The sequence below is a fragment of the Caballeronia sp. Lep1P3 genome, from assembly GCF_022879595.1.
In the GTDB taxonomy this organism is placed as follows: Bacteria; Pseudomonadota; Gammaproteobacteria; order Burkholderiales; family Burkholderiaceae; genus Caballeronia.
Map to the genome: position 1 here is coordinate 2,672,053 of NZ_CP084265.1, position 113,544 is coordinate 2,785,596.

At 64.4% G+C, this 113,544-nt stretch carries 103 protein-coding genes, 1 other RNA gene and 1 pseudogene (2 of these 105 cut by a window edge); 46 read left to right on the forward strand and 59 right to left on the reverse strand.

The features are described from left to right. On the reverse strand, positions 1-466 hold the 5' portion of the coding sequence (gene glnE, locus LDZ27_RS12500) for a bifunctional [glutamate--ammonia ligase]-adenylyl-L-tyrosine phosphorylase/[glutamate--ammonia-ligase] adenylyltransferase (RefSeq protein WP_244814386.1). The gene continues 2,327 nt to the left of window position 1, outside the view; 466 of the gene's 2,793 nt are visible here — the first part of the coding sequence; it begins with the start codon at positions 464-466; its stop codon lies beyond the left edge, outside the window. Positions 467-669: 203 nt separating this feature from the next. On the opposite strand from glnE, the gene LDZ27_RS12505 reads away from it, so the two are divergent. The 5 genes from LDZ27_RS12505 (at position 670) to LDZ27_RS12525 (ending at position 10,314) form a co-directional block, all read left to right on the forward strand. Further along, positions 670-4,938 (forward strand): YhdP family protein, encoded by a 4,269-nt coding sequence (locus tag LDZ27_RS12505; protein ID WP_244814387.1) that lies wholly within the window; start codon positions 670-672, stop codon positions 4,936-4,938. A gap of 61 nt (positions 4,939-4,999) precedes the next feature. Then, entirely contained in the window at positions 5,000-5,842 is an 843-nt protein-coding gene (locus tag LDZ27_RS12510; protein WP_244814388.1) for a carbon-nitrogen hydrolase family protein, read from the forward strand. A 141-nt stretch (positions 5,843-5,983) separates the two neighbouring features. Beyond that, positions 5,984-7,450: a metalloprotease TldD gene (gene tldD / locus LDZ27_RS12515; protein WP_244814389.1), complete on the forward strand. Its 1,467-nt coding sequence runs from the start codon at positions 5,984-5,986 to the stop codon at positions 7,448-7,450. A 337-nt stretch (positions 7,451-7,787) separates the two neighbouring features. Further along, complete coding sequence (gene aroG, locus LDZ27_RS12520; RefSeq protein WP_244814390.1) at positions 7,788-8,861, forward strand: 3-deoxy-7-phosphoheptulonate synthase AroG; 1,074 nt, start codon at positions 7,788-7,790, stop codon at positions 8,859-8,861. Between the two features lie 181 nt (positions 8,862-9,042). Then, positions 9,043-10,314 carry an IS256 family transposase gene (locus tag LDZ27_RS12525; protein WP_370653380.1) on the forward strand — a complete coding sequence of 424 codons (1,272 nt, stop codon included), beginning with the start codon at positions 9,043-9,045 and terminating at the stop codon, positions 10,312-10,314. A gap of 69 nt (positions 10,315-10,383) precedes the next feature. Here LDZ27_RS12525 and LDZ27_RS12530 read toward each other — a convergent pair whose 3' ends face one another. Beyond that, a complete protein-coding gene (locus tag LDZ27_RS12530) occupies positions 10,384-10,935 on the reverse strand; it encodes a cob(I)yrinic acid a,c-diamide adenosyltransferase (RefSeq protein ID WP_244814392.1) in 552 nt (183 codons plus the stop codon). Between the two features lie 205 nt (positions 10,936-11,140). On the opposite strand from LDZ27_RS12530, the gene LDZ27_RS12535 reads away from it, so the two are divergent. The 6 genes from LDZ27_RS12535 (at position 11,141) to proC (ending at position 18,241) form a co-directional block, all read left to right on the forward strand. Next, on the forward strand, positions 11,141-12,565 hold the full coding sequence (locus LDZ27_RS12535) for an FAD-binding oxidoreductase (RefSeq protein WP_244814393.1): 1,425 nt from the start codon (positions 11,141-11,143) through the stop codon (positions 12,563-12,565). Positions 12,566-12,679: 114 nt separating this feature from the next. Continuing rightward, positions 12,680-14,224, forward strand: coding sequence for an FAD-linked oxidase C-terminal domain-containing protein (locus tag LDZ27_RS12540; protein ID WP_244814394.1), 1,545 nt, complete (start codon positions 12,680-12,682; stop codon positions 14,222-14,224). A gap of 128 nt (positions 14,225-14,352) precedes the next feature. Beyond that, positions 14,353-15,441, forward strand: a complete 1,089-nt coding sequence (gene glcE, locus LDZ27_RS12545; protein ID WP_244814395.1) for a glycolate oxidase subunit GlcE — start codon at positions 14,353-14,355, stop codon at positions 15,439-15,441. 7 nt (positions 15,442-15,448) lie between these two features. After that, the gene (gene glcF / locus LDZ27_RS12550; RefSeq protein ID WP_244814396.1) at positions 15,449-16,675 is read left to right on the forward strand and encodes a glycolate oxidase subunit GlcF; all 1,227 of its coding nucleotides are present in this window, start codon (positions 15,449-15,451) and stop codon (positions 16,673-16,675) included. 45 nt (positions 16,676-16,720) lie between these two features. Further along, positions 16,721-17,416 carry a YggS family pyridoxal phosphate-dependent enzyme gene (locus LDZ27_RS12555; RefSeq protein ID WP_244814397.1) on the forward strand — a complete coding sequence of 232 codons (696 nt, stop codon included), beginning with the start codon at positions 16,721-16,723 and terminating at the stop codon, positions 17,414-17,416. 12 nt (positions 17,417-17,428) lie between these two features. Continuing rightward, complete coding sequence (gene proC / locus LDZ27_RS12560) at positions 17,429-18,241, forward strand: pyrroline-5-carboxylate reductase (protein ID WP_244814398.1); 813 nt, start codon at positions 17,429-17,431, stop codon at positions 18,239-18,241. A gap of 70 nt (positions 18,242-18,311) precedes the next feature. Here proC and ubiA read toward each other — a convergent pair whose 3' ends face one another. The 5 genes from ubiA to recG form a co-directional block, all read right to left on the reverse strand. Then, a complete protein-coding gene (gene ubiA / locus LDZ27_RS12565; protein ID WP_244814399.1) occupies positions 18,312-19,172 on the reverse strand; it encodes a 4-hydroxybenzoate octaprenyltransferase in 861 nt (286 codons plus the stop codon). A 155-nt stretch (positions 19,173-19,327) separates the two neighbouring features. After that, on the reverse strand, positions 19,328-19,816 hold the full coding sequence (locus LDZ27_RS12570) for a Dps family protein (RefSeq protein WP_244814400.1): 489 nt from the start codon (positions 19,814-19,816) through the stop codon (positions 19,328-19,330). A 147-nt stretch (positions 19,817-19,963) separates the two neighbouring features. After that, positions 19,964-20,134: a hypothetical protein gene (locus LDZ27_RS12575; RefSeq protein WP_244814401.1), complete on the reverse strand. Its 171-nt coding sequence runs from the start codon at positions 20,132-20,134 to the stop codon at positions 19,964-19,966. Between the two features lie 235 nt (positions 20,135-20,369). After that, the gene (locus LDZ27_RS12580; RefSeq protein WP_244814402.1) at positions 20,370-21,329 is read right to left on the reverse strand and encodes a hydrogen peroxide-inducible genes activator; all 960 of its coding nucleotides are present in this window, start codon (positions 21,327-21,329) and stop codon (positions 20,370-20,372) included. A gap of 140 nt (positions 21,330-21,469) precedes the next feature. Next, positions 21,470-23,668: an ATP-dependent DNA helicase RecG gene (gene recG / locus LDZ27_RS12585; RefSeq protein WP_244814403.1), complete on the reverse strand. Its 2,199-nt coding sequence runs from the start codon at positions 23,666-23,668 to the stop codon at positions 21,470-21,472. A gap of 82 nt (positions 23,669-23,750) precedes the next feature. Here recG and queA point away from each other — a divergent pair, with 82 nt between their 5' ends. From queA to secF, 5 genes are all read left to right on the forward strand, one after another. Continuing rightward, a complete protein-coding gene (gene queA / locus LDZ27_RS12590) occupies positions 23,751-24,797 on the forward strand; it encodes a tRNA preQ1(34) S-adenosylmethionine ribosyltransferase-isomerase QueA (protein ID WP_244814404.1) in 1,047 nt (348 codons plus the stop codon). Between the two features lie 47 nt (positions 24,798-24,844). After that, positions 24,845-26,005, forward strand: coding sequence for a tRNA guanosine(34) transglycosylase Tgt (tgt, locus tag LDZ27_RS12595; RefSeq protein WP_244814405.1), 1,161 nt, complete (start codon positions 24,845-24,847; stop codon positions 26,003-26,005). A 194-nt stretch (positions 26,006-26,199) separates the two neighbouring features. Beyond that, complete coding sequence (gene yajC, locus LDZ27_RS12600; RefSeq protein WP_244814406.1) at positions 26,200-26,529, forward strand: preprotein translocase subunit YajC; 330 nt, start codon at positions 26,200-26,202, stop codon at positions 26,527-26,529. 132 nt (positions 26,530-26,661) lie between these two features. Further along, positions 26,662-28,722, forward strand: a complete 2,061-nt coding sequence (gene secD / locus LDZ27_RS12605; protein ID WP_244814407.1) for a protein translocase subunit SecD — start codon at positions 26,662-26,664, stop codon at positions 28,720-28,722. 26 nt (positions 28,723-28,748) lie between these two features. Continuing rightward, positions 28,749-29,699: a protein translocase subunit SecF gene (secF, locus tag LDZ27_RS12610; protein ID WP_244814408.1), complete on the forward strand. Its 951-nt coding sequence runs from the start codon at positions 28,749-28,751 to the stop codon at positions 29,697-29,699. An 88-nt stretch (positions 29,700-29,787) separates the two neighbouring features. On the opposite strand, the gene LDZ27_RS12615 is transcribed toward secF, so the two are convergent. The 3 genes from LDZ27_RS12615 to LDZ27_RS12625 all read right to left on the reverse strand — a co-directional run bounded on the left by LDZ27_RS12615 (position 29,788) and on the right by LDZ27_RS12625 (position 31,659). Next, entirely contained in the window at positions 29,788-30,351 is a 564-nt protein-coding gene (locus LDZ27_RS12615; RefSeq protein WP_370653399.1) for a YceI family protein, read from the reverse strand. Between the two features lie 51 nt (positions 30,352-30,402). Next, entirely contained in the window at positions 30,403-30,966 is a 564-nt protein-coding gene (locus tag LDZ27_RS12620; protein ID WP_244814410.1) for a YceI family protein, read from the reverse strand. A gap of 123 nt (positions 30,967-31,089) precedes the next feature. After that, positions 31,090-31,659: a cytochrome b gene (locus LDZ27_RS12625; RefSeq protein WP_244814411.1), complete on the reverse strand. Its 570-nt coding sequence runs from the start codon at positions 31,657-31,659 to the stop codon at positions 31,090-31,092. Between the two features lie 432 nt (positions 31,660-32,091). Between LDZ27_RS12625 and LDZ27_RS12630 the strand changes: the two genes are divergently transcribed. The 5 genes from LDZ27_RS12630 (at position 32,092) to LDZ27_RS12650 (ending at position 36,565) form a co-directional block, all read left to right on the forward strand. Continuing rightward, entirely contained in the window at positions 32,092-32,754 is a 663-nt protein-coding gene (locus tag LDZ27_RS12630) for a paraquat-inducible protein A (protein WP_244814412.1), read from the forward strand. Further along, positions 32,748-33,434 carry a paraquat-inducible protein A gene (locus tag LDZ27_RS12635; RefSeq protein ID WP_370653400.1) on the forward strand — a complete coding sequence of 229 codons (687 nt, stop codon included), beginning with the start codon at positions 32,748-32,750 and terminating at the stop codon, positions 33,432-33,434. The genes LDZ27_RS12630 and LDZ27_RS12635 overlap by 7 nt, the downstream gene beginning before the upstream one ends. Beyond that, positions 33,427-35,100, forward strand: coding sequence for an intermembrane transport protein PqiB (locus LDZ27_RS12640; protein WP_244814414.1), 1,674 nt, complete (start codon positions 33,427-33,429; stop codon positions 35,098-35,100). Before LDZ27_RS12635 ends, LDZ27_RS12640 begins: the two co-directional genes overlap by 8 nt. Further along, a complete protein-coding gene (locus LDZ27_RS12645) occupies positions 35,097-35,807 on the forward strand; it encodes a membrane integrity-associated transporter subunit PqiC (protein WP_244814415.1) in 711 nt (236 codons plus the stop codon). Before LDZ27_RS12640 ends, LDZ27_RS12645 begins: the two co-directional genes overlap by 4 nt. Positions 35,808-35,956: 149 nt before the next feature. Further along, entirely contained in the window at positions 35,957-36,565 is a 609-nt protein-coding gene (locus LDZ27_RS12650) for a glutathione S-transferase (protein ID WP_244816141.1), read from the forward strand. Positions 36,566-36,843: 278 nt separating this feature from the next. On the opposite strand, the gene LDZ27_RS12655 is transcribed toward LDZ27_RS12650, so the two are convergent. From LDZ27_RS12655 to LDZ27_RS12665, 3 genes are all read right to left on the reverse strand, one after another. After that, a complete protein-coding gene (locus LDZ27_RS12655; protein WP_244814416.1) occupies positions 36,844-37,401 on the reverse strand; it encodes a TetR/AcrR family transcriptional regulator in 558 nt (185 codons plus the stop codon). 120 nt (positions 37,402-37,521) lie between these two features. Next, the gene (gene mnmA / locus LDZ27_RS12660; RefSeq protein ID WP_244814417.1) at positions 37,522-38,655 is read right to left on the reverse strand and encodes a tRNA 2-thiouridine(34) synthase MnmA; all 1,134 of its coding nucleotides are present in this window, start codon (positions 38,653-38,655) and stop codon (positions 37,522-37,524) included. 31 nt (positions 38,656-38,686) lie between these two features. Continuing rightward, entirely contained in the window at positions 38,687-39,169 is a 483-nt protein-coding gene (locus LDZ27_RS12665; protein ID WP_244814418.1) for an NUDIX hydrolase, read from the reverse strand. A gap of 216 nt (positions 39,170-39,385) precedes the next feature. On the opposite strand from LDZ27_RS12665, the gene LDZ27_RS12670 reads away from it, so the two are divergent. From LDZ27_RS12670 to LDZ27_RS12730, 13 genes are all read left to right on the forward strand, one after another. After that, positions 39,386-40,531: a Re/Si-specific NAD(P)(+) transhydrogenase subunit alpha gene (locus tag LDZ27_RS12670; RefSeq protein ID WP_244814419.1), complete on the forward strand. Its 1,146-nt coding sequence runs from the start codon at positions 39,386-39,388 to the stop codon at positions 40,529-40,531. 14 nt (positions 40,532-40,545) lie between these two features. Further along, positions 40,546-40,866 carry an NAD(P) transhydrogenase subunit alpha gene (locus tag LDZ27_RS12675; RefSeq protein WP_244814420.1) on the forward strand — a complete coding sequence of 107 codons (321 nt, stop codon included), beginning with the start codon at positions 40,546-40,548 and terminating at the stop codon, positions 40,864-40,866. After that, a complete protein-coding gene (locus LDZ27_RS12680; RefSeq protein WP_244814421.1) occupies positions 40,866-42,308 on the forward strand; it encodes an NAD(P)(+) transhydrogenase (Re/Si-specific) subunit beta in 1,443 nt (480 codons plus the stop codon). The genes LDZ27_RS12675 and LDZ27_RS12680 overlap by 1 nt, the downstream gene beginning before the upstream one ends. 152 nt (positions 42,309-42,460) lie before the next feature. Beyond that, positions 42,461-43,768, forward strand: a complete 1,308-nt coding sequence (locus tag LDZ27_RS12685; protein ID WP_244814422.1) for a class I SAM-dependent RNA methyltransferase — start codon at positions 42,461-42,463, stop codon at positions 43,766-43,768. An 87-nt stretch (positions 43,769-43,855) separates the two neighbouring features. Next, complete coding sequence (locus LDZ27_RS12690) at positions 43,856-45,253, forward strand: aminopeptidase P N-terminal domain-containing protein (RefSeq protein WP_244814423.1); 1,398 nt, start codon at positions 43,856-43,858, stop codon at positions 45,251-45,253. Positions 45,254-45,264: 11 nt separating this feature from the next. After that, positions 45,265-46,464, forward strand: coding sequence for a UbiH/UbiF/VisC/COQ6 family ubiquinone biosynthesis hydroxylase (locus LDZ27_RS12695; RefSeq protein ID WP_244814424.1), 1,200 nt, complete (start codon positions 45,265-45,267; stop codon positions 46,462-46,464). Between the two features lie 191 nt (positions 46,465-46,655). Next, positions 46,656-47,747 carry a tRNA dihydrouridine synthase DusB gene (dusB, locus tag LDZ27_RS12700; protein WP_244814425.1) on the forward strand — a complete coding sequence of 364 codons (1,092 nt, stop codon included), beginning with the start codon at positions 46,656-46,658 and terminating at the stop codon, positions 47,745-47,747. After that, positions 47,744-47,977 carry a Fis family transcriptional regulator gene (locus LDZ27_RS12705; protein ID WP_008351548.1) on the forward strand — a complete coding sequence of 78 codons (234 nt, stop codon included), beginning with the start codon at positions 47,744-47,746 and terminating at the stop codon, positions 47,975-47,977. Before dusB ends, LDZ27_RS12705 begins: the two co-directional genes overlap by 4 nt. A 64-nt stretch (positions 47,978-48,041) precedes the next feature. Next, on the forward strand, positions 48,042-49,607 hold the full coding sequence (gene purH / locus LDZ27_RS12710) for a bifunctional phosphoribosylaminoimidazolecarboxamide formyltransferase/IMP cyclohydrolase (protein ID WP_244814426.1): 1,566 nt from the start codon (positions 48,042-48,044) through the stop codon (positions 49,605-49,607). An 88-nt stretch (positions 49,608-49,695) separates the two neighbouring features. Beyond that, complete coding sequence (ruvC, locus tag LDZ27_RS12715; protein WP_244814427.1) at positions 49,696-50,238, forward strand: crossover junction endodeoxyribonuclease RuvC; 543 nt, start codon at positions 49,696-49,698, stop codon at positions 50,236-50,238. A 24-nt stretch (positions 50,239-50,262) separates the two neighbouring features. Next, entirely contained in the window at positions 50,263-50,844 is a 582-nt protein-coding gene (ruvA, locus tag LDZ27_RS12720; RefSeq protein ID WP_244814428.1) for a Holliday junction branch migration protein RuvA, read from the forward strand. An 88-nt stretch (positions 50,845-50,932) separates the two neighbouring features. After that, a complete protein-coding gene (ruvB, locus tag LDZ27_RS12725; RefSeq protein ID WP_244814429.1) occupies positions 50,933-51,994 on the forward strand; it encodes a Holliday junction branch migration DNA helicase RuvB in 1,062 nt (353 codons plus the stop codon). Between the two features lie 3 nt (positions 51,995-51,997). Continuing rightward, positions 51,998-52,897, forward strand: a complete 900-nt coding sequence (locus LDZ27_RS12730; protein WP_244814430.1) for an oxygenase MpaB family protein — start codon at positions 51,998-52,000, stop codon at positions 52,895-52,897. On the opposite strand, the gene LDZ27_RS12735 is transcribed toward LDZ27_RS12730, so the two are convergent. The 3 genes from LDZ27_RS12735 to tyrS are packed head-to-tail and all read right to left on the reverse strand — an operon-like array spanning position 52,894 to position 55,266. Then, on the reverse strand, positions 52,894-53,541 hold the full coding sequence (locus LDZ27_RS12735) for a histidine phosphatase family protein (protein WP_244814431.1): 648 nt from the start codon (positions 53,539-53,541) through the stop codon (positions 52,894-52,896). The two genes, LDZ27_RS12730 and LDZ27_RS12735, sit on opposite strands and share 4 nt — an antisense overlap. Positions 53,542-53,554: 13 nt before the next feature. Further along, a complete protein-coding gene (gene dtd, locus LDZ27_RS12740; RefSeq protein ID WP_244814432.1) occupies positions 53,555-54,013 on the reverse strand; it encodes a D-aminoacyl-tRNA deacylase in 459 nt (152 codons plus the stop codon). After that, a complete protein-coding gene (gene tyrS, locus LDZ27_RS12745; protein WP_244814433.1) occupies positions 54,010-55,266 on the reverse strand; it encodes a tyrosine--tRNA ligase in 1,257 nt (418 codons plus the stop codon). Before tyrS ends, dtd begins: the two co-directional genes overlap by 4 nt. A 294-nt stretch (positions 55,267-55,560) precedes the next feature. Here tyrS and LDZ27_RS12750 point away from each other — a divergent pair, with 294 nt between their 5' ends. Then, a complete protein-coding gene (locus tag LDZ27_RS12750; protein WP_244816142.1) occupies positions 55,561-56,652 on the forward strand; it encodes an anhydro-N-acetylmuramic acid kinase in 1,092 nt (363 codons plus the stop codon). A gap of 51 nt (positions 56,653-56,703) precedes the next feature. On the opposite strand, the gene erpA is transcribed toward LDZ27_RS12750, so the two are convergent. The 4 genes from erpA to LDZ27_RS12770 all read right to left on the reverse strand — a co-directional run bounded on the left by erpA (position 56,704) and on the right by LDZ27_RS12770 (position 58,451). Beyond that, the gene (gene erpA, locus LDZ27_RS12755; protein ID WP_244814434.1) at positions 56,704-57,069 is read right to left on the reverse strand and encodes an iron-sulfur cluster insertion protein ErpA; all 366 of its coding nucleotides are present in this window, start codon (positions 57,067-57,069) and stop codon (positions 56,704-56,706) included. A 203-nt stretch (positions 57,070-57,272) separates the two neighbouring features. Next, entirely contained in the window at positions 57,273-57,665 is a 393-nt protein-coding gene (rpsI, locus tag LDZ27_RS12760) for a 30S ribosomal protein S9 (RefSeq protein WP_035497678.1), read from the reverse strand. 11 nt (positions 57,666-57,676) lie between these two features. Further along, a complete protein-coding gene (gene rplM / locus LDZ27_RS12765) occupies positions 57,677-58,105 on the reverse strand; it encodes a 50S ribosomal protein L13 (protein ID WP_244814435.1) in 429 nt (142 codons plus the stop codon). Beyond that, entirely contained in the window at positions 58,050-58,451 is a 402-nt protein-coding gene (locus LDZ27_RS12770; protein ID WP_244814436.1) for a hypothetical protein, read from the reverse strand. The genes rplM and LDZ27_RS12770 overlap by 56 nt, the downstream gene beginning before the upstream one ends. Positions 58,452-58,729: 278 nt before the next feature. Here LDZ27_RS12770 and LDZ27_RS12775 point away from each other — a divergent pair, with 278 nt between their 5' ends. After that, entirely contained in the window at positions 58,730-59,152 is a 423-nt protein-coding gene (locus LDZ27_RS12775; RefSeq protein WP_244814437.1) for an OsmC family protein, read from the forward strand. A gap of 58 nt (positions 59,153-59,210) precedes the next feature. Here LDZ27_RS12775 and rnpB read toward each other — a convergent pair. From rnpB to pyrC, 3 genes are all read right to left on the reverse strand, one after another. Continuing rightward, positions 59,211-59,623: RNase P RNA component class A (rnpB, locus tag LDZ27_RS12780), an RNA gene on the reverse strand. Positions 59,624-59,635: 12 nt separating this feature from the next. Then, the gene (locus tag LDZ27_RS12785; protein ID WP_244814438.1) at positions 59,636-60,463 is read right to left on the reverse strand and encodes a DUF3025 domain-containing protein; all 828 of its coding nucleotides are present in this window, start codon (positions 60,461-60,463) and stop codon (positions 59,636-59,638) included. 29 nt (positions 60,464-60,492) lie between these two features. Continuing rightward, positions 60,493-61,584: a dihydroorotase gene (gene pyrC / locus LDZ27_RS12790; RefSeq protein WP_244814439.1), complete on the reverse strand. Its 1,092-nt coding sequence runs from the start codon at positions 61,582-61,584 to the stop codon at positions 60,493-60,495. A 214-nt stretch (positions 61,585-61,798) separates the two neighbouring features. Between pyrC and LDZ27_RS12795 the strand changes: the two genes are divergently transcribed. Further along, positions 61,799-62,701: a class II glutamine amidotransferase gene (locus LDZ27_RS12795; RefSeq protein ID WP_370653316.1), complete on the forward strand. Its 903-nt coding sequence runs from the start codon at positions 61,799-61,801 to the stop codon at positions 62,699-62,701. A gap of 46 nt (positions 62,702-62,747) precedes the next feature. Here the strand turns inward: LDZ27_RS12795 and LDZ27_RS12800 are convergent, their stop codons facing one another. From LDZ27_RS12800 to LDZ27_RS12825, 6 genes are all read right to left on the reverse strand, one after another. After that, positions 62,748-63,473 (reverse strand): amino acid ABC transporter ATP-binding protein, encoded by a 726-nt coding sequence (locus LDZ27_RS12800; RefSeq protein WP_244814440.1) that lies wholly within the window; start codon positions 63,471-63,473, stop codon positions 62,748-62,750. Beyond that, a complete protein-coding gene (gene gltK, locus LDZ27_RS12805) occupies positions 63,470-64,147 on the reverse strand; it encodes a glutamate/aspartate ABC transporter permease GltK (protein WP_244814441.1) in 678 nt (225 codons plus the stop codon). Before gltK ends, LDZ27_RS12800 begins: the two co-directional genes overlap by 4 nt. Next, the gene (locus LDZ27_RS12810; RefSeq protein ID WP_244814442.1) at positions 64,147-64,887 is read right to left on the reverse strand and encodes an amino acid ABC transporter permease; all 741 of its coding nucleotides are present in this window, start codon (positions 64,885-64,887) and stop codon (positions 64,147-64,149) included. The genes gltK and LDZ27_RS12810 overlap by 1 nt, the downstream gene beginning before the upstream one ends. 68 nt (positions 64,888-64,955) lie before the next feature. Then, a complete protein-coding gene (locus LDZ27_RS12815) occupies positions 64,956-65,849 on the reverse strand; it encodes a glutamate/aspartate ABC transporter substrate-binding protein (protein WP_244814443.1) in 894 nt (297 codons plus the stop codon). A 258-nt stretch (positions 65,850-66,107) separates the two neighbouring features. Beyond that, positions 66,108-67,400 (reverse strand): Glu/Leu/Phe/Val dehydrogenase, encoded by a 1,293-nt coding sequence (locus tag LDZ27_RS12820; protein ID WP_244814444.1) that lies wholly within the window; start codon positions 67,398-67,400, stop codon positions 66,108-66,110. A 109-nt stretch (positions 67,401-67,509) separates the two neighbouring features. After that, the gene (locus LDZ27_RS12825; protein WP_244814445.1) at positions 67,510-68,481 is read right to left on the reverse strand and encodes a LysR substrate-binding domain-containing protein; all 972 of its coding nucleotides are present in this window, start codon (positions 68,479-68,481) and stop codon (positions 67,510-67,512) included. A gap of 210 nt (positions 68,482-68,691) precedes the next feature. Here LDZ27_RS12825 and LDZ27_RS12830 point away from each other — a divergent pair. Further along, positions 68,692-68,973: pseudogene (locus LDZ27_RS12830) on the forward strand (MFS transporter); the annotation flags it as partial. Positions 68,974-69,069: 96 nt separating this feature from the next. Here LDZ27_RS12830 and LDZ27_RS12835 read toward each other — a convergent pair. Then, the gene (locus LDZ27_RS12835) at positions 69,070-70,965 is read right to left on the reverse strand and encodes an ABC transporter ATP-binding protein/permease (RefSeq protein WP_244814446.1); all 1,896 of its coding nucleotides are present in this window, start codon (positions 70,963-70,965) and stop codon (positions 69,070-69,072) included. Between the two features lie 236 nt (positions 70,966-71,201). On the opposite strand from LDZ27_RS12835, the gene LDZ27_RS12840 reads away from it, so the two are divergent. Beyond that, the gene (locus LDZ27_RS12840) at positions 71,202-71,597 is read left to right on the forward strand and encodes an acyl-CoA thioesterase (protein ID WP_244814447.1); all 396 of its coding nucleotides are present in this window, start codon (positions 71,202-71,204) and stop codon (positions 71,595-71,597) included. Positions 71,598-71,611: 14 nt separating this feature from the next. Here LDZ27_RS12840 and LDZ27_RS12845 read toward each other — a convergent pair whose 3' ends face one another. Both LDZ27_RS12845 and LDZ27_RS12850 read right to left on the reverse strand, forming a co-directional pair. Further along, positions 71,612-74,752, reverse strand: a complete 3,141-nt coding sequence (locus LDZ27_RS12845) for an EAL domain-containing protein (protein WP_244814448.1) — start codon at positions 74,750-74,752, stop codon at positions 71,612-71,614. Positions 74,753-74,938: 186 nt separating this feature from the next. After that, positions 74,939-75,418 (reverse strand): nitrate reductase associated protein, encoded by a 480-nt coding sequence (locus tag LDZ27_RS12850; protein WP_244814449.1) that lies wholly within the window; start codon positions 75,416-75,418, stop codon positions 74,939-74,941. Between the two features lie 216 nt (positions 75,419-75,634). Between LDZ27_RS12850 and fdhD the strand changes: the two genes are divergently transcribed. After that, positions 75,635-76,462 carry a formate dehydrogenase accessory sulfurtransferase FdhD gene (fdhD, locus tag LDZ27_RS12855; protein WP_244814450.1) on the forward strand — a complete coding sequence of 276 codons (828 nt, stop codon included), beginning with the start codon at positions 75,635-75,637 and terminating at the stop codon, positions 76,460-76,462. An 18-nt stretch (positions 76,463-76,480) separates the two neighbouring features. Here fdhD and LDZ27_RS12860 read toward each other — a convergent pair whose 3' ends face one another. The 19 genes from LDZ27_RS12860 to LDZ27_RS12950 all read right to left on the reverse strand — a co-directional run bounded on the left by LDZ27_RS12860 (position 76,481) and on the right by LDZ27_RS12950 (position 99,313). After that, positions 76,481-76,891 carry a lysozyme inhibitor LprI family protein gene (locus LDZ27_RS12860; protein ID WP_244814451.1) on the reverse strand — a complete coding sequence of 137 codons (411 nt, stop codon included), beginning with the start codon at positions 76,889-76,891 and terminating at the stop codon, positions 76,481-76,483. Then, complete coding sequence (locus LDZ27_RS12865; protein ID WP_244814452.1) at positions 76,888-77,652, reverse strand: enoyl-CoA hydratase; 765 nt, start codon at positions 77,650-77,652, stop codon at positions 76,888-76,890. The genes LDZ27_RS12860 and LDZ27_RS12865 overlap by 4 nt, the downstream gene beginning before the upstream one ends. A 25-nt stretch (positions 77,653-77,677) precedes the next feature. Further along, complete coding sequence (locus tag LDZ27_RS12870; RefSeq protein WP_244814453.1) at positions 77,678-78,889, reverse strand: acetyl-CoA C-acyltransferase; 1,212 nt, start codon at positions 78,887-78,889, stop codon at positions 77,678-77,680. A gap of 15 nt (positions 78,890-78,904) precedes the next feature. Next, a complete protein-coding gene (locus LDZ27_RS12875) occupies positions 78,905-81,331 on the reverse strand; it encodes a 3-hydroxyacyl-CoA dehydrogenase/enoyl-CoA hydratase family protein (protein ID WP_244814454.1) in 2,427 nt (808 codons plus the stop codon). Positions 81,332-81,481: 150 nt separating this feature from the next. After that, positions 81,482-83,269, reverse strand: coding sequence for an acyl-CoA dehydrogenase C-terminal domain-containing protein (locus tag LDZ27_RS12880; RefSeq protein ID WP_244814455.1), 1,788 nt, complete (start codon positions 83,267-83,269; stop codon positions 81,482-81,484). 69 nt (positions 83,270-83,338) lie between these two features. Further along, a complete protein-coding gene (locus LDZ27_RS12885; RefSeq protein ID WP_244814456.1) occupies positions 83,339-84,034 on the reverse strand; it encodes a TetR/AcrR family transcriptional regulator in 696 nt (231 codons plus the stop codon). 284 nt (positions 84,035-84,318) lie between these two features. After that, complete coding sequence (locus LDZ27_RS12890; RefSeq protein ID WP_244814457.1) at positions 84,319-85,605, reverse strand: phosphatidylserine/phosphatidylglycerophosphate/cardiolipin synthase family protein; 1,287 nt, start codon at positions 85,603-85,605, stop codon at positions 84,319-84,321. Beyond that, positions 85,602-86,078 (reverse strand): dihydroneopterin triphosphate diphosphatase, encoded by a 477-nt coding sequence (gene nudB / locus LDZ27_RS12895; RefSeq protein WP_244814458.1) that lies wholly within the window; start codon positions 86,076-86,078, stop codon positions 85,602-85,604. The genes LDZ27_RS12890 and nudB overlap by 4 nt, the downstream gene beginning before the upstream one ends. A gap of 101 nt (positions 86,079-86,179) precedes the next feature. Then, a complete protein-coding gene (gene aspS / locus LDZ27_RS12900; protein WP_244814459.1) occupies positions 86,180-87,982 on the reverse strand; it encodes an aspartate--tRNA ligase in 1,803 nt (600 codons plus the stop codon). An 88-nt stretch (positions 87,983-88,070) separates the two neighbouring features. Continuing rightward, on the reverse strand, positions 88,071-88,736 hold the full coding sequence (locus LDZ27_RS12905) for a DUF502 domain-containing protein (RefSeq protein WP_244814460.1): 666 nt from the start codon (positions 88,734-88,736) through the stop codon (positions 88,071-88,073). Between the two features lie 153 nt (positions 88,737-88,889). Further along, positions 88,890-89,252, reverse strand: a complete 363-nt coding sequence (locus LDZ27_RS12910) for an FmdB family zinc ribbon protein (RefSeq protein ID WP_244816143.1) — start codon at positions 89,250-89,252, stop codon at positions 88,890-88,892. 134 nt (positions 89,253-89,386) lie between these two features. After that, entirely contained in the window at positions 89,387-90,013 is a 627-nt protein-coding gene (locus LDZ27_RS12915; protein ID WP_244814461.1) for a methyltransferase, read from the reverse strand. 41 nt (positions 90,014-90,054) lie between these two features. Next, positions 90,055-91,629 (reverse strand): ubiquinone biosynthesis regulatory protein kinase UbiB, encoded by a 1,575-nt coding sequence (gene ubiB, locus LDZ27_RS12920; RefSeq protein WP_244814462.1) that lies wholly within the window; start codon positions 91,627-91,629, stop codon positions 90,055-90,057. A 22-nt stretch (positions 91,630-91,651) separates the two neighbouring features. Further along, positions 91,652-92,353, reverse strand: a complete 702-nt coding sequence (locus tag LDZ27_RS12925; RefSeq protein ID WP_244814463.1) for an SCP2 domain-containing protein — start codon at positions 92,351-92,353, stop codon at positions 91,652-91,654. A gap of 137 nt (positions 92,354-92,490) precedes the next feature. Continuing rightward, positions 92,491-93,474 carry a Tim44 domain-containing protein gene (locus LDZ27_RS12930; RefSeq protein ID WP_244814464.1) on the reverse strand — a complete coding sequence of 328 codons (984 nt, stop codon included), beginning with the start codon at positions 93,472-93,474 and terminating at the stop codon, positions 92,491-92,493. A 25-nt stretch (positions 93,475-93,499) separates the two neighbouring features. After that, positions 93,500-94,231, reverse strand: a complete 732-nt coding sequence (gene ubiE / locus LDZ27_RS12935) for a bifunctional demethylmenaquinone methyltransferase/2-methoxy-6-polyprenyl-1,4-benzoquinol methylase UbiE (RefSeq protein WP_244814465.1) — start codon at positions 94,229-94,231, stop codon at positions 93,500-93,502. 85 nt (positions 94,232-94,316) lie between these two features. After that, the gene (locus LDZ27_RS12940; RefSeq protein WP_244814466.1) at positions 94,317-94,727 is read right to left on the reverse strand and encodes a gamma-butyrobetaine hydroxylase-like domain-containing protein; all 411 of its coding nucleotides are present in this window, start codon (positions 94,725-94,727) and stop codon (positions 94,317-94,319) included. Positions 94,728-94,747: 20 nt separating this feature from the next. Then, positions 94,748-95,182, reverse strand: coding sequence for an HIT family protein (locus tag LDZ27_RS12945; protein WP_244814467.1), 435 nt, complete (start codon positions 95,180-95,182; stop codon positions 94,748-94,750). A 36-nt stretch (positions 95,183-95,218) separates the two neighbouring features. Further along, positions 95,219-99,313 (reverse strand): FAD/FMN-binding oxidoreductase, encoded by a 4,095-nt coding sequence (locus LDZ27_RS12950; RefSeq protein ID WP_244814468.1) that lies wholly within the window; start codon positions 99,311-99,313, stop codon positions 95,219-95,221. Between the two features lie 513 nt (positions 99,314-99,826). Here LDZ27_RS12950 and ilvA point away from each other — a divergent pair. Genes ilvA through queF form a run of 3 tightly spaced genes read left to right on the forward strand, consistent with a single transcriptional unit; the run spans position 99,827 to position 103,088 of the window. Beyond that, positions 99,827-101,350, forward strand: a complete 1,524-nt coding sequence (gene ilvA, locus LDZ27_RS12955) for a threonine ammonia-lyase, biosynthetic (RefSeq protein ID WP_244814469.1) — start codon at positions 99,827-99,829, stop codon at positions 101,348-101,350. 5 nt (positions 101,351-101,355) lie between these two features. Then, positions 101,356-102,267: a 5'-nucleotidase gene (locus tag LDZ27_RS12960; RefSeq protein WP_244814470.1), complete on the forward strand. Its 912-nt coding sequence runs from the start codon at positions 101,356-101,358 to the stop codon at positions 102,265-102,267. Further along, complete coding sequence (queF, locus tag LDZ27_RS12965; protein WP_244814471.1) at positions 102,264-103,088, forward strand: NADPH-dependent 7-cyano-7-deazaguanine reductase QueF; 825 nt, start codon at positions 102,264-102,266, stop codon at positions 103,086-103,088. Before LDZ27_RS12960 ends, queF begins: the two co-directional genes overlap by 4 nt. 42 nt (positions 103,089-103,130) lie before the next feature. On the opposite strand, the gene LDZ27_RS12970 is transcribed toward queF, so the two are convergent. Genes LDZ27_RS12970 through LDZ27_RS12980 form a run of 3 tightly spaced genes read right to left on the reverse strand, consistent with a single transcriptional unit; the run spans position 103,131 to position 105,925 of the window. Next, complete coding sequence (locus tag LDZ27_RS12970; RefSeq protein ID WP_244814472.1) at positions 103,131-103,517, reverse strand: RidA family protein; 387 nt, start codon at positions 103,515-103,517, stop codon at positions 103,131-103,133. A gap of 30 nt (positions 103,518-103,547) precedes the next feature. Then, entirely contained in the window at positions 103,548-105,026 is a 1,479-nt protein-coding gene (locus LDZ27_RS12975) for an amidohydrolase family protein (RefSeq protein WP_244814473.1), read from the reverse strand. Positions 105,027-105,028: 2 nt separating this feature from the next. Beyond that, entirely contained in the window at positions 105,029-105,925 is an 897-nt protein-coding gene (locus LDZ27_RS12980) for a MurR/RpiR family transcriptional regulator (protein ID WP_244814474.1), read from the reverse strand. 135 nt (positions 105,926-106,060) lie between these two features. On the opposite strand from LDZ27_RS12980, the gene LDZ27_RS12985 reads away from it, so the two are divergent. After that, entirely contained in the window at positions 106,061-107,335 is a 1,275-nt protein-coding gene (locus LDZ27_RS12985; protein WP_244814475.1) for an amino acid deaminase, read from the forward strand. On the opposite strand, the gene LDZ27_RS12990 is transcribed toward LDZ27_RS12985, so the two are convergent. Both LDZ27_RS12990 and LDZ27_RS12995 read right to left on the reverse strand, forming a co-directional pair. Continuing rightward, positions 107,332-107,796 carry a MarR family winged helix-turn-helix transcriptional regulator gene (locus tag LDZ27_RS12990; protein WP_244814476.1) on the reverse strand — a complete coding sequence of 155 codons (465 nt, stop codon included), beginning with the start codon at positions 107,794-107,796 and terminating at the stop codon, positions 107,332-107,334. The genes LDZ27_RS12985 and LDZ27_RS12990 overlap by 4 nt on opposite strands. Before the next feature lie 32 nt (positions 107,797-107,828). Then, positions 107,829-109,424, reverse strand: coding sequence for an MFS transporter (locus LDZ27_RS12995; protein WP_244814477.1), 1,596 nt, complete (start codon positions 109,422-109,424; stop codon positions 107,829-107,831). A gap of 106 nt (positions 109,425-109,530) precedes the next feature. On the opposite strand from LDZ27_RS12995, the gene LDZ27_RS13000 reads away from it, so the two are divergent. Continuing rightward, entirely contained in the window at positions 109,531-110,379 is an 849-nt protein-coding gene (locus tag LDZ27_RS13000; protein ID WP_244814478.1) for an EcsC family protein, read from the forward strand. Here LDZ27_RS13000 and LDZ27_RS13005 read toward each other — a convergent pair. The 3 genes from LDZ27_RS13005 to LDZ27_RS13015 all read right to left on the reverse strand — a co-directional run bounded on the left by LDZ27_RS13005 (position 110,349) and on the right by LDZ27_RS13015 (position 113,055). Beyond that, positions 110,349-111,272: an alpha/beta hydrolase gene (locus LDZ27_RS13005; RefSeq protein WP_244814479.1), complete on the reverse strand. Its 924-nt coding sequence runs from the start codon at positions 111,270-111,272 to the stop codon at positions 110,349-110,351. The two genes, LDZ27_RS13000 and LDZ27_RS13005, sit on opposite strands and share 31 nt — an antisense overlap. Positions 111,273-111,285: 13 nt before the next feature. After that, positions 111,286-111,726, reverse strand: a complete 441-nt coding sequence (locus LDZ27_RS13010; RefSeq protein ID WP_244814480.1) for a CHRD domain-containing protein — start codon at positions 111,724-111,726, stop codon at positions 111,286-111,288. Between the two features lie 180 nt (positions 111,727-111,906). Next, positions 111,907-113,055 (reverse strand): porin, encoded by a 1,149-nt coding sequence (locus LDZ27_RS13015; RefSeq protein WP_244814481.1) that lies wholly within the window; start codon positions 113,053-113,055, stop codon positions 111,907-111,909. Positions 113,056-113,489: 434 nt separating this feature from the next. On the opposite strand from LDZ27_RS13015, the gene LDZ27_RS13020 reads away from it, so the two are divergent. Continuing rightward, positions 113,490-113,544, forward strand: partial view of a LysR family transcriptional regulator gene (locus tag LDZ27_RS13020; protein ID WP_244814482.1) — the 5' portion only. The gene runs 881 nt beyond the window's last position; only the first 55 of its 936 coding nucleotides appear in the window; its start codon is at positions 113,490-113,492; its stop codon lies beyond the right edge, outside the window.

Consider the following 113,544-nt stretch of genomic DNA (forward strand, 5'->3'; position numbering starts at 1 on the left):
AGATCAGATCGATATCCGACGACGCATTCAGTTCCCGCCCGCCGAGCTTGCCCATGCCGACGACGCCGAGCGTCAGCCGCTCGCCGTTCGGCCCGCGCGGTTCGCCGAAGAGCGCTTCGAGGTCCGCTGTCAGCACGGCCAGCGCGCGTTGAATGGTGACTTCGGCGAGATCGGTCATGGCGCCGGTGACTTCCGCGACATCGGCCGCGCCGCGCAGATCGCGCTCCATCACCGTGCAGAAGACTTCCGTGCGCAGGCGCCGCAGCGCCGCTTTCAGCGCGGCTTCGTCGAGCGCATCACCTTGGCCGCAGCGCGCGCACAGCGCATCGAGACGCGCCTCGATCCATTCGCGCGTGACGCTTGCCTGCGCCCACTGCGCCACATTCGATTCCAGTTCGGGACGCGCCGCATACGCGCGGGCCGCATAGTTGGAGTAGCCGGAACTGCGCAGGATCACATCGGTCATGAATGATTAGGCTCGCTCGTTGCTTCGGTCGTGTGTTTCTCTTTCGGGCATCCCGGACAGGCTTGGCTGCCTCCCGCGAAGGCTTGCGCGGCGCGGCTTTTGCGGCTTTCGCGCCTGCGCACGCCGGGCCGGTTCGCGCAATACCCTGTGTTACATTGAAGCGTCAAATTCGCAAAACTACCATATCGCCGAACAGCCGCAGTATGTCCGACAGCAGACGATCCGTCGACCCGACCGAAGTTGGACAAGCCCAGCCCAGCGGCAACGCCGAGCGCGTTCTGTCGCGCGTTCTCAAAATCGTCCTCGTGCTCGCCGCAGTGCTGTATTTCGCGGTGGCGTGCATCTATCTCGGCCTGCGTTATGCCGTGCTGCCGCAGATCGATTCGTTCAGGCCGCGCATCGAAAGCGCGGTGTCGTCGAGGATGCATGCGCAGCTTCGCATCGGCCGGCTCTCCGCGCGATGGTCCGGCATGCAGCCGACCATCGACATCGACAATCTTCGCATCGACGCCGCCGACGGCTCGCCGGGCCTCGCCGTGCCGCATGCGAGCGCGAGCGTCGCGTGGCGCTCGCTCGTCGCGCTCAAGCCGAAACTCGCGGACCTGAGCGTCGATGGCCCCGACGTGATCGTCGCGCGCAACGCCAAAGGCCAGGTGACGGTCGCGGGCGTGCCCGTGCCGACGCATCGCACCGGCTCGAACGCATTCGCAACGTGGCTGCTCGGACAAGAACACATCGCGCTGCGCGACGGCACGCTGCGCTGGCGCGATGCTGAGCGCGCGGCGCCGGAAATCGCGTTCAAGCGGCTGCGGCTCGTGGTCGTGAACGACGGACTGCGTCATCGCCTGGCGCTCGATGCGCCCGCCGACGGCGACGTGCTGCACGGTCCGCTCGACTTTCGCGCGGACTTCCGGCACGAGCCGTTCAGCGCGATGGGCGCGCCCGCGAACTGGACCGGCCGCCTGTATGTATCGACGGGACCGGTCGATCTGCCGACGCTCGCGCGCTACGTGAAGATGCCGTTCGCCATGTACGGCGGCCGCGTCGAGAACCGCATCTGGCTCGACTTCGCGCGCGGCCAGTTGCAGACCGCGAACGGCGATCTCTCGGGCGGCGACATCGCGCTGCGCGTGCGCGCGACGCAGCCGCGTCTCACGCTGCCCGTCGCCCGCTTCGCCTGGACCGTCGACAAGAAAGACACCGCGTACACGCTCAATCTCTCCGACATCCGCGCCGAACTCGGCCAGCCCGCGCTGGACGACGGCACGCCGGTGGCGCGCCTGCTCGCCTCGAAGATGCTGACAGCCACGTTCCGCCCGCCATCGGTCAACAAAGGGCAGCTTTTTCGCGTGACCGGCGACCAGGTCGATCTCGGCATCCTCGCTGAATTCATGCGCGCACTGCCGGTGCCGCCGCGCGTCCTCAACGAACTCGTGCGCTTCAATCCGCGCGGGCAGATTGCGAATTACACGATCTACACCGAGCGCGCGCCGCCGCAAAACGAAGAAGAGGCGAAGCATCAGCGCGAAAAGGGCGACGCCAAGTTGCTGCATTACGCGTTCAAGGGCGATTTGCAGGGCATCAGCGTGCAGGCGCAGGAGCCACCGCCCGGCCTCACGATCAACAATCATCCGCGCGCGGGCATTCCGGGCATCGAAAACCTGTGGGGCGCGATCGATGCGAACGAGTCGCAAGGCAGCATCGTCATCGATACGAAGAACGCGGCGGTGACGATTCCCGGCGCATTCGACGACCCGCGTCTCACGTTCGATTCGCTGCAAGGCCATGCGACGTGGACGGTCGCCGATGCCATCGCGCCGGGCGAGTTGCGCCGCGCATTCTCGATTCATCTCGATACGCTGCGCATCGCGAACGCCGATGCGCGAGGCGAAGTGACCGCCGCGTACTGGAATCAGGGCCACGGGCGCGGCAATCTCGATCTGAAGGCGAAGGTCGATTACCTGAACGCGACGCACCTCGTGCGTTATCTGCCGACGAGCCTCAACGAGCGCGTGCGCGTCTATCTCGGCCACGCGCTGCAGGCGGGCGTCGCGCGCAGCGCCACGCTCGAAGTCCACGGCGATCTCACGCGCTTTCCCTACGCGAAGTTTCCCGATGCGGGCGTGTTCCGCATCGAAGCGCCGTTCACCGGCGGCAAGTTCGATCCGACGCCCTTTCCGCCGCGCAAGATGGCTAACGGCCTGCCGAATTTCTGGCCGGCGTTCGAGGGCATCGACGGCACCTTCACGCTCGCGCAGAACAAGCTCGGCTTCGACATCCATCGCGGACATTACAAGGGCGTCGCGGTGTCGAGCGTGACCGGGCGCATCGACGATACGGGCAATCGCGAATCGAAGCTATGGATCGACGGCCACGCGCGCGGGCCGCTCGCCGACATGCTGCAATACGTGGACGACAGCTCGCTCGGCCTCATGGCCAAGCACGCGACGCGCAAGCTGGCGGCCAAAGGCCAAGCGTCGCTCGCGCTTACGCTCGGCATTCCGCGCTATCGCCCGCCGCCGCCCAGCCCGCCGCTGCGCACCGACTACAAAGGCTCGCTCACGTTCGCGGACAACGAAGTCGCGTATGCGAGTCTGCCGCCGCTCACGCATCTGCGCGGACGAGCGGACTTCGCCGCGAAGAACGTCCAGCTCGATCAACTGAGCGCGCAACTGCTCGGCGGCGACGTGCGCGCGACAGGCGGCGTGCGGCCCGACGGCAGCTATGCATTCGACGTGAACGGGCGCATCGGCGCGGATGCCGCCGAGCGCTTCGACGGACGCATCGCGCCGCAGGTCGCGCGGTTCATGAAGCGCATCGACGGCGCGGCGCCTTATGAACTGCATGTTCGCGGCGCGAAGAACGCGCTGCCGGACGTGCAGGCGAGCGCCGATTTGACCGGCGTGAGCATCGGTCTGCCCGCGCCGTTCGGCAAGACGAAAGGCGCGCCGATGCCGTTCACGCTGAGTTTCCAGCCCGCGCCCGGCGGACCGTCCGATCTGCACGATGCGCGGCTCACGCTCGGCCCACTTCGGGCGCATTACGTGTTGCAGCAGATTGGCCGCGCGCAGGTCAAGGTTGATCCGCAAAACGCGAACGAGCCGGTGAACATGCGCGCGGCGCTCGAGCCTGTGCGCGGCGCGATTTCGGTGAACGCGCCTGACGAGTTGCCGGCGCGGGGCGTGACCGCCGAAGTCGATCTGACCGCGCTCGATGCCGACGCCTGGCGCAAGGTCGCCGCCGATTTGTCCGAAGGCGCGACGAGCGGCGCGCCGCTCAGCGAGAACGTGAGGCGGTTCATTCCGACGCGCGCCGCCGTTCGCGTCACGGCGCTAGACCTGCTCGGCCGGCGCTGGGACAACGTCGCCGTCGACGCAAACGAGAATGCGGGCGACCACGCGTGGCAGGCGAACATCGCGTCGAATCAAATTGCGGGCAAGGTCGCGTTCACGCCGGGCGCAGTCAAGGGCAGTCCCGGCGCGGTGCAGGCGCGGCTCGACAAAGTGGTGATTCCGGAGAAGCCGGAGAACGCGCCCGCCGAGAAGACGATCATGCGGCCGCCGCGCAACATGCCGTCGATCGACGTGATCGTGGATTCGCTCGTGTTTCGCGGACACGAACTCGGGCGGCTCGAAGTCGATGCGCATAACGAAGTCATCGCGAACGAGCCGATCTGGACGCTCGACAAGCTCCAGCTCGCCAATCCCGACGCGACGCTCAATGCGAACGCCATGTGGCGCACGCTGCCCGGCGCGGACGACGCGATCGTCGACGCCGCCGCGCAGCCGGTGCCGCGCCGCACGTCCGTCGATTTCCGGCTCGATGTGAACAACGGCGGGCAATTCCTCGACCGCTTCGGCCTGCCGCACACGGTCAACGGCGGCTCGGGCACGGTGGCGGGTCACGCGGGCTGGAACGGCAGTCCGGCGGCCATCGACATGAACACGCTCGATGGCAAGGTCGCCGTCGATCTGCATCACGGACAGATTCTGCGTGCGCCCGCCGCCGCGAAATGGCTCGGCATCTTCAGCCTGCGCAGCCTCGCCAATCTGCTGACGCTGCATTTTCAGGATGTCGTCGGCAAGGGGCTGCCGTTCGAGAAGATCACGGGCAACGCGCGCATCGACGACGGCATCGGCCGGACGGACGACCTCGTCATGATCACGTCGCCCGCGCGCGTGCAGATGCAGGGCACGGTCGACCTGCCGAAGAAGACGCAGGACCTTCACGTGAAGGTGATTCCGACGGTCGGCGCGGGCGCGGTGGCGATCGGCGCGGCGGTGATCAATCCGCTGCTCGGTCTGGGCGCGCTCGCCGCGGACCTCGCGCTGTCGAAGAGCATCCAGAAGGCGTTCGCGCTCGACTATTCGATCACCGGATCGTGGACGAAACCGGTCGTGCAGCGTCTGCATGGCGATCAGGGTAAGATCGAATCACCCGCGGCCGTCGCCACTCCGTCAGCCGCTCAATAAAAGCGGGCGCGCGTCGCGGCGGGCGCCCGACGTCTTTTCGACCAACCCGGCGCCCCCGAATATGAGCGAAAAACCGAGCGAAAGCAGCGAAAGCACGGCGCGGCCGTTCCAGGTCGCCGCGTTGCAGATGGTCAGCACGCCGGATCGCGAGCGCAACATCGCCGAGGCCGGCGCGCTGATCGCCGAAGCCGCCAGAGGCGGCGCGCAACTCGTGCTCCTGCCCGAATATTTCTGCTACATGGGCTTCAAGGAGACCGACAAGCTCGCGATTCGCGAAACGCCCGGCGACGGCCCGATCCAGCAGTTTCTTTCCGATACCGCGCGCGAGCATCGCGTGTGGGTGATCGGCGGGACGCTGCCGCTCAAGTCGCCGGAAGCGTCGCGCGTGCTGAATACGTCGCTCGTCTTCGATCCGAACGGCCAGCAGGCCGCGCGCTACGACAAGATTCATCTCTTCAGCTTCGACAAGGGCGAGGAATCGTTTCTCGAAGCGCGCACCATTTATCCCGGCAGCGAAGTGCGGACGTTCGAAGCGCCGTTCGGACGCGTCGGCCTTTCGGTCTGCTACGACCTGCGCTTTCCGGAGATGTATCGCAAAATGGGCGATTGCGCGCTGATCGTCGTCCCGTCCGCGTTCACGTACACGACGGGCCGCGCGCACTGGGAGACGCTGCTCAAGGCGCGCGCGATCGAAAACCAGTGCTACGTGCTCGCTGCCGCGCAAGGCGGCAAGCACGAGAACGGCCGGCGCACGTGGGGACACAGCATGCTGATCGATCCGTGGGGCGAAGTCGTCGCCGTGCGCGAGGAAGGCGCGGGCGTGGTCGCGGGCACGATCGATCCGCAACGCATCGCGTCCGTGCGCCAGAGCTTGCCGGCGCTGCGGCATCGCGTCATTGACTGAGCGGCTGAACGGTTTGGGCCGACATCTCGAAAATAAGCATCTCAGCGATCTTGAACGCGCGGGGGCTTTCCCGCACATCACCGAATACGCACACTCAAACGCACCCTGAACGGGGCGACACGAACACTCCACAGGCACCGCATGAACATCATCGAACCCGGCATCCGCAACCTGGTCACGGCAAAGGACGTCCTGCTCACGCCGTATGGCCTCGACGAGACGCTCATCACGCGCACGCTCGCGGAAATCTTCACGCACCGCGTCGACTACGCCGACCTCTATTTCCAGTCCACGCGCAGCGAAGCGTGGAGTCTCGAAGAAGGCATCGTCAAATCGGGCAGCTTCAGCATCGATCAGGGCGTCGGCGTGCGCGCCGTCTCCGGCGAGCGCACGGCGTTCGCCTATTCCGACGATCTTTCGCCCGAATCCATCCGTCAGGCCGCGCTCGCGACGCGCGCGATCGCCAAGGCGGGCGGCGGCAAGCACAAGGTCAAGCCGGCCAGCACGCTCACGGGCGTCTCCGGGCGCGATCTGTACTTGCCCGCCGATCCGCTGCATTCGCTCGATGCGAATGCGAAGGTCAAGCTCCTCGAGCGCGTCGAGCAGATGGCGCGCAGCCGCGATCCGCGCATCGTGCAGGTGATGGCAGGTCTTGCAGGCGAATACGACGTGGTGCTCGTCGCGCGCAGCGATGGCGCGCTCGCCGCCGACGTGCGCCCGCTCGTGCGCGTTTCGGTGACGGTCATCGCCGAACAGAACGGCCGGCGCGAGATCGGCACGGGCGGCGGCGGCGGCCGCTTCGACTACGGCTATTTCACCGACGATATCCTGAACAAGTACTGCGACGACGCCGTGCACGCGGCGCTCGTCAATCTGGAAGCGCGCCCCGCTCCGGCCGGCGCGATGACCGTCGTGCTCGGACCGGGCTGGCCGGGCGTGCTGCTGCACGAGGCCGTCGGGCATGGGCTGGAAGGCGATTTCAACCGCAAGGGATCGTCGGCGTTCGCGGGGATGATCGGCGAGCAGGTCGCGGCCAAGGGCGTAACCGTCGTCGATGACGGCACGCTGCCGAATCGCCGCGGCTCGCTCAATATCGATGACGAAGGCAATCCGACGCAATGCACGACGCTGATCGAGGACGGCATCCTGAAGGGCTACATTCAGGATTCGCTCAACGCGCGTCTGATGAAGATGCCGGTGACGGGCAACGCGCGCCGCGAATCCTACGCCGCGCTGCCGATGCCGCGCATGACCAACACGTACATGCTCAACGGCGACAAGGATCCGCAGGAAATTCTGGCGTCCGTCAAGAACGGGCTGTATGCGGTGAATTTCGGCGGCGGTCAGGTGGACATCACGAACGGCAAGTTCGTGTTCTCCGCGTCCGAGGCGTACATGATCGAGGACGGCAAGATCACGTATCCGGTGAAGGGCGCGACGTTGATCGGCAGCGGGCCGGAATCGCTCAAATACGTGACGATGATCGGCAACGACATGTCGCTGGATAGCGGCGTGGGCGTGTGCGGCAAGGAAGGCCAGAGCGTGCCGGTGGGCGTCGGCCAGCCGACGTTGCGCATCGAGAAGATGACGGTGGGGGGCACGGTCTGATTGCTGCGGCGTTTGCGCATCGACGGCGCCCGCTCAAGTGGCCGGGACGTCCGCCGATGCGGATTTCCCGCATTTTTACGCGCGATGGCTTGTCAGGGCCGCGCGTTTGAGGTTATAAAGGCAGTCAACCTTTTTTGCCGATTCGACGAAACCGTTCATCCATCATGGCCGCCAAGTTTTATTTTTATTTCTTTTGGCATCTCAAGCCGCTGGCGGATCGAGAGGGGTGAGTCGTAGTCTGAGCACACCGAAATTCCCGAAAAACCGCCAGCGAGCCTGGCGGTTTTTTTTCGCCCTTCGCTGGTCCCGATTAGCGCGTTGCCGCAGGAGAACCGAAATGCCCCCGCACAATACCGATGACGTCCGTATCCGTGAGCTGAAAGAGCTGATTCCGCCCGCGCATCTGATCCGCGAATTTCCGTGCGCCGAGCCTGTATCGGAGTTGATTTTCAACGCGCGGCAGTCGATGCATCGCATTCTGCATGGAATGGACGACCGGTTGATCGTCATCATCGGGCCTTGTTCGATCCATGATCCGCGCGCGGCGCTCGATTATGCGCGGCGGCTGATCGAAGAGCGCAAGCGCTTCGCGGGGGAATTGGAAATCGTCATGCGCGTTTATTTCGAAAAGCCGCGTACTACGGTTGGCTGGAAAGGGCTGATCAACGATCCTTATATGGATAACAGCTTCAAGATCAACGATGGCTTGCGCGCGGCGCGTGAGTTGCTCATGCATATCAATGAGCTTGGCTTGCCGGCGGGGACCGAATATCTGGATATGATTAGCCCGCAGTACATCGCCGATCTGATTTCCTGGGGAGCGATCGGGGCGCGGACGACTGAATCGCAAGTGCATCGCGAATTGGCCTCCGGGCTTTCCTGTCCGGTCGGGTTCAAGAACGGCACGGATGGGAATGTGAAAATCGCCGTCGATGCGATCAAGGCGGCGTCGCAGCCGCATCACTTTCTTTCCGTTACGAAAGGCGGGCATTCGGCGATTGTTTCCACTGCGGGTAATGAGGATTGCCACATTATCTTGCGCGGCGGTAAGTCGCCCAATTTCGACGCGGCTTCGGTCGATGCGGCTTGTAGTGATATTGGCAAGGCGGGGTTAGCGGCGCGGCTGATGATCGATGCCAGTCATGCTAATTCTTCCAAGAAGCATGAGAATCAGATTCCGGTTTGTGAGGATATCGGGCGGCAATTGGCGGCCGGCGATGAGCGGATTGTCGGGGTGATGGTGGAGTCGAATCTTGTCGCAGGAAGGCAGGATCTGAAGGAAGGGTGTGAGCTTACCTATGGGCAGAGCGTTACTGATGCTTGTATTGGGTGGGAAGAGAGTGTCGGACTATTGGAAGGGCTTGCGCAAGCAGTGAAACAACGCCGGGTCTTAAGAGGCGGCGGGAACTGAGAAAGTCATAGTGCGTGGATGGTCGACACCAGATACATGTCGATAAGTGTCGACCATTACCTAGAACGGGTGCGCTTTACAGCAACTCCTCCATTCGCGAGCGTATCTGGAGTGCCGAATATCAAGGACCTATCCGTAATTCCGTGGGCGAGGCATATCATGAGAGGTAAAAGTCATGGATATGCCGATGAAGAAGAAACGCACCGTCGCGTCCCAGGCAGCGGCCCGCGGGCCGCTGCCTGAGTTGCCTGAAGCGCTGCTTGATGAGCTGGTGAAGGGTCCGATGACGCCCGGTGAGGTCCAGGACCTGATGCTGGCGTTCAACAAGGCGCTCATCGAACGCGCGATGGGCGCGGAAATGAGCATGCATCTGGGCTACCGGCCCGGCCAGCCCAAGCCTGCCGAGCAGACCAATGAACGCAACGGCGCCAGCGGCAAGACCGTCATCACCGAGCGCGGCGCGGTGCGGGTCGATCTGCCGCGCGACCGTGAAGGCAGCTTCGAGCCGATCCTGATTCCCAGGCACGAGCGCCGTTTCGCGGGCTTTGACGAGCGCATCATCGCCATGTACGCACGCGGCATGAGCGTGCGCGAGATTCAGGCATTTCTGGCCGAAAGCTATGGCACCGAGGTCTCACCCGATTTCATCAGTTCGGTCACCGATGAGGTGATGGCTGAAACGCTGGCCTGGCAAAGCCGTCCACTCGAGGCGATGTACCCGGTGGTGTTCTTCGACGCGCTGCGCGTGAAGATCCGTGGCGACGGCGTGGTGAGCAACAAGGCGGTGTATCTGGCGCTGGGCATTCAGGCCGACGGCCAGCGCGACGTGCTCGGCCTGTGGATCGAGCAGACCGAAGGCGCGAAGTTCTGGCTGAAGGTGTTCAATGAACTGAAGACCAGGGGCTGCCAGGACATCCTGATCGCGGTCGTCGACGGCCTGAAGGGGCTGGCCGAGGCGATCGGCACAGCGTACCCGCGCACGGCCGTGCAGACCTGCATCGTGCACCTGATCCGCAACAGCCTGGAATACGCCAGCTACAAGGACCGTAAAAGCGTCGCCGCCGCGTTGCGTCCGATCTATGGGGCGGCCAGCGAACAGGCCGCGCAGCAGGCGCTGGAGGCCTTTGCCGAAGGGCCATGGGGCGCGAAGTATCCGACCATCGTGCAGTCATGGCGACGGGCATGGGAGAACGTCACACCGTTCTTTGTGTTTCCCCCGGCGATACGCCGGGTGGTGTACACCACCAATGCCATTGAGAGTCTGAACATGCAACTGCGCAAGATCATCAGGACGCGCGGCCACTTCCCCAACGACGAGGCCGCCATCAAGCTGCTTTGGCTGGCATTGCGCAATGTGCTGGCGAAGTCGGTACGGGCGGCATTTGACTGGTCCTCCGCCATGAACCAGTTCGCTATTCTGTTTGGAGAGCGTTTTACCAACGCACGCGGGTAACTCCGCTAACCGCCTCGCCCACAAAAACGCGGATAGGTTCAATATCAACATGCGCACCACGAACCGCCGTTATCGCGTGTGATTCCACAACACATCGCCCCCCCCATCCGCCCGATTCAGCACCCTCGCCACCACAAACAACAAATCCGACAACCGATTCACATACCGCCGAGGCGCCTCATTAACCGCCTCGCTATCAACCCGGCCCAACGCAACGATAGCCCGCTCGGCTCTTCGACAAACCGTCCGGCCAACATGCGCCAAAGCCGCCGCCCTCGATCCACCCGGCAAAATAAACTCCTTCAACGGCGGCAAAGTCGCGTTGTATTCGGCGAGCCACGTATCGAGCCGAGCCAAATGCGCATCGGAAACCATCGAATGCCCGGGAATCGACAATTCCCCGCCCAAGTCGAATAAATCGTTCTGAATAACAGTCAGCGCATCGCGAATATCGGGCGGTAAAGGCTCGCACAATAAAACGCCCAGACACGAATTCAATTCATCGACGTCCCCGATCGCGCCAATCCGCGCATCGTCTTTCGAGACGCGACGGCCGTCTCCGAGTCCCGTCGTGCCATCGTCGCCGGTGCGCGTGGCGATCTTGCTCAACCGATTACCCATCACAGCTCCTCGATCGTTCAGAAATGCGTCGCAAAACCGACCCATTATAGGCAGCGCGCCTTCGAACGAAGTCGACGCACGTCCGCCGCGCTCCGCCCCCACCCTCGATCGCGTAAAATGAGATGAGACCGCGTGGCCGCTCGCGACCGTAGGCCGCCGCGCGCCAAACGCCCGAATCGCGAATAAAAAACCCGCGGAGACACCCGTGAACCACCCCGCCGAACACAGCGTCATCCAGCAAGCGCGCCGCCCGTTTCCCACCGCCCTGCTCGACGCGCTCAAACATCATTTCGCCGACCGCGTTTCCACGAGCCACGCCGTGCGCGAACATCACGGCCGCGACGAGTCGCCGTTCGATCCGCAACTGCCCGATGCCGTCGTCTTCGCGCGCAGCACCGAGGACGTGCAGGCCATCGTCCGCCTGTGCGCCGAGCACGACGTGCCGATCATCCCCTACGGCAATGGATCGTCGCTCGAAGGCCATCTGCTTGCGGTGCAAGGCGGCGTGTCCATCGATCTCTCAGAGATGAACAGCGTCATCGCGATCAACCCCGAAGATCTCACGGCCACCGTTCAGCCCGGCATTTCGCGCAAGCAACTGAACGAGGCACTGAAAGACACCGGCCTGTTCTTCCCGATCGATCCCGGCGCGGACGCGAGTATCGGCGGCATGTCGGCAACGCGCGCCTCGGGCACCAACGCCGTGCGCTACGGCTCGATGCGCGAAAACGTCCTCGCGCTCACCGTCGTGCTCGCCGATGGCCGCGTCATCAAAACTGGCACGCGCGCGCGCAAATCGTCGGCGGGATACGACCTCACGCGGCTTTTCGTCGGCTCCGAAGGCACGCTCGGCGTCATCACCGAAATCACCGTGCGGCTGTATCCGCAGCCGGAAGCCATCTCCGCCGCCGTCTGCGCGTTCCCGTCGATGGGCGACGCCGTGCGCGCCGTCATCGAAACGATCCAGATGGGCGTGCCGATCGCGCGCGTCGAGTTCGTCGACACGCTCGCCGTGCGCGCCATCAATCGGCATTCGAACCTGACGCTGCGCGAATCGCCGATGCTGTTCTTCGAATTCCACGGCACCGAAGCCGGCGTCAAGGAACAGGCGCAGACCGTGCAGGACATCACCGCGAGCAACAACGGCACCGACTTCGACTGGGCGACCCGCCCCGAAGACCGCAGCCGGCTCTGGAACGCGCGCCACAACGCGTACTTCGCGATGCTGCAACTGAAGCCCGGCTGCCGCGCCGTCACCACCGACGTCTGCGTGCCGATCTCGCGGCTCGCGCAATGCGTCGAGGAAACGGAAAAGGATCTGCTCGGCTCGTCGCTGCCGTGCCCGATCGTCGGTCACGTCGGCGACGGCAATTTCCACGTCGCGATGCTGCTCGATCCCGCGAAGCCCGAGGAACTCGAGGAAGCGGAGCGGCTGAACCGGCGCATCGTCGAGCGCGCATTGAAAGTCGGCGGCACCTGCACCGGCGAGCACGGCGTCGGGCTGCACAAGATGGGCTTCATGATCGAGGAACACGGCGAAGACGGCATCGACACGATGCGCGCGATCAAGCACGCGCTCGATCCGAGGAACCTGATGAATCCAGGGAAAATCTTCTCCTTCGTGCAGTAGCATGCGGAGCGCGCTCGATGGACGCAGAAGCCGCAAGCGCGCAACATGGAACGTCACAGCGTCAGAGACATTGATCGAACAAGCGCCATCATCATTCAGGCGCCGGGAGGAGACATGAACGCACCCGACGAACTCAAGCCGGCGCACGTCGCGCCGAATCTGCCGCACGAGGAGCCGCCCGCGCTCACGGAAGAACAACTGGCCGCGCGCCAGCGCGAAGTCGTGCAGGCGCTGATGGCCGTGCTGCCCACGCATTGCCTTTTGTTTCGCGACGAAGACACGTCCGTCTACGAATGCGACGGCCTCGCCGCTTACCGCCGCCTGCCGCTCGCGGTCACGCTGCCGGAAACCGAAGCGCAGGTGCAGCGCGTCGTGCAGATTTGCGCGCGCCTGAACGTGCCGATCGTGCCGCGCGGCGCGGGCACCGGCCTTTCGGGCGGCGCCATGCCGATTCGCCACGGCATCGTGCTGTCGCTCGCGCGCTTTCGAAAGATCATCGAGGTCGATTCCTACGCGCGCACGGCCACCGTGCAGCCCGGCGTGCGCAATCTCGCCATTTCGGAGGCCGCCGCCCCTTACGGGCTGTACTACGCGCCGGACCCGTCGTCGCAGATCGCGTGCACCATCGGCGGAAACGTCTCCGAGAATTCGGGCGGCGTGCATTGCCTCAAGTACGGGCTCACCGTGCACAACGTGGTGCGCGTGCGCGCGGTGACGATGGACGGCGATATCGTCGAATTCGGCTCACTCGCACCGGACGCGCCGGGGCTCGATCTGCTCGCCGTGCTCGTCGGCAGCGAAGGCATGTTCGCGATCGTCACCGAAGTCACCGTGAAGCTGATCCCGAAGCCGCAGACCGCGCAGGTCATCATGGCGAGCTTCGACGACGTCGTGATGGGCGGCAACGCGGTCGCGGCGATCATCGCGGCGGGCATCATCCCGGCCGGTCTCGAAATGATGGACAAGCCCGCGACGCGCGCCGTCGAGGAATTCGTCAACGCGGGCTACGACCTCGACGCGGCCGCCATCCTGCTGTGCGAATCCGACGGCACCTACGACGAAGTCGCCGAGGAAATCGTCCGCATGACGGCCGTCCTGCGCGAGCACGGCGCGACGCGCATCCAGATTTCGCGGTCCGAATCGGAGCGGCTCAAGTTCTGGTCCGGCCGCAAGAACGCGTTTCCCGCCGCGGGCCGCATCTCGCCCGACTATTACTGTATGGACGGCACCGTGCCGCGCCGCGCGATCGGGCCGCTGCTCGCGCGCATCGAAGAGATGGAGAAGAAGTACGCGCTTCGCTGCATCAACGTGTTCCATGCGGGCGACGGCAACATGCATCCGCTCATTCTCTTCAACGGCAACGATCTCGACGAATGGCACCGCGCCGAGGCGTTCGGCTCGGACATTCTGGAGACGTGCGTCGAACTGGGCGGAACGGTGACGGGCGAGCACGGCGTGGGCATCGAAAAGATCAATTCGATGTGCGTGCAGTTCTCGCCCGAAGAGCGCGACGCGTTTCACGCGGTCAAGCGCGCTTTCGATCCGCCCGGCCTGCTCAATCCCGACAAGGGCATTCCGACGCGCGCACGCTGCGCCGAGTACGGGAAGATGCACATTCGCGGCGGCCTGCTGCCGCATCCCGAACTGCCGCGCTTCTGAGCCGCCGCCGCGCGCGGCGCGTTGCGCTATCCACGTTTGTCCGGGTACGGCGCGGTTAAGCGGCCGGTACAATCGATCGGACAGGCGCAGCGCGCCAGACGAGAAGCCGAATACAAGAGCGGGACATCATGGAAGAGGACGACATCGTTGCCGGCTGGGCGGAGCGCATCGCCCGGGCGAGCGAGGCCGGCACGCCGCTGCGCATCCGTGGCGGCGGCACGAAGGACTGGTACGGCCAGACGCTCCAGGGCGAAATTCTCGATACGCGGGCGTATCGCGGGATCATCGCTTACGACCCGGCGGAACTCGTCATCACCGCGAGAAGCGGAACGCCCCTCGCCGAAATCGAAGCCGCGCTGAGACAGCACGGGCAAATGCTCCCTTTCGAGCCGCCCCACTTCGGCCGCAATGCGACGCTCGGCGGCTGCATCGCGGCGGGACTCGCCGGACCGCGCCGCGCGTGGACGGGCGCGCCGCGCGATTTCGTGCTGGGCGCGGTCGTCATGAACGGGCGCGGGCAACTGCTGCACTTCGGCGGGCAAGTGGTGAAGAACGTCGCGGGCTATGACGTTTCGCGGCTGCTCGCCGGATCGCTCGGCACGCTCGGGCTGATTCTCGAACTGTCGATCAAGGTGCTGCCGCGCCCGGTCGCGGAAGCCACGCTCAAGTTCGACATGCACGCAACCGACGGCGTGCGCAAGCTCAACGAATGGGGCGGCCATCCGCTGCCGATCACCGGCAGCGCGTGGCGCGACGGCACGCTCGCGCTGCGTCTCGCGGGCGCGGAAGCCGCCGTGAAAACCGCGCGCAATACGCTCGGCGGCGAAGTCGTCGATGCCGTCGAAGCCGACCGTTTCTGGATCGGCATGCGCGAACAGACGGACCCGTTCTTCTCCGTGATCGAACCGCGCTCGGCGCTCTGGCGCCTCGCGCTGCCGTCGATCGCGGAGCCGCTGCATCTGCCCGGCGCGCAGTTGATGGAATGGGGCGGCGCGCAGCGCTGGTGGATCACCGACACCGATCCGCAGACGGTTCGCATCAGCGCGAAGCAGGCGGGCGGCCACGCGACCATCTTCCGCGCGGGTTCCGCCTACGACCGCAACGCGGGCGTGTTTACGCCGCTGCCTGCGCCGCTCATGAAAATTCACCGTGGGTTGAAGGCCGCGTTCGATCCTGCGCGCGTCTTCAACCGCGCACGGCTGTATCCCGACTTCTAGGCACGCGATGCAAACCAATCTCGCCGATTTCATGCGCGGCACCGCCGATGGCGACGAAGCCGACGCGATCCTGCGCAAGTGCGTGCACTGCGGCTTCTGCACGGCGACTTGCCCGACGTATCAACTGCTCGGCGACGAACTCGACGGGCCGCGCGGCCGCATCTATCTGATGAAGCAGATGTTCGAAGGCGCGCCCCCGACGCGCAGCACGCAGACGCATCTGGACCGCTGTCTCACGTGCCGCAACTGCGAAACGACGTGTCCGTCCGGCGTGCAGTACGGCAAGCTCGTCGAAATCGGGCGCAAGGTCGTCGAGGAGAAAGTGGAGCGTCCGCTGCGCCAGCGCGTGCAACGCCGCTTTCTCGCGGGCTTTCTGCCGAACAGCACGCTTTTCACGCCGGCGATGAAGCTCGGCCAGCAAGTTCGCGGCGTGCTTCCGCGCAAGCTGCGCGCGAAGATTCCGGTGCCGGAAAAGCCGCTCGCGCCGCCCGCGCGCAAGCACGCGCGCAAGATGCTGATGCTCGCCGGCTGCGTGCAGCCCGCGATGATGCCGAACGTGAATATCGCGACGGCGCGCGTGTTCGACGCGCTCGGCATCGAGATCGTGACCGCGCCCGATGCCGGCTGCTGCGGTGCGATCCGCCTGCATCTCGGCTACAACGACGACGCCTTGCAGGACGTGCGCAACAACATCGACGCGTGGTGGCCTTACGTCGAAAACGGCGTCGAGGCGATCGTGATGAACGCGTCGGGCTGCGGCGCGACCGTCAAGGAATATGCGCATCTTTTGCGCAACGATCCGATGTACGCGGACAAGGCGCGGCGCATCGTCGAACTCACGCGCGATCTCGCCGAAATCCTGCCGATGTACGAGGAAGAACTCGTCTCGCTGGCAAGGCGGCGCGGCGTGCATACGGTCGCGTTTCATCCGCCCTGCACGCTTCAGCACGGACAGCAGATTCGCGGACGCGTCGAGCATCTTCTGACCGCGCTCGGTCTCGAAGTGCGCCTGCCCGCTGACGCGCACATCTGCTGCGGATCGGCGGGGACGTATTCGGTGCTGCAGCCGAAGATGGCTTACGCGCTTCGCAACCAGAAGCTCGACCGGCTGGAGCAGACCGAGCCGCAGATGATCGTCTCGGCGAACGTCGGCTGTATCGCGCATCTGCAGAGCGGAACGTCGACGCCCGTCACGCACTGGATTCAGCTCCTGGAGCATCTGCTTTACGGCTAGGCGCATTCGTATAATGGCCGGATTGCTCCGAACGCCGTCTCACGCATGTCCATCGCCCAACATCTCGAAGAAGTCCGGCAACGTATCGCGAGAGCCGCCGAGCGCGCCTCGCGCGAGCCGTCGTCCGTGAAGCTGCTCGCCGTCTCCAAAACCTTTCCCGCCGACGACGTGCGCGCCGCCTTCGATGCCGGCCAGCGCGCGTTCGGCGAAAACTACGTGCAGGAAGGCATCGCGAAGATCGCGGCGCTCGGCGATTTGCGCAGCGAGATAGAGTGGCATTTCATCGGGCCGCTGCAATCGAACAAGACGAAGCTCGTCGCCGAACAATTCGACTGGGTGCATTCCATCGACCGCTTGAAGATTGCCGAGCGGCTGTCGGCGCAGCGTCCCGAGGGCGCGCCGGCGCTCAACGTGTGCGTGCAGGTGAACGTGAGCGGCGAGGCATCGAAGAGCGGCGTCGCGCCGGAAGAAGCCGCCGCGCTCGCGCATGCGATCGCCGCGCTGCCGGCGCTGCGTCTGCGCGGCCTGATGGCGATTCCCGAACCCGCCGATACGCCCGACGCCCAGCGCGCGCCGCACGCGCGCCTCTGCGAACTGATGAACGCGCTGCGCGCCGACGGCCTCGACCTCGACACGCTCTCGATGGGCATGTCCGCCGACCTCGAAGCCGCCGTGCTCGAAGGCGCGACGATGGTTCGCATCGGCACCGCGATCTTCGGCGCGCGCACCTACACTCACTGACCTTCTCTCACCATGAAAATCGCATTCATCGGCGGCGGCAACATGGCCGCGGCGCTCATCGGCGGTCTCGTCAAACGCGGCGTCGCGCCCGCGGACATTTACGCCATCGACATCAACGACGAAGCGCGCACGCGCACGGCGAAGCAGTTCGGCATCGAGACGGGCGCGGCCATCGACGCGAAGCTCGCCGGCTACGACGCGATCCTGCTCGCCGTGAAGCCGCAGGTGCTTCGGGGCGTCGCCGAGGCGCTCGCGCCGCATCTGTCGAAGCAGACGGTCATCAGCATCGCGGCGGGCATCCGCGCGGCGGATCTCTCGCGCTGGCTCGGCGGATACGGCCGGATCGTGCGCTCGATGCCGAACACGCCCGCGCTCATCGGCATGGGCGTGACGGGACTGGCCGCGTTGCCCGGCGTCGGCGACGATTCGAAGGCGCTTGCATCGCATGTGCTGGAAGCGGTCGGCACCACCGTCTGGTTCGACGACGAAGCGAAAATCGACGCCGTCACCGCGATCTCCGGCAGCGGCCCCGCCTACGTCTTCTATTTCATCGAGGCGATGCAGGAAGCGGCGCGCGCGCTCGGCATGGACGAAGCGCAGGGCCGCGCGCTCGCGCTCGCCACATTTACCGGCGCGGCGCAACTGGCGGCGCAGTCGGACGAACCGGCGAGCGTGCTGCGTGAGCGCGTCACATCGAAGGGCGGCACGACGGCCGCCGCGCTGGCATCGTTCGATGCGCGAGGCGTGAAGGACGCGATCGTGCGCGGCGCGCTCGCGGCACAAGCGCGCGCGAAGGAGATGGGGGACGAGTTCGGCGCGGCGTGATACCGCGCGATGCCGCGCGATGCCACGCTTGGCCGCGTTTTGCGGACGCGGCACGCGTGGCGAAAAGAAATCAGCCGGCGAGCGCGTAATGCAGCGCAATGCCCGCGAACAGAATCCCGCCTAGCCAGTTGTTGTGCCGGAACGCGGCGAAGCACGCCATGCGCTCGCGTTCGCGAATCAGCGTGTAGTGATAGACGGCACAACCCGCGGCGCCCAGCCAGCCGAGCCAGTACGGCCAGCCGAAATGCAGCGCCGCGCCGATGCCCACGTACACCGCGAGCGTCGCCGCATAACAGAGCATCACGGCGAGCACGTCGTATCGCCCGAACGTGAGCGCCGACGTGCGAATGCCGATGCGGATGTCGTCGTCGCGATCGACCATTGCGTATTCGGTGTCGTAGGCGACCGACCAGAACACGTTCGCCGCGAGCATGATCCACGCGAGCATCGGCACGGTGTTCTGCACGGCCGCGAACGCCATCGGAATGCCGAAGCCGAACGCGATGCCGAGATACGCCTGCGGGATCGCGAAAAAGCGCTTGGTGAACGGATACGTGCCCGCGACGAAGAGCGCGAACACCGACAGCTCCTTCGTGAGCGCATTGAGCGGCAGGATCAGCAAGAACGCGACGAGCGAGAGCGCCGCCGCCAGCGCCACGGCCTCCCACGCCTTGATCTTGCCCGAGGTGATCGGCCGCTCGGCGGTGCGCTTCACGTAGCGGTCGAAGTCGCGGTCGGCGTAATCGTTGATCGCGCAACCCGCCGAGCGCATCAGAAGCGTGCCGACTGCGAAGATCGCGATCAGCATCGGCGACGGGCGCCCTTCCGACGCAATCCAGAGTGCGTTCAGAGTCGGCCACAGAAGCAGCAGGCTGCCGATGGGCTTGTCGAGGCGCACGAGGCGCATGAAGAGCGGGAGACGGGCGAGCATGGCAGGCGGCGACGGGAGCGATGGGCTATCAGCGATGCGCTATCAGCGATGCGCTATTTTAAAACAGCGCGCGCGAGCCAAGCGCCGCGCGCCGCCAAACAAAAACCCCGCGCGGCGCACCGGGCGGGGTTTCTTGGCTAGAACCTAAAGCCGCTTTACGCGAGCATCGAGCGCAGCATCCACGCGGTCTTTTCGTGCGTCTGCATGCGCTGGGTCAAGAGGTCGGCGGTCGGCTCGTCGTTGGCGGCTTCCGTCGACGGGAAAATCTCGCGCGCGGTTCGCACGACGGCTTCCTGACCTTCCACCAGTTGACGGATCATGTCTTCCGCTTCGGGAACGCCTTCGGCTTCCGGAATCGACGACAGCTTCGCGAACTCGCGATAGCTGCCCGGCGCATGCACGCCGAGCGCGCGGATACGTTCCGCGATGGAATCGACCGCGGTGGCCAGTTCCGTGTATTGCGTCTCGAACATCAGATGCAGGGTGTTGAACATCGGCCCCGTGACGTTCCAGTGGAAGTTGTGCGTCTTGAGATACAGCGTGTAGGTGTCGGCGAGCAGCCGCGACAGCCCTTCTGCGATTCGCTTGCGGTCTTTGTCGTTGATGCCGATGTTGACGGCAGGTGCAATGCCTTTTTTCGCCATGATGACTCCGTGGAAAGAGTGATACGAACGTTGTGCGGGCCGCGTCGGTTCGACCGCTGGATCGTTGCGCCGCGCGGCGTTTCGAGCGTCCGACAGTTTATCTTAGAAACGATGGCGGCTTCATCGCGCACACGGCCTTCGCATGCGTCACGCGAACGCGCCTGTGCCCGCGCCATGCAGCGCGCTCGCGACGACGAGCCCGTAGCCCGCCGCAACGATGCCGAATGCAAGCGCGATGCGCGCCCCGCGCGTGGCGCGGCGGCTCGTCGCTTCGATGCGCTCGACCGCCTGTCCGATGATGTTGAGTGTCTGCGTCATGGTGGTAACTCCGGTTGAATCGTTCACGCCGCGCCGTGCGTCCATTACAGAGAGGAAGCGGCGGCGTCTGTCTCGATGACTCATGGGAGCTAATCTTACTTATAACTATCTATGTTAGTAATTGGATTAAATTTATCTATGTCATAGGCAGACCGTGCGCAGCGCGTCCAAGAAAAAAAACCGCGCTTCTTTCGAAAACGCGGCTTTTTTCAAGCGCTAAAAACTGCCGGTCAAATCAGTTGACCGCCACCGGCATATCCAGCTTCTTGACGCCCGGCAAATCGCAAGCCGCGATCGCGTCCGAAATCGCGTCGATGGCGGGCATGCGCGTAAAACTCTTGCGCCACGCCAGCACGACACGCCGGTCCGGCACAGGCTCGTCGAACGGAACGTAACTGAGCAAGCCCGAATCGATGCCCGGCGCGTGCGGCTTCACTTCCATGACCGACATGCGCGGCAGCACCGTAATGCCGACGCCGCTCGCGACCATATGCCGAATCGTCTCCAGCGACGAACCTTCGAACGTCTTCTGGATGCCGTCCGCGTTCTGCGAAAAGCGCATCAGTTCCGGGCAAACGCCGAGCACATGATCGCGGAAGCAATGACCGCTGCCGAGCAGCAGCATGGTTTCGTGCTTGAGATCGTCCGCGTCGATTTTGCTGCGGTTCTCCCACGCGTGGCCCGACGGCATCGCGACGACGAACGGCTCGTCGTAGAGCGCGCGCACCATCAGCCCCGTTTCGGGGAACGGCAAAGCCATGATCGCGACGTCGATTTCGCCCTGCTTCAGCAACTCGATCAGCTTGAGCGTGTAATTTTCCTGAAGCATCAGCGGCATCTGCGGGACGGACTTGATTATCTGCTTGACGAGCGTCGGCAGCAGATACGGCCCGATGGTGTAGATGACGCCGAGGCGCAGCGGGCCGACGAGCGGATCCTTGCCCTGCTTGGCGATCTCCTTGATGGCGAGCGTCTGCTCGAGCACGCGCTGCGCCTGCGTGACGATCTGCTCGCCGATGGGCGTGACGCTGACTTCGCTCGTGCCGCGCTCGAAGATCTGCACGTTCAGCTCGTCTTCGAGCTTCTTGATTGCCACCGACAGCGTCGGCTGGCTGACGAAGCACGCCTCGGCGGCGCGGCCGAAGTGCCGCTCGCGCGCGACCGCGACGATGTACTTCAATTCAGTGAGCGTCATTGGGGGCCAATGAGAGACATGGATTCAATAGGCTTGAGTTATACACCTGCGAACGCGAGTTCGACAACTTGTCCGTCTGCGCTGCGGCGTTGAGCGGCGGACCCAATAAGGGACCGACGAACGGCACGCAAGTTCGCCGCCTACGCTTTCAGGTACTGCTCCCGCGCGCCGAGCCATCGCGCGAGATGCTGCGCGACCGCGTCGGGGAACGCATCCAGCATATGCTGCGCCGCCTCGCGCGCGGGCTCGATCAGCCAGCCGTCGTTCTCGAGGCTCGCAAAGCGCAGCATCGCTTCACCCGACTGACGCGCGCCGAGAAATTCGCCCGGACCGCGTATTTCGAGATCGCGGCGCGCGATTTCGAAGCCGTCGGTGGTTTCGCGCATCGTTTGCAGCCGCGCGCGCGCCGTCTGCGAGAGCGGGTTCGAGTACAGCAGCACGCACACGGACGCGGCGCTCCCCCGCCCCACGCGCCCGCGCAATTGATGAAGCTGCGCGAGGCCGAAGCGCTCGGCGTGCTCGATCACCATCAGCGATGCGTTAGGCACGTCCACGCCGACTTCGATCACCGTCGTCGCGACGAGCAATTGCACTTCGTTGCGCGCGAACGCATCCATGACGGCGGCTTTTTCGGCGGGCGCGAGCCGGCCATGAACGAGGCCGATGCGCAGTTCCGGCAGCGCCGCGACGAGCGTTTCATACGTATCGACGGCCGTCTGAAGCTGCAGCGTCTCGCTTTCCTCGATCAGCGGACACACCCAATACACCTGGCGCCCGGTCAGCGCGGCCTCGCGCACGCGGCCAATGATCTCGTCGCGCCGGCTATCCGACACGACCTTGGTGAGAATCGGCGTGCGGCCCGGCGGCAATTCGTCGATGGTGGAGACGTCGAGATCGGCGTAATACGTCATCGCGAGCGTGCGCGGAATGGGCGTCGCGGACATCATGAGCTGATGCGGCTGGAAATCCCGCGCGCCGTCCGACGCGTTCTGCGCCTTCGCGCGCAGTGCGAGCCGTTGCGCGACGCCGAAGCGATGCTGTTCGTCGACGATCACGAGCCCGAGGCGCGCGAATTCGACCGTGTCCTGAATGATCGCGTGCGTGCCGATCACGAGCTGCGCCGTGCCGAGCGCCGCCGCTTCCGCCGCCGCGCGCTTTTCCTTCGTCTTCAGGCTGCCCGCGAGCCACGCCACCGAAACGCCGAGCGGCTCCAGCCAGCCGCGCAGCTTGCGCGCGTGCTGCTCCGCGAGAATTTCGGTAGGCGCCATCAGCGCGGCCTGATACCCCGCGTCGATGGCCTGCGCCGCCGCGAGCGCCGCGACGATGGTCTTGCCGCTGCCGACATCGCCTTGCAGGAGGCGCTGCATCGGATGCGCGAGCGTCAGTTCGCCCGCGATTTCCGCGACCACGCGCTCCTGCGCGCCGGTCAATTGGAACGGTAGCGCCCGCAAAAGACGAATCACGAGCGCATCGCCGGCGGCGCGGCGCGGCATCGCGGGCGCGGCGCGCGTGCGGCGCTCGGCGTGCGCGCGCTTGAGCGAAAGCTGCTGCGCGAGCAATTCCTCGAACTTGATGCGGGTCCACGCCGGATGCGTGCCGTCGATGAGCGCGGTTTCGTCCGAATCCGCGCGCGGGTGATGCAGCGTCTTCACCGCGTCGAAAAGGCCCGGCAGATTCAGCGGCGCGAGATGCGCTTGCGCGACCGGCTCGGGCAGCAGTTCCGGCAGCGACACGCGCGTGAGCGCATTGTCGATGGCCTTGCGCAAATACGCCTGCGAGATGCCGGCCGTCGACGGATAAACCGGCGTCAGCGCTTGCGGCAACGGCGTGCCGTCATCGACCGGGCGCACGGCCGGATGCACCATCTCCAGCCCGAGAAAACCGCCGCGCACGTCGCCGCGCACGCGCAGCCGCGCGCCCATGCCCATTTGCTTGACTTGCGAGCCGTAGAAGTTGAGAAAACGCAGCGTGAGTTCGTCGCCGGCGGCGTCGTGAATCTTGACGAGCAACTGGCGTCGCGGCCGATAGGCAATCTCGTTGTCGAACACGGTGCCTTCGGTCTGCGCGGTGTCGCCGGGAATCAGTTCGGCGATCGGCGTGAGCGAGGTTTCGTCCTCGTAGCGCATCGGCAGATGCAGCACGAGGTCGATGTCCGACTTCAGGCCGAGCTTCGCGAGCTTGTCCGCGGTCTTGACCGCGGGCTTCGCCTGTTTCGCTTTCCTGGCCGCGTCGTCGCCGGGTTGCGCGCGCTTTCCCGCAGGCGCGGCCACGAGCGCGGGGGCTTGCGCGCTGGCGGCGGCATCGGCCGGGGAAGACGGACGGCGGTCGGACAAGGGCATCTAATCTCTTCGCAAGTACAATGTGAGGTTTGTTCGGCGCGCTTCTTGCCTTGTTCTGCCTTCGTTCGTGCGATCTCAAGCCATGTTCACGCTTTCCGATTTCGATTTTAATCTGCCGCCCGAGCTGATCGCGCAAAGCGCGCTCGCCGAGCGCAGCGCAAGCCGCCTGCTCGAAGTGGACAACCGCGTCTTGCCCGCTTCGCTGGCCGACCGGCGTTTCTCCGACTTGCCCGACTTGCTGCAGCGCGGCGACCTGCTCGTCTTCAACGATACCAAAGTCCTCAAGGCGCGGTTCTTCGGCCAGAAGGCCAGTGGCGGGCGCGTGGAAGTGCTCGTCGAGCGTCTGACGGGCGCGACCACGGCCCTCGCGCAAATCCGCGCGAGCAAGAGTCCGACGGCGGGCAGCATCATCCGGCTCGCCGACGCGTTCGACGTGACCGTGGGCGAACGTGTCGAGCCGTTCTACACGCTGCATTTCCCCGCCGATTGCCTCACGCTCATCGAGCAATACGGGCGCTTGCCGCTGCCGCCGTACATCGAGCACGACGCCGACGCCTACGACGAAACGCGCTACCAGACCGTGTACGCGGCCAATCCCGGCGCGGTGGCCGCGCCGACCGCCGGCCTGCATTTCGACGACGCCCTCTTCGCGCGGCTCGATGCGCGCGGCGTCGAGCGCGCGACGCTCACGCTGCACGTCGGCGCGGGCACGTTCCAGCCGGTGCGGGTCGACAACATCGCGGAACACAAGATGCATAGCGAGTGGTATCACCTGCCGCAGACGCTCGTCGATCGCATCGCGGCGGTGAAGGCGCGCGGCAATCGCGTGATCGCGGTCGGCACCACGTCGATGCGCGCGCTCGAAGCCGCCGCCCGCGACGCGGCAGAAGCCGGCCGGCCGCTCGCCGCGACGAGCGCCGAAACCGACATCTTCATCACGCCGGGCTATGAATTCCGCATCGTCGACCGGCTGGTGACGAACTTCCATTTGCCGAAATCGACGCTCATGATGCTCGTCTCCGCGTTCGCGGGCATGGACACGATCCGCGACGCGTATCGGCACGCAATCGACGCGCGTTATCGCTTTTTCAGCTATGGCGACGCGATGCTTCTGACTCGCCAGAGCTAATTTCAACCGGGAGCGCCGGACTGTCTTCCGGTGGCACAGGAATCCACATGACCGAGAATCACATCGCGCCCGACAACGGCCTCAAGTTCGAACTGCTGACGACCGACGGCCAGGCGCGCCGCGGCCGTCTCACGCTCAATCACGGCGTCATCGAGACGCCGATCTTCATGCCGGTCGGCACTTACGGCACCGTCAAGGCAATCCAGCCGCGCGAACTCGAAGAGATTCGCGCGCAGATCATCCTCGGAAACACGTTTCACTTGTGGCTGCGGCCCGGACTGGAGACGATCGGCGCGCACGGCGGACTGCATCGCTTCATGGGCTGGAACCGGCCCATTCTCACCGACTCGGGCGGCTTTCAGGTGTTTTCGCTCGGCGATCTGCGCAAGATCACCGAAGAAGGCGTCACGTTCGCCTCGCCGATCAATGGCGACCGGCTGTTTCTGTCGCCCGAAGTCTCGATGCAGATTCAAAAGGTGCTGAACTCCGACATCGTCATGCAGTTCGACGAATGCACGCCGTATTCGACCAACGGCGTGCCCACTTCGCACCAGGAAGCCGCCGATTCCATGCGCATGTCGATGCGCTGGGCGAAGCGTTCCATCGACGAATTCACGCGGCTCGGCAATCCGAATGCGCTCTTCGGCATCGTGCAGGGCGGCATGTTCGAGGACCTGCGCGACGAATCGCTCGCGGGTCTTTCGGAAATCGGTTTCCACGGTCTCGCGATCGGCGGGTTGTCGGTCGGCGAGCCGAAGGAAGACATGATGCGCGTGCTGAATCACATCGGCCCTAAACTGCCTGCCGACAAGCCGCATTACCTGATGGGCGTCGGCACGCCGGAGGATCTCGTGGCGGGCGTGGCCGCGGGCGTCGACATGTTCGATTGCGTGATGCCCACGCGCAATGCGCGTAACGGCTGGCTTTTCACGCGCTTCGGCGACCTCAAGATCAAGAACGCGACCCACAAGAATTCGATGAAGCCGCTCGACGAAACCTGCGGCTGCTACACCTGCCGCAACTTCACGCGGGCGTATTTGCATCATCTGCATCGCGTGGGCGAAATTCTGGGCGCGCAACTGAACACGATCCACAATCTGCACTACTACCTCGAATTGATCGGCGAAGTGCGCGAATCCATCGAAAATCATGCGTTCGACGCGTTTCGCAAGACCTTCGCGGAAAACCGCGCGCGCGGCGTCGACTGACCGCGGTCGTCATGCGCGGCGAGTATTACAATCGCCTTTCTTCTCGCTTGCCGCACATGCCACAGGCGCGCGTAACGGCTTGATGCCAAAGCGCATTCCGGCGGCTTGGCGGCATGGGCGAGTGGTAGAATATCGGGCTAATTTCCAGCCGGTTCCAGAAACGCAATTTCCACGCATAAACGGGAGAGACCAACGTGTCGTTCATTACCAATGCCTTTGGACAAGGCGCAACCGCGGGTGGCGCGGAATCCAGCCTCATGAGCTTCCTGCCGCTGATTCTCATGTTCGCGGTGCTGTACTTCATCATGATCCGTCCGCAAATGAAGCGTCAGAAGGAACATCGCAACATGCTGGCGGCCATGGCCAAGGGCGACGAAGTGGTGACGAACGGCGGCATCGTCGGCAAGGTCACGAAGGTGTCCGAGGCTTATGTGGGCGTCGAGATCGCCGAGGGAACGGAAATCACCGTGCAGAAGGCCTCCGTCACGACTATTCTCCCGAAGGGCACCATCAAGTCGCTGTAAGGCCAGATTCTTTCGCGTCCGGCGCGGCCTCGCTCCGAGCCATCCAGTACCGCGAGCCGACTAAACCGGCTCGCCGCGCATAAACGCCGGTCGCCCTCTCCTCCGAAGCCAACTTTCCGTTCGGCCATTTCCATGAATCGTTATCCCCTCTGGAAGTATGTCGTGATGCTGGTGGCGCTCGTCATCGGCCTCGTGTACACGCTGCCCAACTTTTTCGGCGAAGCGCCCGCGGTGCAGGTGTCGAGCGGCAAGGCAACCGTCAAGCTCGACTCGACCACGCTCTCGGCAGTCGAAGGCGCGCTCGCCGCGAGCAACATCCGCGCTGACGAAGTCACGTTCGACAACTCGCAGACCAACGCGAACATCCGCGTGCGCCTGAAGGACACCGACACGCAGTTGCGCGTGAAGGATCTGTTGACGAAATCGCTCAACAGCGACCCGACCGATCCGCAATTCATCGTCGCGCTGAATCTGCAGAGCGCTTCGCCGCGCTGGCTGACGGCGCTGCACGCGCTGCCGATGTACCTCGGTCTCGATCTGCGCGGCGGCGTGCACTTCCTGCTGCAAGTGGACATGGCCGGCGCGCTGAACAAGAAGCTCGACTCCGATGCCGCCGACGCCCGCACCTACCTGCGCGACCGCAATGTCCGCGACGGCGGCGTGAACCGCGTGGGGCAATCGGTCGTCGTGAACTTCTCGGACCAGACCGTGGCCGATAGCGCGCGCACCCTGCTCGCAACGGGCGTCCCCGAACTGCAATGGGCGACGCGTCAGGGCGGCGACGGCTTCCAGGTCGTCGGCACGTTCACGGCGGGCACGCAGCAGACGGTTCAGGACAGCGCGCTCAAACAGAACATCACGACGCTGCATAACCGCGTGAACGAGCTGGGCGTCGCGGAGCCGGTGATTCAGCAGCAGGGCTCCGACCGCATCGTGGTCGAACTGCCAGGCGTGCAGGACACGGCGAAGGCGAAGGACATCATCGGCCGCACGGCGACGCTCGAAGCGCGTCTCGCCGATCCGGTGAACACGTACGTCGGCCCGAACGATCCCGTCCCGGCCGGCGACGAAGCGTTCAAGCAAGGCGACCGCACGGTGCTTCTGCGCAAGCAGGTCATCTTCACCGGCGACCGCATCGTGGATGCGTCCACCGGCTTCGACGATCACCAGCGTCCGTCCGTGAACATCCGTCTCGATTCGGCCGGCGGCCGCGCGATCGCGAGCGTCTCGCGCGACAACATCGGCAAGCCGATGGCGATGGTGCTGTTCGAAAAGGGCAAGGGCGAAGTGCTGACGGTGGCGAACATCCAGTCGGAACTGGGCGACCGCTTCCAGATCACCGGCCAGCCGACCGCGCAAGCGGCCACGGACCTCGCGCTGCTCTTGCGCGCCGGTTCGCTCGCGGCGCCGATGGACATCATCGAGGAACGCACGGTCGGGCCGAGCCTCGGCGCGGACAACATCAAGAAGGGCTTCGATTCGGTCACTTACGGTTTCGCCGCGATCGCCGTCTTCATGATCGTGTACTACCTGCTGTTCGGCCTGATCTCGATGCTCTCGCTGTCCGTGAACCTGCTGCTGCTCGTCGCGATTCTTTCGATGCTGCAGGCCACGCTCACGCTGCCGGGCATCGCCGCTATCGCGCTGGCGCTCGGTATGGCGATCGACGCGAACGTGCTGATCAACGAACGTATCCGCGAGGAACTGCGCAACGGCGCGCCGCCGCAGACGGCGATTCAGGAAGGCTTCAAGCACGCCTGGGCGACCATTCTGGATTCGAACGTCACCACGCTCATCGCCGGTCTCGCGCTGCTCGCGTTCGGCTCCGGTCCGGTGCGCGGCTTCGCGGTCGTTCACTGCATCGGCATTCTGACGTCGATGTTCTCGGCCGTCTTCTTCTCGCGCGGTCTCGTGAACCTCTGGTACGGCGGCAAAAAGAAGCTGAAGTCGCTCGCGATCGGTCAGGTGTGGCGTCCGGAAGGCGCCGGCGCGCAAGCCGCCGAAGCCGCGTATCTCGCGTCGCAGCGCGGCGACGAATCGCTCGTCGAGGAAGTCGTGCCCGCCGCGAAGCCCAAGTCCCGCGCCGCCGCGCCGCGCGCGACCGCCCAGAGCGCCGCGCGCACCGGCAAGCCGACCGTGCGCCGCCGCTCGGGTCCGGGCATCGATCAACAGAAACCGGGCCAGTCGCACTGAGTCCCTGAGCCCCGGAGAAACGAACCATGGAATTCTTCCGCATTCGCCGCGACTTGCCGCTGATGCAGCGCGCTTTGATTTTCAACGCGATCTCGCTCATCACGTTCCTCGCGGCCGTCTTTTTCCTCGTGCATCGCGGGCTGCATCTGTCGGTGGAGTTCACCGGCGGGACGGTCATCGAGGTGCAATATCCGCAGGCCGTGCCGCTCGAACCGGTGCGCGGCACGATGGCCCGCTTAGGCTACGGCGACGCGCAGGTGCAGAACTTCGGCACGTCGCGCGACGTGCTGATTCGCCTGCCGCTCAAGCAAGGGCTCACGTCCGCGCAGCAGAGCGATCAGGTCATGAGCGCGCTCAAGGCAAGCGATGCGCAGGTGACGTTGCAGCGCGTCGAGTTCGTCGGACCGCAGGTCGGCAAGGAACTGGTGACGAACGGGCTCGCCGCGCTCGCGTGCGTGGTCATCGGCATCGTGATTTATCTGTCGTTCCGCTTCGAATGGAAGTACGCGGTGGCGGGCGTCATCGCGAACTTGCACGACGTGATCATCATTCTCGGCTTCTTCGCCTACTTTCAGTGGGAGTTCTCGCTCTCGGTGCTCGCGGCGATTCTCGCGGTGCTCGGCTATTCGGTGAATGAGTCGGTGGTTATCTTCGACCGAATTCGCGAAACGTTCCGCAAGCAGCGCAAGATGTCGGTCATCGAAGTCATCAATCACGCGATCACGAGCACGATGTCGCGGACCATCATCACCCACGGCTGTACGGAAATGATGGTGCTGTCGATGTTCTTCTTCGGCGGCCCGACGCTGCATTACTTCGCGCTGGCGCTCACCGTCGGCATCTTGTTCGGCATCTATTCGTCGGTGTTCGTCGCGGCGGCGCTCGCCATGTGGTTCGGCGTCAAGCGCGAGGATCTCATCAGGGACAAGAAGGACAAGTACGATCCGAACGATCCGAACGCAGGCGCGCAGGTCTAAGCGCTCGCATTCGTGCCTCGGAAACGCAACGGGCCGGTCTTCGCAGACCGGCCCGTTTTTTTGTGCTCGTCGTCTGTCAGGCGCGCGCTTACTGCTTCACGCCTTCCGCCTGGATATGCAGCACCGTCTTGAGGCTGAAGCCATACGACTTGCCGTAATCCATGCCGAAGTCGCCGCGATCGAACGTCGCCGTCGCTTCGGTGCCGCACACTTCCTTCTTCATCATCGGATTGACGAAGCACTTGAAGCTCTCGACCTTCAGGTTGAGCGGCTTGGTCACGCCGTGCATCGTCAGCGAGCCGACCACTTCCACCGGCTTGTCGCCGTCGAAGCGGATCGACGTGCCTTTGTAGACCGCCGTCGGGTACTTCGCGGCATCGAAGAACTCGGCTTTTTGCAGATGCTCGTCGAGCTTCGCGTTGCCCGTGTTGATCGACGAAACGTCGATGGTCACATCCACCGTGCCGGTCTTCGCCGCGCGGTCGAGCACCACGGTGCCGCTGCTCTTGTTGAACTTGCCGCGCCACGTCGACACGCCGCCGAAGTGGTCCGCCTCGAAGCTCGGATACGTGTGGTTGGGATCGAGCTGATACGTGTCGGCGGCCATCGCGCTGAAAGACACGCCGGCGGCCAGCGCGCCCGCGACGATCATCGAAAGTTTGTTCAAGGTTCTTCTCCTGGGTTGCGTGTGTGAGTGCGCCGCTTATTTCTTCGCAGCGACGATGTGAAACTTGATGACAACGTCATCCGCGACGACGGACGTGTCCTTCCATTCGCCGGTGCCGATGTCGAACTGCGTGCGTTTGACGGGCAGCGAGCCGTCGAAGGTTTCAGTCGCGCCCTGCTGCGTGATCGTTACCGGCACCGTCACGGTCTGCGATTTGCCCTTGATCGTGATCTTGCCCGTCACCTTGTACTGATTGCCGCCCGCCGGCGCGATGGCGCTCGAAACGAAGGTCGCGGTCGGATACGTGGCGCTGTCGAACCACTCCTTGCCGCGCACCTGCTTGTTGTAATCGTCGTCGCCGAGGTCGTAGCTGCCCGTGTCGATGGTGATGTTCGCGCTGCCGGCCGCCGGCTTCGCCGGATCGAACGCGATCTGCGCGGTGAACTTGTTGAACTTGCCGTCGGTCGGCACGTTCATCTGCTTCGACGTGGCGACGACCGAACTCTTCGGCATATCGACCTGCGCCGCCGCGCCCGTCGCCACGCCAAGCGACGTCACGGCTACGGCCGCCAGCATCCAATGATTCAGTTTCACTTTCATGTGTGCCTTTTTGAACGGTTCAACAACCAACCGGTATTGGAAAACAAAGCGATGGGCAGACAAACAGCGGGCCGGAAACGCCTTGCCAACTGCGAGGAAACAATCAACGCGCTTGCGGAACGCCTACTTGATGAACGGCAGCATTCTGCCGAGCAAGCCGTCGCGATCGACGAAATGGTGCTTGAGCGCGGCGAGTACGTGCATCGCGACGAGAACGAGCAGCCCGTAGTTCAGCGCGACGTGCACGATGCGCAGCGTCGCCTTGAGCGCCTTGTCCGGGCCGATGATCGTCGGCAGCGGCAGCACGCCGAGATAGACCACCTGAAGTCCCGCCGCCGAGCTGTACAGATAGCCGGACGCCGGAATGACGAGCATCAGCGCGTACAGCAGTAAATGCGTGAGATGCGCCGCGCCCCGCTGCCAGCGCGGCATGGCGACGGGCATGGCGGGCGCGCGGTGCGTCGCGCGCCATAGAAGGCGCAGCGCCGCGAGGACGAAGACGGTCACGCCGATCCACTTGTGCCACGAGAAGTACTTGAGCTTCGTGGGCGTGAAACCGGGGATGTCGGTCATGATCCAGCCGAGATAGAAGCCGCCCACGATCAGTAACGCGATCAGCCAGTGCAGGCCGATGGCCGTCGCGCTGTAACGTTCGGCCGGTGTCGCCGGCGTGATGCCAACACTGCTTTCCATGATGCCGTTATCCTGAATGTTCGTCGTTGCCGAGAGATGCCGCCGCCCGGCCGATGCATGCGCCGCCATGCTACATCAACGATCGCCAATTGCCAGCGCGCCCCGAAAGCCTTCGGCAAAGCCCGAAATCCAGCGCTGACGCGGCTTCGAGGGCCGCTGCGCCCGCTTCGGCGCGCGCATGCAACGAACTTTTGCGCTCATGCAACGGTCGCGGTGTCGACGAGCGTGGAGGCATCCCGCGAAGCGCCCGGCGCGACGAAAAAGCGAAACGAAAAAGCGCCCGCGTTTATTCCATCGCGCATCGGATAAAGCCGAGTCGTCGCGTTTGATACCATGCTGCTACCATTCGCGCTGGTCCGTTACTTGCTGTCTTTGCCCCGGGCCGATCTCGCGGCGCCAATCCACACGCATGAGAAGGCTCGGCACCCGGTTATGAACGTGAACGATTCGGAAGAACTGATTGCGTGTCACGAATGCGACGCGCTTTTCAGGAAACGCGCGCTTCCCGCGCATAGCACGGCCAACTGTCCGCGTTGCGGCGCGGTGCTTTATCGCGGCATCACGCACAATCTCGACCGCATCTGCGCCACCACGCTTGCCGCACTCATCACGTTCGTGATCGCGCAGGCGTTTCCCATCGTCGAACTCGATGCGAACGGCATCACTTCGCAGACGACGCTCATCGGCGCGATCATCGCGTTGTGGCACGAGCAGATGGAAGTGGTCGCGGGACTCGTCTTCTGCGCGACCATCCTCTTTCCCCTCTGCGAACTCACCGCGCTGCTCTATGTGCTGATGCCCGTGCGCGCCGGATACGTGCCGCCGGGCCTTCACCTCACGCTGCGCGCCATCCAGTTCGTGCGGCCGTGGGGCATGATCGAAGTCTTCATGCTCGGCGTGCTCGTGACGCTCGTGAAGATGCTGAGCGTCGCGCGCGTGATTCCGGAGGCCGCGCTTTTCGCATTCGGCGCGCTTACGCTGATGGTCGCCGTCGTCGTGAGTTTCGATCCGCGTTCGCTGTGGGACATCGCGGCAGGGCTGTCGGCGCGCAGGCGAGGCGATCGCGTCATGGCGTCCGCGAGGCAGAGATCGTGAACGACCAACGCCTCGACGCACCAGCCGACAAACCGCAAGCGCCCACGCTCTACACCACGGCTTCGCGAGAGAACGTGGTCGCGTGCCACGCGTGCGGCCTCGTGCAGCCGCTTGCGCGCACCGTCGAAAAACAGCGCTGCACGCGCTGCGACGCGGTCGTGCACCGGCGCAATCCGGACAGCATCGCGCGCACATGGGCGCTGCTCATCACCGCGGCGATCCTTTATATTCCGGCGAACCTCTATCCGATGCTGCATACGTCGTCGATTCTCGGCTCCGAGGACGACACGATCATGAGCGGCGTCGCGCTCTTCTGGAGCGACGGCGACTATCCGCTCGCGGTCGTCATTTTCGTGGCGAGCATTCTCGTGCCGATGCTCAAGCTGCTCTCGCTCGCGTTCCTGCTCGTCGGCGTGCAGCGGCGTTCCGCGTGGCAGCCGCGCCAGCGCACGAAGCTGTATCGCGTGGTGGAAGGCATCGGCCGATGGTCGATGCTCGACATCTTCGTCGTCACGCTCACCGTCGCGCTCGTGCGCTTCAAGTCGGTCGCGGTCATCACGGCGGGGCCGGCCGCGCTCGCGTTCGCATCGGTCGTCGTGCTGACGATGCTCGCCTCCATGCAGTTCGACCCGCGTCTGATATGGGACAACATAGAACCGTCAGGAAAGAAATATGACTAGTGCCCAAGGTCCGAATGGGCCGGATGAACCGAACACGCCGAACACGCCCGCGCCGTCCGAGGGCGCGGGCGGCCTGCCGCCACGCCTGCCCGAGCCGGTGATCGAACCGCGCAGCCGCTGGCTGCCGTCGCTCGTGTGGGTCATCCCGATCGTCGCCGCGCTGATCGGCGTGTTCCTCGTCGTGAAGACGGTATCGAGCCGCGGCCCGACGGTGACGATCAGCTTCGTCAGCGCGGAAGGGCTCGAGCCGGGCAAGACCAAGGTCAAGTTCAAGGACGTGGACATCGGCACGGTCAAGACCATCACGCTTTCGAAGGACCATTCGCGCGTGCTCGTCGATGTCCAGCTCACCAAGGAAGCCACCGATTTCGCGGTGAAGGACACGCGCTTCTGGGTCGTGCGCCCGCGCGTGGCGGCAAGCGGCGTGACGGGGCTCTCGACGCTGCTTTCGGGCGCCTATATCGGCGCGGACGCGGGCAAGTCGACCGACGACCAGAGCTACTTCGTCGGCCTCGAGACGCCGCCCGCAGTCACTGGCGACCAGAAAGGCCACACGTTCACGCTGCACGGCGAATCGCTCGGCTCGCTGGATATCGGCTCGCCGGTCTATTACCGGCGCGTGCAGGTGGGACAAGTAACGGCTTTTTCGCTCGACAAGGACGGCACGGGCGTGACGATGCAGGTCTTCGTCAACGCGCCCTACGATCAATATGTCGGCGCGAATTCGCGCTGGTGGCATGCGAGCGGCGTGGACCTGCGCCTCGATTCGAGCGGCTTCACGCTCAATACGCAGTCGCTCGCGACGGTGGTGCTCGGCGGCATTGCGTTCCAGACGCCGCCGAATCAGCAGCCCGGCGCGCAGGCGAAGGAAAACGCCACGTTCCGCCTCGCCTCCGATCAGGCCGACGCGATGAAAGACCCGGACGGCGATCCGGTCCACGTCGTGATGAACTTCAATCAGTCGTTGCGCGGCTTGTCGGTGGGTGCGCCGGTCGATTTCCGCGGCATCGTGCTCGGGCAGGTGACGGGCATCGGCGTGCGATACGACCAGCGGACGCACGCGTTCCTGATGCCCGTGACCATCGACCTGTATCCGGACCGTCTCAGCCGCCAGGCGAAGGCCGCGCTGCCGGAACAGGGAACGGAAGCGAGCCACGACATGCTCGAACTGCTCGTGAAGCGCGGCCTGCGCGGGCAACTGCGCACCGGCAACCTGCTGACGAGCCAGCTTTATGTCGCGCTCGACTTCTTCCCGAAGGCGCCGGTGTCGAAGGTCACGGTGGCCGGCGACGCGATCGAGTTGCCGACGGTGCCGAACACGCTCGACGAACTGCAGCTTCAGATCGCCGACATCGCGCGCAAGCTCGACAAGATTCCGTTCGACGAGATCGGCACGAATCTCAACGGCTCGCTCAAGAACGCGAACACGCTCTTCGATCAGCTCAACAAGGAAGTCATGCCGGAAATGCGCGACACGCTCACGCAGGCGAAGAAGACCTTCGGCGCGGCGCAGTCCACGCTCCAGCAGGATTCTCCGCTTCAGTCCGACGTGCATCAGGCCATGCAGGAACTGACGCGCACGCTTCAATCGCTCAATGCGCTGGCCGATTATCTGGAGCGCCATCCGGAATCGCTGTTGCGCGGCAAACCGGGAGACAAGCCATGAAGTTCGGCGCATCGTTATCGACTCTGGGCGCGGCGTGCGTGCTGGCGGCGTGCGCGTCGTCGCCGTCGAGCCGGTTCTACACGCTCGGCGGCGCGGAGCCGGCTTCAACGGCCGTATCGGCCGTATCGTCCGCTTCGTCGGCGCCTGCGTTCTATTTCGAGCTGGCGCCGGTCGACATGCCGCAGCAGGTGTCGCGCAATCAGCTCGTCGTGCAGACGAGCCCCGCGCAAGTGACCGTGCTCGAACAGGAGCGCTGGGCCTCGCTCCCCGCCGACGAAGTCCGGCGCGCGCTCTCCGACGATCTCTCGCGGCAGCTCAACGCAATCGATGTCTACGGCACGCCGTATCCCGAATCGGCGAGGGTGTACCGCGTGACGGTGAAGGTGCAGCGCTTCGAATCGTGGCCGGGTGCGCAGGCCGTCGTCGATGCGGTGTGGAGCGTGCGCGCCGCAGGCTCGGATACCGTTCTGACATGCCGCACGGTCGAGAACGAACGCGTCGGCGACGGCTACGCCGCGCTCGTCGACGGTCATCGCAAGGCCGTCGGCGAGCTTGCCGCGGCCATTTCCGCAGGTGTGCGAAGTCTCGGGTCACTGCCGCCCGCAGCGTCGCCCGCGTCGCCTAAAGGCAAGTCCGACGCCCGCGCGCGCCCCGCGCCGACTCTGCCATGCCCGGCGTCGAGCAGCGGTACGACCGCGAGCATGTGATCCGAACGCGCGCGCCCGACTGTCAGGAGACCGTCATGTTGTCGGCAGACGACACGCGCGTGCGGCGTGTCTCGAAATTGCGGAAGGCGCACGCGCGCACGGTTAAGATCGACGTCGGCCGTATGTGAAACAAACCCGAAGAATAGATGATGAAACTGATCGGTTCGCACACTAGTCCGTTCGTCCGCAAGGTGCGGATCGTAATGGCGGAAAAGAAAATCGACTGCGAACTCGTGCTCGAAGACGTTTGGGCCTCGGATTCGAAGATCCACGACTACAACCCGCTCGGCAAGGTGCCTTGCCTGATTCTCGACGGCGGCGAAGCGGTGTTCGATTCGCGCGTGATCTGCGAATACGTCGATACGTTGACGCCGGTGGGCAAGCTGCTGCCGCAGGAACGCCGCGAGCGCACCGAAGTGCGTTGCTGGGAAGCGCTCGCCGACGGCGTGCTCGACGCCGCCGTGATGATTCGCCTCGAAGGGGTGCTGCGCGAGGAAGCGCATCGCAGCGAAACGTGGATTGCGCGGCAGCGGCACAAGATCGAAGACAGCCTGCGCGCGATGGCGCGCGGCATCGGCGACAAACCGTGGTGTTCGGCGAACCGCTTCACGCTCGCGGATATCGCGTGCGGCTGCGCGCTCAGTTATCTCGACTTCCGCATGCCGGAACTGAACTGGCGCGAGGCCCATCCGTCGCTCGACAAGTTCCACGCGCGTCTCGCGCAGCGGCAGTCGTTCATCGATACGGCGCCGCGTTGAAGCGCGATGCGCGATGGGCTCGTCGGCGCTGGCTGGCGGGCTCGTCATATGTGCTGCAAATTGCATCTATCGCTAGATAGATAACACCGTTCATACCGTGGACGCCGTGCCGTTCACGTCTCCGTCGTCGCTGAGCGACGCGCTCCGAAGCGCTGTCCGTAACGCTCGCGTTGGCGGCTCTGAACTTGCGGTCCCGGCCGCGTCAAAATCTATCTACTCAAAGGTAGATAAATCCACGCGGGAAACGAGGTTCCTCACAGAGTTATCCACAGGGTTATCTACCGGCGCACGCTCTGCGCGACCTCTTCCAGCCGCGCGCGAGTCTGAAACAATCGGCAGCCAAGCAAGCTACCCTGAAACGCCGCGTACAGAGTACGCGCAGCCGCCTCCGGTTTGCCGCCAGCGTCGAGCGTGTCTTGCGCCTCGCCTTCGGCAAGCACCTTTGCGAGCCAGTTTTCGTTGGCTTTGAAGAACGCCTGAATCGCGTGGCGAACCTTCTCCGGCAACGACTCGATGTCGGCCGCCATCATCCCGCACAAGCAAACCTGGCTTCCATCGCCGATGATCCGGCCGAAAAGCCGCGCGTAGCGGTCGAGCTTTTTGTCGGCGGGGGCGGAACTGTCGATGGCGTAGATCGACGCCATCACATCCGCGCTGTACGCGTTCACCGCCTCGAGCGCCAGGTCTTCCTTGGTCGGAAAGTAATAGTGAATGCTGGACGTCTTGACGCCGACCAAGTCCGACAAGTCGCGATAGCTGAAACCGTTGTAGCCGCGCTTCATCATGATGGTCTGCGCGTGATCGAGCAGCGCTTCGCGCACCGTGTTCTTGTCCATTTCTCGCGACCCTGTGCTGAAGCAAAAACCTTATCTACTGATAGGTAGAGCGTCAAGCACTTGTATCGAATGACTTTTATGAAATCGATGGCCCCGGCGTGCCAGCCGGGGCTTGCCGCATCAGTTCGCGCTCACGGCCACCGCGCCCGACGCGGCGGCAGTCTCGCCGACGTTCGCGCGCTCGATGATGCCGCCGCCGAGACAGACATCGCCCTGATAGAGCACCGCCGATTGTCCCGGCGTGACCGCCCATTGAGCGTCGTCGAATCGCAGCGCGAAGTGGCCGTCGTCGGCGGCGGCGAAGCGGCATGCGGCGTCCTGCTGCCGATAGCGCGTCTTGGCCGCGCACGCCGTGCCGTCCTCCGGCGCGAAGCCCGCGACCCAACTCGTGTTTCCCGCCGACAAGGTGTGCGACAGCAGCCAAGGATGGTCGTGCCCCTGCACGACGTAGAGCGTGTTGCTCGCCATGTCCTTGCCCGCGACGAACCACGGCTCGCCGCTGCCGCCCTTCGCTCCGCCGATGCCGATGCCCTTTCGCTGCCCGAACGTGTAGAACGCAAGCCCGATATGCTCGCCGACGATCTTCCCTTCGGCCGTCTTCATCGGGCCGGGTTTGGTCGGCAGATAGCGGTTCAGGAATTCGCGAAACGGCCGCTCGCCGATGAAGCAGATGCCGGTCGAATCCTTCTTCTTCGCGTTCGGCAGGCCGATCTGCGCGGCGATCTCGCGCACCTTCGTCTTGGGCATTTCGCCGAGCGGAAAGAGCGTCTTCGACAACTGCTGCTGATTCAGCCGATGCAGGAAGTACGACTGATCCTTGGTCGAATCGGTGGCCTTCATCAATTGGAAAAGCCCGTCGCGCTCGCGCACGCGCGCATAGTGCCCGGTCGCGATCGTTTCCGCGCCGAGCGACATCGCGTGGTCGAGAAACGCCTTGAATTTGATCTCGGCGTTGCACAGCACGTCCGGGTTCGGCGTGCGCCCGGCCGAGTATTCGCGCAGGAATTCGGCGAACACGCGGTCCTTGTATTCGGCGGCGAAGTTCACCGCTTCCACGTCGATGCCGATCAGGTCCGCCACCGAGACCACGTCGATCCAGTCCTGCCGCGTCGAGCAGTATTCGCCGTCGTCGTCGTCTTCCCAGTTCTTCATGAACAGGCCGACGACGTCGTAACCCTGCTCTTTCAAAAGCCATGCCGTCACCGACGAATCGACGCCGCCCGACATGCCCACCACCACTCTTCGCTTGCTCATGGAAATACCGCTTGTTCGCGCGCGAGCGCGGTCAGGAACGCACCACCGGCGCGACCGAATGCGTATGGATGAAATCGAGCGGCACGCGCCGCCCGGCCAGATAATCGTCGACGCACTTCATCACGAGCGGCGTTCTGTGCCGCTCCGGGCACGCACGCAGTTCGTCGGCGGTGAGCCACATCGCGCGGACGATGCCTTTGTCGAGCGCGCGCCCGGCGATTCCCCCCGCTGATTTCCCGCAGAACGTGAAGCGCAGATACGTGACGTCGCGCCCCGGCCGCTGAAAGTGCGTCATATACGCGCCGACGAGCGCTTCCGGCTGGAAGCGATGCGCCGTTTCCTCCAGCGTCTCGCGAATGACCGCCTCGACGAGCGTTTCGCCCGCTTCCAGATGACCGGCCGGCTGGTTGATTTGCAGACCTGCGGATGTGTGTTCCTCGATGACGAGGAAGCGCCCGTCGCGCTCGACGACAGCCGCCACGGTGACGTGAGGAGCCCAAGTGTCTGATTTCATGGCCGACATTTTACCGTCCCGCGTCCGATCACGCGCGCGCGGCCTAAGGGTTAGCCGGGGTGCGGCGAGGCGCCGGATCGCGATTTTTCGCGCGCATTCTTCGGTTACAGTTCACTTAGCCGTTGATCAGCGTTTGAAACTAGAAAAAAGTTGCCTTCTTGTCCCGGCGCGTGGCCGCGCGCACGGGCAGGAGAATAAAAGAACGGAGGATTCAACATGCACATCGGAGTGCCTGCTGAGACGCGGGCGAACGAGGCGCGCGTCGCCGCCACGCCGGAGACGGTCAAGAAGCTCGTCGCGCAGGGGCACCGCCTGTCGGTGCAAAGCGGCGCGGGCGCGCGGGCGAGCTATATCGACGATGCGTTCGCGCAAGCGGGCGCCGATATCGTCGATGCAGCGACCGCCTTTTCCGCCGACATCGTGCTCAAGGTGCAGTCGCCGGGCGAAGGCGAGTTGTCGATGCTGACGCCGGGCGCCGTGCTCATCGGCATGCTCGATCCCTTCAACGCCGACAACACCGCGCGGCTCGCGAGCGCGGGCGTCACGGCCTTCGCGCTCGAAGCCGCGCCGCGCACGACGCGCGCGCAGAGCCTCGACGTGCTCTCGTCGCAGGCGAACATCGCCGGGTACAAGGCGGTGCTGATGGCCTGCCAGTACTACCAGCGCTTCATGCCGATGCTCATGACCGCCGCTGGCACCGTGAAGGCGGCGCGCGTGCTCGTGCTGGGCGCGGGCGTCGCGGGACTACAAGCGATCGCGACCGCGAAGCGCCTCGGCGCGGTCGTCGAAGCGTCGGATGTGCGGCCCGCCGTGAAGGAGCAGATCGAATCGCTCGGCGCGAAGTTCGTCGATGTGCCGTTCGAAACGGACGAGGAGCGGGAAGCCGCGCAAGGCGTCGGCGGCTACGCGCGGCCGATGCCCGCAAGCTGGCTCGCGCGGCAATCGGCTCAGGTGCACGAACGTGCGAAGGCGGCGGATATCGTCATCTCGACGGCGCTGATCCCGGGCCGTCCGGCGCCGACGCTCCTTTCCGTGGAAACGGTGAAGCACATGAAGCCCGGCTCGGTGATCGTCGATCTAGCGGCCGGTCGCGGCCCCGAGTTCGAGGGGAAGAAAGGCGGCAATTGCCCGCTCACCGAAGTCGATCAGGTCGTGATGAAACATGGCGTGCATATCGTCGGTCACACGAACCTCGCGTCGATGGTCGCCGCCGATGCCTCCGCGCTCTACGCGCGCAATCTGCTCGACTTCCTCAAGCTCATCCTGACGAAGGAAGGCACGCTCAACATCGACCTTGCGGACGACATCGTCGCGGCCACGCTCCAGTGCCGCGACGGACAGCTCGCCCGCGCGACCGCCTGATTACGGAGAGAAACATGGACGTCATCAACCATACGGTGATCAACCTCATCATCTTCGTGCTGGCGATCTACGTCGGCTATCACGTCGTCTGGAACGTGACGCCCGCGCTGCACACGCCGCTCATGGCCGTCACGAACGCGATCTCCGCGATCGTGATCGTCGGCGCGATGCTCGCGGTGGGCCTGACGGTCGGCGGCGCGGGCAAGTTCTTCGGCACGCTCGCCGTCCTGCTCGCCGCGGTGAACGTGTTCGGCGGCTTTCTCGTCACGCGGCGCATGCTCGAAATGTTCAAGAAAAAAGAGCCGAAGAAGCTCGCCAGCAAGGAGGTCGCGTAATGAGCATGAACGTCGTCACGCTTCTGTACCTGATTGCGTCGGTCTGCTTCATACAGGCGCTGAAGGGCCTGTCGAATCCGAAAACCGCGCGCATCGGCAATACGTTCGGCATGGCCGGTATGGCCATCGCCATTCTCACGACGCTCGCCCTCATCGCGAAGCAGGCGGCTTATCTCGGCTCGAACCTTTCGCTCGGCTTGACGCTGCTGTTCGCGGCGCTCGTGATCGGCGGCGGCGCGGGCGCGTATATCGCGGCGAAAGTCGAGATGACGAAGATGCCGGAACTCGTCGCCGCGATGCACTCGCTGATCGGTCTCGCGGCGGTGTGCATCGCGTATGGCGTGGTGTCCGAGCCGTCCGCGTTCGGGCTCGCCGCGCCGGGCGACCCGATTCCCTACGGCAATCGCGTGGAGTTGTTCATCGGCACGTTCGTCGGCGCGATTACGTTCTCGGGATCGGTCATCGCGTTCGGCAAGCTCTCGGGCAAGTACAAGTTCCGGCTCTTTCAGGGCGCGCCGGTCGTGTACTCGGGGCAGCATCTGATCAACCTGCTGCTCGCCGTCGCGATGATCGGCTTCGGCGTCATCTTCATGATGACGCAGTCGTGGCTGCCGTTCGTCGTGATGACGCTGATCGCGTTCGCGCTCGGCGTGCTCATCATCATTCCGATCGGCGGCGCGGACATGCCGGTGGTGGTCTCGATGCTCAACTCGTATTCGGGCTGGGCGGCGGCGGGCATCGGCTTTTCGCTCAACAATCCGATGCTGATCATCGCGGGATCGCTCGTCGGTTCGTCCGGCGCGATTCTGTCGTACATCATGTGCCGCGCGATGAATCGCTCGTTCTTCAACGTGATTCTCGGCGGCTTCGGCGGCGAGGCGGGCGGCGCGACGGCGGGCGGCGCGCAGGAGCAGCGCCCGGTGAAATCCGGTTCCGCCGACGATGCCGCCTTCATGCTCGGCAACGCGGAGAGCGTGGTGATCGTGCCGGGTTACGGGCTTGCCGTGGCGCGCGCGCAGCATGCGCTGAAGGAGCTGACGGACAAGCTGGTGGAAAAAGGCATCGACGTGCGATACGCGATTCACCCGGTCGCCGGACGCATGCCGGGGCACATGAACGTCCTTCTGGCCGAAGCGGAAGTGCCTTATGAGATGGTGCAGGAGATGGAGGACATCAACAGCGAGTTCGGCCAGACGGACGTGGTGCTCGTGCTCGGCGCGAACGATGTCGTGAATCCCGCCGCGAAGACGGACCCGAAATCGCCGATCGCGGGCATGCCGATTCTGGAGGCGTACAAGGCGCGGACGATCATCGTGAACAAGCGGTCGATGGCGGCGGGTTATGCCGGCCTCGATAACGAACTGTTCTATATGGACAAGACGATGATGGTTTTTGGGGATGCGAAGAAGGTCGTCGAGGAGATGATGAAGGCGGTGGAGTAGCGGCTGGTTGCGGCGTGACGGAGTGGGGTCGCGCTGCTTCCTGATGCTTTTGCGGAAACCGTTCGCGGGCCGGCGGACCGTTCTCCGTCATGCGGCGTCGCCGGCGAGCCGCCCCGCGTACAATACCGCCTTTGAACCCCGCAGAATCCCTCATGTCCTCGCCCCTCTTCGACTGGTTTGCCCCCTGCCCGCGCGGTCTCGAAGCGCCGCTCGCCGCCGAACTTGCCGAGATCGGAGAACGTCACGTCAGCACCGCGCCGCTGTCGGGCAGCGGACCGCTCGCCGTCGGCGCGCAAGTGCCAGGCGGCGTGCACTTTCGCGGCGGCTGGGTGGCGGGCATGGCCGCGAACCTGCATTCGCGCATCGCGAGCCGCGTGCTGCTGAAAGTCGCGCAGGGGCAATATCGCAACGAGCACGACATCTACGAACTGACGCATCGGCAGCGCTGGGAACAGTGGTTCACGCCGAGCCAGACGATGCGCGTCGACCTCACCGCGATCAAGTCGCCGGTCAAGAGCCTCGAATTCACGACGCTGCGCATCAAAGACGCCGTCTGCGACCGCCTGCGCGATCTGAGCGGCGCGCGTCCGAGCATCGACACCGCGCAACCGGACGTGCGCATCTTCGCGTTCCTCACGATGAACGAGTGCACGCTCTACCTCGATACCTCCGGCGAACCGCTTTTCAAGCGCGGCTGGCGGCTCGACAAGGGCGCCGCTCCACTGCGCGAGAATCTCGCGGCGGGCATTCTGCGTCTTACCGGCTGGACGCCCGGCACGCCGCTTTTCGATCCGATGTGCGGCAGCGGCACGTTCCTCGCCGAAGCCGCGCAGACCGCGCTCGGCATCGCGCCGGGCAGCGAGCGGCGCTTCGGCTTCGAGAAGCTGAAGCCGTTTCATCCGGGCATGTGGCAAAAGCTCAAGACGGCGGCGACCGAAGCGCGCCGCGCCGCACGCGCAAGCGCCGCGTCGCTCGACATCTTCGGCAGCGACATCTCCGGCGACATGCTGGACAAGGCCCGCGCCAATCTGAGCCGCGCCGGGGTTCCGGACCTCGCGCTCAAGCAGGTCGACGCCCGCAACATGACGCCGCCCACCGACGCGCCCGGCATTCTCGTGGCGAATCCTCCGTATGGCGAGCGCATCGAAGTGCGCGGACGCGGCCCGCGCGGTGAAATTCGCGACACGCCCCGCTCGCGTCGCGACGAAGAAGAAGACGCCTTCGCCCGCGCGCAGCCCGATCCCGCCGATATCGAGTTCTTCGTCTCGTTCGGCAATGCGCTCAAGCAGCGCTTCCCCGGCTGGCGCGCCTACGTCCTCACTTCCGACCGCAAGCTGCCCGGCATGCTGCGGCTGCGCGAATCGACGAAAACGCCGCTTTTCAACGGCGCGCTCGAATGCCGCTTGTTTCGCTTCGACCTGATTTCGGGCAGCGTGCGCAACCGCCCGGAACAGTCGTGACCCCAGTATGCACGGTGCGCTGACGCGAAAGGAGTAGGCCGAATGGCCTATACGCGCCGCTCGCGGGCCGGCGCTACAATCGGGCGCATGAACTTCCTCTCCGAACTCGCCAGCCCCATCGCCGTCGATGTCTATCGCAACCGCCGTGAGCGCGTGCTCGCGGCGTTGCGCGCGCAAGGCGGCGGCGTCGCCATTGTCTCGACGGCGCCCGAAGTCATGCGCAACCGCGACACGGACTATCCGTTTCGCCACGACAGCTACTTCTATTACCTGACAGGCTTCACCGAACCCGAGGCGACGCTCGTGCTGAACGCGAACGCGCGTGACGGCGAGCCCGCGTCCATCCTGTTCTGCCGTGAGAAGAACGCGGAGCGGGAGACGTGGGAAGGCTTTCGCTTCGGCCCCGAAGCCGCGCGCGACGCGTTCGGTCTCGACGCCGCGCATCCGATTGCCGCGCTCGACGAGCAGGTGCCCCGCCTGATCGCGGATCAGCCTGCGCTCTTCTACTCGCTCGGAACGTCGGCCGAAATCGACGCGCAGGTGCGCGGCTGGCTCGCCGCCGTGCGCGCGCAGGGGCGCAGCGGCGTGCGCGCGCCGTCGAAGGCGCTGCATCTGCTGCCGATCATCGACGAGATGCGGCTCGTGAAAGATGCACACGAAGTCGCAATCATGCGGCGCGCCGCGTCTATCTCGGCGGAGGCGCATCTGCGGGCGATGCGCGCGTGCCGCCCCGGCATGCGCGAGTACGAGATCGAAGCCGAGCTGCTGTACACGTTTCGCCGCCACGGCGCGCAAGCGCCCGCGTACGGCTCGATCGTCGCGGCGGGCGCGAATGCGTGCGTGCTGCATTACCCGGCCGGCAACGCGATTGCGCGCGACGGCGACCTCATCCTGATCGACGCCGCGTGCGAACTCGACGGCTACGCGTCCGACATCACGCGCACCTTCCCCGCAAGCGGCCGCTTCACGCCGGCGCAGCGCGAGCTGTACGACATCGTCCTCGCGGCGCAGGCCGCCGCCATCGGCGCCACGCGCGCCGGCGCGAGCTTCGACGCGCCGCATCAGGCAGCGGTCAAGGTGCTGTCGCAAGGCTTGCTCGACACCGGCATCATCGACAAGACGAAGGTCGGCAGCGTCGACGACGTCATCGCCGAGCGCGCGTACATGCGCTTTTACATGCACCGCACAGGCCACTGGATCGGCATGGACGTGCACGATGCCGGCGAATACCGCGAGGCGGACGGCCCGCGCGACGAAGAAGGCGCGCGGCCGTGGCGTAGGCTCGCGGCGGGCAACATGCTCACCGTGGAGCCGGGTCTGTACGTGCGCGCCGCCGAAGACGTGCCCGAGCGCTATTGGAACATCGGCATTCGCATCGAGGACGATGCGCTCGTCACCGCAACCGGCTGCGAACTGCTCACGCGCGAAGTGCCGGTTGCCGCCGACGAAATCGAAGCGCTGATGCGCGAATCCGCCAGCAACTGAATGACCACGACATGAGCGACGCGATCACACAACCGCATTTCGACTACGACATCGCCATCGTCGGCGCCGGCCCGGTCGGGCTCGCGCTCGCGGGTTGGCTCGCGCGGCGCAGCGCGACCTCGCGGCTGTCCATCGCGCTCATCGACGCGCGCACGCCCGAAGCCGCCGCCAACGATCCGCGTTCGCTCGCCCTCTCGCACGGCAGCCGCGTCATGCTTCAGCCGCTCGGCTTTCCCGCCGATGCCACGCCGATCCGCCGCATCCACGTTTCGCAGCGCGGGCATTTCGGCCGCACGTTGATCGAGCACGACGAGCACGATGTGCCGGAACTGGGCTATGTCGTGCGCTATGGGTCGCTCGTCGCCGCGCTCGCGAATGCGGTGCGCACGACCAAGGTCGACTGGCTCACGGACACATCGGCGCTGCCGCCGCTCCAGGACAACGAAGGCGTGAGCCTGCCGCTGCAATCCGCGAGCGGCGAGCGCACGATCCGCGCGCGCGTGCTCGTGAACGCGGAAGGCGGGCTGTATCAGCAAGGCGCGCGCGAAGCGGTCGTTTCCAGCGAGCGGCGCGCGCGCGATTACGGGCAAACGGCGATCGTCGGGACCGTGAGCGTGTCCGATCCGCAAGCGCATGTCGCGTGGGAGCGTTTCACGAGCGAAGGCCCGATTGCGCTTTTGCCGTGCGGCGGCCAGCGTCACGCGGACTATTCGCTCGTCTGGTGCGGCTCGCCGGAAGAAGCCGCGCGGCGCATGCAGCTCGCCGACGACGCGTTCCTCGCGGAGCTGGGCGTCGCGTTCGGCACGCGCATGGGACGCTTCACGCGCATCGCGGGGCGCGCGGCGTTTCCGCTCGGCCTCACCGCGCTGAACGCGCTGGTGGACCGGCGCACGGTCGCCATCGGCAATGCGGCGCAGACGCTGCATCCGGTTGCGGGCCAGGGTCTGAACCTCGGGCTGCGCGACGCACAGGCGCTTTGCGACGCGCTTTCCGCCGACGGCGCGCGGCCGCTCGCGCTCGCGCACTTCGCCGAGCGCCGCGCGCTGGACCGGCGGCTCACCATCGGCGCGACCGACACGCTCGCGCGCATCTTCACGGTCGATGCAGGCCCGCTCGCCGCGATGCGCGGTCTCGCGCTGACCGCGCTCGAATTCCTTCCGCCCGTCAAGACCGCGCTCGCGCGGCAGATGATGTTCGGGCAGCGTCGCTGAAGGCACTTATCCTCTATGAAGGCCCCGGCTTTCATAGAAGATTTAAACACTTGCACGCGATTGCTCTTAATTTCAGCACGCGCTTAGCGTTAAAATACGCGTTTCCCTTCTGCATCCTTGCATCTGTCTGACGCGAACGCGCACGTGCGGCATCGGTCCGCCATCGTTCGCCAGCACGGTGCCCAAGCCTCATGCCCACCATCGGTTCTCACGTTCTGCGCAATAACCTGTTCGTCGCTCCGATGGCAGGTGTCACCGACCGGCCGTTCCGCCAGCTTTGCAAACGCATGGGCGCGGGCTACGCGGTGTCGGAGATGGTGGCGTCGAACGCGCAGTTGTGGAAAAGCGAGAAGACGATGCGCCGAGCGAACCACGCGGGCGAGGTCGAACCGATTGCCGTGCAGATTGCCGGCGCCGATCCGCAGATGCTCGCGGAAGCCGCGCGCCACAACGTCGCGAACGGCGCGCAGATCATCGACATCAACATGGGCTGCCCGGCGAAGAAAGTGTGCAACGTCGCGGCGGGTTCGGCGCTTCTGCAGAACGAACCGCTCGTCGCGCGCATCGTCGAGGCCGTGGTGCAGGCGGTCGGCGTCGGACCGGACGCGGTGCCCGTCACGCTCAAGATCCGCACCGGGTGGAATCGCGAGAACAAGAACGCGCTGACCATCGCCCGCATCGCGCAAGACGCCGGCATCGCCATGCTCACCGTTCATGGCCGCACGCGCGCCGATCTCTACAAGGGCGACGCCGAATACGAGACCATCGCGGCCGTCAAGGCGTCGGTGAAGATTCCGGTCGTGGCGAACGGCGACATCGCGACGCCCGAAAAGGCGCGCGACGTGCTCGCCGCCACGCTCGCCGACGCCATCATGATCGGCCGCGCGGCGCAGGGCCGTCCGTGGCTCTTCCGCGAGATCGAGCACTTCCTCGCGACGGGCGAGCGCATGCCGCCGCCGCGCATCGACGAGATTCAACAGGTGATGAACGAGCACCTCGAAGACCACTACGCGTTCTACGGGGAATTCACCGGCGTTCGGACTGCGCGCAAGCACATCGGCTGGTACACTCGCGGCCTTTCCGGGGCCAACGCCTTCCGGCACCGGATGAATACGCTCGACACGACCAAAGAACAATTGTTCGCTGTCAATGAATTCTTCGACGCGCAAAAGGCGCTGTCAGACCGCCTCGTCTATGTCGACGAAGCCGCGGACGCCGGCGAAGCGGTCGAGGAAGAATCGTGCGGCGGACAACACAACACAGACCGACTAATTGCCGCATGAGCAGACATAACATCGAACAATGCGTCCGCCAGAGCCTGGATAACTATTTCCAGGACCTGGACGGCTCCAACCCGCACGACGTGTACGACATGGTGATCTCGTGCGTCGAAAAACCGATGCTCGAAGTGGTGCTGGAACAGGCCGGCGGCAACCAGTCGCTCGCGGCGGAATATCTGGGCATCAACCGCAACACGCTTCGCAAGAAACTCCAGCAGCACGGATTGATTTGATTCATCGGACGCAAGGCGCGCGCCTTGGTCCGGCCTGGTTATCCTTTCTGGTTCAGTGTTCATCATGATCAAGCAAGCGCTCATCTCCGTTTCCGACAAATCCGGCATCGTCGATTTCGCGAAATCGCTGTCGGATCTCGGCGTCAGGATTCTCTCGACCGGCGGCACGGCGAAACTGCTCGCCGACGCGGGCCTGCCCGTTACCGAGGTGGCCGACTACACCGGCTTTCCGGAAATGCTCGATGGGCGCGTGAAGACGCTGCACCCGAAGGTTCACGGCGGCATTCTCGCGCGCCGCGACGTGCCCGAGCACATGGCGGCGCTTGAACAGCACGGCATTCCGACCATCGATTTGCTGGTCGTCAATCTGTATCCGTTCGTTCAGACGGTGTCGAAGGAAGAATGCTCGCTCGAAGACGCCATCGAGAACATCGACATCGGCGGTCCCACGATGCTGCGCTCGGCTGCGAAGAATCATCGCGACGTGACGGTGATTGTCGATCCCGCCGACTACGCCGCCGTGCTCGACGAAATGCGCGCGAACGGCAACAGCGTCGGCTACAAGACGAGCTTCCGCCTCGCCACGAAGGTTTTCGCGCACACCGCGCAATATGACGGCGCGATCACGAACTATCTGACGAGCCTCACCGAACAACTTCAGCACAGCGAGCGCAACACCTATCCGGCAACCTTCAATCTCGCGTTCGAGAAGGTGCAGGACCTGCGCTACGGCGAGAATCCGCATCAGAGCGCGGCGTTCTACCGCGATCTTTCCGTGCCCGCCGGCGCGCTCGCCAATTACGAGCAGTTGCAGGGCAAGGAACTCTCGTACAACAACATCGCGGATTCGGACGCCGCCTGGGAATGCGTGAAGACCTTCGACGCGCCGGCCTGCGTCATCATCAAGCACGCGAATCCGTGCGGCGTGGCGATCGGCGCGAATGCGCACGAAGCGTATTCGAAGGCATTTCAGACCGACCCGACTTCCGCGTTCGGCGGCATCATCGCGTTCAATCGCGAAGTGGACGAAGCGGCGGCGCAGGCCGTGGCGAAGCAGTTCGTCGAAGTGCTGATCGCGCCTTCGTTCAGCGAAGCGGCGCGCGCGGTCTTCGCGGCGAAGCAGAACGTGCGTCTTTTGCAGATTGCGCTCGGGGATGGCCACAACGCGTTCGACCTGAAGCGCGTCGGCGGCGGGCTGCTGGTTCAATCGCTCGATTCGAAGAACGTGCAGCCGCATGAACTTCGCGTCGTGACGAAGCGCCATCCGACGCCGAAGGAAATGGACGATCTGATGTTCGCGTGGCGCGTGGCGAAGTACGTGAAGTCGAACGCGATCGTGTTCTGCGGCGGCGGCATGACGCTCGGCGTCGGCGCGGGCCAGATGAGCCGCGTGGATTCGGCGCGCATCGCGGGCATCAAGGCGCAAAACGCGGGGCTGTCGCTGAACGGCTCGGCGGTGGCATCGGACGCGTTCTTCCCGTTCCGCGACGGCCTCGATGTCGTCGTGAACGCGGGGGCAACGTGCGTCATTCAGCCGGGCGGCTCCATGCGCGACGACGAAGTGGTCGCCGCCGCGGACGAGCATAACGTCGCGATGATTCTCACCGGCACGCGCCACTTCCGCCATTAACATCGCCCGCTTCATTTACTATTGGCCTGTTTGCGCCGGGACTGGCGCAGACAGGCCATTTTGATTTCACGAGCCGCATCGCGAACGAATGAGAATCCTAGGCATCGACCCCGGCCTGCGCGTGACCGGCTTCGGCATCATCGACATGGCGGGGCACTCGCTCAATTACGTGACGAGCGGCGTCATCAAGACGGCCGACGCCGATTTGCCTTCGCGTCTGAACACCATCTTCGACGGCATCTCCACGCTGATTCGCCAGCACAACCCCGATCAGGCGGCGATCGAGAAAGTCTTCGTCAACGTCAATCCGCAGTCCACGCTTCTGCTCGGCCAGGCGCGCGGCGCGGCCATTTGCGGACTCGTCGCGAGCGGCGTGCCGGTTGCCGAATACACCGCGCTGCAACTGAAGCAGGCGGTCGTCGGCTACGGACGCGCGACGAAAGAGCAGATGCAGCAGATGGTCGTGCGCCTGCTCAATCTCTCGGGCGTTCCCGGCACCGACGCCGCCGACGCGCTCGGCATGGCGATCTGTCACGCGCATGGCGGCACCGGCCTCGCGACTCTGGGCGGCATCGCGCCGTCGCTCGCGAAGAAAGGCTTGCGTGTAAGGCGCGGGCGTCTGATCGGCTAATTCTTTCACCCACACAAAGCAAACATGATTGGTCGCATCGCCGGCGTTCTGCTGGAAAAAAATCCGCCGCACTTGCTCGTCGATTGCAATGGCGTCGGCTATGAAATCGACGTGCCGATGAGCACGTTCTACAACCTGCCGAATGCCGGCGAAAAGGTCGTGCTGCTCACGCAGATGATCGTGCGCGAGGACGCGCATCTGCTCTACGGCTTTCTCACGTCGCAGGAACGCGCGACGTTTCGCGAGTTGTTAAAGATCAGCGGCATCGGCGCGCGCATGGCGTTGGCCGTGCTCTCCGGCATGAGCGTGCAGGAACTCGCGCAGACCGTGACGACGCAGGACAGCGCGCGGCTCACGCGCGTGCCGGGCATCGGCAAGAAAACGGCCGAGCGGCTTCTGCTCGAACTGAAAGGCAAGCTCGGCGCCGATCTCGGCGCGATGGCGAGCGCGGCTTCCCAGTCCGACCACGCATCCGACATTCTCAACGCGCTGCTCGCGCTCGGCTATTCCGAGAAGGAAGCGCTCGCCGCCATCAAGAACGTGCCGGCCGGAAGCGGCGTGTCCGAGGGCATCAAGCTCGCGTTGAAGGCGCTTTCGAAGGCCTGAAGCGCGATCTTCGCAGACGCTTCGAGCGGCCCGCCACTAGGCCGTTCGGCCAGGTTCGTTGCGGGAAGGCACGCTGTACAATCGACCCATGATCGAAACCGACAAACTCGCCGCCGAACGCATCATTTCGGCCACGCCCGTCTCGCCGAACGAAGAAGCGTTCGAGCGCGCGCTGCGCCCGCGCCAGCTCGACGAATACGTCGGCCAGGAAAAGGTGCGCGGCCAGCTCGAAATCTTCATCGAAGCGGCCAAGCGCCGCTCCGAAGCGCTCGATCACGTCTTGCTCTTCGGTCCGCCCGGTCTCGGCAAGACGACGCTCGCGCATATCATCGCGCGTGAAATGGGCGTCAATCTGCGGCAGACGTCGGGGCCGGTGCTGGAGCGCGCGGGCGACCTCGCCGCGCTCCTCACTAATCTCGAAGCGAACGACGTGCTCTTCATCGACGAGATTCATCGGCTCTCGCCGGTCGTCGAGGAAATTCTGTATCCGGCGCTCGAGGATTATCAGATCGACATCATGATCGGCGAAGGGCCGGCCGCGCGCAGCGTCAAGCTGGACCTTCAGCCGTTCACGCTCGTCGGCGCGACCACGCGCGCGGGCATGCTGACCAATCCGCTGCGCGACCGCTTCGGCATCGTGTCGCGGCTCGAGTTCTACAACGCGAACGAACTCGCGCGCATCGTGTCGCGGTCGGCCTCGCTGCTGAAGGCGGACATCGTGCCCGAAGGCGCGCTGGAAATCGCGCGGCGCTCGCGCGGCACGCCGCGTATCGCGAACCGGCTGCTGCGACGCGTGCGCGATTACGCCGAAGTGAAGGCGAACGGCAGCATCACCGCCGAAGTCGCGGATGCTGCGCTCAAGATGCTCGACGTCGATCCGGTCGGCTTCGATCTCATGGACCGCAAGCTGCTCGAAGCCATCCTCAACAAGTTCGACGGCGGGCCCGTCGGCGTGGACAATCTCGCGGCGGCAATCGGCGAGGAGCGCGACACCATCGAGGACGTGCTCGAACCGTATCTCATCCAGCAAGGCTATTTGCAGCGCACGCCGCGCGGCCGCGTCGCAACGCTCCTCACGTACCGGCATTTCGGCATCGCCGCGCCGGACGGTGGCCCGATCCGCGATCTCTGGGACGCGAACAACGGCTAGCGCATGTCGGATCAGGCAACGTTGGTTACGCGGATGCGGTCGTCGATTGCGCGCGGGATTACGAGTCTCACGACCGGCAGCGGCCCGACGCTCGACTATTCGTCGCCGCCGGGCGATCCCGGTCTCTTCGGCCCGCAGACCGTCTGCTGGAAAGTCCACGCCGATTTCACGTCGATGATGACGGGCGGCATTAGCGCGCTCCTGCTGCAAACGCTGCATCCGCTGGCGCTCGCCGGCGTCTGGGATCATTCGAGTTTTCGCTCCGATATTCTCGGCCGTCTGCGTCGCACGGCGACTTTCGTTGCGGGCACGACGTTCGGCAATCGACACGATGCGCTCGCGCTGATCGAGCGCGTGAAGCGCATCCATCTGAACGTGACGGGGACCGCGCCCGATGGCCGCCCGTATCGCGCGGACGATCCCGACCTGCTGACCTGGGTGCACGTGGCGGAAGTGACGAGCTTCCTGCAGGGCTACTTGCGCTACGTGAATCCGGCGCTGTCGGAGGCGGATCAGGACCGCTATTTCGAAGAAACCGAGACCATCGCCCGCTTGCTCGGCGCGCGCGACGTGCCCGCCACGCGCGCGCAGATCCAAACGTATCTGGATGCCATGCGTCCGCTGCTGCACGCGAGCGAGCGCACGCAGGAAGTCATTCGCGTGCTGAAGAACGCGCCGACGCCAAGCGTCGCGATGAAGCCGGCGAGCAAGCTGGTGTTCAGCGCAGGCGTCGATCTGCTTCCCGACTGGGCTCAAGAGATGCTCGGGTTGTCCGCGCTTGCGCCTCTGCGACGGACGATTGCGCGCCCCGGCGTGCGCGCGATGGCGCCTGTGATTCGCTGGGCGCTCGTCAACGGCATCGCGAAACGCGCGCGGCTGCGCGTCGCGGCAAAGAAAGACTAGGCCGGCTTGCGCAAGCCGTCGTCGCTGGTATCGGTCGCGAGATGCGAGACGTCGCCCCAGGACACGACGCTCGCCGCCGCGCCATCGTAATCGACCACATTGATGCTGCAGTTGAGCAGCGGCCAGTTGCGCGGCTCGTGAAGCGACAGCTTCATCGCGAACCGGTAAATGCAGTCCAGCACGCCGCCGTGCGCCACGCACGCAATGCGTCCACCCGGATGCGCCGCGACGATCGGCTCCATCGCGTGCACCACGCGGTGATAAAAGACGCGCTGCGATTCGCCGCCGGGCGGCGCGAAACCGGGGTCGCGCGTCTGCCATTCGACATATTCGGCGGGAAATTTCTCGCTGATCTCGTCGCTGTCGTGGCCCTGAAACGCGCCGTACTGACGCTCGCGCAAGCCTTCGGACAAGCGCAGGTCAAGCCCGAGTGCGTCGGCGAAAGGCTGCGCCGTCTGCTGGGCGCGTAAAAGGTCGCTCGAATAGGCGGCGTCGAGCCGCCCTTCCCGCGCGACACGCGCGCCGAGTTGTTCCGCCTGCAACATGCCATGTTCCGAGAGCGGAATATCGACATGCCCCTGAATGCGCTTGATGCGGTTCCAGTCGGTTTCGCCGTGCCGGATGAACAGGACTTGCGTCGTCATAGGAGAAGTGTGTTCAGGGCCGTATTTGCAGCCAGAAGGTGACGGGGCCGTCGTTGACGAGCGACACCTGCATGTCGGCGCCGAATTCGCCTGTCTCGACGACCGAATGCTTCGCCCGCGCCTCGCGCACGAAGTAATCGAAAAGCCGCTTGCCTTCGTCGGGCGGCGCGGCGGGCGTGAAACTCGGACGCAAGCCGCTCGACGTATCGGCGGCGAGCGTGAATTGCGACACCAGCAGCACGCCGCCCGCGCGTCCGGCGCCGTCGATGTTCTGCACCGACAGGTTCATCTTGCCGGCGGGGTCGCTGAACACCCGATACGCGAGCATCTTCGCGAGCAGCTTGTCGGCGGCGGCCTCGGTGTCGCCGCGTTCGGCGCAGACGAGCGCGAGCAGGCCGGCATCGATCGCGCCGGTCACGCGCTCGCCGACGCGCACGTCCGCGCGCCGCACGCGCTGGATCAGCGCGATCATGCCGTCAGCGTCACGCGCGCGAAGCGGCGCTTGCCGACCTGCACGACGAACTCGCCCGGCTCGACCTTGAGCGCCTTGTCGGAAACGGTGGCGCCGTCGATCTTCACGCCGCCCTGCTCGATATTGCGCAGCGCTTCGCTCGTCGACGGCACGAGGCCCGCCTGCTTGAGCATCTGACCGATCGCGAGCGGCGCGCCCGCGAGCGTGACCGTCGGAATGTCGTCGGGCACGCCGCCCTTCGCGCGATGGTTGAAGTCCTCGAGCGCGCGCTGGGCATCCGCCGGCGAATGAAAGCGCGCGACGATTTCCTGCGCGAGCATCACCTTGAAGTCGCGCGGATTGCGCCCGCCCTCCGCTTCCTGCCTGAAACGCGCGATCTCCTCGATGCTGCGGAACGACAGCAGCTCGAAGTAACGCCACATCAGCGTGTCGGAAATGCTCATCAGCTTGCCGAACATGTCGGTCGGCTTCTCGCTGATGCCGACGTAGTTGTTCTTCGACTTCGACATCTTGTCGACGCCGTCGAGCCCTTCGAGCAGCGGCATCGTGAGAATGCACTGCTGTTCCTGCCCGTACTGCTTCTGCAATTCGCGGCCGACGAGCAGGTTGAACTTCTGGTCCGTGCCGCCGAGTTCGAGATCAGCGTTGAGCGCGACGGAGTCGTAGCCCTGCATCAACGGGTACAGGAATTCATGAATCGAGATCGGCACGCCGCCCTGGAAGCGCTTGGTGAAATCCTCGCGTTCGAGAATGCGCGCGACCGTATAGCGGGACGCGAGCTTGATCATGCCGTCCGCGCCGAGCGGCATCGACCATTCGCTGTTGTAGCGAATTTCGGTCTTTTCGCGGTCGAGCACGAGCGCAGCCTGCTCGAAGTACGTCCTCGCGTTGTTCTCGATCTGCTCGCGCGTGAGCGGCGGGCGCGTGGCGTTGCGGCCGGACGGATCGCCGATGAGCGATGTGAAATCGCCGATCAGGAAGATGACCTGATGCCCGAGGTCCTGCAACTGGCGCATCTTGTTCAGCACGACCGTATGGCCGATGTGAATGTCCGGCGCGGTCGGATCGAGCCCGAGCTTGATGCGCAGCGGCTTGCCGGTGGCGGCGCTCCTCGCGAGCTTCTGCGCGAACTCGTCTTCGATCAGCAGTTCGTCGCAGCCGCGCTTGGCGACGGCGAGCGCGGCGCGCACGTCGTCGGTGATCGGCAGGGCCTGGGTCGAGGGCGCGGAAGAGGCGTTGGAGTCTGTCGTCATGCTTGCGGCTTTTGAGGTGAGATGAGTGCCATCGCGGACGAAGCCCGGCGGCGAACGCGTGGAGAAAAACGCGCGCAATGGCCTGTTCAGGCTCAGGATTTTACGCGAGGAAGGCCGCTTCGGTGCCGTTTGGCGGCATTCGGGCGAACTTCGGCGCGGTAACGCATCTTAACGATTCAACCGGATGCGCGGATAATCGCGGCTTGACGCAGGAGCATCGACGAGGAGAAGCGCGTGGGGAAAAAAGCCGAAGCAATCGAAACCGGCAAGGCGGACGGCGTCTACTTCGGCCTGATGTCGGGCACGAGCATGGACGGCGTGGATGGCGTGGCGGTGCAGTTCACGACAGGCAAGCCGCCCGTCGTGCTCGGCGAGGCGCACGTTTCCTTCTCGCAAGGACTTCGCGACGCGCTCTTCGCGCTGCAAGCCCCCGGCGACAACGAACTCGAGCGCGAGGCGCTGGCCGGCAATGCGCTCGCCACGCGCTACGCCGTGTGCTGTCACGAACTGCAGAGCATGAGCGGCTACTCGTCGACGAAGGTGCGCGCGATCGGCGTGCATGGGCAGACGGTGCGGCATCGGCCGGAAAAGGGCTACACGCGGCAGATCAACAATCCGGCGCTGCTCGCCGAAATGACGAATATCGACGTGATCGCCGATTTTCGCAGCCGCGACGTCGCGGCGGGCGGCCAAGGCGCGCCGCTCGTGCCGGCCTTTCATGCGACGATTTTCGGCGCGAAGAACGAGACGCGCGTCGTCTGCAATCTGGGCGGCATCAGCAATATCACGATCCTCGCGGCGACCGGCGCGGTGCGCGGCTTCGATTGCGGTCCGGCGAACGCGCTCATCGACGAGTGGGCGCATCGGCATCTGCAGCGTGCTTACGACGATGGCGGCCAGTTCGCGGCGCAAGGTCAGGTGAATCGGCCGCTGCTGAACGCGCTCCTCGACGAGCCGTTCTTCGCCGAGCCGCCGCCCAAGAGCACCGGCCGCGATCTCTTCAATCCCGCCTGGCTCGACGCGAAGCTCGCGCCTTTCGCCGCCCTCGCCCCCGCCGACGTCCAGGCGACGCTGACCGCGCTCACCGCAACGACGGTCGCGCGCGAAATCGCGCGCCACGCATCGGACGCGCGCGCGGTCTATGTCTGCGGCGGCGGCGCGCGCAATCCGGTGCTGATGAAGATGCTGCAGCAGGCACTCGACGAAACCGGCGTCTCCCGTGTGCCCGTGACGACGACGGATGCGCTCGGCGTGCCGCCGCAGCAAGTGGAGGCGTTCGCGTTCGCGTGGCTCGCGATGCGCTGCGTCGCGCGGGAGCCGGGCAATCTCGCCGCGGTGACGGGCGCGGCGGGCGAACGCGTACTGGGCGCGATTTATCCGCGCTAGAAAGCAAAACGGAGCCCGAAGGCTCCGCTGTCGCTTGGCGTTGCGCCGTACTCAGACCGAGAACGAGGAACCGCAACCGCAAGTCGTCGTGGCGTTCGGATTCTTGATCACGAACTGCGCGCCGTTGATATCGTCCTTGTAGTCGATCTCCGCGCCGACGAGATACTGGTAGCTCATCGAGTCGATCAGCAGTTGCACGCCGCTCTTGTCCATCACGGTGTCGTCTTCGTTGACCTCTTCGTCGAACGTGAAACCGTACTGGAAACCCGAGCATCCGCCGCCTTGCACGAACACGCGCAGCTTCAGATCCGGATTGCCCTCTTCGTCGATCAATTGCTTGACCTTCTCCGCGGCGGCGTCGGTGAAGACGAACGGCATCGGCATTTCGGTCGTGGGGGTGTCGCTGACAGCGCTCATTGAACTCTCCAATTTAGCTTCTAGCCGCTATTGTAGGGCTGATCTCAAAATCGTGCCGAATGCCCATGAAATCAAGAGGCTATATGCAAATTCGACTGATTCGGACGAATAGGCGGCAATAGAAAAAGCCGCCGGCACCTTGCAGTGCGGGCGGCTTTCGAAGCAGCTTCGCCAGGACTTCCCCCGGCGAAACGCGAAAGCGATTAACGCTTCGAGAATTGCTTCCTGCGGCGTGCCTTGTGGAAGCCGACCTTCTTACGTTCCACTTCACGCGCGTCGCGGGTGACGAAGCCCGCGTTCGACAGCTGCGACTTGAGCGTTGCGTCGTAGTCCATCAGCGCGCGGGTGATGCCGTGGCGAACCGCGCCTGCCTGACCCGTTTCGCCGCCGCCATTCACGTTGACCTTGATGTCGAACGTGGTGCCGTGGTTCGTGAGTTCCAGCGGTTGACGCACGATCATCAGCGACGTTTCGCGCGAGAAATAGTCGGCGATGGGCTTGCCATTGACGATGATCTCGCCCTTGCCCGACTTGATGAAGACACGAGCGACGGCGCTCTTGCGGCGGCCCGTACCGTAGTTCCAGTTACCGATCATGTGGGCTCCCCTTAGATCTCGAGCGACTTCGGCTGCTGTGCCGTGTGCGGATGCGTGGCTTCAGCGTAGACCTTCAGCTTCTTGATCATCGCGTAGCCGAGCGGGCCCTTCGGCAGCATGCCCTTGACAGCCTTCTCGAGCGCGCGGCCCGGGAAGCGCTCTTGCATCTTGCCGAACGTCGTTTCATAGATGCCGCCCGGATAGCCCGAGTGACGATAGTACTTCTTGTCCGTGGTCTTGTTGCCCGTGACCTTCAGCTTGCCGGCATTGACGATGATGATGTAATCACCGGTGTCGACGTGCGGAGTAAATTCAGGCTTGTGCTTGCCGCGAAGACGGCGTGCCACTTCGCTGGCGACACGGCCGAGAACCTTATCCGTCGCGTCAATCACGTACCATTCGCGCGTCACCTCTTCGGCTTTTGCGGAAAACGTCTTCATGATCGATCCAAAAATGAAATGCCCTTGTGCTTTGACCTTGTTCGGCCCTGCTTATAAGTGCGCTCGACGGCGCGTGCAGGCTCTCACAGGCTTCTCTTCGCGGGCTTGTGGCAAAGAGAACTGCAAAGTATAACGGGAAATTGCCCGATGCGTCAAAGGGTTGCATCACTTCGCGCAGGGTTGCCGCGTACCGGGCGGCAAAGGCGAAAAAAAACCCGAGCGCTTCTAGGCTCGGGTTCAATCCACCATAGGAGGAGGTGGAGGAGACACGGTAGATTCGTCGAACTACGACAACCAATGGGCCGAGTATAGGCACGGCCATGCTGCGAAGCAAGAAGATTTGCATCGTGGGAAGTCGTTTCGCATCGCGCAATGAGCCTGTGGCGCGACGTCGGGGAGACTTTTCTTTCGAATCAATCGTTTAAGGCGCGTCGGACTTGCGCGACGAACATATCGGCGAGTCGAGATGCTTCGTCAAAGCTAGATCGAATGCAGCGCGAGCTGCGCGCCGACGTTCCCCAGCCGTCCGTCAACCCGTAAATGCGCGGACCGCGCGCAGCTTGCGAAGACCCAACCGGCTACAATCGATAGTTCGTATAAGTGCCGATCGGCTGGAGCATGAGCATGGAATGCAAAGTTAGCTGGATGGGACAGGACGGCATGGCCTTCGCCGCCGAAACGGGCAGCGGTCACATCGTCGCCATGGACGGCGCGCCGGAAGGCGGCGGCCGCAATTTGGCGCCGCGTCCGATGGAAATGGTCCTGCTCGGCACGGGCGGCTGCACCGCCTACGACGTCGTGATGATCCTGAAGAAGAGCCGCCAGGACATCGAAGACTGCTCGGTCACGCTCAAGGCCGAACGCGCGAGCGAAGACCCGAAAGTGTTCACGAAGATCCACTTTCACTTCACCGTCACCGGCAAGAACCTGAACCCGGCAACGGTCGAGCGCGCGATCAACCTGTCGCACGACAAGTACTGCTCGGCGTCGATCATGCTTGCGAAGACGGCCGAACTCACGCATTCGTTCGATATCGTCGAGCGCTGAGCGCATCGCAATGAAAAAAGCCGGCGTCACGCATGACGCCGGCTTTTCTTTTGATCGATGACAAAGCGGGCCGATAAGCCGGATTCTGTGCACGCGCCGCCCAAAGGCGAACGCGCGTGGCAGCCATTCCTCTAGGCGCGCCATTGCTGACGCGCTCGAGCTTCCTACCCGCAGGCGAACGGGGGCCCCGTCCTGCATCCGAAGATGCGCGCCTGCCTATTTGGAATTGCTCCGGGTGGAGGTTACCGTGCCGGCACGTCTCGCGACGGCCGCGGTGCGCTCTTACCGCACCGTTTCACCCTTACCTGATCTTCAGACTCGCGCCCGAAGCCATCGGCGGTTTGCTTTCTGTTGCCCTGTTCCGCGTGTTGCCACGGATGGCCGTTAGCCATCACCCTGCCCTGTGGAGTCCGGACTTTCCTCGCCCCCGGCGCCCTGAAGCGCCAGAGCCGCGACTGCCTGGCCCGCTTTGCGGCGACGATTCTAGCACGCGCCTTCCGCGCTCCCCGCGACGCGCCGCCCCGCGCGGAACACGGACGTGTCGTCGTAGAACGCGGCGTCGGCGTTCGCATCGCACCAGCCGGGCACGCCGAGCACGGGCAGCGGCGCGAACGCGCGGCTCGCGAGCGGCGTCGCGATGACGCTTTGGCAGACGAGATCGTCGAGCGTCGCGCGGCGAGCTTCGTCGTCGAGCGAAAAATAGGCGGCGGGCACCTCCACGATCCATGCGTGCCCGGTGCACGCCTTGTACGGCGCGACGAGCTTTTCCAGCAGCGCATGGCCGAAGATGCGCGCCTCGCAGCGCGTGCCCCACGACGCCCGGCCGTCGACGAACAGCGCGCGCCAGTCGAAGCGGCGCAGGGCATCCGCGAGCGACGCATCCGCGCAGGCGAACAGCACCGCGTTTTCGTCGAAGAGCGTGAGCGCGTCGCGCACGCCGCCGCGCGTCGGACCGATGCCGAGCGCATCGATCTGATCGGCCTGACGCGCGTTCAGTGCCGCCTTGATGCGCGGATACGCGAACCACATCAGCCCGTTGAAGAAATCGTGCAGATTGTGGCGCGTCGGCACGCGGCCCGTGCGCGCGATATGCGCTTCGTAGGATTCGCCTTCCGGCAGCGCTTCCTGCGCGATGAACGCGAGCCGCTCCCCGCGTCCGGTGACGAGCGCCGCTTCGCTCGCGTCGGCGTTCAGTCGCGTCAGATAGCGCGCGGAGCCGTCGAGCGCCGCCGCTTGCCAACGCGCGCCGCGCGACGCGATCGGCCGAAGCCACGGCTGCGTCCAGTCAATTTCGCCGAATTCATCATGCAAGTTGCAAAGCGCCGGTTGCCGCACTCGACTCACGCCGCGTCGACGAACCGCCAGCCGATCGTCTCACCGCCTCGCAGCGGGACGATGCCGGTATCGCCGGCGCTGAACTCGGCGGGCAGCGTCCACGATGCGCGCTCGAGCGTCACCTTTTCCTCGCTGCGCGGCAGGCCGTAGAAGTCCGCGCCGTGAAAGCTCGCGAAACCTTCCAGCTTGTCGAGCGCGCCGGCCTTGTCGAAGGCTTCGGCGTACAACTCCAGCGCGTGCAGCGCGGTATAGCAGCCGGCGCAGCCGCACGCGTGCTCCTTCAAACCCTTCGGATGCGGCGCACTGTCGGTGCCGAGGAAGAAGCGCGAATTGCCCGACGTCGCCGCCTCGACGAGCGCCACGCGATGCGTCTCGCGCTTGAGCACCGGCAAGCAGTAGCAATGCGGCCGGATGCCGCCGACGAGAATCGCGTTGCGGTTGTACAGCAGGTGATGCGCGGTGATCGTCGCGCCGATCGCGCCTTGCGCGTCGCGCACGTACTCGGCGGCGTCCTTCGTCGTGATGTGCTCGAACACGATCTTGAGTTCAAGGAAATCGCGGCGCAGCGGTGTCATCACACGGTCGATGAACACCTTTTCGCGGTCGAACACGTCGATGTCGCTGTCCGTCACTTCGCCGTGCGTCAGCAAGGGCATGCCGACTTCCTGCATCGCTTCCAGCGTTTTCGCGCACTTGCCGAGCAGATCCGTCACGCCCGCGTCGGAATTGGTCGTCGCGCCCGCCGGATACAGCTTCACGCCATGCACGAAGCCGCTCTCCCGCGCGCGGCGAATTTCGTCCGGCGGCGTGTTGTCGGTGAGATAGAGCGTCATCAGCGGTTCGAAGCGCGCGCCGGGACCGTCCTTCGGGCGCGCGGCCAGAATCCGCTCGCGGTAGGCCGCGGCCATGTCCGTCGTCGTGACGGGCGGCTTCAGGTTCGGCATGATGATCGCGCGCCCGAACTGACGCGCCGTGTGCGGCAGGACGGCGGTGAGCGTCGCGCCGTCGCGCACATGCAGATGCCAGTCGTCTGGGCGCGCTAGGGTGAGCGTGGCGGGCGTCGTGGGCGAATGAGTCGATGCGGTGGTAGCGGACATGGCGTGATGACGGCGAGGACGTTGAACGAGAAAGCGGACTGCAAGCAAGGCGCGGGCGCTTCGGGCTTCAGACCGGAAAAAACCGCCGTGGAAAATGCACAACGCGCGCTCGCGGTGCGCGCCCTTCGATTTTTTCGGGCGGGTGCCGGTGATATGCTTGTCGGACGTATTGTAACAACCCGGCCTAGAGCCTTAGCCCGTCTGCTTCAGCACCATGTGCCAACTTCTCGGAATGAATTGCGCCGAACCGACCGACGTGACCTTCTCGTTCACCGGGTTCGCCGCGCGCGGCGGAATGACGGATCATCACGCGGACGGCTGGGGTATCGCGTTCTTCGAAGACAAGGCGTGCAGGCTTTTCATCGATCATCAGTCTTCGGCGAGTTCGCCGCTCGCCGAGATGGTGAAGCGCTATCCGATCAAGTCGAAGAACACCATCGCGCATATTCGCAAGGCGACGCAGGGGCACATTCTGCTTGAGAACTGCCATCCGTTCATGCGCGAATTGTGGGGACGGCACTGGATCTTCGCGCACAACGGCGATCTCAACGGCCACGCGCCCGAGTTGACGGGCGTTTATCAGCCGGTTGGCACCACGGATAGCGAACTCGCGTTTTGCGCGTTGCTGCACGGCTTGCGGCGCGCCTTTCCCGGCTCCCAGCCGCCGCTCGACGAACTCTTCGACACCCTCGCCACGCTCACGCGCGACATCACGCAGTACGGCGTCTTCAACTTTCTGATGTCGAACGGCCAGGCGCTCTTCTCGCACTGTTCGACGCATTTGTACTATCTGGTGCGAAGCTGGCCGTTCTCGACCGCGCATCTGATCGACGCGGACATGTCGATCGACTTCGCCAAGTACACGACGCCGGAAGATCGCGTCGCGGTAATCGCCACGTCGCCGCTCACGGACAACGAAGTCTGGACGCGCTTCGCCCCCGGCGACCTCGCGATGTTCCAGCAGGGCGCGCTCGCGCGCACGGTCAACATTCCCGTGCCGGAAGAAGTCGCGAGGAAGGCGGCGGAGCCGCTCGCCAAGGCGTGCGTCGGATCGGCGTTGAAGGTCGACGAGATCCGCACGACGGCGGCAGTGGAATCGGAACTGGGCATCGAATAAAAAAGCGGCGCTTTCTCTCGAAAGCGCCGCTTCCCTGCCCGCGAACTCAGTGCAGGATCTTCGCTAGAAAATCCTTCGCGCGGTCCGACTTCGGATTCGCGAAGAACGCTTCTTTCTGATCGTCCTCGACGATGATCCCGCGGTCCATGAAGATCACGCGGTTCGCCACCTTCTTCGCGAAGCCCATCTCGTGCGTCACGCACATCATGGTCATGCCTTCCTGCGCCAGTTCGACCATCACGTCCAGCACTTCGTTGATCATCTCGGGATCGAGCGCGGAAGTCGGCTCGTCGAAGAGCATCGCGATCGGGTCCATCGACAGCGCGCGCGCAATCGCCACGCGCTGCTGCTGACCGCCCGACAACTGGCCCGGATACTTGTCGGCGTGCGCGCGCAAGCCCACGCGATCGAGCAGCTTCAGGCCCTTCTGCGTCGCCTCGTCCTTCGAGCGGCCAAGCACCTTGATCTGCGCGAGCGTGAGGTTCTGCACGATCGACAGATGCGGGAACAGTTCGAAATGCTGGAACACCATGCCGACCTTCGAGCGCAGCTTCGAGAGGTTCGTCTTCTTGTCCGTCAGCGACTGGCCGTTGATCGCGATCTCGCCCTTCTGGAACGGTTCGAGGCCGTTGACCGTCTTGATGAGCGTCGACTTGCCCGAACCCGACGGCCCGCATACCACGACGACTTCGCCCTTCTTCACTTCGGTCGTGCAGTCGGTGAGCACCTGAAACTGCCCGTACCACTTCGATACATTCTTGATAGAGATCATCTTGCGACCTTTTTCTGAAGACTTTTGACGAGGGCCGACGCCACCACGCAAACCACGAAATAGCACGCTCCGGCGAAGAGGACCATTTCGACGATGGTGCCGTCGCGGTCGCCGATGTTCGCCGCCGTGCGGAAGAAGTCCGCGAGACTGATGACGTAGACGAGCGACGTGTCCTGAAAGAGGACGATGGCCTGCGTAAGGAGCAGCGGCACCATCGCGCGGAACGCCTGCGGCAGCACGACGAGTTTCATCGCCTGAGCGTAGTTCATGCCGAGCGCGAACGCCGCGTTGACCTGCCCGCGCGGCACCGCCTGAATGCCCGCGCGAATGATTTCCGAATAGTACGCGGCTTCGAAAAGCGAGAACGCGACCATCGCCGATGCAAGGCGAATGTCGATATCCGCCGAAAGCCCGAGCACGTTCTGCAAGAGCTGCGGCACGATCAGGAAGAACCACAGCAGCACCATCACGAGCGGAATCGAGCGAAAGAGCGTGACGTAGGCGCCCGCGAACCACTGCAGCGGCTTGATGCCGGACAGCCGGAACAGTGCGAGCACCGTTCCCCAGATGATGCCGACCACGATGGCGAGCACCGTGATCTGCAGCGTGATGATGGCGCCCGTCCACAGCGTAGGCAGCGAGCCGATGACGCCACTCCAGTTGAACTGATGCATTACTTGCCTCCGATGTAGCCAGGCAGCCGCGTCTTCGCTTCGACCCAGCGCATCAGGAGCATCACGACCAGGTTGATGAGCATGTACGCGAGCGTCACCGCGATGAACGATTCATACGTCTGCGCGGTGTAGTCGACGAGCTGCCGCGCCTGCGCGGACAGGTCGAGCAGACCGATAGTCGATGCCACCGCCGAGTTCTTGAACACGTTGAGGAACTCGGACGTGAGCGGCGGCACGATGATGCGGTAAGCCACCGGCATCAGCACATAGCGATACGTCTGCCATTGCGTGAAGCCCATCGCGAGGCCCGCATTGCGCTGTCCGCGCGGCAGCGCGTTGATGCCCGAGCGCACCTGTTCGCACACGCGCGCGCCGGTGAAAAGCCCGAGACAGATGATCGACGACGAAAAGAACTGCGCCGACGGCGGCAGTTGCTTGAACCAGTTGCCGATGGAAGGCGGCAGCAGTTCCGGAATCACGAGATACCAGATGAAGAACTGCACGATCAGCGGAATGTTGCGGAAGATCGCGACATAGACGGTGCCCGCGCCCGAGAGCCAGCGATTCGGGACCGTTCGCATGATGCCGAACAGCGAACCGACGACGAGCGCGATCACCCAGGCTGCGAGCGACACGGTGATCGTCACCCAGAAGCCGGAGATCAGCCAGCCGAGATAAGTCGTGGGCTCGCCGGTGGAAACCGGACTTAGCAGAATGCCCCAGTTCCAGTGATAAGACATGGACTCACTCCAAAAAGAAACGGAAGAAGCAAGGCTCCTTCCGTCTCGTTCGTTCGTTGCCGAACCGGTTAGTCGATTGCCTTGTCATTCGGGCTCTTGAAGAGAGCCTTCATGTCGTCACTTTCCGGGAAGTTGAGGTTGAGGCCCTTCGGCGGGATCGGGCTTTCGAACCACTTCTTGTAGATCTTGTCCGCTTCGCCCGACGTTTCGACCTTGGCGATCGCGTCGTCGACGACCTTCTTGAATTCCGGATCGTTCTTGCGAATCATGCAGCCGTAGGCTTCATGCGACTGCGGCGTGCCGACGATCACGAAATCGCCCGGATTGTTCGACTTCGCGCGCTCGCCGGCGAGCAGCGCATCGTCCATCATGAACGCGACGGCGCGGCCGGTCGACAGCGTCAGGAACGACTCGCCGTGGTCCTTCGCGCTGATGATGTTCATGCCCATGTTCTTGTCCTGATTCATCTTGCGAAGCAGGCGCTCGGACGTGGTGCCGGCCGTGGTCACGACCGTCTTGCCCTTCAGGTCCGCCCAGTCCTTCACGCCCGAATCCTTCTTGGTCATGAGGCGCGTGCCGATCACGAAAATCGTGTCCGAGAAGGCGGCTTGCTGCTGGCGCTCGGCGTTGTTCGTGGTCGAGCCGCACTCGATGTCCACCGTGCCGTTCTGCACGAGCGGAATGCGGTTCTGCGAGGTGATCGGCGTGAGCTTCACCTTCAGGTCCGGCATGTTGAGCTTCTGCTTGACCGCGTCCACGACCTTCAGCGCGAATTCGTGCGAATAGCCGACGACGTTCTGCTTGTCGTCATAGTACGAAAACGGAATGGACGATTCGCGATGCCCCAGCGAGATGACACCCGTGTCCTTGATCTTCTTGAGCGTGCCTGCGTCCTGAGCGTAGGCGCCGGTGGCGAAAACTCCGAGCGCGGCGACGAGCAGCGCAGCCTTTTTAACCTTCATGTGTTCGATCTCCTGTGGCGAAAACGGGCCAAGTTTAGCAGGGTAATTATTCTGAAAGAATGATTGTTAACCGCAGGGCGTCTTATTTTCGAGACGCTTCGGTGCAACCGAGTGCAACTCCGCGCAGGCGCGCATATTACGCGATTTTTGACAAAAAGCGGGCGACATTCCTCGAATGTCGCCCGCTTCGTTCAACGCCGATGACGCGGCCCGAAAGCCGCGCCGCGCGCCGGTTGCACCTTCGCGCCTTCGCGCGAATCAGGGATACAGGCCGCGCATTTCGCGCGCCATGAGAATGCGCGTGCACGCCACGATGAACGCGGCGGTGCGCACCGATACCTGTTGCTCGCTCGCGACTTGCCACACGGCGGTGAACGCTTCGCGCATCACGCGCTCGAGGCGCTGGTTGATCTCGTCTTCGGTCCAGAAGAAGCTGGAGAAGTCCTGCACCCATTCGAAGTACGAGACGGTCACGCCGCCCGCGTTCGCCACGACGTCCGGAATCACGAGGATGCCCTTGTCGTGAAGGATGTCGTCCGCCGCCGTGGTGGTCGGACCGTTCGCGCCTTCCACGACGATCTTCGTCTTGATCTTCGGCGCATTCTGCTCGGTGATCTGGCCTTCGAGCGCCGCCGGAATCAGGATGTCGCTTTCGATGGTCCAGAACTCGTCCTTCGAGACCGGGTCCGCGCCCGCGAAGCCGCCGACGCCGCCGTTCTGCGCGACGTGCTCGGCGAGCGCGAGCGTATCGATGCCCTTCGAGTTATACAGCGTGCCCGTGTGATCCTGCACGGCGATCACGCGCGCGCCCGCTTCCTGGAAGAGCCGCGCCGCGATGCCGCCGACATTGCCGAAGCCCTGCACCGCGATGCGCGCGCCTTCGATCTCCAGCCCGACGCGCCGCGCCGCTTCCGTGCCGACGACGAACACGCCGCGCCCGGTCGCTTCCTTGCGCCCGAGCGATCCGCCGAGCGAGATAGGCTTGCCGGTCACGACGCCGGTCGCCGTCTGCCCCTGATTCATGGAGTAGGTGTCCATCATCCACGCCATGATCTGCTCGTTCGTGTTCACGTCCGGCGCGGGAATGTCGGTGTTCGGCCCGATGATGATGCCGATCTCGCTCGTATAACGGCGTGTCAGGCGCTCCAGTTCGCCGCGCGACAGCGTGCGCGGATCGACGCGAATGCCGCCTTTTGCGCCGCCGTAAGGCACGTTCACCGCCGCGTTCTTCACCGACATCCACGCGGAAAGCGCCATGACTTCGGAGAGCGTCACGTCCTGGTGATACCGCACGCCGCCTTTGCCGGGACCGCGGGACGTGTTGTGCTGCACACGATAGCCTTCGAAGTGCGCGACCGTGCCGTTGTCCAGTTCGATCGGGCAATCGACGATCAGAATGCGCTTCGGACGCTTGAGCGTTTCGAGCCAGCGGGAGAGCGGGCCGAGATAAGGCGCGACGCGATCGACCTGCCGGAGATAGTTGCCCCACGGGCCGAGATCATCGGCGTGCAGATACGAGGGAATGGCATGGTCAAGCTTCGGAGAGGACATTGATGCTCCAGCGGTTTGTGGAATGCGTCAATTGTCGAAAAACGGCGTTTTCAAATCCAATGCCGTTTCCTTATCCGATCATGCGTTTCGTGCATAACGTTGCAACGCCTTACGGGGCGGGCGTTTGCGGCATCGCGCGCAACAGTTCTTCACCGACTGCATCCCACAGCGCGCGAACGAGCGCCTGGCGCGGGTCGTCGCCTTGGGACGCGAGCTTGTCGCGATACAGCCGTATTTCCATCGTCAGCGTGAACTGACCGGCGGGCGTGCCGCGCGTTCCGCGATCCAGCCGCACGAGCCGTCCTTCGTCGACGGCGTCTTCCACCGCGCTATGCGGCAGAAAGGCGACGCCGTGCCCCGCGAGCGCCATCGCCTTGAGACCTTCGGCCATGTCCGTCTCATAGACCTTGTCGAGATACGGGCGCGCGGGCGCGGTCGCGATGATGACTTCCGTCATGCGGCCGAGATACGCGTTCGGCGTGTACGACAGATACGGCACGGGCGCATCGGCGGTGGCGGGCAGCGTGTAGCGCGCGCGGCCCGCCTTGTTCGGCGCGGAGAACGGGCTGATCGGCTCGACGCCGAGCGTGAGCATGTCGTAGCGCGCCGGATCGAGCGCCACCGGATGACTCGGATGGTGATAGCCCATCACGAGATCGCAGCCGCCTTCGACGAGCGAGAGCACCGCGTCATGCACGTTGAGCGCGCGCAGGCGCGTGCGGATGCGCCCGAGCCGCGCCTCGATATGTTCGAGCCAGCGCGGAAAGTACGTGAGCGAAAGCGTGTGCGGGACGGCGAACTCGATGGTCGCGGCCGGCGCGCCGCCCTGCCCGCGCAACAGCGTGCGCGCTTCGTGGAACTGCGAGAGCATCGCAAGCGCCTGCTCGTAGAACACCTGCCCCGCTTGCGTGAGCCGCGTCGGATACACGGAACGATCGATAAGCTCGGTGCCGAGCCACGCTTCGAGCGCCTGGATGCGTCGCGAAAACGCCGGCTGCGTGATATGCCGAAGCTCCGCCGAGCGGCTGAAGCTGCGCGTTTCCGCGAGCGAGACGAAGTCTTCGAGCCATTTGAGTTCCATGCTGAATGCGCGCCTCGGCCGTGCGGATACGTGAAGCCGCATTTTAAAGGCTCGATGGTCCGCGCCAAGGCGCAGCGCACCATGCGCAAGCACGCCGCACGCGTACGGTGCGATGCCTTCACGGCGCTTGCACGCGGTTGCTGGCGCCCGAAGTCGCGTGGCTGTTGGCGCGCGTCGCGTCGGCGTAAACCTGGATGCGATTGGCATGAGACGTTCCAGCTCGATCCGCATCGCTGGAAAGGCAAGACGGGGCTGCTATCGGGCGTCGTCGGTGCGGCGGGCGGTATCGGCGGCTTCTATCTGCCGGTCATCATGGGGATCGCCAAGGAAAGCACCGGCAGTTACCAGATGGGTTTCGCGACCTTCGGCGTGCTCGCGACGTGCGCGTTCGGCGCGCTGTTCGCACTGCGTGCGCAGTGGCTGCCGTGGTCGGCCACGGCGGCTCAGGAGCGCGATGACATTGCGATCAACGGCGCGCACGCGATGATGTGATGCGGCGCGGCGTCAGTGACGCTCACGCCCGGCGACGAATCCATGAAGCGGCGCAAATCGACGATCGCGCCGCGCGTTTCGTGGACCAGCCGCGCCTCAGACGCGCGCCGCATCGCGCCGATCGACTTCCTGTGCTCGGCCCGCATCCGGCTCGACGGCGCGCTGCTGCTGCAACGCCCACATCTGCGCAAATAGCCCGCCGGCCTGCAGCAGTTGCGCATGCGTTCCGCGCTCGACCACGCGGCCATGATCCATCACGATGATCTGCTGCGCATGCACGACGGTCGAGAGCCGGTGCGCGATGATGAGCGTCGTTCGATCGCGTGCGATGGAATCGAGTTCGCGCTGAATCGCGCGTTCGGATTTCGAATCGAGCGCGGATGTGGCTTCGTCGAAGATGAGAATGGGCGGGTTCTTGAGCAACGTGCGCGCGATCGCCACGCGCTGTTTCTCGCCGCCCGACAGCTTCAGCCCGCGTTCGCCGACGGCCGTGTCGTAACCGGCCGGCAGCGCCTCGATGAAATCGTGGATGTGCGCCGCGCGCGCCGCCGCGATCACTTCGTCGCGGCTCGCGGACGGCCTTCCATACGCGATGTTGTAGTAGATCGAATCGTTGAAGAGCACCGTGTCCTGCGGCACGATGCCGATGGACGCGCGCAGCGAATCCTGCGTCACGCCGCGAATATCCTGCCCGTCGATGACGATGCGCCCGCCTGTCGCGCGGTCCAGATCGTAGAAGCGAAAGAGCAGCCGTCCGAGCGTGGACTTGCCCGAGCCGCTATGCCCGACGACCGCTGTCGTCGTCCCGGCGGCGATCGTGAAATCGACGCCATGCAGAATTTGCCGCGCCGCTTCATACGAGAAGCTCACGTTCTCGAAGCGCACTTCGCCGCCTGTCACGGCGAGCGGCTGCGCATTCGGCGCATCGGGCACTTCGCGGCCCGCGCCGAGCAGCGTGAACATGCGGTCCATGTCGGTCAGCGCCTGCTTCAGCTCGCGATACACCACGCCGAGAAAGTTGAGCGGAATGTAGAGCTGGAGCATGAACGTGTTGATGAGAACGAGATCGCCGAGCGTGAGCCGCCCCGCCATCACGCCCTGCGTCGCGCGCCAGAGAATGAAGACGAGTCCCACGCCGATGATCGTCTGCTGCCCGAAGTTGAGCATCGAAAGCGAACGCTGCGACTTGATCGCAGCTGCGCGATAACGTTGCAGGTTTTCGTCGTAACGGCGCGTTTCCCATTCCTCGTTGCCGAAGTACTTCACGGTCTCGTAGTTGAGCAGCGAATCGATGGCGCGCGAGTTCGCCTTCGAATCGAGTTCGTTCATCGTGCGGCGATAGTGCGTGCGCCACTCCGTCACCTTCACCGTGAACACGATGTACGTGCACAGCGCGACGAACGTGACGATCGCGTAATACGCCTCGTACTTCGTCACGAAGAACGCGAGCACGAGCCCGACTTCGACGAGCGTCGGCAAGATGCTGTAGAGCGAATAGGAAACGAGTTGCTGGATGCCGCGCGTGCCGCGTTCGATGTCGCGCGACATGCCGCCCGTTTGCCGGTCGAGATGAAACCGCAGCGACAGCGAATGCAGATGGCGAAACACCTTCAGCGCGAGTTGCCGCACGGCGCTTTCCGTCACCTTCGCGAACAGCAGCTCGCGCAGTTCGGTGAAAAGCGAAGTGGAAAGCCTCACGCCCGCATAAGCCATCACGAGCAGCCCGATTCCGCCGATCAGCACGATGCCCGGCGCTCCCTGCGCGCGCCCGAGCGCGGTGAGATGCTGCACGGAAGCGAGACCATCGACGATGCGCTTCATCACGATCGGCACGCCGAGATTCGCGACCTTCGCGCCGATCAGGCAAGTGAGCGCGAACGCGACGCGCCATTTGTATGTAGTGAGGTAAGGCAGCAGCGAGCGGATCGTCTGCCAGTCGTTGCGCGGGCCCTGGGCGACGGGGCCCGGCTCGGTGTTTGAATAGCGGCGCATGAGTTCGAATGAGTGAGGCGCCTCGCGCGGACGTGCCCTTTTGCGCGGCGTGGGGACGCCTTGTGCTCGTGTGGGGCGGGCGCACGCCGGCGCGTGCTTCCCGTACAATTTGCCGCAAGCCGCGGCGCGATTGCGCGAAGGGGCTTACCCTCTACATAAGCATTGTCGCAGAAGGTTCAGGGCTGCGCTCGCAGCCGCCTTCCTCAACGAACGACGACATCAACCGGACGCCTCCCATGCCGCAAGAATCCAAGCTCCCGCAGAAACCCGTTGCCCTGCGTGTCGTGCCGCAGCCCGCCGACGCCAACATGCATGGCGACGTCTTCGGCGGCTGGATCATGGCGCAGGTGGATATCGCCGGCTCCATTCCGGCGAGCCGCCGCGCGAACGGACGCGTCGCGACCGTCGCGGTCAATTCGTTCCTGTTCAAGAACCCGGTGTTCGTCGGCGACTTGCTGAGTTTCTATACGGACATCGTGAAGACGGGCAATACGTCGATCACCGTCTATGTCGAAGTGTTCGCGCAGCGCATGAGTCTCGCGGAGGAAGTCGTCAAGGTGACGGAGGCGACGCTTACCTACGTCGCCACCGATCACGACCGCCGCCCGCGCGCGCTGCCGTCGCTCGACTGAGCGCGCGCGTTCGCTCAGTTGGCGAGCACGCCCTGCCGCAGCAAGCCGGGAATCTCGTCGTGCGGCATCGGGCGCGAGAAGAGATAGCCCTGCATTTCGTCGCAGTCGCGCTCGCGCAGGAAGTCGTGCTGCGCGGACGTCTCGACGCCTTCCGCGATCACCTGCAATTCCAGCGAATGCGCGAGCGCGATGATCGCGGAGGTGATGGTTTCGTCGTCGCCGGACGAGCCGATATCCGCGACGAACGAGCGGTCGATCTTCAGCCGATGCACCGGAAAGCGCTTCAGATACGACAGGCTCGAATAGCCGGTGCCGAAGTCGTCGATGGCAATGCCGATGCCGAGCGCCGATAGCTCGGAGAGCATCATCGCCGCGTTGTCCGCGTTGCGCATGATCGCGCTTTCGGTCAGTTCCAATTCCAGATAACGCGGTTCCAGCCCGGTTTCCTCCAGCACGGAAGTCACGAGCGTGGCGATATCGCGCTGCTGGAAATGCCGCGCCGACAGGTTCACGGACACGCGCGCGGGCGGCAGCCCCGCGTCCTGCCATGCCTTGTTCTGACGGCACGCCTCGCGCAGCACCCATTCCGAAAGCGGCCCGATCAGCCCGCTTTCCTCCGCGACGGGAATGAACGCGGCCGGCGACACGAGTCCCTGCTCGGGATCGCGCCATCGCACGAGCGCCTCGATGCCGACGATCGCGCCCGTCGCCATGTCCACTTGCGGCTGGTAATGGAGCAGGAACTCGCCCTCGCGCAGCCCGCGCCGCAGACGCCGCTCCAGATCCATGCGCGCCCCGACGCTCGCGTTCATTTCCGGCTGATAGAGCTGGTACGTGTTGCGCCCCATGTCCTTCGCGCGATACATCGCGAGGTCGGCTTTCTTCAGCACGGTCTCGGCGTCGTCGCCGTCTTGCGGATAGAGACTCGCGCCCATGCTGCAGCCCACATACAGCTCTGTTTCGTCGAGCCATACGGGTTCGGAGATCGCCGCGCGCGTGCGCTCCATCCACGCGATGAGCGCCGCCTCGTCTTCGAGATCGGGCAGCACGAACACGAACTCGTCGCCGCCGTGACGCGCCACCGTATCGCTCGTTCGCGCCGAGCGCGCGAGCCGCTCGCCGATTACCGCGAGCAGCCTGTCGCCGACGCTGTGGCCGAGACTGTCGTTGACGTTCTTGAAACCGTCGAGGTCCATGAACACGACCGCGATGCGGCTCTCGCGCCGGCGCGCCTGCTCGATCGCATGCTGAAGACGGTCGCGCAGCAGATTGCGGTTCGGCAATTGCGTGAGCGTGTCGTAATTCGCCTGGTATTCGAGCTGTTCCTGATAGTTCATCAGGTCGGTCACGTCGTTGATGATGCCGATGTGATGCGTCGTATGGCCCTGCGCGTTCGGCACCGGCGCGACGAACAACTGGTTCCAGAAAAGCGCCCCGTCCTTGCGATAGTTGCGCAGCACGACGCTCGCCTCGGCGTTCCCGGCGAGCGCGCGGCGAATCGACGTGAGTCCTTCCTGATCGCCGTCAGGACCGTGCAGGAAACGGCAGTCACGGCCGATGACTTCCTTCGGCTCGTAGCCCGTGATGCGCTTGAACGCCGGGTTCGCGTACTCGATCACGTTCGCGCCGTTGACCGCGCCGGTGATCAGAATCGCGTTCACGCTCGCGTCGAGCGCGCGGCTTTGCAGACGCAGCGCGAGTTCGGCGCGCTTGCGCGCGGTCACGTCCTGATACGAACCCAGCACGCCGATGGTCTGCCCTTCGCCGTCCATGAGCGGCAGCATGCTCGTCACCACCGTATGCAGCGTGTCGCCCACGAGCACGTCACGTTCGAAGTGCATTTTCGGCACCGTCGTGTCGATCACTTCGCGGTCGTCGGCGCGCACTACGTCGGCGGCGGCGCTCCACGGCAGGTCGAAGTCCGTCTTGCCGACGATCTGCTCGTTGTACGCGAGGCCGGCGTCGCGGGCGAACGCGTTGTTGCAGCCGAGATAGCGCGATTCGCGGTCCTTCCAGAACACGCGCTGCGGAATGTTGTCGATGACCGTCTCCAGCATCTCGTTGGAGCGGCGCGCCTCGGCTTCCGCGTTGATGCGGTCGGTCACGTCGTGAGCGAGCATGAAAAGCCCCGGACGGCCCGAATACCCGAGCGTGTGATGCGAGACGTCGGCGCTGCTCGTCGAGCCGTCGCGATGCCGGTAACGCCATACGCCGCTCGAACTCTGCCCGCGCGCGGCGCGCTCGCCGCTATCACCGTTGCCGCCGTTGTTCCCGGTTTCGGCCGCGCTGCGCGCAAGCCGCGCGGCGAAGCGGTCGAAGTCGTCGGCGACGTGGAGCTCGCGCAGCGTCATCTGCATGAACTCGTCTTGCGAATAGCCGTAGTGGGCGGTGGCGGCCGGATTGACGGCGATGAAACGCATGGTGTCGCGATCGACGATCCACATCGGCACCGGATGCGCCTCGAACATGCTGCGAAAGCGCTCGTTGCTGCGCTGCTTCGCACGCACGACGCCGAGCTTTTCGCGCGCCGCGCGCTCGTGGGTCACGAAGAGCGTGATGAGCGCGCCGCTGCCGAGAAGCATCGTGATCGCGAGCAGCAGCATCGCGCCGCCCGAGCCGCGCGCGGAACGCTCGAGCGCGGCGATCGTCGCGGTATCGATGCGCGCGCGTACATCGCCGAGCTGTTCGTCGACCGCCTGGAGGTCTCCGCTCAGCAGCACGAACGCGGTGTCGGCCCAGGCGCGCGATTCGTCGGCGCTTGCGCGGCGCGCGCGCTCGTCCGCGAGACCGGCGTCGCTGCGCATGGCGGCGGCGCGCGCGGCGAGCGCATCGAAGGCGTCGGCCATGCCCGGCTCCATCGCCGTCTGCGCGCGCAGGCCGCTTTCGAGCGCGTCGAGATGCTTTTCGCGCGCGTCGCGCTCGGCAGCCGGTTCGGCGATGCCCGTCGCCTCGAAGCGGCTCAATCGAGTCAGCGCCTCGCCGATCTCGCCGCGATACGCCGCAAGGTCGCGCAGGAGGCCCATCGAGCGGACCGTGCGCGCATCGCTCTCGCGCAGGTCGGCGATCCGCTCGCAAGCGACGAAGGCGTTCGCGCCGAGCGCGGCCAGCACGACGGCGATATTGACGAGCAAACGCCTGGAAAAGAAACGAGTCATGAGCGGCAAGCCGGTCCCTTTGTTCCTTTGAGCGCGGGCGCTCGCGCGTCAAGTGCGCGCGCCCACGCAAAAGCGCGGCGCGAGCGCGAAGCTCACACCGCGATTAATGGATAACGTGGATAACGGCAGGTTTTGCGCCGGCTTTAGCGGCGCGGCGCAAATTTCGCGCTCGGGACTCGGGCGCGGCTACTCGGCGAGGCCGAACTCCCGCATCGCGGGCGCGAAGTCGTGATTCTGCTTGTCGGTATTGCGCGACAGCTTCGCGAGCGCATAGCGCTGGAAACGGTCGAGCGCGGCCCAGTGCGACAGGCTCGGCGGACTCACGCCCGCAAGACTGCTCTGACGAATGACGGTTTCCGGCACCGCGTCGGCGTGATTCCAGACCGGATCGGCGTCGCGCTCGATCTTCTCCGGCGCGGCGTTCGCGTGCGTTTTCATCATCTCTTCGAGCGCGAGGTCGAAGTTTTTCTCCACTTCCACTTCGTCCTCGACGGGGAAGCGCGCGAGCAGCGCGCGGTCGTCATACGGCAGCATCTGCCATTGATCGAGCGTGATTCGCATGCCGAAGCGATCGAGATTGAAGCGCACCGCAAGCGGAATGAAGCGCAGATTGTCCGAGGATTCGACCTCGAACCCGAAAAGACGCGCGGCGTCGTAAAGTCCCATGGCGATAGCCTCGTTGGATTGGGGCGCGCGCGGCGCGCATCGCCCGCTTCAGTTATTGTAGGGCTTGGTATTGGGCTGGAACCGTGCAGTGAGAGACGCAGCGCACCATCTTGCAGCGTCCCGACAGCAAGCGCATTTAGCAAGCCATGTACCCGGAAGTTTGCGCACGTCCGCAGTGGCGCAACAACGGAGCAACGGAGCAACGGAGCATCAGAAGTGGATCAACTCGAAACCGAAGACCAGCCGGGCTACGTCGAGCGGCAGGTGCGAAGGCATCGGCTGGGCGAAAGCGCCGTCGCGGCTGACAACGTCGGCCAGGAATGGCCGGTCGCGCTGGTGTACAACGGCATCTCTCACGCGGTGATGATGTGCACCCCGCGCGATCTCGAAGCCTTCGCGGTGGGCTTCTCGTTGACCGAGGGCATCGTCGCGCGAGGCAGCGACATTCACGACATCGAGGTCTATCACCGCGACGATGGAATCGCCCTGCCGCACGCCGAAGTGCATCTGCAGGTGGTGCAGCAGGCATTTGCGTCGCTCAAGGACAAGCGGCGCGCGCTTGCCGGGCGGACCGGCTGCGGCGTGTGCGGGATCGAAAGCATCGACTTGCTGGATCTGCAACCCGAGCGCGTGCCGAATACGGGCTTTCTGACGCGCCTCGCGCCCGACGCGATCGCGCGGGCGGCGCGTGAATTGCCGGCGCATCAGCGGTTGACGAAGCTCACCGGCGGACTGCACGCCGCCGCATGGTGCGACGAACACGGCGCGATCCGCTACGCGTTCGAGGACGTGGGCCGGCACAACGCGCTCGACAAGCTCATCGGACAGCTCGTGCTGCAACGCGTGGACACGACGCAGGGCTTCGTGTTTCTGTCGAGCCGCGCGAGCTATGAGCTCGTGCGCAAGTCGGCGCGCGTCGGCGTGCCGATGGTCGCGACGATTTCCGCGCCGACATCGCTTGCCATCGCGATCGCAAAGCAGGCCGGATTGCGGCTCGTGAGCTTCGCGCGCGAGGGCGGCTTCGTCGAGTACGAGGTCAAATGACCGCGTGACCGCGTGCGCTCACTGACCGCCGCACGACACGTCTCCTTCCTTGCAATGAAGCTGCGCTTGCAGATGCGCCGTCTGCGCTTCGGTGAGCTTTTCGACGCACATCGCGTATTCCATCGAATGGATGCTGCCGCCGCGCGTCGCCATCGTGTCGAACTCGCATTGCGCGTCGCGCCACGCGAGCCACGACCGTTGCGCCTTGCGCAGTTGCTCGGCGCCATCCTTGCTGACTTTGCCGAGCAGCGTGCGGTAGGTGTCGTTCAGCGTCTGGTCGGCGGCTTTCAGATCGCGGCCCGCGCATTCGTCCATCGCTATCTGCGTCGCTGCGTTCTTCATGCAGGCAGATGAGTCGGCCCACGCGGGCGCGGTCGCAACGAGGAGCGTCGCGGCGGTCATGCGAAGGCATAGCCTGAGCGGATTCATTCGAACCTCCCGAAATTCGGCCTGCGCTTTTCAAAAAACGCCTGGAACGCCTCGCGTGCCTCGGGCGCGACGAGCATCCGCGAGAAATGCGCCGCCTCTTCCTCCATTCGCGCGGCCACTTCGTCGCCGTGCGCGCCTTTCATCAGCGCTTTCGTCGTTCTGAGCGACGAAGCCGGCAGCGCCGCGAGCCTTCGCGCGCGCTCGAACGCGTACGCATCGACTTCGGCGGCGTCGAGCGCACCGTTGACAAAGCCCATGCCGATCGCCTCGTTCACATCGAACGCCTCGCCCAGCAAGAGCTTTTCGGCTGCGCGCTGATACCCCGCGATGCGCGGCAGCAGCAGGCTCGACGCCGCCTCGGGACACAGCCCGAGTTGCACGAACGGCAGCGAGAACTTCGCGTCGCGCGCGGCGTAGACGAGATCGCAGTGCAGAAGCATCGTCGTGCCGATGCCGACGGCCACGCCCGCCACCGCCGCCACGACGGGCTTGGGCATGCCGCTCAACCGCCGCAGAAACTGGAAGACGGGCGCATCGAGATCCTCCGGCGGGTTGTTCAGGAAATCGTCCAGATCGTTGCCCGCGCTGAACGCGCCGCCGTTGCCGCGCAAAAGTACCGCGCGAACGGTCGGGTCCTTCTCGGCTTCGAAGAGGCCGTCGGCCATTTCCTGATACATCGCCGCCGTGATCGCGTTCTTCTTGTCGGCGCGGTTGAGCACGATCGCCAGCACGCCCTCTGCGCGTTCGATGAGAATATCCATGCGCTGTCTCCTGGTGATGACCGCGTCAAACGCGCTCGATGATGCCCGCCGCGCCCATGCCGGTGCCGACGCACATCGTCACCATGCCGTACTTCAGGTTGCGGCGGCGCAGGCCGTGCACGACCGTCGCCGAACGGATCGCGCCCGTCGCGCCGAGCGGATGCCCGAGCGCGATCGCCCCGCCGAGCGGATTGAGCTTCGACGTGTCGAGGCCCAGATCGTTGATGACCGCGAGCGATTGCGCCGCGAACGCTTCGTTCAGTTCGATCCAGTCGAGGTCGTCCTGCCTCAACCCGGCGTTCTTGAGCGCCGCGGGAATCGCTTCCTTCGGCCCGATGCCCATGATTTCCGGCGGCACGCCGCGCACCGCGAAGCTCACGAAGCGCGCGAGCGGCGTCAGGTTGAACTGCTTGAGAATCTTCTCCGACACCACGATCAGCGCGCCGGCGCCGTCGGACGTCTGCGAGCTATTGCCCGCCGTCACCGAACCCTTGTTCGCGAACACGGGACGCAGCTTCGCGAGCGCTTCGAACGACGTATCGGCGCGCGGGCCTTCATCGAATGCGATCTCGCGCGCGTTCACGCGCACTTCGCCCGACGCGAGATCCGGAAAGCGCTCGTTGAGCGTATAAGCGGCGATTTCATCGGCGAATTCGCCCGATTGCTGCGCGGCAAGCGCCTTGCGATGCGATTCCACCGCGAACGCGTCCTGCGCCTCGCGGCTCACTTTCCAGCGCTCGGCCACGCGCTCGGCGGTCAAACCCATGCCGTATGCGATGCCGATGTCTTCGCTGCGCTCGAAGATGTGCGGCGACAGCGACGGCTTGTTGCCCATCATCGGCACCATGCTCATCGACTCGCAGCCGGCCGCGATGATCGCATCGGCTTCGCCCACGCGGATGCGGTCCGCCGCCATCGCGAGCGCCGTGAGGCCGGACGCGCAGAAGCGGTTCACCGTCACGCCGCCGACCGTCTTCGGCAGCCCGGCGAGCAGCGCGCCCATGCGCGCGACGTTCAGGCCCTGCTCCGCTTCGGGAATCGCGCAGCCGACGATCGCGTCTTCGATCACATTGACGTCGAGCCCCGGCACTTGTGCGACGGCCGATTTCATCGCGTGGACGAGCAGTTCGTCCGGGCGCGTATTGCGAAACACGCCGCGCGGCGCTCGGCCGATGGGCGTGCGGCTCGCGGCGACGATGTATGCGTCCTGCAGTTGCTTGTTTTGCGAATGACTCATTGTGTGCTCCGCGTTTTAGTTGCGCACCGGCTTGCCGGTCTGCAGCATGCCCATGATCCGTTCCTGCGTCTTCTGCGTGGCGAGCAGTTCGACGAACGCGCGGCGCTCGAGCGCGAGCAGCCATTCCTCGTCGACGAGACTTCCTCCTTCCACGTCGCCGCCGCACACCACTTCCGCGATGCGGCTCGCGATCAGGAAATCGTGCTCGCTGATGAAGCGGCCATCGCGCATGTTGACGAGCGACGCCTTGATCGTCGAAAGCGCGGACCGGCCCGCGACCGGAATCTGCTTTGCGCGCAACGGCGCCCGGTAGCCGGCGTCCGCGAGCGCGCGCGCTTCCTTCGTCGCGATGTCGAGCAGTTCATGCACGTTGAAGACGATCGTGTCCGACGGCTTCAGATAGCCCATCGCGCGCGCGTCGAGCGCGGAGCCGGAGACTTTCGCCATCGCCGCGTTCTCGAACGGCTTCTGCAGGAACTTGAGCAGGTCGTTTGTCGCGTTGACGGCGCTCGCGGCTTCGGCCGCGCGCAACGCCGCTTCCTTGAGACCGCCACCCGCCGGCACGAGACCGACGCCCACTTCGACGAGCCCGATATAGCTTTCGACGTGCGCGACGCGCTTGGCCGAATGCAGCAGCAACTCGCAGCCGCCGCCGAGCGCGATGCCCGATACCGCCGCCACGACCGGCACGCTGGCGTACTTCACGCGCAGCATGCCTTGCTGGAATTTCCTCACGAACGGCTCGATGCCTTTCGCGCCGCCCATCATGAACGCGGGCATCGCTTCCTCGAGATTCGCGCCCGCCGAGAACGGACCGCCCGGCGCGCCGAGCGTGAGCGAAGTCGGCTGCCAGATGACGACGCCGCGATATTCCTTCTCCGCGAGTTCGATGGCTTGCGTGAGACCGTCGAGCACGCCGGGGCCGATGGTGTTCATCTTCGTCTTGAACGAGACGATCACGACATCGGCGCCGTCGCGGTCCAGCCAGGCGCGCACGCTGTCCGTTTCGAAGAGCGTCTTGCCGTAAGTCTTCGGATCGGCGCCCGTCTCGCCGACGAGCGGCGCGCGGAACACCTGCTTTGCGTAGACGGGCAACGTCGAGCGCGGCTCGTAGCGGCGCGCGGCGGGCGACCACGATCCTTCGTCCGTGTGCACGCCTTTTTCCGCGACGGGGCCATCCAGAACCCACGCGGGCAGCGGCGCGTTCGAGAGCGCGCGGCCAGCGTCGATGTCTTCCTGCACCCATTTCGCGATCTGCTGCCAGCCCGCGGCCTGCCAGCTTTCGAACGGCCCCTGATTCCAGCCGAAGCCCCAGCGAATCGCGAGATCGACATCGCGCGCGTTATCCGCGATCGATTCGAGATGCACCGCGATGTAATGGAACACGTCGCGGAAGATCGCCCAGAGAAACTGCGCCTGCTTGTTGTCGGTCTCGCGCAGGAGCTTGAAGCGCTCGGCGGGCGCCCGCTTGAGAATGCGCCCGACGAGTTCGTCGGCTTTCGCGCCGCCATCGACGTATTGCGCGGTCTTCGGGTCGAGCACCTTGATCGCGCGGCCTTCCTTGCGATAAAAGCCCGCGCCGGATTTCTGGCCGAGCGCGCCGTTTTTCACCAGTTCTGCGAGCACGGGCGGCGTCTTGTAGATGTCGAAGAACGGGTCGTCCGGCAGGTTGTCCTGCATGGTCTTGATGACGTGCGCCATCGTGTCGAGACCGACGACATCGGCGGTGCGGAACGTCGCGGACTTCGCGCGGCCGAGGCGCGCGCCGGTGAGATCGTCGACTTCGTCGAACCGCAGGCCGAACTTCTCGGCTTCGGCGATGACCGCGAGAATCGAGAACACGCCGACGCGATTCGCGATGAAATTCGGCGTGTCTTTCGCGCGCACGACGCCTTTTCCGATGACGCTCGTCAGGAAGGTTTCGAGCTGGTCGAGAATCTCGGGCTTGGTATCGCGCGTCGGAATGAGTTCAACGAGATGCATATAGCGCGGCGGATTGAAGAAATGCACGCCGCAGAAACGCGCCTTGAGTTCGTCGGAGAAGCCGTTCGACAACTCGCTAATGGACAGACCCGACGTATTGCTCGCGAAGATGGCGTGCGGCGCGATATGCGGCGCGACTTTCTTGTAGAGATCGTGCTTCCAGTCCATGCGCTCGGCGATCGCTTCGATGACGAGATCGCATTCGGCGAGCTTCGCGATGTCGTCGTCGTAGTTGGCGGGCTCGATGTGGTGTGCGTCGTCCTTGATGCCTAGCGGCGCGGGCGAGAGCTTTTTCAGATTCTCGATCGCCTTTATCGCGATGGCGTTCTTTGCGCCTTCCTTCGCGGGAAGATCGAATAGCAGGACCGGCACGCGGGCGTTGATCAGATGTGCGGCGATCTGCGCGCCCATTACGCCGGCGCCGAGCACGGCGACTTTGCGGATGTTCAGGGTGCTCAATTTGTTGCCTCCGGTTTTGGGGTTTTTTTGCTAGCGGCGCGATTGGTTGGGGTTTCTCTTTTTTGGTGCTTTTTTTCGTGTCGGTCTATTGGCGTTGCCCCTGTGCGGGGCAGCCTAATAAACCGACACGAATTCACGCAGCGCAAAAACTTAAAACCACCCCTCATCAAATTCCATCAACACCCCAACGCCCGCGCGCGCAGCGCGAATACAAGAAGCCGTCTCCGGCAACAACTTGGCGAAATAAAACCGCGCAGTAGCGAGCTTCGCGGCATAGAACGCATCGCCGGAATCGCGATGATCGAGCGCGATCCGCGCCATCCGCGCCCAGAAATACGAAAACACCAGATGCCCGACGGTGCGCAAATAAGGCACAGCGGCAGCGCCCACTTCGTCGGGGTTCTGCATCGCCTTCATGCCGATTTCCATCGTGAGTTTCTGCACCTTATCGCCGATATCCGCGAGCGGATTGATGAACTCCTGCATCTCCGGCTTGACGCCTTCCTCTTCGACGAAATCCGTCACGAGCTTGCCGAAGCGCTTCAGCTTCGCGCCCATGTCGCCGAGAATCTTGCGGCCGAGCAGGTCCAGCGCCTGAATCGAATTCGTACCCTCGTAAATCATGTTGATGCGCGCATCGCGGACATATTGCTCCATGCCCCATTCGGAAATGAAGCCGTGGCCGCCGTAAATCTGCATCGCGAGATTGGTGCCCTCGAATGCGTTATCCGTCAGGAACGCCTTGATCACCGGCGTCAGAAGCGCAACGAAATCCGCCGCCTCACGGCGCACCGTTTCGTCTTCGTGCGACAGCTCCTTGTCGATATTGAGCGCCGCCCAATACGCGAATGCGCGGCCGGCTTCGGCATACGCTTTCTGCGTGAGCAGCATGCGACGCACGTCCGGATGCACGATGATCGGATCGGCAGGCTTGTCCGGCGCCTTCGGACCCGTGAGCGAGCGCATCTGCAAGCGCTCTTTCGCGTAGGCGAGCGAGTTCTGATACGCGACTTCCGTCAGCCCGAGGCCCTGCATGCCGACGCCCAGGCGCGCCGCGTTCATCATCACGAACATGGCATTCAAGCCCTTGTTCGCCTCGCCGACGAGCCAGCCCTTCGCGCCGTCCAGATTCATCACGCACGTCGCGTTGCCGTGGATTCCCATCTTGTGCTCGATCGAGCCGCACTTGATGCCGTTGCGTTCGCCCGGCGCGCCGCTCGCGTCCGGCACGAATTTCGGCACGATGAAAAGCGAAATGCCCTTCGTGCCCGCCGGCGCGCCCGGCAGACGCGCGAGCACCAGATGGACGATGTTCTCGGCCATGTCGTGCTCGCCGCTCGAGATGAAAATCTTCGTGCCGGTGAGCGCGTAAGAACCGTCGGAATTGGGTTCGGCCTTCGTGCGCAGAATGCCGAGGTCGGTGCCGCACTGCGGCTCGGTCAGGCACATCGTACCGGTCCACACGCCCTCGACGAGCTTCGGCAGATAAACCGATTTCTGCTCCGGCGTGCCATGCGCGTGCAGGCACTCGTATGCGCCGTGCGACAGGCCCGGGTACATCGTCCAGGCCTGATTCGCCGAATTCAGCATCTCGTAGAGCGCGTTGTTGACGAACGCGGGCAGCCCTTGCCCGCCATATTCGGGATCGCAGCCGAGCGCGGGCCAGCCCGCCTCCACATATTGGCGATACGCCTCCCTGAAGCCCGACGGCGTCTTAACGACGCCGTCGCCTTCATACGTGCAGCCCTCGCGGTCGCCGCTCTGGTTAAGCGGGAACACGACTTCGGAGCAGAACTTGCCGGCTTCCTCGAGCACCTGATTGATGGTGTCCGCGTCCAGCTCGGCATGCTTCGGCATGCGCTTCAGTTCGGCTTCGACGTTTAGCAGTTCGTGCAGCACGAACTGCATGTCGCGCAAAGGGGCGGCGTACTGTCCCATGAGTCTCTCCAGTTTCTTCCAGCTTGTGTTGCGCGCCGTCGAACCCTTGGGACGATTCGATCGGCGCCGCTAACGGCTGCCGGTTTGATGCGAAGTTAAATTCGTGGTCGCACTCGCGGCTGCGTGCGGGCCAGGCTCGCCGACTTCGCGCGCGCTGCCATCGCCAGACGAGTCCGACGCCTGATATGAAACGATCGTCTTTTCCAGCGCGTCCCGCATCAGTTGCACCGCTCCGGGCAAATGCAGGAAGCGCGCGTCGTGATGCAGGCCGAGCGTAAAGCTGTACAACTCGAAGAGCATCAGTTGCGGGTCCGTGTCCGCTTTCAGATGCCCTTCTTCCTTCGACTGGCGTATCGCCCGCAAAAGCGCCTCGCGCCAGGTGGTCACGCTGCTGACGAGTTGCTCGCGCACCGCGCTCGCCGCCCGGTCGTCATACTCCACTGCGCCGCTGATATAGATGCAGCCGGTGGTCACTTCCTCGATGCGCTTTTCCATCCAGCGGCTCATCATGGCCCGCAATCGCGGCAGGCCGCGCGCCTCGCGCAGACTCGGGAAAAACACTTCGTCCTCGAACCGGCGGTGGTACTCGCGCACCACTTCCACCTGCAAGTCCTCGCGCGAGCCGAAATGCGCGAAGACCCCGCTCTTGCTCATCTGCATCCGCTCGGCCAGAAGGCCGATGGTGAGTCCCTCCAGCCCGTCGCGGCTCGCCAGATCCAACGCTGCGTCGAGAATCGCGGCCCGCGTCTGTTCGCCTTTTCGCATGATCCTTACCGTCCTCTCGTGACCCCATTGAAAACGAACGGCCGTTCTATTATTGTGGCCGCCCGCTGCCGAAACAAGCAATTTATTAGAAACTCGTTTCTAAACCGCTCTCGCAGTCAATAGCATAAGTCTCAATATTGCCCGTCCCATTGTCGCTTTTTAGGATTGCACTGCCTCTCAGTGACTGCCCGGGTTCCCATTTTCTGGGAGCATTGCTTGACGTTTAGCAGGTATGTGGACAAATCAGCAGTAATTGGGCCGTCATTTGGCCGTCAATAGGCCCGTCAATCGTACTGTCCGATGGTGATCATCTTCATCATCACGCGATACGAGTTGTACGCAAGCCAGCTCAGAATTCGCTCCGTCACAGGCCGCGACGCATAGTGTTTTTCGTCGATCGGGCGGCCTTCGTCGAAGGCCTGGAGAATGGCGTCGTGCAATTGGGCGATTTCCGGGTGATTGACGAGGACCATGTTGGCCTCGTTGTTGAGGACGAGCGACAGCGCGTCGAGGTTCGATGAGCCGATGGTCGCCCAGTCCGCGTCCACGACAGCGACCTTGCCGTGCAACATCGTTTTCTCGTATTCGGCGATGCGCACGCCGTGCTTGAGCAGGTTGCCGTAGAGAAAAGGCGTGGCGTAATCGAGCGCGACGAACTCCTTGCGCCCGATCACGAGCGACACGCGCACGCCGCGCCGCGCCGCGTAGACGAGCGCGCGCCGCAGTTTGCGGCCCGGCATGAAGTAGGGATTGGCGAGCAGCACTTCGCGCTCGGCGTGCGCCATCGCGCGCAGATACGCCTTTTCGATGGCGCGCCGGTTCAGCAGACTGTCGCGCGCGACGAACGCGACGCAAGGCTGATCGACCGCGTGAATCTCGCCGAGCCGCGCGCGGCGCCGCGCACGCAGCGCGCGCCGCGAGCTCCAGCGGTTCTTTGGCGGCTCGGCGTCCGCTTCGCAGTTCGACCGACGCGGCTCGCGCGGTTTCACGCCGAGCCGGATGCGCTCCCACTGAAGCTCGAACGCGTCGCGTACGTCCTTGACAACCGGCCCTTGCGCTTCCATCGCGAAGTCCCAGCGCGGCTCCGTGAGGCGCGTGCCATTCTGGTCGTAGTCGTCGACGATATTGATGCCGCCGCAGAACGCGTAAGTGTCGTCGATCAGCGCGAGCTTGCGGTGCGTGCGCGAAAAGCCCAGTGGCCCGAACAGCAGATGCGGATTGTAAATTCGATGATCGACGCCGCCTTCCTTCCACTGCGCGAACATCGGCAGATCGCCCGCCGTGCCGATGCCATCGGTGATCACGCGCACGACGACGCCGCGCGTGGCCGCGCGCACGAGCGCATCGGAGATGGCGCGGCCGATGTCGTCGTTGGCGAAGATGTAGGTTTCGAGCGAAACGGAAGTCCGCGCGTTGTCGATGCGGCCGATGAGCGCCGGAAAGAACTCGACGCCGCCCTGGAATATCCGGACGTCGTTGCCCGCGGTGAAGCAAAAGCGCGGCGGGCGCCGTCCGGAAAAAAGCGCTTCACGCAGTCGCTTGAAGCTGCGCCGCGGACGCACAAAGATCATCGGCTATGCGCCGCGAGGCGCTCGGGCAATTGCAGGATCGCTTCGCGGTTGGACCACGAGAAACACCGGTCGGCGGCTTCGCGCAACGGCAGCCAGAGATGCGACGTGTGTTCGCGCGGCGCGAGCGTCACTTCCAGACAGTGCGGCACGCACAGGCTGAACTGGTGTTCGGTGTTGTGCGTGATACCTTCGGCGTAACGGTGCCGCCACTGCGGATAAATCTCGTACTCAATGCTGTGATGCCAGTTCAGAAGCGCGCCCTGCGGCACGAGCGGACTGCCGACGACAATGCCCGTCTCTTCCTGCACTTCGCGCGCGGCCGTTTCTTCCAGCGGCTCGTCGATGCGGTCCTTCGAACCCGTCACCGACTGCCAGAAGCCCGGATGATCCGCCCGCTCGATGATCAGCACGTCGAGGTCCGGCGTATGAATCACGACCAACACCGACTCGGGAATTTTGGGTGGCTTCTGCATGACCATGTGAGCGTGCGTGTCGTCTGTTTGCGTCAAAGACTGTAACGCAAAAAGCGAAAAAGGCGCACTCGGCGCCTTTTTCTTCACAACAATATCGACGCTTATTGCGTCTTCTGTTCGGGCTGACGCAGACGGATATGCAGTTCGCGCAACTGGCGCTCGTCGACTTCACTCGGCGCTTGCGTGAGCAGGTCTTGCGCGCGCTGCGTCTTCGGGAAGGCGATCACGTCGCGGATCGAATCGGCGCCCGACATCAGCGTGACGATGCGGTCCAGACCGAACGCGATACCGCCGTGCGGCGGCGCGCCGTACTGCAGCGCGTCGAGCAGGAAGCCGAACTTGAGACGCGCTTCTTCCGCGCCGATCTTCAGCGCGCGGAACACCTTGCTCTGCACGTCTTCCTGGAAGATACGCACCGACCCGCCGCCGATTTCCCAGCCGTTCAGCACCATGTCGTAGGCCTTCGCGAGACAGCGGCCCGGATCGGTTTCGAGGTATTCGAGGTGCTCGTCCTTCGGGCTCGTGAACGGGTGATGCGCGGCGACGTGGCGGTTCTCTTCCTCGTCGTACTCGAACATCGGGAAGTCGATGACCCACAGCGGCTTCCAGCCGGTTTCGATGAGGCCGTTCGCCTTGCCGAACTCCGAATGGCCGATCTTCAGGCGCAGCGCGCCGAGGCTGTCGTTCACGACCTTCGCGCGATCCGCCGCGAAGAAAATGATGTCGCCGTCTTCCGCGCCGGTGCGCTCCATGATCGCCGCGACCGCCGCGTCATGCAGATTCTTGACGATCGGGCTTTGCAGACCGTCGCGGCCCTTCGTCTTGTCATTGACCTTGATCCACGCCAGGCCCTTCGCGCCGTAGATGCGCACGAATTCCGTGTAGCCGTCGATATCCCCGCGCGACAGCTCGCCGCCCTTCGGCACGCGCAGCGCAGCGACGCGGCCGTCCTTCGAGTTCGCCGGCATGCTGAACACCTTGAAGTCGACGTCGCGAACGGCGTCGGTCAGGTCGGCGAATTCCAGCTTGACGCGCAGGTCGGGCTTGTCCGAACCGAAGCGGCGCATCGCTTCCGAATACAGCATGACCGGGAATTTCTCGGGCAGCGCCACGTCCATCGTTTCCTTGAACACATGACGGATCATGTTTTCGAACAGATCGCGGATTTCCTGCTCGGTCAGGAACGACGTTTCGCAGTCGATCTGCGTGAATTCCGGCTGACGGTCCGCGCGCAGGTCTTCGTCGCGGAAGCACTTGGTGATCTGGTAGTAACGGTCGAAGTTCGCGACCATCAACAATTGCTTGAACAGTTGCGGCGATTGCGGCAGCGCGAAGAACTGCCCGGCATTCACGCGCGACGGCACGAGATAATCGCGCGCGCCTTCCGGCGTGCTCTTCGTGAGCATCGGCGTTTCGATGTCGATAAAGCCTTCTGCGTCCAGATACTTGCGCACTTCCATCGCCACGCGATAACGCAGGCGCAGGTTCTTCTGCATCTGCGGACGGCGCAGGTCCAGCACGCGATGCGTGAGGCGCGTGGTTTCGGAGAGGTTGTCGTCGTCGAGCTGGAACGGCGGCGTCACCGACGCGTTCAGCACCGTGAGTTCGTGACACAGCACTTCGATCTTGCCGCTCGTCAGATTGGCGTTGACCGTGCCCTCGGGACGGCCGCGCACGACACCGACCACGCGCACGCAGAACTCGTTGCGCACGCCCTCGGCCACCTTGAACATCTCGGCGCGATCCGGATCGCAGACGACCTGCACGAGCCCTTCGCGATCTCGCAAGTCGATGAAGATAACGCCCCCGTGGTCGCGGCGGCGATGCACCCAGCCGCACAGCGAGACGGTTTGGCCCAGTTGGGCTTCGGTCACCAGACCGCAGTATTCAGATCGCATCGACATGATGTTGTGTCTTTCGTTGTTCGTTGATCAACGGCTCGCGCGCGGATCGGTGCTCTCGTCGGCCCGATTCGCTGCGCGCGCGCCGGCATTACATCGGCGGTTCGGTGGGGCGGCGGGCGGGCGCGACCGCCGACAGCGGCACGCTCGGAGCGGGGGCAACCACGCCCATCGAAACGATGTACTTCAGTGCGGCGTCGACGGTCATGTCCAGTTCGACGACTTCGCTTTTTGGCATCATCAGAAAGAAGCCGGATGTGGGGTTGGGCGTCGTCGGCACATAGACGCTCACATGGTCTTCCTTCAGATGGTTTAGCACGTCGCCGCCGGGAATGCCGGTCAAAAACCCGATCGTGTACGAGCCCTTGCGCGGATATTCGATTAGCAGCGCCTTGCGAAACGCATTGCCGCTCGACGAAAGCAGCGTGTCCGACACCTGCTTGACGCTCGTGTAGAGCGGGCCGACGACCGGAATGTGGCGAAGGATGGCGTCCCACCAGCCGACGAGCTTCTGCCCGACGAAATTCTGCGTGAACAGCCCGACGACGAAGATGAACGCGAGCGTCAGCACAGCGCCCAGGCCCGGCAGATGGAAACCGAAGAAGCGCTCCGGCTGCCATGCGGACGGCAAAAGGAGCAGCGTCTGATCCATGGTCCCGATCACGAGGCCGAGCACCCACAGCGTGATGGCAAGCGGCACCAGCACGAGGAGGCCGGTGAGGAACACGGTTTTCAGCGTAGTCTTTTTCGTGGTCACGTTGTGGTCGCTAGGGTGACGGGCGTCGGGTTGGCCGTGATCGACGCGCGATCATCGCGCGGTGGCTGACAGGCGGATCAACGAACGGGAGCGGGCGCGGTGCCTTGCGGCCCGAACCCGCGCCTTCGGTCCGATATGCGTCGCTATCGCCCTTCAGGCCGCGCTCGAAGGCGCTGCCGGAGCCGACGCGCCAGCGGCGGGTGCGGCGCTTTCGGTCTTCGGCGCATCGGACGATGCCGCGCCGCCTGCGCTCGCGCTATCGCCGGAATTCGAATTGCCTGAGGCAGACGGGGCGCTCTCGCCCGGCTTCGCCGCCGGCGCTCCGTTGTTGCTGCCGCCGCGGAAATCGGTGACATACCAGCCGGAGCCCTTCAACTGGAAACCTGCCGCGGTGACTTGCTTGGAAAACGCGTCTTTTCCGCAGGCGGGACATTGCGTGAGCGGTGCGTCGCTCAACTTTTGGAGCACGTCTTTTTCGTGGCCGCAGGATGCGCAGCGGTATGCGTAAATCGGCATGGCACTCTTCCTACAATGATCAGTCGACGCTTGCAAAGCCTTGAATTATAGCCGCAAACCGCATTCGACCCGCGCTTTTCGGGCACGCACGAACGCTGCGGCAATGTCGATAGATGAGGGCGAAGGCGACGAATTCAAGCGCGCCGCCAGGTCATCCAGCGCTCCCGGCCAGCGAAAACCGGAATCGAGCCGCTCACTTCGCGGTCCTCGATCAATTCGAAATCGCGCGCGAGCAGTGCATCGAGTTCGCCGCGCTCGATGCCGAACGGCGGGCCTTTGGGCGTCGCGCCGATGAAAAAGAAGCCGGCGAGCAGCGCGCCCGGCTGCAGCAGCGCGGCCATGCGCGTTGCATAGTCGGCCCAGCGCGCTTTTGGCAGCGCGCACAGAAATGCCCGCTCGTAGATCCAGTCCGGCGTGAAAGGCGGCTGATAGGCGAAGAAATCGGCCTCTTCGACGACGTTCGCATGCGCGCCCAGTTGCGCCCGCGCCGCCGCGACCGCGCTCGGCGAGAAATCGATCGCACGCACGCTCGCGCCGCGCTCGACAAGATATCGCGCTTCGTAGGCGCTGCCGCAGCCGGGAATCAGCACGTTCTTGGCGCGCGGCCCGGCGAGCGTCGCAACGAACGACCCGAACGCATCCGGCACGCCCGCCTGATCCCACGGCGTGAAGCCCTCGTCGAAGCGCTCGTCCCAGAAACCGGGCGAATTGGGATCGCGGTTGTCGAAAGACGGAACTTGCGCGTTGTTCGGATCGCTCATCGTTTCTCCTCGCGCCGGCATCGAAGCGCCGGCTCACGTGCTCACGGATGCCCCATCCACAGTTGCGCGATGACGGCGCCCGCTCCCGCCATCGCGGCCAGGCCGACGACGAGCAGCGTCGTCAGCAGACGATTCGTGCGCTTTTGCTGCGCGAGGAGCTGGCGCATCGTGTCGTCGTGGCTGGTTCGCGGCGCGTCGTGGTGCTCCGCGAGCAGATGGTGAATCAGCCGCGGCAATTGCGGAATCGTCTTGCTCCACTGCGGCGCCTCCATTTGCAAGCGCTCGTACCAGCCGCGCCAGCCGATCTGCTCGTTCATCCAGCGTTCGAGATACGGCTTCGCGGTCTTCCACAGATCGAGTTCGGGATCGAGCGACCGGCCGAGTCCTTCGACGTTCAGCATCGTTTTCTGCAGCAGGACGAGCTGCGGCTGAATCTCGACGTTGAAGCGGCGCGACGTCGAAAAAAGGCGCATCAGCACCTGGCCGAGCGAAATGTCCTTGAGCGCGCGATCGAAATACGGCTCGCAGACCGCGCGGATGGCGCTTTCCAGTTCCTCGACGCGCGTGCCCGGCGGCACCCAGCCGGATTCCAGATGCAGCGTCGCGACGCGGTGATAGTCGCGCTTGAAAAACGCGAGGAAGTTCTGCGCGAGATAGTTCTTATCGAAGTCCGACAACGCGCCGACGATGCCGAAATCCAGCGCGATGTATCGCCCGAAGGTCGCCGGATCGAGACTCACCTGGATATTGCCGGGGTGCATGTCCGCGTGGAAGAAGCCGTCGCGAAACACTTGCGTGAAGAAAATCTCGACGCCTTCGCGCGCGAGCTTCGGAATATCGACGCCCGCCGCGCGCAGCGTCTCGACCTGACTGATCGGCACGCCGACCATGCGCTCCATGACCAGCACGGCAGGCGCAGACAGGTCCCAGTACATCTCGGGCACGAGCAGCAGATCGAGGCCGAGGAAATTGCGGCGCAACTGGCTGCCGTTGGCCGCCTCGCGCATCAGATCGAGTTCGTCGTGCAGATATTTGTCGAACTCCGCGACCACTTCACGCGGCTTGAGCCGCCTGCCATCCGGCCAGAGACGCTCGGCCCAGATCGCGATGTCGCGCAAAAGCGCGAGGTCGGAATCGATCACGGGCAGCATGCCGGGCCGCAGCACCTTCACGGCGACGGGCTTGCCGGCATGCTCGCCGTGCTTGATCTTCGCGAAGTGCACCTGCGCGATGGACGCGCTCGCCACCGGCACGCGCTCGAAGTCGTCGAAAAGATGTTCGATGGGCGCGCCGAGCGACTTTTCGATGATCGAAACGGCGACGCCCGAGTCGAATGGCGGCACGCGGTCTTGCAGTTTCGCAAGCTCGTTGGCGATATCGACGGGCAAGAGATCGCGCCGCGTCGAAAGCACCTGGCCGAATTTCACGAAGATCGGTCCGAGGCTTTCGAGCGCGAGACGAAGCCGGATGCCGCGCTCGATATCGAAGCGGCGGCCGAACGTCGTCACGCGCATGAGGTAGCGCACGCGGCGGTCGTTGATGCCGCTCATGACCAGTTCGTCGAGGCCGAAGCGGACAATCGTGAAGAAAATCTTGAGGAAACGCAGAAAACGCATGGTCGGGATTCGCTTCAGCTCGTTATTTGCGCGAGTCGCGCACGGACTCGCCGTCAGTCCGCGCTGAAGCGCCGCGGTCCGACTGTGTCTGTTCGATTCGTTCGATTCGTTCGATGCGCTTCTCGACGCGCGCGAGCGCATCCCGCGCATGCGACAACTCCGCGTTGAACGCCGCGAGGGCGCTTTTACGCACCAGTTGCGGACGCTCGTCCAGCAAGTATTCGGCCACGGAATCCACCAGATTGCGGCCCGTGCGCTGCGCCTGCTCCTGAACCGTCCGCACGATGATGCCCAGACGATGCGCGGGCGCATCGCCGATTACGCGCGATAAATCTTCTTCCGGATCCCAGCGCAAATGCTCGGCGAGCTTGGCGAGCGTCGTCGCGAATTCGGCGTCGCCGTCGATGCGCACGTGCTTCATTACGGCCGCCTGTCCGCCTTGCAGGAACGCCGGCAGTGCATCGAACGGCACGGCGATCGCGACGTCGAACCGGCCGGCGTGCGCTTCGCTCGTCGCGGCGAAAAGGCCGTCCGCCTGAACGACGAGCGCGATCGTGAACGGCGCGCACGAGAGCTTCACGCACTTGCCGGCATACGGCTTGATGCGCTCGCGCGCCCACGGCTCGCGCACCAGAAGATGATTGACCGCCGCCGCGAACGCACCGGACGCGGTCTTCGTAGCGGAACCTATAGCAGGACGGGAGAATTCGTGTGCGTTCGTCATCGGCTCTGAAAGAAAAAACCCGTGCAAGCGGTCGCTTGCGCGGGTTCTATTCTACGGTCTAGGCGCTTCCCGCTCCGCGACGCGGAGCAACTTCTTGATGGACGCCACGCCACCGGACGGCGCTTCGGCGCGCGGCCTCAGCTCACTTGCTGGATACCCGCGAGCAGCCAGCCTTCGCTGCCGCCCTTCTGCTTCGACAGATTCCAGATTTCGACGAACGGCTCAGCCGCCGCCCCTTCCGATTCGCGAATCAGCCCGTGAAAGCGCACGCTCGCGAGATACTCGCTCCCGCGATCCTCGACGCCCAGCACGTCCGCGTTCAATTGGACGACATCCGTGCGATTCGGCGCGCCGCCGCGCGCGTCCACGTCGAGCTTCACTTCCGCGAACATTTCGGGCGTGGTGAATTCGCGAATGTCGTTGACGTTGCCGCGATCCCACGCGTCCTGGAGGCGCACGAAGTAGACCTTCGCGTTGCGCACGAACGCCTCGGTGTCGAAGCCCGCCGGAACGTTGGCCGGCGTTTGCACGGCGGGCGAGTCGATGTAATTCGCGCCGAAGCCCGTCGGCTGCGACGCGCGCGGCGGCTCCTGATTCAGCCCCGTGCGCGCCGATGCGCCATACGGCGACGCGCCCGCGTACGCCGGCGTCGAGTTGCCCTGACGCCTGCGCGTGAAGAAGCGGAACAGCATGACCGCCGCGAGCACGATGAGCGCGATCATGATCACATTGAACATCGCGCCGGCGAACGCGCCGCCGAGCCCGAAGTGCGACAGCAGCGCCGCGATGCCCAGACCCGCCGCAAGCCCGGCGACAGGACCGAGCCACCGATTGCGCGCGGGTTGCTGAACCGGAGGCGGCGCGGCGGGCGCGGGTTGCGCGCGCTGCGGCTGCGCTGCCTGGCTCGGGTACATGGGCTGCGACGGCGGCGTGGCCTGATGCTGCTGCGTGGCCGTCGCCGACTGACGGCCGAAGCTGCGGCCGCCGCCCATGCGACGCGCGTCTGCGTCATCCGCGAAGAGTGCGCCAGCCGCGATAACGCCAGCCAGCGTCAAGATTCCGGCCTTCCTGACAAGCGTGCTCAGGAAACCCCGGGTTTGGGGTAAGCGCGAATCGGACATATTGAATCCTTAAGAGAGAGGAACATCAGAATTTGATCCCGACGTGTAACGCTACCACGCCACCTGACAAATTGTAATATTCGACTCGATCCAGGCCCGCTTGTTCCATCATCGTTTTGAGCGTTTCCTGGTCCGGATGCATGCGAATGGACTCGGCCAGATACCGGTAGCTCTCTGCGTCCTTCGCCACTTTGTCGCCAAGCCACGGCAAAATCTTGAAACTGTAGATATCGTAGGGCTTCTTCAGCGGCTCCCAAACCTTCGAGAATTCCAGGACGAGCAGGCGGCCGCCCGGCTTGAGCACGCGCTGCATGTCGGCGAGCGCGCGCTCTTTGTGCGTCATGTTGCGAAGACCGAAGGCAACCGTCACCACATCGAAATAATTATCGGGGAACGGAATCTTTTCGGCATCGCACAGAAGCGTCGGGGTGATCACGCCCTTGTCGAGCAGACGGTCACGGCCCACGCGCAGCATCGATTCGTTGATGTCCGTGTGCCACACTTCGCCGGTCGGCCCGGCTTGCTTCGCGAACGCCATCGCCAGATCGCCCGTGCCGCCCGCGATGTCCAGCACCTTGGAACCGGCGCGCACCTTCGCCTGCCCGATCGTGAAGTGCTTCCAGATGCGATGCAGCCCGCCGGACATCAGGTCGTTCATCAGGTCGTAGTTGCTCGCGACGGAGTGGAACACGCCCGCCACCTTCTTCGCCTTGTCCTGCTCGTCGACCGTTTCGTATCCGAAGTGGGTCTTGCTCATAGCGCTCTTTCCTCGCCTGTTGTTCATTGTCAGCCTGCGCAATCGCCGCGCCGGCCATGCGGCTTCACGCCGCGCGTCGTTCGTTTCAGTGGCAATGACCGCCGGAAGGCTGCGCGGCCATCGGCGCGTCGCGCTCGAGGCCGGCGGCTTCGAGCTTGCCGAGATAGTCGCGCCAGAGCTGCTCCTGACGCGTCGCGAGATCGTAAAGAATGTCCCACGAATAGATGCCGGTGTTGTGGCCGTCGGAAAAATTCAACTGGAGCGCGTAATGTCCGACGGGCTCCACGCCGATAATGCCGACCTCGCGCTTGCCCGTCTGCAGCGTTTCCTGGCCCGGCCCGTGACCCTGCACTTCGGCGGAGGGCGAATAGACGCGCAGCAGTTCGAACGGCACGCGATACGACTCGCTCTCGCCGTATTGCAGTTCGAGCACGCGCGATTTGGAATGCAGAACGACGCCGGTTGGAATCGGCGTCGTCGATGTCAGTCCGCTCATGATGAGCCTTGCCTCTTGGGTTAGTGTTGGCCGAACGCCTGATTCAGCTCGTTGCGGATGGCTTCGCGCAGCAGCGTCGCCTGCGCGCGGCGCTTCGAAAGCTGCGCTTCCGAGACGGTGCGCTGACGCGGCGCCCAGATCGGCAGCGGAAAACGGGAATCGTTGGAAAAGCGCGGAATGACGTGCCAGTGGACGTGCGGCACCTGATTGCCCAGGCTCGCCAGATTGATTTTTTCGGGTACGAGCACGCGACGCATCGCGCGTTCGACGCCGTTGACAGCGCTCATCACCCGCGCGCGGTCGGCATCGGATAAATCCGACATTTCCGCGATATGCGCGCCCCAGATCACGCGGCACAAGCCCGGCCAGTCCGCCTCATCGGCGAGGACGACGCGCAACGCGTCGTCCGACCAGAGCACTTCGCCGCCGTCTTCACGGCAAAACACACAATCCATCTCGAACCTCTAGCGAATCAAACCTCGATTTCGCTATTACACCAGCACGCGCTCGATACCGCCATTGTTCGCGCGTTCGACGTACTGTTCCATCCAATTCTCGCCGAGCACCTTGCGCGCCATTTCCACGACGATATAGTCCGCCTCCACATTGGCGTCCTCGTTGTAGCGCGAGAGTCCCTGCAGGCAGGACGGGCAGCTCGTCAGGATCTTGACGTCCGTGCCGCTGGTCTGCGCGCCGTCGCCGGCCGAAAGCACCGAGCCGGGCGCCGCGCCCGCCGCGCCCGCGGACGCGTTCATCGGATTGATCGCGTTCGAGCCCGCAACCGCCGTGAGCGCAATGCCGCGCAGGTTCGCCGCGCCCTTGCGCACTTCCTCTTCCTTGCGAAAGCGCACTTGCGTCGCGATATCCGGCCGCGTCACCGCGAACGTGCCCGATTCGCCGCAGCAGCGATCGTTCTTCTGAATCTTGTAGCCGTCGTGCTGCGAGCCCATCAGATCGTTGACGAGCTTGACCGGGTCGATCGTCTTGATCGGCGAGTGACATGGATCGTGATACATGTAGCGCGTGCCTTTCACGCCTTCCAGCCTGATGTTTTTCTCCAGCAGGAATTCGTGAATGTCGATGATCCGGCAGCCGGGGAAAATCTTCTCGAATTCATAGCCCGCGAGCTGGTCGTAGCACGTTCCGCACGACACGACGACGGTCTTGATGTCGAGATAGTTCAGCGTATTGGCGACGCGATGGAACAGCACGCGGTTGTCCGTGACGATCTTCTCGGCCTTGTCGTACTGGCCCGCGCCGCGCTGCGGATAGCCGCAGCAGAGATAACCCGGCGGCAGCACGGTTTGCACGCCCGCTTCCCAGAGCATCGCCTGCGTCGCGAGGCCGACTTGCGAGAAAAGACGCTCCGAGCCGCAACCGGGGAAATAGAACACGGCTTCCGAATCGACGGTCGTCGTTTTCGGGTTGCGGATGATCGGAACGATCTTGTTGTCCTCGATATCCAGCAGCGCGCGCGCCGTTTTCTTCGGCAGATTGCCCGGCATCTTCTTGTTGACGAAGTGAATCACCTGCTGCACGACGGGCGGCTTGCCGGTCGTCGCGGGCGGATGCGCCGTCTGCTTCTTGACGAGCTTCTTCAGCACTTCGGTGCCGAGGCGCTGCGCCTTGTAGCCGACGCCCATCATCGCGGTGCGCGCGAGGTTGATGGTCTGCGGATTCGTCGCGTTGAGGAAGAACATGCCCGCCGCGTTGCCCGCGTTGAACTTCTTCTTGCCCATCTTGCGCAACAGGTTGCGCATGTTCATCGACACGTCGCCGAAATCGATCTTCACCGGGCACGGCGTCGCGCATTTGTGACAGACCGTGCAATGGTCGGCCACGTCGTTGAACTCGTCCCAATGCTTGATCGACACACCGCGGCGCGTCTGCTCTTCGTAGAGAAACGCCTCGACGAGCAGCGATGTCGCGAGAATCTTGTTGCGCGGGCTATAGAGCAGGTTCGCGCGCGGGACGTGCGTCGCGCACACCGGCTTGCACTTGCCGCAGCGCAGGCAGTCCTTGATGGAATCGGAGATCGCGCCGATATCCGACTGCTGCATGATGATGGACTCGTAGCCCATCAGCCCGAACGACGGCGTGTACGCGTTGCGCAGGTCCGCGCCTTCGAGCAGCTTGCCCGCGTTGAAACGCCCTTGCGGGTCCACGCGCTTCTTGTACGCGCGGAAATCGCCGATTTCCTCGTCCGTCAGAAATTCGAGCTTCGTGATGCCGATGCCGTGCTCGCCGGAAATCACGCCGTCCAGCGAACGCGCGAGCTTCATGATGCGCGCGACCGCGTGGTGCGCGTCCTGCAGCATCTCGTAGTTGTCGGAGTTGACGGGAATGTTCGTGTGGACGTTGCCATCGCCCGCGTGCATGTGGAGCGCGACGAACACGCGCCCGCGCAGCACTTGCTTGTGGATGGCCTGCGCTTCGTCGAGGATCGGCTTGAATTCGCCGCCGTTGAAAATCTGGCGCAGTTCCGCGCGAATCTCCTGCTTCCACGAAATGCGCAGCGTGCGGTCCTGCGCGAGATGGAACACGTTGGCGTCCGGCTGCGCGTCCACGCGATCGGCGAACTTCTCCGCGAACGCCTCGTAACCGAGCGTCACGAGATAGTGCTGCGCCTCGCGCAATGGCATGTCGAGCTTCTCGCCGACGAACGTCCAGCGTCCGCGCACGCGCTTGAGCAAGTCGAGCGCCTGCTGCACACGGTCTTCCAGCAATTCGGCGCTGGGAATCTCGTTGGCGTCGTCGCTCTTGCCGAGCGGCAGCTTGCCGTTGCGGAAGAACGTTTCGAGCGCGTCGAGCAGTTGCAGCTTGTTCTTGATCGACAGTTCGATGTTGATGCGCTCGATGCCGTCCGTGTACTCGCCCATGCGATTGAGCGGAATCACGACGTCTTCGTTGATCTTGAACGCGTTCGTGTGCTTCGCGATCGCCGCCGTGCGCGAGCGGTCGAGCCAGAAGCGCTTGCGCGCCTCGGCGCTCACCGCGACGAAGCCTTCGCCGCTCTTGCCGTTCGCCATGCGCACGACTTCGGACGTGGCGGCGGCGACGGCATCGGCGTCATTGCCGACGATGTCGCCTATCAGCACCATCTTCGGAAACGCGTTGCGCTTGCTTTTCGTCGCGTAACCGACCGCGCGCAGATAGCGCTCGTCGAGATGCTCGAGGCCCGCGAGAATCGCGCCGCCCTCTTTCGACGTTTCGAACAGATAGTCCTTGATCTCGACGATGCTCGGAATCGCGTCGCGCGCCTGGCCGAAAAATTCGAGGCAGACAGTGCGGGTGTGCGCGGGCATCTTGTGCAGAATCCAGCGCGCGGACGTGATGAGCCCGTCGCAGCCTTCCTTCTGCACGCCTGGCAGACCGGACAGAAACTTGTCGGTCACGTCCTTGCCGAGCCCTTCCTTGCGGAACGTGCGGCCAGCGATATCGAGGCTTTCCGTGCGAATGAGCTTCTCGCCCGGCGCGCGGTTGCCGTCGAACCAGTCGAGCCGGAAACGCGCCACTTCGATGTCGTGAATCTTGCCGAGATTGTGTTCGAGACGCGTGACTTCGAGCCAGTTGCCTTCGGGATCGACCATGCGCCACCACGCGAGATTGTCGAGCGCCGTGCCCCACAACACCGCTTTCTTGCCGCCCGCGTTCATCGCCACGTTTCCGCCGACGCACGACGCATCGAGCGATGTCGGGTCCACCGCGAACACGAAGCCCGCCTGCTCCGCCGCTTCCGTGACGCGCCGCGTGACGACGCCCGCGCCGGAAAGAATTGTCGCGACCTTCTGCTCGACGCCCGGCAGGTTCGTCATTTCGACAGGCCCGAGCTGCTCCAGCTTTTCCGTGTTGATGACCGCCGCGAACGGCGTGAGCGGAATCGCGCCGCCCGTGTAGCCGGTGCCGCCGCCGCGCGGAATCACGGTCAGGCCCAGTTCGAAACACGCCTTGATGAGACCGGCGATTTCCGCTTCCGTATCCGGCGTCAGCACGACGAACGGATATTCCACGCGCCAGTCGGTCGCGTCCGTCACATGAGACACGCGCGCGAGGCCGTCGAAGCGGATGTTGTCCTTCTGCGTCTGTCTGCCGAGCACGCGCGACGCGCGGCGGCGCAAATCCGCCATGCGGCCGAATTCGGAGGCGAAGTCGTCGACGGCGCGGCGCGCAGCGGCGATCAGCAACTGCACGCGCTGCGCGCGCTCGCGGCTGCCGGCTTCCTCGCCGTGCGCGGAAAGATCGGCGCTGCGGCGCTTTTCGATTTCCGTCAGACGGTGATTCAGCGCTTCGACGAGCATCGCGCGGCGCTTCGGATTGTCGAGCAGGTCGTCCTGCAGATACGGATTGCGGCGCACGGCCCAGATATCGCCGAGCACTTCGTACAGCATGCGCGCCGAGCGGCCGGTGCGGCGCTCGCCGCGCAGTTCGTCGAGCGCGGCCCACGCTTCGTCGCCGAGCAGCCGCATGACGATTTCGCGATCGGAAAACGACGTGTAGTTATAGGGAATTTCGCGCAGACGGGGCTCGACATCGAGCGCCAAGGCGGCATGGGCGCCGTTCGGATCGAAGGCTTGAGGTGCGTTCATGTTCGACGGTTCGGTGTATCGGCGCGCGCAGTGCGAAGCGCAAACGCCGACGATGCGCGGGGGGGCGCAGATTTTCGATTGAGACTTTTCTTTGCGAAGGCGGGCGATTCGTTGCGCAAGGCCACGCTCACGGCGACGCCTTCGATGTGCCCGAGATCAGCGCCACGATCGCGCATGGCGCGCGTGCCGCTCGCCCGCGGCGTGATGCTCGCGGGGGACGTGCGCCAGGAAATCGATCCGAAGCTGCCGGTGCATCTGCCGATCCTGATTGCTGATTCGTAAAAGGAAATTCTAACCCATCGCGAAAATCGCCGTTGCCGGCCGCCAGCACGACAAAGGGCCTTTCGCGCGCCCGTTTCGCCGCAGTTTGATGCTTTTGCGCGCTTTTCCTTATCCGACTGGTCGGTCTGCCCCGCGCCGGACCGCGCGAAGCCGGGAAAGTGCCTCTTTGCGGCTATCATTGATGGTTTCGCCCCGAAAAAGCGCAGCCGGTCTGCGTGACGAGTCCTCCGCATGAACCATCCCGACTATCTGAAGAAAGTGCTGACCGCGCGCGTCTACGATGTCGCGCGCGAAACCGAGCTCGAACCCGCGCGCAATCTGTCGGCGCGCCTGCGCAATTCCGTGTACCTCAAGCGCGAAGACAACCAGCCGGTGTTCTCGTTCAAGATTCGCGGCGCCTACAACAAGATGGCGAACCTGCCCGCGGACGTGCTGGCGCGCGGCGTCATCACGGCGTCGGCGGGCAATCACGCGCAGGGCGTCGCACTGTCGGCGGCGCGGCTCGGCTGCCGCGCGGTCATCGCGGTGCCGACGACCACGCCGCAGGTCAAAATCGACGCGATCCGCACGCACGGCGGCCCGACGGTCGAAGTGGTGCTCGCGGGCGAATCGTATAGCGACGCCTACGCGCGCGCCGTCGAGCTTCAGCAAGAGCGCGGCCTCACGTTCGTGCATCCGTTCGACGATCCCGACGTGATCGCGGGTCAAGGCACCGTCGCGATGGAGATTCTGCGTCAGCATCAGGGCCCGATTCACGCGATCTTCGTGCCGATCGGCGGCGGCGGGCTCGCGGCGGGCGTCGCGGCCTACGTGAAGGCGGTGCGCCCGGAAATCAGGGTGATCGGCGTGCAGACCGAGGATTCGTGCGCGATGGCGCGTTCCGTGAAAGCCGGCGAGCGCGTGACGCTTTCGGACGTGGGCCTCTTTTCGGACGGCACGGCGGTGAAACTCGTCGGCGAGGAGACGTTCCGCCTTTGCCACGAATTGCTCGACGACGTGCTGACCGTCGATACCGACGCGCTCTGCGCCGCGATCAAGGACGTCTTTCAGGACACGCGCAGCGTGCTGGAGCCGGCCGGCTCGCTCGCGGTCGCGGGTGCGAAGCTCTACGCGGAGCGCGAGGACATCGAAGGCGAGACGCTCGTCGCCGTGACGTCGGGCGCGAACATGAACTTCGACCGCATGCGCTTCGTCGCGGAGCGCGCGGAAGTCGGCGAGGCGCGCGAGGCTGTGTTCGCCGTGACGATTCCCGAAGAGCGCGGCAGCTTCAAGCGCTTTTGCGAACTCGTCGGCACGCGCAGCGTCACCGAGTTCAACTACCGGATCGCGGATGCGCGCGCCGCGCATATCTTCGTCGGCGTGCAGATCAAGTCGCGCAAGGAAACGGCGCAGATGATGTCCGCGTTCATCGAGCATGGCTTCGCCACCGTGGACCTCTCGCACGACGAACTCTCGAAGCAGCACATCCGCTATATGGTGGGCGGCCATTCGCCGCTCGCGCAGGACGAGCGCCTCTTGCGCTTCGAGTTTCCCGAGCGGCCCGGCGCGCTGATGAAGTTCCTCTCGTCGATGGCGCCGGAATGGAACATCAGCCTCTTCCACTATCGCAATCAGGGCGCGGATTACAGCTCGATTCTCGTCGGCATTCAGGTGCCGCAGTCGGACAACGCGGAATTCGAGCGCTTTCTCGCGACGCTCGGCTATCCGTGGTGGGACGAGCAGGCGAACCCGGTGTACAAGCTCTTTCTGGCTTGAGAGCGATGGCCTTCACGCTCGAAGACAAGCTCGTCGTCGCGATTTCGTCGCGCGCGCTCTTCGACTTCGAAGAAGAGAATCGCGTCTACGAAACCGGCGACCTCGCGCAGTACGAGGCGCTGCAACGCTCGCGCCTCGACAAGCCCGCGAAGCCGGGCGTCGCGTTCGGGCTGATCCGCAAGCTGCTTGCGCTCAATGCCGACGAACAGCGCGTCGAAGTGGTGATTCTCTCGCGCAGCGATCCGATCAGCGGCCTGCGTGCGTTTCATTCGTGCCGCGAGCATGGACTTGCCATCGAGCGCGGCGTGTTCACGCGCGGGCGCTCGCCGTTTGCGTACTTGAAACCGCTCTGTGCATCGCTATTTCTGTCGGCGAATCCGGAGGACGTGCGCGCCGCGCTCGCCGCCGGTTTTCCGGCGGCGCGCGTGCTGCCGGAAACGCCGCGTGCGGCGTCCCGTTATGCCGATGAAATCCGCATCGCGTTCGACGGCGACGCCGTGCTTTTTTCCGACGAAGCCGAGCGCGTATTTCAGGCCGACGGTTTGTCGGCGTTCGTCGGCCACGAAACCGACAAGCGCGATCTGCCGCTCCCCGGCGGGCCGCTCAAGCCGCTGCTCGCGGCGCTGAACAAGCTGCAACGCATCGCCGACGACAACGAGAAGGCGTCGTCGATGCATATCCGCACCGCGCTCGTCACGGCGCGCTCCGCTCCCGCGCACGAACGCGCGATCCGGACGCTGATGGCGTGGGACATCGAAATCGACGAAGCGATGTTTCTGGGCGGGCTGGACAAGGGCGAATTCCTGCGCGAATTCGAGCCCGACTTTTTCTTCGACGACCAAATCCGCCACTGCGAATCCGCTCGCGTCGTGACTGCGACGGGGCACGTTCTCAGCGGCATAGCGAACGCATCATGACACCCGAACAATCTCCGCTCGGCAAGGCCGTCAACTACACCGAACAGTACGATTCCTCGCTGCTCTTTCCGATCGACCGCAAGCGCGCCCGCGATTCGATCGGCGTTCCCGCGCGGCTGCCGTTCTTCGGCACCGACATCTGGAACGCCTACGAGCTTTCATGGCTCAACCGCAACGGCAAGCCGCAACTCGCGGTCGCGACGTTCTTCGTGTCGGCGGATTCGCCCAATATCGTCGAATCGAAGTCCTTCAAGCTGTATCTCGGCTCGTTCGCGCAGACGCGGTTCGCTTCCATCGACGATGTGCGCGCCGCCATCAAACGTGATGTTTCGGCTGTTTGCGGCGCGACGGTATCGGTGCAACTGACCGCGCCCGCCGACTTCGGCAAGCTGAAGATGGAGGAATTCGACGGCTTGTCGCTCGACCGGCTCGATCTCGATTGCGACGTGTATTCGCCGGACCCGGCGTTGCTTTCGGCGTCGCACGACGAAGCGCCCATCGACGAGACGCTCTTTTCCAACCTGCTGAAATCGAATTGCCCGGTGACGGGCCAGCCGGACTGGGGCAGCGTGCAGATTCGCTATTACGGCGGGCAGATCGATCACGCGGGATTGCTGCGGTATATCGTGTCGTACCGCGAGCACACCGGCTTCCACGAGCAATGCGTCGAGCGCATCTTCATGGACATCATGCGCGAATGCAAACCGGAGCGGCTCGCGGTCTATGCGCGTTATACGCGGCGCGGCGGACTGGATATCAATCCGTTTCGCACGAACTTCAATTTGCCGATGCCCGATAACGCGCGCCTCGCGCGGCAGTGATGGCAGGCGGCTTCGCACGCGAAGCCGCCCGAATGAGCGGAATCAGGCCGAAGGCTTCTTATAAGCGACGCAGTCGACCTCGACCTTGCAGTCGATCACCATCGACGACACCACGCATGCCCGCGCTGGCGGATTCGCGCCGAAGTACTCCTTGAACACCTTGTTGAACGAAGCGAAGTCGCGCGGATCGTCCAGCCACACGCCACAGCGCACCACATGCTCGGTGCCGTAGCCCGCTTCCTCGAGAATGGCGATCACGTTCTGAATCGTCTTGTGCGATTGCTCGACGATGCCGCCGTTGATCACCTCGCCGTCCTGCATCGGCGTCTGGCCCGACACGAAGAGCCAGCCATCGGCCTCGACCGCGCGTGCGAACGGCATATGCGCGCCGCCTTGCCCCTTGCCGCCTTCCACGCCATAACGCTTCATCTTTTCACTCCTTTCTAACGCAACAAGTCTTCAAAACGCGCCGGCTGCATCGAGCTTCGATGCCGCGCCGCGCGCCACGAAACGTCCCGCGCGCGCGCCGGTCACGGCCGCCTCGCGATACGTCAAAACGCCATTCACCCAGACCGCGTCGATGCCGTCGGCCGCTTGCTGCGGCTTCGCGAACGTCGCGGCATCGCGCACGCGCTCGGGATCGAATACGACCAGATCCGCGTGATAGCCCACCTTCACTTCGCCCCGCTCGGCCAGCCCGAAACGCCGCGCCGACAGGCTCGTCATCTTGCGCACCGCCTCTTCGAGCGTGATGAGCGCCGTATCGCGCGCATAGTGGCCGAGCACGCGCGGAAACGCGCCCCACAAGCGCGGATGCGGCAGCGGATCGTTGGGCAGGCCATCGGAGCCGACCATCGTCGCGGGATGCGAGAGGATGCGCCGCACGTCGTCCTCCGACATGTTGTGATACACCGCGCCCGCCGGCTGCAAACGCCTCGCGGCGTCCTGCTGGCTCACGTTCCATTCAGCCGCGACCTCGCGAATCAGCTTGCCCGCCATTTCGGGATGCGGCTCCGACCACGTAATCGTGATGTCGATATCGCCCGTCACCTGCTTCAAATCCAGCGTCGATGAACTTCGGTTGTACGGATAGCAGTCGCAGCCGACGGGCTGTCCGTCGCGCACCGTCTCCAGCGATTTCAGCACGTCCACGCTGCGCCCCCAGTTCGACGGCCCCGCACACTTCAGATGCGAAATCACCACCGGCACGCGCGCATGACGGCCCACGCGATACGCCTCGTCCATCGCATCGAGGATTGCGTCGAATTCGGTGCGCATGTGCGTCGTGTAGAGCGCGCCCGCTTTGCCGAGCGGTTCGGCCAGCGCCTGCACTTCCTCGGGAGGCGCATTGAACGCCGATCCATACGCGAGCCCGCTCGACAAGCCGAGCGCGCCGTTGGCGAGCGCTTCTTCCAGTTGCGCGCGCATGCCGGCGACTTCGTCGGCGCTCGCGGCGCGATCGAGCCGGTCCATGTGATTGCTGCGCAGCGCCGTGTGGCCGATCAGCGCGCCGACGTTCACGGCCGGGCGCGCGTCGTTGACGGCATCGACATAGGCGGCGAAGGTCGGGTACTTGAACGCGGCGGAATCGCCGAGCAGGTTCATCGGGTCGGGCGGATCGCCCTTCAACGTCACGGGCGACGCGCTGATTCCGCAATTGCCGACGATCACCGTCGTCACGCCCTGCGTGATCTTCGGCATCATCTGCGGCGAGCGGATGACGTGCGTGTCGTCGTGCGTGTGCACGTCGATGAAACCGGGCGCGAGCACCTTCCCGCGCGCGTCGAACACGTCGCCTGCGCGCCAGTGCGACAAGCCGCCCGGCGCGGCGATCGCGACGATGCGCCCGTCGCGCACCGCGACATCGCGCTCGACGGCGGGGGCGCCCGTGCCATCGATCACGCGCGCGCCGACGATCAACGTATCAGCCGTTTCCATGACTAATCTCCCAAAGGTTGACGCTCGCCGCCGCCGCGATGCGCGTCGAGCGCGTGCTTCATGCGGCGCAGCAGCTCGCGGCTTTTGTCGGCCTGTTTGACGGCCAGTTCGGTGACGAGCAGATCGAGCGCCATCAACATCGCGTAGCGCGACGACGACGGCTTGTAGATGAAATCCGTTTCGATCGCGATGACGGGAATCAGCCAGTCCGCGAGCGCGCCGAGCGGCGACGCGGGCGCGGTCAGCGCAATCACGCGCGCGCCGTACTCGCGCGCGAGCCGGCAGCTTTCGACCATCTCGGGCGTTTGCCCCGTCACCGACAGCGCGACGACGACATGTTCCTTCGAGAGCGTCGCGGCCACCATGCGCTGCAGCAAGCCGTCCTGGTACGACGCCACCGGCCGCCCGAGCCGCACGAGGCGAAAACGCATTTCGTCGGCGAGCGCGGTCGATCCGCCGCCCATGCCGAACACGTAGATCATCGACGCGGCGGCGAGCGCATCGGCGGCGGGCGCGATCGGCGCGGCGCAGAGCGCGCCCTGATTCTGCGCGAGCGTGGTTTGCACTTCGTCGAAGATGCGCGCGGCGAGCGAGTCGGGCACGGCGTCGCCGTCGGCCGGATCGCGTTTGAGAAAGCGCTGCCCGACCGCCGCGGCCTGCGCGAGCCGCAGCTTCAGTTCGCGCACGTCCTGACAGCCGACCGCCTTCGCGAAGCGCGTGACCGTCGCGATGCTGACGTTCGCCTCTTCCGCCAGCGCGCCGATGCTCGCCCGCGACGCGCCCGTGAGATCGTCGAGGATCAGCGCGGCGACTTTGCGCTCGGCGCTGCGCAATTCCGGCGCGCGTTCGGCAATGCGGGCGACGATATCGAAACTGAGCGGATCGGCATGACTGTTCATCGGGTTTACGAGAGGCGCGTGTTACTAAATAACATTTTATCGACGATGCTACTTTGGGTACTATAGTTCCGTCAACAGGCGCTTGTATCGAGCGCCGACAGAAAGGCATCTATTCGAACGATGGAGCAGCAGCACATGAAAGTTACAAACTATCAGAGCGCGACGATCGACCCGTTCGGCAAGGGTCTCGGCATGGTGCCGGGCACAGGCATCCAGCTAGGCGACGCCGGCCGCCTGCAATGGAACCTGCTCGACGAGGACGTGAGCCTGCCCGCCGCCGTGCTGTACGCGGAACGCATCGAGCACAACCTGAAGTGGATGCAGGCGTTCGTCGGCGAGTACGGCGTGAAGCTCGCGCCGCACGGCAAGACGACGATGGCGCCGCAGCTCTTTCGCCGACAGCTCGACACCGGCGCCTGGGGCATCACGCTCGCGACGGCGCATCAAGTGCGCGCGGCGTATCGCGGCGGCGTGCATCGCATCCTGATGGCCAATCAGCTCGTCGGCAAACGCAACATGGGCATGATCGCGGAACTGCTGACCGATCCGAATTTCGAGTTCTTCTGTCTCGTGGATTCGGCGGACGGCGTGGATCAACTCGGCGCGTTCTTTTCGGACGTGCGCAAGAAGTTGAACGTGCTCGTGGAACTGGGCGTGCCCGGCGGACGCACCGGCGTGCGCGACGATGCGCAGCGCGAAGCGGTACTCGCGGCCATCGCGCGGTGGCCGGGCGTCATCGAACTGGCGGGCGTGGAGTTGTACGAAGGCGTGCTGCAGGACGAATCGAAGGTGCGCGAATTCCTGAAGAGCGCGGTGGACGTCACGCGCAAGCTGATCGCGGAAGGCAGGATCGCGCGCAAGCCGGCCATTCTTTCGGGCGCGGGATCGGCGTGGTACGACGTCGTCGCCGACGAATTCGCCAAGGCGAACAGCGACGCCATCGAAGTCGTGCTGCGTCCCGGCTGCTATCTGACGCACGACGTCGGCATCTACAAGAAGGCGCAAAACGAAATTTTCGCGCGCAATCCGATCGCGAAGAAGATGGGGCAGGGTTTGAAGCCCGCGCTGCAGTTGTGGGCCTATGTGCAGTCGATTCCCGAGCCTGACCGCGCGATCATCGGTCTCGGCAAGCGCGATTCCGCGTTCGATGCCGGCATGCCGGAGCCGGCGAAGCATTATCGGCCCGGCAACGACGCGCCGCGCGACGTGTCAGCGGACGAAGGCTGGGAGATTTTCGGCCTGATGGATCAGCACGCGTATCTGCGCATCAAGCCGGGCGACGACGTGAAAGTGGGCGACATGATCGCGTTCGACATTTCGCATCCGTGCCTCACGTTCGACAAGTGGCGTCAGATTCTCGTCGTGGATCCGAAATATCGCGTGACGGAAGTGATCGAGACGTTCTTCTAAGCCTTGTCGCCGACGGTGGCCGCCGCGTTCGCCGCGGCCACTTCCTGAATGCGCGCTTCGAGCATGTGCAGCGCGCCCGAGAGCGCCTCGATGGCGTCGTCGGGCATCGCGGCCATCGTGTCGTGCAGGAACGCATTGCGGCGCGGCAGGCTTTCTTCGGCGGCGGCGCGGCCTTGCGCCGTCAGCGCGACGTTGGACACGCGATTGTCGCGCGCATCGACGCTGCGCACGACCCAGCCGAGCGCTTCCAGCGTCTTCAACTGGCGCGTGAGCGCGCCGGGATCGACGCGCAAACGCTCGACGAGCGTCTTCTGCGAGACCACGCCCGCGCGCTCGTGCAGCGCGAGCAGGATGCGCCAGCGCGGCATCGGCTGGCCGACCGCCGATTCGAACGCCGACATGAACGCGCGATACGTGCGCCCGAACTGTTGCACCACGGCGATACGGTCCTGTTCGTTCATGTCAGGGCTTCCATCTTTCGCTTTCATCTTTCTCACTCGGCGAGGATGACCGGTTCCTGCGGTCCTTTCAAGCGAACCGGCGGCACCCGGCGCGACTGCCACACCGAAATCACCGCGACCACCGCGGCAACCGCGAGACCGATGTGAATGGCGGCGACGAGCGCCTCGCGCGCCGCTTCGAGCAGCAGCGCGCCGTCATGACCCGCCGCCGCGAGCTGCGCGAGCAGCGTCTGTTGCCCTTCGTGATTGATGAGGATCTGCGGATCGGAGAGATCGCCGAACCAGCGCGTCGCGTGGTCCTTTTCCAGCGCGAGGCTCACGCCGCTCGCATAAAGATGGCTCACGAGCGTGCCGGTGAGCGCGGTGCCGATCATCCCGCCGATCATGCGCAGCGATTGCAGGAGCGCCGTCGCGATGCCGAGATGCTGGCGGCCCGCCGTCTGCTGCGCGAACACGGTGAGGTTCGGCATGACGAAGCCGAGTCCGAGCCCGCCGAGCAGCATGAACACGAGCAGCAGCCCGCGCGGCATCGCGTGCGTGGCGATCACCACGCCGAGACACGACACGGCGAGGCAGGCGAAGCCGATATAGAGCATCGGATTCGCGTTCGGCAGACGCGTGACGATGCGCCCGTTCAGGATGCTGCCGATCGTGATGAACACGACGAGCGGCGTAATCATCATGCCCGCGTCTTTCGGCGACATCCCGAAGCCGCCCTGAAAGAGCAGCGGCGCATAGAAAAGCAGCGAGAACATCGTGAAGCCGCCGAGCATCGCGAGCGTGAAAAGCGCAGCCAGGCTCTGATTGCGGAACATGTCGATGGGAAGGATCGCGTAGTCGCAGCGCATCTCCCATTTCCAGAGCGCGTAGCCAGCGATGACGCTCGCCGCCAGCAAGGCGATGCTCTCGGGACCGAGGCCGTGCTTCGGCAACAATTCGACGAACAATTGCAGCGCGCCGAGCGCGATGGCGATCAGGGCGGCGCCCGGCCAGTCGAGACGCATCTTGCCTTCGTGCGCGACGTGCCTCAGATGCGGCAGAAAGCGCCACACGAAAAAGAGCGACAGCACGCCGACCGGCAGATTGACGTAGAACACTGAACGCCAGCCGTAATACTGCGTGAGAATGCCGCCGAGCGACGGCCCGACCGCATTTGCGATGCCGAACGCGGAACTCATCAGCACTTGCCAGCGCAGACGCACGACGTTGTCGGGGAAGAGATCCGCGATGCACGCGAACGCCGTGCCGACGAGCATCCCGCCGCCGATGCCCTGCAAGCCGCGCGCGAGCACGAGGAACATCATGCTGTTGGCGAGCCCGCACAGCACCGAGGCGACCGTGAACACGACGATCGACGCGATCACGAAGGGCTTGCGGCCGTAGTAATCGCCGAGCCGCCCGAAAATGGGCACGGTGATGACGGATGTCAGAAGATAGGAAGTCGCCACCCACGCGTAGAGGTCGAAGCCCCTAAGCTCGGCGACGATAGTCGGCAGCGCGGTGCCGACGACCGTTTGGTCGAGTGCGACCAGCATGGTGACGAAGGAAATGCCCAGCATCGCCATGAGGGACTCGCGAAACGGCAGAACTTGCCCGCTCGAATGATGCGCGGCTGTATGAACGGCCATCTTTTGTAGACGCAATGATTGACTAGTCAACGGAAAGTGAATCATAGCACGCTGTTGCGCTCTAAGTTGCGTGGTCAATCACTCATTCCGGATCAAGAAACAAAGCATGGAACCGACGCCCATCATCACTTCGCCGCTCACGCCCGAGGACTTCGCCGCCCTCTCCCGCGCCAAGGAAGCGCTCGAAAGCCCGTCGCTGACGATGAAGCTCGCGAGCGTCATCGGCGCGCCGATTGAAAAACTGATGGGCCGCCTGCCCGGTGCCGCGCAGGAAAAGGTCGACGAGGCCACGCAGCTCGCGCTGCGAAAGTGCCTGCAGCTCGCGCTGCGCACGCTCGGCAAAGGCGCGCCCGCCGATTCGCTGCTCGCGCCGCCGCCCGACAAGCCCAGCAATTTCCTGCACAAGCTGGCCGTCGCGACGACCGGCGCGGCGGGTGGCGCGTTCGGACTGCTCGCGCTTCCGGTCGAATTGCCTGTCACGACGACGCTCATGTTTCGCTCGATTTGCGACATCGCGCGCAGCGAGGGCGAGGACGTGCATCGCGTGGAAACGCAGCTTCAGTGCATGATGGTGCTCGGCATGGGCGGCACGCGTCGCGACGACGACAACGCCGACCTCGGCTACTTCATCGTGCGCGGCGCGCTCGCGCAATCGGTGTCGCGCGCGACGACCGAGATCACGGCGAAGGGACTTGGCGGCCACGGATCGACGGCGCTCCTCAAGTTTCTCCAGACCATCGCCTCGCGCTTCTCCGTGCAGGTCAGCGAACAGGTCGCCGCCAAGTCGATTCCGGCCATCGGCGCGGTGCTGGGCGCGATGGTCAACACGGTGTTCATCGACCATTTCCAGCAGATGGCGCACGGACACTTCACCGTGCGGCGCCTGGAACGCCAGTACGGGACGGCGGCGGTCGAGCGCGCGTATCAGACGATCGAGGTGATGGGCGCGCGATGATCGCGTGCCGGCGCGGTGGCGACTTCGCCGATGAAGCGCCCCGCGAGCGCGAGCGCCTCGCGCGCCTCGGGCATGAACGGCGCCCATATCTGGAAGATGTGCGGCACGTTGCGCCACAGTTGCAACTCGGCGCGAACGCCCGCCGCGCGCGCTTTTTCGACGACGCGAGTGGAGTCGTCGAGCAGCAATTCGGTATCGCCCGCCTGAATCAGCAGCGGCGGCAAGCCGTCGAAACGGCCGAAGAGCGGCGACGCGTAGGGATGCGTGGCGTCGGCATCGCCGAGATATTGCGCAGCGACCTGCGGAAACACTGCGGCGTGGAACATGGGATCGCGGCCCTCGTTCGTCCGCATCGACGCGCCGCTGCACGTCAGATCCGTCCACGGAGAGAAAAGCACGCCGCCTGCGGGAAGCGGGTCGCCCGCATCGCGCAGCGCGACCAACGTGGCGAGCGCGAGACCGCCGCCGGCTGAATCCCCGGCGATGATCGTGGCTTCGGGCGCGATGCCATCGGCGAGCAACGCGCGATAGGCGGCGACGGCGTCATCCACGGCGGCGGGAAAGCGGTGCTCGGGCGCGAGGCGGTAATCGAGCGAGAAGACGTTCGCCCGCGCGCGCACCGCGAGTCCGAAGCTGATCGCGCGATGACTGCGCGGCGAGCAGAAGTAATAGCCGCCGCCGTGCAAGTACAGAATCGTCCGGCGCGATGTGGCGTTGCGCAGCCATTCGCCGTCATCGCCGGTCTGAAGACGCCAGCCATCGGGCACGCCCGGCGACCATAAGCGACGCGACGTGTACGCGCGGGCTCGCCCGACGTCGAGTTCGGGCTTGGCCGTCTCCGGGCGCATGCGGCGCCGCACTGCCCAGCACGCGAGCGCGCTTTGCCAGCTCATCGTTCGCTGGAGCCTAGTTGGACGGCATCACCTGACCGCGAATCTCCCCGGTCGGGTTCTCCTGCGTATGAATATTGAAGTACCACTGGCCGCCCATCAGATCGGCGACTTGCTGCTCGGTAAGCGTCGCCCGACCTTTCATCGGGCTCGCGAGCGCGCGCTTGTCGACGGGAACCTGCACCTTTGCGTTCTGGCCGACGGGCGCCGGGCCGTGGAAGTGCGCCATCGTGACGGGACCGGAGAGGTCGGCGTAGGTCGCGGTCCACGTCAGGACCTTGCTGTCGGTGTCGAAGGTGGCGTCGAGCGTGCCGTGTCCCTTGCTGACGCGCGGCGGAACTTCGCTCGATGGCTGAAGGTTGGCTTTCAGCGCGACGGTGTCGGCGTGAGCGGCGTTCGAGCCGAGAAGCGCGAGGATGAATGCTGCGGTTACTACTGGACTGCGCGTCGAGATCATTCCCGGTCTCCTTTTTCTCGCGAGCCGGCGCGGTGGGGATGCGTTGGTCGCATCGTGAATGGTAGTGCATCCGGATGGGAGGCGCAGTTCGCTGCTTCCTCGACCGGTAAACGCAGAAAGGGCGCCTTGCGGCGCCCTTTCCTTGCTAGCTTGCTACGGCTTGGTACTGCTTAAGCCGATTTAGAAGCGGTGACGGATACCGGTCGTCACGAGAAGCTGACGGCTGCTCGACGAGGGGCCGGTCGCGCCGTTGATGCTTGCCACCGGATACTGTCCTTCCGGCAGACCGCTGGCGATTTGCATCACGCCTTCAGCATAGATGTCCGTGCGCTTCGACAGTGCGTAGTCCGTTTGCAGACCGAATTGGTGATAACGGACGCGGGTCGATTCCAGCGAATTGTTGGTCTTCGCGTTCGTGAACGTGTACGCAGCACCCAGCGACAACGCCGGCGTCATTGCATAGCGAGCGTTGAGTTCGTAGTTGTTGACGATGTTGGAGAAGTCGTACAACGCGTTGTTGTTGTCTTCGCGAGTCTGCGTCCACAACAGACCAAACGTCATCGCGCCAGCCGAGAAGCTGCCGCCTGCGCCGAACGTGCGCAGACGTTCGGTCGACATGAAGGCGGAGGTAAGCGGCGTCGCGACGTCTTCCGTAATCGCTCCGTCACCGTTTGCATTCAGGCCGTTTGCCTGCGTATAAGCTGCGCCGACCTTGAACGGACCGTTCGCGTAACCAGCGCCCAGGCTGTATGCACGGTTGTCCGCGAAGCCACCGGACGTGTTCGAGAACGCGTAAGCGCCGGCGAACGACAGACCTGCGTAGTTAGCGCTGACGAACTTCACCGAGTTGTTGACACGGAAAGCGTCGCCATCGAGGTTGTCCAGGTCGCCCGGGTGAGCGAAGTACTTGCCGCCCCAGGTACCCGTTGCGCTTACCGGGCCGAGGTAATCCGCCACGGCGTCCGTCTGACGGCCCAGCGTCACCGTGCCGGCTTGCGTCGACAGACCGACATAGGCTTGGCGACCGAACATGCGGCCATCGGTGCTCTTTCCGTTTGCAACGTCGAAACCGCTTTCCAGGCGGAAAATCGCCTTCATGCCGCCGCCCAGATCTTCGGCGCCGCGCAGGCCCCAACGGCTCATTTGGGCGTTGCCGCCGCTCATGCTCCACGAGTTGTTCTTGTAGTGGTCGGCATCAATCGGTGCCTGAACGTTGTTCACATACGTGAAGCCCGCATCGACCAGGCCATACAGCGTAACGCTGCTCTGCGCGCTGGCAGCGGTCGCAAACGATGCAGCCACGGCCGCTACAATCAGAGTCTTTTTCATGTGTGTTCCTTTGAAAGAGTCGTATGACTCGATAGGGTTGCTCGCGGCGTCACGACATCTCGGGATCGACTCCCTTCGTATGCCTTTCGCCGATATTCGGCAGCCCAAAGTTTATGGCCCGCCTTTTTGCAGCCACCACCCCACGAACACACAAAAATATTTTCGAAAAATTCGAAAAGTGCAATTTCAATATGAGTAAACGCTTAGGCCGCCTGCACTTACCGCAGCGGTGAAATCTTGCCTCGCTCACGCGATCGCCCTGCGAGTTGCGGACATGCGACAGTGGTCTCATAACCACACGCCGTCACAGTCGGACTGCTCCGATTACCTTGCTCGACGGACACCATTAACATCGCGCACGCGAGAGCGACGCTGTCTGCGCTCCATCCATCAAGCAAAGAGCGCCGTCCATCGCTCGCAAGGTTGTCCGTAACATGAACCAACTCCAGGCGATGCGCGTCTTCCTCAAAGTCGCCGAAACCGAGTCCT

What these genes read in the sequence shown, in the direction of transcription:
- LDZ27_RS12505 (WP_244814387.1), top strand. Translation starts at nt 670, where the DNA reads ATGTCCGACAGCAGACGATCCGTCGACCCGACCGAAGTTGGACAAGCC.
- LDZ27_RS12510 (WP_244814388.1), top strand. Translation starts at nt 5,000, where the DNA reads ATGAGCGAAAAACCGAGCGAAAGCAGCGAAAGCACGGCGCGGCCGTTC.
- tldD (WP_244814389.1), top strand. Translation starts at nt 5,984, where the DNA reads ATGAACATCATCGAACCCGGCATCCGCAACCTGGTCACGGCAAAGGAC.
- aroG (WP_244814390.1), top strand. Translation starts at nt 7,788, where the DNA reads ATGCCCCCGCACAATACCGATGACGTCCGTATCCGTGAGCTGAAAGAG.
- LDZ27_RS12525 (WP_370653380.1), top strand. Translation starts at nt 9,043, where the DNA reads ATGCCGATGAAGAAGAAACGCACCGTCGCGTCCCAGGCAGCGGCCCGC.
- LDZ27_RS12530 (WP_244814392.1), bottom strand. Translation starts at nt 10,935, where the DNA reads ATGGGTAATCGGTTGAGCAAGATCGCCACGCGCACCGGCGACGATGGC.
- LDZ27_RS12540 (WP_244814394.1), top strand. Translation starts at nt 12,680, where the DNA reads ATGAACGCACCCGACGAACTCAAGCCGGCGCACGTCGCGCCGAATCTG.
- glcE (WP_244814395.1), top strand. Translation starts at nt 14,353, where the DNA reads ATGGAAGAGGACGACATCGTTGCCGGCTGGGCGGAGCGCATCGCCCGG.
- glcF (WP_244814396.1), top strand. Translation starts at nt 15,449, where the DNA reads ATGCAAACCAATCTCGCCGATTTCATGCGCGGCACCGCCGATGGCGAC.
- LDZ27_RS12555 (WP_244814397.1), top strand. Translation starts at nt 16,721, where the DNA reads ATGTCCATCGCCCAACATCTCGAAGAAGTCCGGCAACGTATCGCGAGA.
- proC (WP_244814398.1), top strand. Translation starts at nt 17,429, where the DNA reads ATGAAAATCGCATTCATCGGCGGCGGCAACATGGCCGCGGCGCTCATC.
- ubiA (WP_244814399.1), bottom strand. Translation starts at nt 19,172, where the DNA reads ATGCTCGCCCGTCTCCCGCTCTTCATGCGCCTCGTGCGCCTCGACAAG.
- LDZ27_RS12570 (WP_244814400.1), bottom strand. Translation starts at nt 19,816, where the DNA reads ATGGCGAAAAAAGGCATTGCACCTGCCGTCAACATCGGCATCAACGAC.
- LDZ27_RS12575 (WP_244814401.1), bottom strand. Translation starts at nt 20,134, where the DNA reads ATGACGCAGACACTCAACATCATCGGACAGGCGGTCGAGCGCATCGAA.
- LDZ27_RS12580 (WP_244814402.1), bottom strand. Translation starts at nt 21,329, where the DNA reads ATGACGCTCACTGAATTGAAGTACATCGTCGCGGTCGCGCGCGAGCGG.
- recG (WP_244814403.1), bottom strand. Translation starts at nt 23,668, where the DNA reads ATGCCCTTGTCCGACCGCCGTCCGTCTTCCCCGGCCGATGCCGCCGCC.
- queA (WP_244814404.1), top strand. Translation starts at nt 23,751, where the DNA reads ATGTTCACGCTTTCCGATTTCGATTTTAATCTGCCGCCCGAGCTGATC.
- tgt (WP_244814405.1), top strand. Translation starts at nt 24,845, where the DNA reads ATGACCGAGAATCACATCGCGCCCGACAACGGCCTCAAGTTCGAACTG.
- secD (WP_244814407.1), top strand. Translation starts at nt 26,662, where the DNA reads ATGAATCGTTATCCCCTCTGGAAGTATGTCGTGATGCTGGTGGCGCTC.
- secF (WP_244814408.1), top strand. Translation starts at nt 28,749, where the DNA reads ATGGAATTCTTCCGCATTCGCCGCGACTTGCCGCTGATGCAGCGCGCT.
- LDZ27_RS12615 (WP_370653399.1), bottom strand. Translation starts at nt 30,351, where the DNA reads ATGATCGTCGCGGGCGCGCTGGCCGCCGGCGTGTCTTTCAGCGCGATG.
- LDZ27_RS12620 (WP_244814410.1), bottom strand. Translation starts at nt 30,966, where the DNA reads ATGAAAGTGAAACTGAATCATTGGATGCTGGCGGCCGTAGCCGTGACG.
- LDZ27_RS12625 (WP_244814411.1), bottom strand. Translation starts at nt 31,659, where the DNA reads ATGGAAAGCAGTGTTGGCATCACGCCGGCGACACCGGCCGAACGTTAC.
- LDZ27_RS12630 (WP_244814412.1), top strand. Translation starts at nt 32,092, where the DNA reads ATGAACGTGAACGATTCGGAAGAACTGATTGCGTGTCACGAATGCGAC.
- LDZ27_RS12640 (WP_244814414.1), top strand. Translation starts at nt 33,427, where the DNA reads ATGACTAGTGCCCAAGGTCCGAATGGGCCGGATGAACCGAACACGCCG.
- LDZ27_RS12645 (WP_244814415.1), top strand. Translation starts at nt 35,097, where the DNA reads ATGAAGTTCGGCGCATCGTTATCGACTCTGGGCGCGGCGTGCGTGCTG.
- LDZ27_RS12650 (WP_244816141.1), top strand. Translation starts at nt 35,957, where the DNA reads ATGAAACTGATCGGTTCGCACACTAGTCCGTTCGTCCGCAAGGTGCGG.
- LDZ27_RS12655 (WP_244814416.1), bottom strand. Translation starts at nt 37,401, where the DNA reads ATGGACAAGAACACGGTGCGCGAAGCGCTGCTCGATCACGCGCAGACC.
- mnmA (WP_244814417.1), bottom strand. Translation starts at nt 38,655, where the DNA reads ATGAGCAAGCGAAGAGTGGTGGTGGGCATGTCGGGCGGCGTCGATTCG.
- LDZ27_RS12665 (WP_244814418.1), bottom strand. Translation starts at nt 39,169, where the DNA reads ATGAAATCAGACACTTGGGCTCCTCACGTCACCGTGGCGGCTGTCGTC.
- LDZ27_RS12670 (WP_244814419.1), top strand. Translation starts at nt 39,386, where the DNA reads ATGCACATCGGAGTGCCTGCTGAGACGCGGGCGAACGAGGCGCGCGTC.
- LDZ27_RS12675 (WP_244814420.1), top strand. Translation starts at nt 40,546, where the DNA reads ATGGACGTCATCAACCATACGGTGATCAACCTCATCATCTTCGTGCTG.
- LDZ27_RS12680 (WP_244814421.1), top strand. Translation starts at nt 40,866, where the DNA reads ATGAGCATGAACGTCGTCACGCTTCTGTACCTGATTGCGTCGGTCTGC.
- LDZ27_RS12685 (WP_244814422.1), top strand. Translation starts at nt 42,461, where the DNA reads ATGTCCTCGCCCCTCTTCGACTGGTTTGCCCCCTGCCCGCGCGGTCTC.
- LDZ27_RS12690 (WP_244814423.1), top strand. Translation starts at nt 43,856, where the DNA reads ATGAACTTCCTCTCCGAACTCGCCAGCCCCATCGCCGTCGATGTCTAT.
- LDZ27_RS12695 (WP_244814424.1), top strand. Translation starts at nt 45,265, where the DNA reads ATGAGCGACGCGATCACACAACCGCATTTCGACTACGACATCGCCATC.
- dusB (WP_244814425.1), top strand. Translation starts at nt 46,656, where the DNA reads ATGCCCACCATCGGTTCTCACGTTCTGCGCAATAACCTGTTCGTCGCT.
- LDZ27_RS12705 (WP_008351548.1), top strand. Translation starts at nt 47,744, where the DNA reads ATGAGCAGACATAACATCGAACAATGCGTCCGCCAGAGCCTGGATAAC.
- purH (WP_244814426.1), top strand. Translation starts at nt 48,042, where the DNA reads ATGATCAAGCAAGCGCTCATCTCCGTTTCCGACAAATCCGGCATCGTC.
- ruvC (WP_244814427.1), top strand. Translation starts at nt 49,696, where the DNA reads ATGAGAATCCTAGGCATCGACCCCGGCCTGCGCGTGACCGGCTTCGGC.
- ruvA (WP_244814428.1), top strand. Translation starts at nt 50,263, where the DNA reads ATGATTGGTCGCATCGCCGGCGTTCTGCTGGAAAAAAATCCGCCGCAC.
- ruvB (WP_244814429.1), top strand. Translation starts at nt 50,933, where the DNA reads ATGATCGAAACCGACAAACTCGCCGCCGAACGCATCATTTCGGCCACG.
- LDZ27_RS12730 (WP_244814430.1), top strand. Translation starts at nt 51,998, where the DNA reads ATGTCGGATCAGGCAACGTTGGTTACGCGGATGCGGTCGTCGATTGCG.
- LDZ27_RS12735 (WP_244814431.1), bottom strand. Translation starts at nt 53,541, where the DNA reads ATGACGACGCAAGTCCTGTTCATCCGGCACGGCGAAACCGACTGGAAC.
- dtd (WP_244814432.1), bottom strand. Translation starts at nt 54,013, where the DNA reads ATGATCGCGCTGATCCAGCGCGTGCGGCGCGCGGACGTGCGCGTCGGC.
- tyrS (WP_244814433.1), bottom strand. Translation starts at nt 55,266, where the DNA reads ATGACGACAGACTCCAACGCCTCTTCCGCGCCCTCGACCCAGGCCCTG.
- LDZ27_RS12750 (WP_244816142.1), top strand. Translation starts at nt 55,561, where the DNA reads ATGTCGGGCACGAGCATGGACGGCGTGGATGGCGTGGCGGTGCAGTTC.
- erpA (WP_244814434.1), bottom strand. Translation starts at nt 57,069, where the DNA reads ATGAGCGCTGTCAGCGACACCCCCACGACCGAAATGCCGATGCCGTTC.
- rpsI (WP_035497678.1), bottom strand. Translation starts at nt 57,665, where the DNA reads ATGATCGGTAACTGGAACTACGGTACGGGCCGCCGCAAGAGCGCCGTC.
- rplM (WP_244814435.1), bottom strand. Translation starts at nt 58,105, where the DNA reads ATGAAGACGTTTTCCGCAAAAGCCGAAGAGGTGACGCGCGAATGGTAC.
- LDZ27_RS12770 (WP_244814436.1), bottom strand. Translation starts at nt 58,451, where the DNA reads ATGCAAATCTTCTTGCTTCGCAGCATGGCCGTGCCTATACTCGGCCCA.
- LDZ27_RS12775 (WP_244814437.1), top strand. Translation starts at nt 58,730, where the DNA reads ATGGAATGCAAAGTTAGCTGGATGGGACAGGACGGCATGGCCTTCGCC.
- pyrC (WP_244814439.1), bottom strand. Translation starts at nt 61,584, where the DNA reads ATGTCCGCTACCACCGCATCGACTCATTCGCCCACGACGCCCGCCACG.
- LDZ27_RS12795 (WP_370653316.1), top strand. Translation starts at nt 61,799, where the DNA reads ATGTGCCAACTTCTCGGAATGAATTGCGCCGAACCGACCGACGTGACC.
- LDZ27_RS12800 (WP_244814440.1), bottom strand. Translation starts at nt 63,473, where the DNA reads ATGATCTCTATCAAGAATGTATCGAAGTGGTACGGGCAGTTTCAGGTG.
- gltK (WP_244814441.1), bottom strand. Translation starts at nt 64,147, where the DNA reads ATGCATCAGTTCAACTGGAGTGGCGTCATCGGCTCGCTGCCTACGCTG.
- LDZ27_RS12810 (WP_244814442.1), bottom strand. Translation starts at nt 64,887, where the DNA reads ATGTCTTATCACTGGAACTGGGGCATTCTGCTAAGTCCGGTTTCCACC.
- LDZ27_RS12815 (WP_244814443.1), bottom strand. Translation starts at nt 65,849, where the DNA reads ATGAAGGTTAAAAAGGCTGCGCTGCTCGTCGCCGCGCTCGGAGTTTTC.
- LDZ27_RS12820 (WP_244814444.1), bottom strand. Translation starts at nt 67,400, where the DNA reads ATGTCCTCTCCGAAGCTTGACCATGCCATTCCCTCGTATCTGCACGCC.
- LDZ27_RS12825 (WP_244814445.1), bottom strand. Translation starts at nt 68,481, where the DNA reads ATGGAACTCAAATGGCTCGAAGACTTCGTCTCGCTCGCGGAAACGCGC.
- LDZ27_RS12835 (WP_244814446.1), bottom strand. Translation starts at nt 70,965, where the DNA reads ATGCGCCGCTATTCAAACACCGAGCCGGGCCCCGTCGCCCAGGGCCCG.
- LDZ27_RS12840 (WP_244814447.1), top strand. Translation starts at nt 71,202, where the DNA reads ATGCCGCAAGAATCCAAGCTCCCGCAGAAACCCGTTGCCCTGCGTGTC.
- LDZ27_RS12845 (WP_244814448.1), bottom strand. Translation starts at nt 74,752, where the DNA reads ATGACTCGTTTCTTTTCCAGGCGTTTGCTCGTCAATATCGCCGTCGTG.
- LDZ27_RS12850 (WP_244814449.1), bottom strand. Translation starts at nt 75,418, where the DNA reads ATGGGACTTTACGACGCCGCGCGTCTTTTCGGGTTCGAGGTCGAATCC.
- LDZ27_RS12860 (WP_244814451.1), bottom strand. Translation starts at nt 76,891, where the DNA reads ATGAATCCGCTCAGGCTATGCCTTCGCATGACCGCCGCGACGCTCCTC.
- LDZ27_RS12865 (WP_244814452.1), bottom strand. Translation starts at nt 77,652, where the DNA reads ATGGATATTCTCATCGAACGCGCAGAGGGCGTGCTGGCGATCGTGCTC.
- LDZ27_RS12870 (WP_244814453.1), bottom strand. Translation starts at nt 78,889, where the DNA reads ATGAGTCATTCGCAAAACAAGCAACTGCAGGACGCATACATCGTCGCC.
- LDZ27_RS12880 (WP_244814455.1), bottom strand. Translation starts at nt 83,269, where the DNA reads ATGGGACAGTACGCCGCCCCTTTGCGCGACATGCAGTTCGTGCTGCAC.
- LDZ27_RS12885 (WP_244814456.1), bottom strand. Translation starts at nt 84,034, where the DNA reads ATGCGAAAAGGCGAACAGACGCGGGCCGCGATTCTCGACGCAGCGTTG.
- LDZ27_RS12890 (WP_244814457.1), bottom strand. Translation starts at nt 85,605, where the DNA reads ATGATCTTTGTGCGTCCGCGGCGCAGCTTCAAGCGACTGCGTGAAGCG.
- nudB (WP_244814458.1), bottom strand. Translation starts at nt 86,078, where the DNA reads ATGCAGAAGCCACCCAAAATTCCCGAGTCGGTGTTGGTCGTGATTCAT.
- aspS (WP_244814459.1), bottom strand. Translation starts at nt 87,982, where the DNA reads ATGTCGATGCGATCTGAATACTGCGGTCTGGTGACCGAAGCCCAACTG.
- LDZ27_RS12910 (WP_244816143.1), bottom strand. Translation starts at nt 89,252, where the DNA reads ATGCCGATTTACGCATACCGCTGCGCATCCTGCGGCCACGAAAAAGAC.
- LDZ27_RS12915 (WP_244814461.1), bottom strand. Translation starts at nt 90,013, where the DNA reads ATGAGCGATCCGAACAACGCGCAAGTTCCGTCTTTCGACAACCGCGAT.
- ubiB (WP_244814462.1), bottom strand. Translation starts at nt 91,629, where the DNA reads ATGCGTTTTCTGCGTTTCCTCAAGATTTTCTTCACGATTGTCCGCTTC.
- LDZ27_RS12925 (WP_244814463.1), bottom strand. Translation starts at nt 92,353, where the DNA reads ATGACGAACGCACACGAATTCTCCCGTCCTGCTATAGGTTCCGCTACG.
- LDZ27_RS12930 (WP_244814464.1), bottom strand. Translation starts at nt 93,474, where the DNA reads ATGTCCGATTCGCGCTTACCCCAAACCCGGGGTTTCCTGAGCACGCTT.
- ubiE (WP_244814465.1), bottom strand. Translation starts at nt 94,231, where the DNA reads ATGAGCAAGACCCACTTCGGATACGAAACGGTCGACGAGCAGGACAAG.
- LDZ27_RS12940 (WP_244814466.1), bottom strand. Translation starts at nt 94,727, where the DNA reads ATGAGCGGACTGACATCGACGACGCCGATTCCAACCGGCGTCGTTCTG.
- LDZ27_RS12945 (WP_244814467.1), bottom strand. Translation starts at nt 95,182, where the DNA reads ATGGATTGTGTGTTTTGCCGTGAAGACGGCGGCGAAGTGCTCTGGTCG.
- LDZ27_RS12950 (WP_244814468.1), bottom strand. Translation starts at nt 99,313, where the DNA reads ATGAACGCACCTCAAGCCTTCGATCCGAACGGCGCCCATGCCGCCTTG.
- ilvA (WP_244814469.1), top strand. Translation starts at nt 99,827, where the DNA reads ATGAACCATCCCGACTATCTGAAGAAAGTGCTGACCGCGCGCGTCTAC.
- LDZ27_RS12960 (WP_244814470.1), top strand. Translation starts at nt 101,356, where the DNA reads ATGGCCTTCACGCTCGAAGACAAGCTCGTCGTCGCGATTTCGTCGCGC.
- queF (WP_244814471.1), top strand. Translation starts at nt 102,264, where the DNA reads ATGACACCCGAACAATCTCCGCTCGGCAAGGCCGTCAACTACACCGAA.
- LDZ27_RS12970 (WP_244814472.1), bottom strand. Translation starts at nt 103,517, where the DNA reads ATGAAGCGTTATGGCGTGGAAGGCGGCAAGGGGCAAGGCGGCGCGCAT.
- LDZ27_RS12975 (WP_244814473.1), bottom strand. Translation starts at nt 105,026, where the DNA reads ATGGAAACGGCTGATACGTTGATCGTCGGCGCGCGCGTGATCGATGGC.
- LDZ27_RS12980 (WP_244814474.1), bottom strand. Translation starts at nt 105,925, where the DNA reads ATGAACAGTCATGCCGATCCGCTCAGTTTCGATATCGTCGCCCGCATT.
- LDZ27_RS12985 (WP_244814475.1), top strand. Translation starts at nt 106,061, where the DNA reads ATGAAAGTTACAAACTATCAGAGCGCGACGATCGACCCGTTCGGCAAG.
- LDZ27_RS12990 (WP_244814476.1), bottom strand. Translation starts at nt 107,796, where the DNA reads ATGAACGAACAGGACCGTATCGCCGTGGTGCAACAGTTCGGGCGCACG.
- LDZ27_RS12995 (WP_244814477.1), bottom strand. Translation starts at nt 109,424, where the DNA reads ATGGCCGTTCATACAGCCGCGCATCATTCGAGCGGGCAAGTTCTGCCG.
- LDZ27_RS13000 (WP_244814478.1), top strand. Translation starts at nt 109,531, where the DNA reads ATGGAACCGACGCCCATCATCACTTCGCCGCTCACGCCCGAGGACTTC.
- LDZ27_RS13005 (WP_244814479.1), bottom strand. Translation starts at nt 111,272, where the DNA reads ATGAGCTGGCAAAGCGCGCTCGCGTGCTGGGCAGTGCGGCGCCGCATG.
- LDZ27_RS13010 (WP_244814480.1), bottom strand. Translation starts at nt 111,726, where the DNA reads ATGATCTCGACGCGCAGTCCAGTAGTAACCGCAGCATTCATCCTCGCG.
- LDZ27_RS13015 (WP_244814481.1), bottom strand. Translation starts at nt 113,055, where the DNA reads ATGAAAAAGACTCTGATTGTAGCGGCCGTGGCTGCATCGTTTGCGACC.